This window comes from Azohydromonas australica DSM 1124 (assembly GCF_000430725.1).
In the GTDB taxonomy this organism is placed as follows: Bacteria; Pseudomonadota; Gammaproteobacteria; order Burkholderiales; family Burkholderiaceae_C; genus Azohydromonas; species Azohydromonas australica.
In genome coordinates this window covers 385,714-496,839 of the sequence record NZ_KE387203.1, presented here as the reverse complement: position 1 = coordinate 496,839, position 111,126 = coordinate 385,714, and the positions used below count along the sequence as shown (strand labels likewise).

The following is a 111,126-nucleotide window of genomic DNA, read 5'->3' as shown; positions in this document are numbered from 1 at the left end:
CTGCGCCCTGGCCGGCGGCGCCTGGGCCCAGTCCGGCGGCGAAGGCCTGGCCGGCACGCTGAAGAAGGTGCGCGACAGCGGCGTCGTGACCCTGGGCGTGCGCGACACCGCCTTCCCCTTCTCCTACGCCCTGCCCTCCGGGCGCCATGTCGGCTACAGCGTGGACCTGTGCCTGGCCATCGTGGAGGAGATCAAGTCGGCCATCGACCGCGCGGACGTGGCGGTGCGGCTGGTGGCGCTGCAGTCCGAGCAGCGCATCCCCGCGGTGAAGGACGGCCGCGTGGACCTGGAATGCGGCTCCACCACCAACACCCAGCAGCGCCGGCAGGAGGTGGCCTTCTCGCCGGTGATCTTCGTCACCGGCACCAAGCTGATGGTGCGGCGCGACAGCGGCATCCGCGCCTGGGAGCAGCTGCGCGGACGCACCGTGGCCGCCAGCGCCGGCACCACCAACGAGGCCACGATGCGCGCGCTGGCCGACAAGAGCGCGCCGGACCTGAAGCTGCTGACCCGGCCCGACCTGCGCCAGGCCTTCGAAGCCTTCGAGTCCGGCCAGGCCGACGCACTGGCCAGCGACGAGGTGCTGCTGCTGGGCCTCAGGGCACGCGCGAAGGAGCCGCGCGCGCTGGCCGTGGTGGGCGAGCTGCTGAGCTTCGAGCCCTACGGCATCGCCTACCGCCGCGACGATCCGCAGCTGGCGCAGGTGGTGGAGCGCAGCTTCCGCCGCTTGGCCGAGAGCCGCGAGCTGGCGTGGATCTACGACCAGTGGTTCCTGCGCCGCCTGCCCGGCGGCGAGGAGCTCAAGCTGCGCATGGGCCCGCAGCTGACGGCGATCTTCGAGGGCCTGGGGCTGCCGCCCTGAAGCGGCCGGCCGGTTGCGCGCGCCACCGCAAGGCCCTGGCCGATCCGCAGGCGGCGGCGCTGGCGTACAACTGCGCCATGGATGCTGCGGCGCAGCGACAGCGTTGCGGCAGCCTCCAGCCCAGTGGCCAAGGGAAGGAGCACGCGATGATCGAAGGACTGGTTGCCGGCAAGGTGTACGGTCGGCCGGAGCAGCGCACGGGCACCAACAGCGGCCGCCCCTTCGTGACGGCGAAGGTGCGCGCCGCCACCAGCGGCGGCGAGGTGCTTTTCGTCAACGTCCTGGCTTTCGACGCCACCGCGCAGGCGGCGCTGCTGGCGCTGTCGGACGGCGACGCGGTGTCAGTGGCCGGCACCCTCACGCCCAAGGTCTGGACGGACCGCGAAGGCCAGGCGCGGCCCTCGCTGGACATGGTGGCCAGCCAGGTGCTGAGCGCGTACCAGGTCAAGCGCAAGCGCGACACCGTCGGCGCCGCCGCAGGCAGCGCGGAGCCGCCGGCCCGCACGCCATACCCATCCGCGCCGGCGCCCGCGGCAGCCCGCCGCGGCGACTACCGCGCCCCGCCGCCGCCCGGCGCGGAACCCGGCGCCGACGGCTGGCCCGCCTCCGACGAGCCCTGGAACTGAGCCGGCACCCTCACCAGCCCCTGATTGCCGTTCGCTCCGAGGTAGCGCAAGGCGAACGGCCCCGGCGGGGCGGCAAGCCGCAGCGCCCGGATGCCCGGGACATCGCGGCGGTCGCGCCCCTCGCACGCCGCCCTTATGACTTCCTGATGTCCGGCCTGCTACGTTCCCAGGCATGGACACCGCCGAATCTCCCTCCCGCCGCCGGCTGCTGAACGGCGTGGTCGGCCTGGCCGTCTGGGCCGTGGCCTGGATCGCGCTGCCGGCGCTGGATGGCCGGCTCGACGTGCCAAACCTGGCCATGGTGCTGCTGCTGGCCTCCGCGCTCGCGAGCCTGTGGCTGCCGGTAGGTGCGTCACTGGCACTGACGCTGGGGTCGGTGCTGGCCTTCAACTGGCTGTTCGTGCCGCCGCGCCACACCTTCGCGGTGGACCTGCGGCAGGACGCGCTGCTGCTGGGCGCGACGCTGGTGGTCAGCACCATCGTGGCGCTGCTGATGTCGCGCCAGCGCGGCCTGGCCGCCAGCGCCCAGCGCCACGCGGCGCAGGCCGAGCAGATGCGCCGCCTGGGCGAGGCGCTGCGCGATGCCGACGACCCGGCGCAGCAGGGCGAGCGGCTGCGCGAGGCCCTGGCGCAGTTGCTGGGCGCGGCGCCGACACTGCTGCTGCTGCGCGAGCCGCTGCCCGCGCAGGACGACCCCGCCGCCGTGCTGCTGCTGGGCACGCCTACGGGCGACGAAAGCGCCGGGCTCTGGCAGTGCCTGCGGCAGGGCCAGCCTTTCGGTCCCGGCACCGGGCGCCACGGGGAGCTGCGGCAGTGGTACTGGCCGCTGCGCGGGCGCCAGGCCGCCTTCGGCGCCGCGGTGGTGGCCCTGGACAGCTTGAAGCTGCCGCCGGCCGAGGCCCTGCGCCGCCAGGCGCAGGCGCTGTGCGACCAGGCCGGGCTGGCGCTACAGCGCGCGCACGCGCAGCGCGCGGCGGAGGCGGCGCGCGAGCTGGCGCAGCTGCAGGGCGTGCGCAACGCGATGCTGGCAGCCATCTCGCACGACTACCGCACGCCGCTGGCGGCCATCCTGAGCGCGGCCTCCTCGCTGTGCGAGCAGGGCGAGCGGCTGTCGGCCGAGCAGCGCCGGCGCCTGGCGCGGACCATCGAGGACGAGGCCACGCAGCTCGGCCGCCTCACCGACAACACGCTGCAGCTCGCGCGGCTGGACGCACCCGGCGTGCAGCTGCAGCGCGACTGGGAGTCGGCCGAGGAGATCGTGGGCGCCGTGCTGCGCCGCGTGCGCGCGCACGACCCCGGCCGCCGCGTGCGCGCCTGGCTCGCGCCGGGGCTGCCGCTGGTGCGCTGCGACGCGCTGCTGCTGGCGCAGATGCTGGAGAACCTGGCGGACAACGCCCTCAAGTACAGCGACCCGCCTGCCCCCGTGGAGCTGGCGGTGCAGCTGCGCGAGGGCGGCGTGGTGTTCGCCGTGCGCGACCGCGGCCCCGGCGTGGCGCCGAGCTGGCGCGAGAAGGTGTTCGAGGTCTTCCAGCGCGGCGAGCCCCGGCCCGTGGCCGCGGGCGAGCGCGCCCGCCGCGGCGCCGGCGTGGGCCTGGCGGTGTGCCGCGCCATCGCGCGGGCGCACGGCGGCGAGCTGCGGCTGCGCCCGCGCGCCAACGGCGGCACCAGCTTCGAATGCTGGCTGCCCATCGAGCCGCCACCGCCCGAGCCCGGCATGCCGGCACCGGGCGACTTCTCGGCGACGGACACGCACGGCGCCGCGCCCGCGGCCTCGGCCGACGCGCTGGAGAACCCGGCAGGGCCAGGCAGACCCGATACGCCAGGCAGCCCCGCCGTGGCCGGAGGCGCGGCATGACGGCCCGCGCGGGAGGGTGGCGATGAGCCTGCGGGTGCTGCTGGTCGAGGACGACCGCGAGTTGCGCGCCACGCTGCGCGACGCGCTGGCGGTGGAGGGCTACGAGGTCGTCACCGCCGCGAGCCTGTCCGAAGGCCTGGCGCTGCTGACGCACCTGGGCCGGCAGCCCCGCCACGCCGGCGACGCCGGCACGGACCTGGTGCTGCTGGACCTGGGCCTGCCCGACGGCGAGGGCGAGACGCTGCTGGCGGCGCTGCGCCGCCGGCACGGGCTGCCGCTGATCGTGATCTCCGCGCGCCAGAGCGACGGCCAGAAGATCCGCCTGCTCGATGCCGGCGCCGACGACTACCTGGTGAAGCCTTTCGGCATCGGCGAGCTGCTGGCGCGCATGCGCGTGGCGCTGCGCCACCGGGGCACCCGGCTGGCGCCGGCGGTCACCCGCTACGCGCACGGTGCGCTGCAGGTGGACCTGGCGCGGCGCGAGGTGCGCGCCGGCGGTGCTCCCGTGCGCCTGACGCCCACCGAGTTCGAGCTGCTGGCCCGGCTGGTGCGCGACGCCGGGCGCGTGGTCACGCACCGGCAGCTGCTGGCCGACGTCTGGGGCCCGGAGCACGTGGCCGACACGCACTACCTGCGCCTGTACATGGGCCAGCTGCGCGCCAAGCTGGAGCCCGACCCGACCGAGCCGCAACTGCTGCTCACGGAGCCGGGGGTGGGGTACCGGCTGGCGGAGCCCGAAGGGACCGCCGAGGGTTGAGGCGGCCGCCGTTCCTTATGCGTTCCTGATGCGCCCCCCGCCACGCTGGGGCCCATGACGCAATCTCTTTCACCCCCGCTGTCCTCCAGCCCTTCCCCTACCGGCGCCGCCGTGCCCGGGCGCCAGGGCCTGCCGGCGCTGACGCTGGCCGCCATCGGCGTCGTCTTCGGCGACATCGGCACCAGCCCGCTCTACACGCTCAAGGAGGTGTTCCATCCCGCCACCGGCGTCCCGCTGGACGCGCCGCACCTCGTGGGCGCCTGCTCGACCATCGTCTGGGCGCTGATGCTCGTGGTCACGCTCAAGTACGTGATCCTCATCCTGCGCGCCGACAACCGCGGCGAGGGCGGCGTGCTGGCGCTCACGGCGCTGGCCGCGCACGCGGTACGCGGGCGGCCCGCCCTGCGCCACGGCCTGCTGCTGCTGGGCCTGCTGGGCGCCACGCTGTTCTACGGCGACAGCATCATCACGCCGGCCATCTCGGTGCTGGGCGCCATGGAGGGCCTGGAAGTGGCCGCGCCCGCGCTGCGGCCCTGGGTCGTGCCGGCCTCGGTGGCGGTGCTGGTGGCGCTGTTCGCGGTGCAGCGCCTGGGCACCGGCGCGGTGGGACGGGCCTTCGGGCCCGTCATCACGCTGTGGTTCCTGGTGCTGGCCGCCACGGGCGTGGCGCACATCGCGCGCGAGCCCGCGATCCTGGCGGCGCTCAACCCGCTGCATGCCGTGGCCTTCCTGCAGGAGCGCGGCTGGCAGGTGCTGGCCGCGGTGGGCGCCATCGTGCTGGCGCTCACCGGCGCCGAGGCGCTGTACGCGGACATGGGGCATTTCGGGAAGAAGCCGATCCGGCTGGCGTGGAGCGGCTTCGTGCTGCCGGCGCTTGCGCTGAACTACCTGGGCCAGGGCGCGCTGCTGATGGCCGACCCCGCGGCGCTGGAGAACCCCTTCTTCCACCTGTTCCCGCCGGCCTGGGTACCGGCGGCCGTGGTGCTGTCCGCGCTGGCGGCCGTCATCGCCTCGCAGGCCGTGATCTCGGGCGCCTACTCGCTGACCAAGCAGGCCATCCAGCTCGGCTTCCTGCCGCGCATGGCGCTGCGCTACACCTCGGCGCAGGAGTCGGGCCAGATCTACCTGCCCGCGGTGAACTGGATGCTGCTGGCCGGCGTGCTGGCCGTGGTGCTGGGCTTCGGCAGCTCCTCCGCGCTGGCGGGCGCCTACGGCATCGCGGTGACGGTGACGATGCTGCTCACGACGGCGCTGACCTTCTTCGTCGTGCGCCACGGCTGGCGCCTGCCGCTGCCCGTGGCCGTGGGCGCGACCACCTTCTTCCTGGCCCTGGACGCCTTGCTGGTGGCGAGCTGCGCCATGAAATTCCTCGACGGCGGCTGGTTCACCCTGGCCATCGGCCTGGCGCTGTTCGCGCTGATGAGCACCTGGGCCCGCGGGCGCGAGCTGCTGCTGCAGAGCATCCGCAGCGAGGGGCTGGCGCTGCAGGACTTCGTGCGGAGCCTGCAGGCACCGCAGGCCGCGCGCACGCCGCGCACGGCCGTCTACCCGGTGGCCGACCCCGAGACCGTGCCGCACGCGCTGCTGCACAACCTCAAGCACTACGGCGTGCTGCATGCGCGCAACGTGGTGCTGACCGTGCGCTTCCAGGACGTGCCTTGGGTGGACGAGGCCGAGCGGGCGCAGGTGCAGGCGCTGGGCGACGGCTTCTGGCGCGTGACGCTGCGCTACGGCTTCATGCAGGTGCCGGACGTGCCCCGGGCGCTGGAGGGCTGCAAGGCGGCCGGGCTGGAGCTTTCACCCTTCGAGACGAGCTATTTCCTCAGCCGCGAGACGGTGGTGCCCGCGCCGGGCGCGGGCATGGCGCACTGGCGCGAGCGGCTCTTCGCCGCCATGAGCCGCAACGCCGGCAGCGTCGCGGCCTTCTTCAGGCTGCCCGACAACGCGGTGGTGGAGCTGGGGACGCGCATCCAGATCTGAGGCCTGGGCGGCGCAACGCCCGCCCCGGCGGCGGCGCTGGGAGGGCCGCGGCTACACTCCCCGCGGGTGCCGCATCCCCTGGTCGATGCAGCAGGTTCAGCGAAGGTCGGGCCGCCTCGCGGCATGAATCCGCTTGCGCACCTGATGTCCACGCCCACCATCGACCTGATCGCCGCTGCCCTCTTCGCGGCCGCCCTGCTCCACACCTTCGCCGCGCACCAGTTCGAGCGGCTCTCGCACCGGTTCCCGCGCCACGCCGGGCTCCTGCACCTGCTGGGCGAGGTGGAAGTGGTCTTCGGCTTCTGGGCCATCGTGCTGGTGCTGGTGCTGGCCCTGGTGGCCAGCGGCGGGCACGCGCTGGAATACGCGGAGTCGCGCAACTACACCGAGCCGCTGTTCGTCTTCGTGGTGATGGTCATCGCGGGCTCGCGCCCGGTGCTGCAGACCGTGCGGGCCGCGCTGGACGCCGCGGCGCGCCTGATGCCGCTGCCGCGGGCCATGGCCGCCACCTGGCTCGGCCTGGCGGTGGTGCCGCTGCTGGGCTCGCTCATCACCGAGCCGGCGGCCATGACGATCGCCGCGCTGATGCTTGCGCCGCTGGTGTTCCGCCCGGGCATGCCCAAGCGCGCCAAGTACCTGGCGCTGGGCGTGCTCTTCGTCAACGTCTCCATCGGCGGCACGCTCACCGCCTACGCCGCGCCGCCGGTGCTGATGGTGGCCTCCACCTGGCAGTGGGACAGCGGCTTCATGCTGGCGCAGTTCGGCTGGAAGGCGGCGCTGGCGGTGGTGATCAACGCCTCGGTGGCGACCTTCCTGCTGCGCGAGCCGCTGCGTGCGCTGGCGGCGTCGCCGGTGCAGGCGCCGGACGCGGCCCGCGTGCCCGTGGCCGTGGTGCTGGTGCATCTGCTGCTGCTGGCCGGCGTGGTGCTGCTGGCGCACCACCCGGTGGCGTTCCTGAGCCTGTTCCTGCTGTTCCTGGGCTTCGCACAGGCCTATGGGCGCCACCAGGACACGCTGCTGATCCGCGAGGCGCTGCTGGTGGCCTTCTTCCTGGCCGGGCTGGTGGTGCTGGGCGGACTGCAGCGCTGGTGGCTGCAGCCCATCGTCTCGGCCCTGGAGCCGCTGGCGCTGTTCTTCGGCGCGCTGGGCCTCACGGCGGTGACCGACAACGCCGCGCTCACGTACCTGGGCTCGCTGGTGCCCGGCATGTCCGACGCGGCCAAATACATGCTGGTGGCCGGCGCGGTGGCCGGCGGCGGGCTGACCGTGATCGCCAACGCCCCCAATCCGGCCGGCGTGGCGCTGCTGCGCCGCGGCTTCGAGAACGGCTCCATCAGCGCCGGCGGGCTGCTGCTGGGCGCGCTGGGGCCCACGGCGGTGGCGGCAGCGGCGTTGTGGCTGCTCTGAACGGCCGGGGCCGCGGCTCAGCGGCCGAGATGGCTCACGATCGACTGCGCCGCCATCACGCCCATCTGCCGGAAGGCCGTCGCCGTGGTGCCGCCGATGTGCGGTGTCAGCACCGTGTTGGGTGCCGTCAGCCAGGGTGAATCGGGGCCCAGCGGTTCGTCCTGGAAACAGTCGATGCCCGCATGCAGCCGCCCGGCGTGGAGCTGCGCCAGCAGCGCGGCCTCGTCGAACAGGCCGGCGCGCGCCGTGTAGCAGGGCGGCGCGCAAGGCGTCGTGCAGCCACGGCGACACCAGCTCGCCGCGCGCGATCTCTTCCAGCCGCACCTTCTCGTCGGCCAGCTTCCCTTCCGCGGCCTGGAGCACGCGCTCCACGTCGGCGCGCGGGATCATGACCACGCCGTCGGCATCGCCCAGCACCAGGTCGCCCGGCTGCAGCCCTCGGTCATGGTGATCAGCGGGTACTGCAGCAGCTCCGCGGCGGTGAGCACGGTGCCCGCATCCAGGCGCCCGGGGGCAGCCGTCCAGGTGAACTCCACCGACGCGATGGTTTCGCTCTCGACCGACTCGCTCTCCCCCAGACCGCGGACCACCGCGAAGTCCAGCTCGCCGCGCACCACGCGGCGCTCCAGCCCCCGCGCCAGGTCCACGTAAGGCTGCAGCCGCAACGACGAGGCTCGTGGCGCACCGTCCTCACCAGCTGCGGCAGCCAGGTCAGCGCCACCAGCTCGCTGATGCCGAAGCGGCAGTCCCCGCTCAGCCGCGCGGAGGCCGTGGCCTCGGCGCGCATGGACTCCATCAGGTCCAGCATCTGGCGCGCCACGGGCAGCAGCCGCTGCCCCGCCTCGGTCAGCTGGACCTTCTTGCTGGAGCGGTCCAGGAGCACCGCGCCGACCGACTCCTCCAACTCCGCCACCCGCTTGGACAGCGAGGACTGGGTGATGTGCAGCCGCGTGGCCGCAACGCTGAAGCTGCCCAGCGCCGCGGTCCAGTAGAAGGCTTCGATCTCTTTGAGCGTCATGGCGTCGGGTCCGCGGTGGATGGAGGGGCGGGCTGCTGTGTACCGCAGTTCCGGGCCGGGGCCCGAGCCGCCGCCGCAGCCCTCACACTCCGGGGCCCGTACACCGCCCGATTCGTCCATGAGCGACTCCCTGCCCCGCCGCATCGTCTGCCTGACCGAGGAGCCCACCGAGGTGCTCTACGCCCTCGGCGAGGAGCACCGCATCGCCGGCATCTCCGGCTTCACCGTGCGCCCGGCCCGCGCGCGCCAGGAGAAGCCCCGCGTCAGCGCCTTCACCAGCGCCAACATCGACAAGATCCTGGCGCTGCAGCCCGACTTGGCCATCGGCTTCTCGGACATGCAGGCCGACATCGCGCAGGCGCTGGTGCGCCACGGCGTCGAGGTGTGGATCGCCAACCACCGCTCGGTGGACGGCATTCTGGGCTACGTGCGGCGCCTGGGCGCGCTGGTGGGCGCGGCGCAGAAGGCCGAAGCGCTGGCCGGCACGCTGCAGGCGCGCATCGAGGCCGCGCGCCGCGCCGCGCTGGCGCTGCCGCGCCGGCCGCGCGTGTACTTCGAGGAGTGGGACGAGCCCATGATCAGCGCCATCCGCTGGGTCAGCGAGCTCGTCGGCATCGCCGGCGGCGACGACATCTTTCCCGAGCGCGCGCAGGCCGGCCTGGGCCGCGACCGCATCGTGGCCGACCCTGCCGAGGTCATCGCGCGGCAGCCGGACATCATCATCGGCTCGTGGTGCGGCAAGAAGTTCAGGGCCGAGCACGTGGCCCGGCGCCCGGGCTGGCAGGACGTGCCGGCCGTGCGCGACGGCGAGCTGCACGAGATCAAGTCGCCGCTGATCCTGCAGCCCGGTCCCGCCGCGCTCACCGACGGGCTGGACGCGCTGCAGCGCATCGTGGCGGGCTGGGCGGCGCGGCAGCGGGGCTGAGAAGACCGGTCAGGCCGGCACCGCCTCCCAGGCCGCCGCCGGCGCCGGGCGGCCGAACAGGTAGCCCTGGAAGAACGGGCAGCCGTGGCGCGCCAGGAAATGCTGCTGCCCCACGGTCTCCACGCCCTCGGCCACCACCTTCAGCGACAGGCTGCGCGCCAGCAGCAGGATGGTCTGCACGATGCTCGCGTCGTTGGGGTCGCTGAGCAGATCGTTGATGAAGGAGCGGTCGATCTTGAGTTCGTCCAGCGGCAGCCGCTTGAGGTAGGCCAGCGACGAGTAGCCGGTGCCGAAGTCGTCGATCGAGAAGCGCACGCCGTGCGCGCGCAGTGCCGCCATCTTCTGCGCCACCTCCTCCACGTCGTGCAGCAGCAGGCTCTCGGTGAGCTCCAGCTTGAGCAGATTTGCATCGGCGCCGGTGTGGCGCAGCGTCTGCAGCACCTCCTCGACGAAGCCGGGCTGGTGGAACTGGCGCGCGCTGACGTTGACCGACAGCGTCAGCTGCCGCGTGGCGGCATCGTCCGCCCACGCCGCGAGCTGCTTGCACGCGGCCTCCAGCACCTGGCGGCCCAGCACCGGGATCAGCCCGTGCTGCTCCGCCAGCTCGATGAACTCCAGCGGCTGCACCACGCCGCGCACCGGGTGCAGCCAGCGCGCCAGCGCCTCCGCGCCCACGCGGCGGCCCTGCCCGTCCACCACCGGCTGCAGGTGGATGAACATCTCGCCGCGCTCCAGCCCGTGGCGCAGGTCCGCAGCCAGCGCCGCACGCGCCAGCACCGCCTCCTGCATGGCCGGGTCGAAGAAGCGCAGCGTGTGGCGCCCCGCGTCCTTGGCCTGGTACATGGCGAAATCGGCCCGCTTGAGCAGCTCGTCGGCGGTGTCGTCCGGCAGGCCGAACAGCGCGATGCCGATGCTGCCGCTGCCGCAGTAGCGCTTGCCCTCCAGCTCGTAGGGCTGCGCAATGCACTCCACCAGCCTGGCGGCGATGACCTGCGCCTGAGAGGCCGCTTCCAGCGGCAGCGTGCCCAGGTCCTCGGCGATCACCACGAACTCGTCGCCGCCCATGCGCGCGGCCGTGTCGTTGGCGCGCAGGCAGTCCCGCAGCCGCCGGGCGACCTCCTGCAGCAGCGCGTCGCCGCTGGCGTGGCCGTGGCTGTCGTTGAGCGACTTGAAGTTGTCCAGGTCGATGAACATCAGCGCGCCCAGCTGCCCGTTGCGCCGGCCCAGCGCCAGCGCGTGCTGCAGCCGGTCGAGCATCAGGCGCCGGTTGGGCAGCCCGGTGAGCGGGTCGTAGAAGGCCAGGCGCTGCGTCAGCTCCTCGGCCTGGCGGCGCTCGGTCACGTCGGTGAAGCTGCCCACCATGCGCAGCGGCCGGCCCTGCGCGTCGCGCTCGACCACGTCGCCGCGGTCCAGCACCCAGATGGCGCTGCCGTCCAGGCGCCGCATGCGGTGCTCGTGGCGGTAGGGGCCATGGCCGTCCAGGCAGCGCTGCACCGCCGCCATGACATCGGGCAGGTCCTCGGGAAAGAGGCAGTTCTGGAAGTCCCGGACGGTACCGGTGAGGTGCGTGCCATCCAGCCCCAGCAACTCGTACCAGCGCTGGTTGTGCTGCAGCGCGTTGGTGCGCAGGTCCCAGTCCCACACGCCCTCGCCCGTCACGTTGAGCACGTAGCGCAGGCGCCGCTCGCTGTCCTGCACCTTCTGCTGGGCTTCGCGGATGTCGGTGATGTCGTGCGCGATGACGAGAATGCGCGGCAGCCCGTTGTCGCCGAGGAAGGGCTTCTTGATCGACTTGAACCACCGCGTCTGGCCGCTGCGGTGGTCGGTGGACTCCTCGAACACGATCTCCGTGCGGCCGTGCGCCATGATGGCCAGGACACTGGCGCGCATCTGGTCGGCCTGCTCCTTGGTCGCGCTGAAGTGCCCGTCGTGCTTGCCCACCATCGCCTCGGGCGTGGTGCCGTAGAACTCGGCCACCGGCTGGTTGCACAGCAGGAAGTTGCCTTGGTGGTCCTTGAGCACGATGAAGTCGGGCGACTCGTCCAGCACCGTGCGCAGCAGCGCCTTCTGCGCCAGCAGGTCGCGCTGCGCGTCGCCGGCGTGCCAGGCACTGCCGGTCAGCCCCTCCAGCCGGGCCTTCAGGGACAGGATCTCCTGCGCGCGCGCATGCAGCGCAAGGTCGCCGTGGACCGCATCCAGCGGCGGGGCGGCAGCGTCGTTCAAGGTGCTTCCCTCCGGCGCGCACGCCCTGGGCGCCGCGGCCATGTCAACGGCTCAAAGTTGGAACGCCCTGGCCCTGCGGCTGGCCACAAATGCAACCCGCCGCGACCAGACGGACATTGTCTCCAACCATGCCCCGTTTAGGGGGTTGACGTGTGACAGGACTGTCAAAGTAGACACGACGTGCCGGCCGCCGCGCGCTCAGCCGGGATGCGCGGGCCGTGGCGCACCCGCGGCGCGGCGGCCGCGGCGGCGGGCGCCGGCCACGAGGCTCAGCAGCGCCGCCAGCGGCAGCAGCGGCCACGCGGGCGAGCCCAGCGCCGCCAGCGTCACCGCCTCCACCACGCACCAGGCCAGGGGCAGCGGCAACAGCAGCCAGCGGCCCAGGCCCGCGGGCGTGAGTGGCACGAGCGCCAGCATGGCCAGCACGGTGGGCGCGGGCATCAGGCCCACCACCTCCGCACGCCACCAGGGCCCGCCCGACAGTGCCGGCGCCAGCAGCGGCAGGCCGACCAGGGCCAGCAGGAGCAGCAGCACCGCCGCAGCCCGGGCCCGGACTCCGGGCGCGCGCTCGAAGGCGTCGCGCCGTGCCAGGAGCGCCAGCAGGAAGGACTGCAGCGCGAAGCCCAGCGCCATCTCCGGCGCGGCCCAGTGGATGCGCCCGTAGCGCAGCACCAGGAAATCCCAGGCCACCGTGAGGCACCACAGGGCGCACAGCGCGGCCAGCAGCCGCGCCGCGCCGTCCACGCGCCGCAGCAGCGCCACCAACGCGACGGCGCCGCAGCCCAGCATCAGCCACTGCGCCGGCCACAGCGCGCGGTTGTGGGCTTCCACCAGCCGGGCGTAGGTGCGTGGGGAGAACAGCTGCACGTCCGCCGGGACGTAGGTCCACCACTCGCCCATCACAGCGCCTGCACCTGGGCCGCGATGCGCTGGCGCAGCGCCGCGTCGGGCAGCCGCCCGGCGGCGGCGGTGAGGTTCTCGCGCACGTGCGCAACCTGCGTGGTGGCCGGAATCACGCAGGTCACGGCCGGGTGCGCGACGATGAACTTGAGCACCAGCTGCGCCCAGCTCGTGGCGCCCAGCTCCGAGGCGGCCCAGGCCGGCACCGGGTGGCGCGCCAAGCGCCGCAGCAGCTCGCCCTGCTGGAAGGGCCGGTTGACGATGACGGCGATGCCGCGCTCCTGCGCCAGCGGCAGCAGCCGCTGCTCGGCCTCGCGGTCCACGGGGTTGTAGGTGAACTGCACGAAGTCCAGCTTCTGCGTCGCCATCACGCGCTCGAACTCGGCATGGCGCCGGCCCTCGGAAGTGGTGATGCCCACGTAGCGCAGCCGCCCCGCGGCCTTCATGCGCTGCAGCATCGGCAGGTGCTGCTCCCAGGCCAGCAGGTTGTGCACCTGCAGCAGGTCCAGGCGCGGCAGGCCCCAGTAGACGCGCGAGGCTTCCACCTGCTCCGGCCCCTGGCGGGCGTTGCCGGTCCAGACCTTGTCGGCGGCGAAGACCCGGTCGCGCGAGCGCAGCGTGCGCAGCGCCGCGCCCACCACCTCCTGCGAGGAGCCGTACATGGGCGAGGAGTCGATCAGACGCCCGCCGCCGTCCAGGAAGGCCTGCACCACGCGCGTGCTCTCCTCGCGCAGCTCGGCGTCGCGCCCGACGTTGAAGGTGATCCAGGTACCCAGCCCCATCGCTGGCAGCCGCTCACGGCTGGAGGGGATCTCGCGCAGGGGCAGGCTCGCGGGGGTGCCCTGGGCAGTGGCCGGCAGCGCCAGCGAGCCGGCCGCGGCCCCGGCCAAGCCGGCCAGCAGGCGGCGGCGTCCGGGCATGGGTGGATGCTTCATGGCGGCAAGCTTCCCACGCGCGCGCCGCCCGGTCACGTTCCGGTTGTTTCAGCCGTCGCCCGTAGGCGACTGGCGCCTGGCGAGCGGCTACCGGCCGCAGCTGCCGCCGCCCACCACCACCGTGCCGTCCCTGCACTCGGTGATGGTCTCCTGGCGGCGCGGCGCCGGCGCACGCCGGGGCGCCGCGCCGTCCGCGCTGACCGCGCCGGCTTCCTGCACCAGCATGATCTTCTTGCGCCCTTGGTCGCAGCGGCCCACCGCGCGCCCGGGCGCCTCGGCCTCCATGTCCACCGTGGACAGCGTGAAGCGCTCGATGCCGCCGGCACGCACGCGCTCCGCGATGCCGGCCTGGATCTCCTCGCAATTGCTGGCCCGCGCCGGCCAGGCCACGCTCAGCAGGACCAACACAAATGAAAGCTTCTTGAACATTCGGGTTTCTCCTTGGAGCGGCGCAGCATAAAACGGTCGATTTGCACGCTTCGGGTTTACCCCGGTAGCTATGATGCGCCGCCTTTTTTGCTACCTAGCGCCGCGCACCCTTTGGGCAGCGTGCCCGACCGATGTCCGAATCCATGCCCTCCGCCGCCGAGCGCGCCCCGCGCCACCCCGAGGGCCTGCGCGAGTGGCTGGTGCTCGCGGCCGCGGTGATGGTGATCGCGGCCCTGAGCCTGGCGACGGCGCTGGTGCTGCGCCAGCAGCGCGCGGACACGCTGGACACCTGGCGGCTGTACATGGACAACTTTTCCACCACGGTGGCGGAGCATGCCCAGCAAGTGGTGTACACGGCCGACGGCGTGCTGGGCCGCATCGTGGACCGGGTGCAGGAGCAGGCCGGCGACAGCGAGGCGCGGCTGCGCGAGGTCGCCAGCTCGCGGCGCATGTTCGACTGGATCTCCGAGCAGCACACCGAGGGCGGGCTGGCCAGCGACATCGCCATCATCGACATGCAGGGCCAGGTGCTGGTCAACCGCCACAGCTTCCCGGCACCGCACGTCAACGTGTACGACCGCGACTACTTCAGGGTCCACCTGGCGCAGCCGGCGCTGCAGTCCTACCTCTCCGCGCCGGTGCTCAGCCGCGACACCGGGCGCTGGACCTTCTTCCTGACGCGCAAGATCCGCTCCTCCAGCGGGCGGATGCTGGGCCTGGTGATCACGGGCATCGAGGTGTCGTACTTCGAGCGCTTCTACCGCTCGATCAACCTCGACGACGCCCACACCGCCGTGCTGCTGCTGCGCCGCGACGGCACGCCGCTGGCCCGCCATCCGCAGCGCGTGTCCCCGCTCAGCGAGTCCTACCGCGACGCGCCGGCGCTGCAGGCGCTGGAGCAGGCGCAGGCGCAAGGCCGGCGCAGCGCCAACGTGCTGACCACGGCCTCGCGGCCCTCCGACCCCGGCCAGGCAGACCGGCGCATGGTGGCCGCGCGCGCCGTCGACGCCTTCCCGCTGGCGGTGGTCACGCTCGCCACCGACGGGCTGATGCTGCGCGGCTGGCGCGAGTCGGCCTGGTTCATGGGCCTGGGCACGGCGGCGCTGGATGCCGCCATCGCGGTGCTGGCGCTGTGGAGCTTCAGGCTGCTGCGCCGCCGGCGCCAGGCCATCGGCGAGCTGGCCGAGGCCAACCGCGTCAAGGCCGAGTTCCTGACCGGCATCAGCCGCGAGATCCGTGCGCCGCTGCACGAGCTGATCGAGATGGCACGGCGGCTGCACGGCACGACGCCCACGCTGCCGCCCGCGCAACAGCGCCGCGAGCTGCGCGCCCTGATGCGCTCGGGCACGCTGCTGCTGGGCCTGGTGGACGACCTGCTGGACTTCTCGCAGCTGGAGACCGGCCGCCTGGCACTGCAGCGCGAGCCCTTCGCGCTCGCGCCGCTGGCGCAGGAGTGCATCGCCCTGTTCGAGTCCCCCGCGCAGGCCAAGGGCGTGCGCATGGAGCTGTACATGGGCATGGCCGCGCACGGCCAGCCGGTGCTGGGCGATGCGCGGCGGCTGGCGCAGATCATCAACAACCTGCTGTCCAACGCGCTGCGCCACACGGACGCAGGCAGCGTGTCGCTGAGCTTGGCGCCGCTGGGCGCAGGCCGCTGGCGCGTGGCCGTGGCCGACACCGGCAGCGGCATGACGGCCGAGCAGCGCCGGCGCCTGTTCGAGCCGCTGTCCATGGCCGCGAGCCCGGACACGCCGGGCCACGGCGATGTCGGGCTGGGGCTGTCCATCGTCAAGCGCCTGGTGCTGCTGCACGACGGCACGGTGGGCGTGCGCAGCGAGCCGGGCCAGGGAACGGAGATCTGGTGCGAGCTGCCGCTGCCGCCGGTGCTGGTAGCCCCCGCCGGCACGGAAGCTGCCGCAGGCACCCTCAGTGCCGAGCTATCCCCGTCCACGGGCCCCTGAAATCCTCGGCCAGCAGCGGGCAGCCGATGCAGCAGCCATGCACCATGTTGCGGGCCAGCAGTCCAGGCGCCGGAGCTTAGAAATGCTGCCGGCCGCCTGAGGCTGCGCACGTTCGCGCGGTATCAGCTTCCCAGCGCCAAGCGGTACCCTAAGCGCGGAACGGTCTGGATCTCGATGCCGGAACCCGCAAGCCTCTTGCGAAGCCTGCACACGTAGACCTCGGCCGCTTCGCCGCAAACGTCCCCATTGCGTTGAGCCAGAGCCTCGGCCAAAGTTGTCTTCGCAACCGTGTTGGGCGCATCACGCATCAACATGCCCAGCACCTCGAACTCGCGCCGGAACATGCGCAGGCGCCGACCGTCGATCACGGCGCTGCCTTCGGCCCCGAACCAGCTCAGCTTGCCGAACCGCAGCATCTCGCCGCAGCCGCGCTCGCCGACACGTACGAGCGCGTCGATGCGCGCATCAAGCTCCTGTGGCGCAAAAGGCTTGACCATGTAGGCATCGGCACCGGCACGCAGGCCCGCCACCCGGTCCGCGACATGGCTCCGGCCGGACACCATCAGCACCGGCGTGAGTCGGTCATGTCGGCGCAGCGACTGCAGCCAGTCCAGCCCATCGCCGTCTGGCAGGCCGCGGTCGAGGACGATGGCATCAAACGCCCCGTCCTTCACCGCGGCCTGTGCCTGCGCCAGGGTGCCGCAGTGCAGCACCGACCAGTTGCGTTGCTGCCAGCGCAGCACCAACTCGCGAGTCGTCACTTCATCGTCTTCGATCAGGAGCAGCCACATGTCCAGCCTCGGCTCAGAGGGACGCGAGCGTACTTGGCACTCATGCCGTTGAGGGCAAAACCTCTTGCCTTGCCAGTTGATAGCTGCTCGCAAGGTCGCTTGCCTAGCATGCACCCGGACTGTTGACGTGGGGCAACGTCAACAAAAAACCCCCGCCCCTGAACCACTTTGCCGGATGGCGCCGCCGCGTGGGCTGTGCCGCTGATTCATGTCCAAGCTTTCTTCTGTGCTGTTGTTGGCGGCGTGGCTGTGGCCTGCTGCGTCGGTATGGGCCTGCCCAGCCCTTTCACAAGCTGCCGCGCAAGACCTCACGCCGGAGGCAGTGCGTGCGCGCGTGCCGCTGTGCCATCCCGACGTGCTGGCCGCCGAGCGCGCGCTGGGCGCCGCCGCGGCCGACGTGATCACCGCCGGCCAGCGCCCGAACCCGCAGCTCGGCCTGGGCGCGGGCAACCTGGGGCGCAACATGGGCAGCGGCTCGCTGTGGAACAAGGCTTTCGACCACCAGCTGCGCGTGGACCAGGTCATCGAGCGCGGCGGCAAGCCGCAGCTGCGCGTGGCCACGGCGCAGGCGCAGCGCGAGGCCGCGCGCGCCGACCTGGCCGAAATCACGCGCCAGGCCACGCTGGCCACGCTGTCGGCCTACAACGCCCTGGCCGCGGCGCTGGCGCGGCGCGAGGAGCTCACGGCCGGGGCGGCGCTCAACCGCGAGTCGCTGCAGGCCTTCGAGAAGCGCGTGAAGAGCGGCGACGCCGCGCGGCTGGACGCCACCCGCTTCGAGCTGGATGCGCTGCGCGTGCAGTCCGACCTGGTGCTGGCCGAGAACGAGCTGCGCGCGCTGCGCCAGCAGCTGGCGCTGGCCCTGGGCGCGCCGGAGCAGGCGGGGGCGCTGCAGCCGCGCCTGGTGGTGCCGGCGGCGCCGCCCGTGCCGGCGGCGCCGGAGCAGATCCCCGGCGTGGTGGCGGCGCAGTCGCGGCTGCAGGCTGCCGAGCGCGCCCGCGAGCTGGCCCGGGCGCAGGCCACGCGCGACGTGAGCGTGGGCGTGCAGCTCGACCGCTACCCCGTCACCCCGACCAACTCCAGCGGCACCGGCAACACGGTGTCGCTGTTCGCCAGCGTGCCGCTGCTGGTGAACCACGCCTACCAGGGCGAGATCGCCCGCGCCGAGGCCGACGTGGACAGCGCCGCCGAGGCGCTGCGCCGCGCGCGCACCGAGGCCGCCGGCGAGGCCGCGCGCGCCCAGTCGCAATGGCAGGGCGCGCTGGCGCGCCGCCGCCTGGTGATGGAAGAGCTGCTGCCCGCGGCCGAGCGCGTGGCCGCCGGTGCCGAGCTGGCCTTCAGCCGCGGCGCCAGCGGCGTGCTGGAGGTGCTGGACGCACGCCGTGCGCTGCGCGCAGCGCAGATCGAGCGCATCAGTGCCGAGGCCGAGCTGGCCCAGGCCGCCGCGGCGCTGCAGGCCAGCGCCACCGTGTTCGAGGCCGGGGCGGCCTCGCGCTGAGCCCTGCATTGCAGACCGTCACGCCTTCCGTGCCGTCTCCCCATTTTTCCGAGCCGTCCATGATTCCTCCGTTTTCCCTGAGCAGCCGCACCCTGGCGTGCGGCGTGGTGCTGTGCGCCGTGCTGGCGGGCTGCGCCAAGCACGAGCCCGCCGCGCCCGAACCGGCGCCCGCCATCTCCGGCGCCGTGGTCAGCTTCCCCGGCCAGAAGGACCCGCAGGGCATCCGCGTCGCGACCGCCAGCGTCAATGCCGAGCGCCAGCTCACCGTGCCCGGCCGCCTGACCTGGGACGAGGACCGCACCGTGCGCGTGTGGGCGCCCTATGGCGGCCGCATCGAGCGACTGCGCGCCACGGTGGGGCAGCCGGTCAAGCGCGGCGACGCGCTGGCGGACCTGAGCTCCGGCGACATCGGCCAGGCGCAGGCCGACTACCAGAAGGCCGAGGCCGACCTGCGGCTGTCGCGCAGCGCCACCGAGCGCGCGCGCGAACTGGGCGGTGCCGGCGTGATCGCCCTCAAGGAAGTGCAGCAGGCCGAGGCCGACCTGGCGCGCTCGCAGGCCGAGGAAGCGCGTACCCGTGCGCGGCTGGCGCAGTACGGCGTGGGCGTGAAGTCCGTGACCCAGACCTTCACCCTGGCCGCGCCGCTGGCCGGCGTGGTGGTGGAGCGCAACACCAACCCCGGCAGCGAGGTGCGGCCGGACGTGCAGGGGCCGCCGCTGTTCGTCATCAGCGACCCCGCCTCGCTGTGGGCGACGCTGGACGTGGACGAGACGCTGCTGGCGCCCTTCAAGGCCGGCGGGCGCGTCGAGCTGCAGGCCGCGGCCTGGCCCGACGAGCGCTTCAGCGCCACCATCGTGACGGTGGGCGAGTCGGTGGACCCGGCCTCGCGCACGGTCAAGGTGCGCGTGCGCGTGCCCAACCCCGATCGCAAGCTCAAGGCGGAGATGTACGTCACGGCGTCCATCCGCCATGCCGCCACGCAGCCGCAGGTGCCCGCCGACGCGGTGTTCCTGCGCGGCAGCCAGTCCTACGCCTTCGTGCAGCAGGCCCCGGGCCGCTATGAGCGGCGCGAGGTGCAGGTGCGCAACGCCGGGCCGCAGTCGGTGCTGGTGCTCTCGGGCCTGAAGGCCGATGAGCGCGTGGTGGTGGGCGGGGGCCTGTACCTGAACCAGCTGATGGATGCCGCCAAATGATGAACCGCTTCGTCCAGTTCGCGCTCAAGCAGCCGCTGATGATCTGGCTGGCGCTGGCCGTGTTCATCGGCTCGGGCGTGATCGCGTTCCAGAACCTGCCGGTGGAAGCCTTCCCCGACGTCTCGGACACGCAGGTCAACGTCATCGCGCTGTACCCGGGCCGCGCTGCCGAGGAGGTGGAGAAGCAGGTCACCATCCCCATCGAGATCGCGCTCACGGGCATTCCGAACACGGTGCGCCTGTTCACGCACACCCAGTACGGGCTGTGCTTCATGATGGTCACCTTCGGCGACAAGACCACCGACCAGCTCGCGCGCCAGCAGATCCTGGAGCGGCTGCGCTCGGTGGACCTGCCCCCGGGCGTGGAGACCGAGGTGCCCCCGCCGTCCACCGCCATCGCCGAGATCATGCGGTTTCGCCTGCGCGGCGACGGCTACACGCCGCGCGAGCTGCGCGAGACGCAGGACTGGGTGGTGGAGAAGGCGCTGCGCCAGGTGCCCGGCGTGGCCGACCTGGTGACGCTGGGCGGCGGCATCAAGCAGTACGAGGTCAACCCGGACATGGACCGGCTGCGTGACCACAAGATCACGCTGGGCCAGCTCTTCAGCGCGCTGCAGCGCGCCAACGCCAACGCCGGCGGCGGCGCCATGACGCAGGGCCGCCAGCAGTTCCTGGTGCGCTCGCTGGGCAGCTTCAGGAGCTCGGCCGACATCGAGCGCGTGGTGGTGGCCGAGGTCAACGGCACGCCGGTGCTGGTGCGCGACGTGGCGCAGGTGCGCGTGGGCACCTTCCCGCCGCAGGGCCTGGCGGGGCAGGACGACGCCGACGACATCGTCAACGGCGTGGTGGTGATGCGAAAGGGCGAGAACCCATCGAAGGTGCTGGAGGCGCTGCACGACCGCATCGCCCAGCTCAACGAGCGCGGGCTGCCGAAGGGCGTGCAGATCGAGCCCTACTACGACCGCAGCTGGCTCATCGGCAAGACGCTCAAGACCGTCTTCATGAACCTCACCGAAGGCGCCATGCTGGTGATGTTCGTGCTGTTCCTGTTCCTGCAGAACCTGCGCGCCGCGGCCATCGTGGCGGCGGTGATCCCGCTGTCGCTGCTGGCCACCTTCCTGGGGCTGACCTTCGTGGGCATCCCGGCCAACCTGCTGTCGCTGGGGGCGATGGACTTCGGGATCATCGTGGACGGCGCGGTGATCGTGGTGGAGAACATCTTCCGCCGCCTGGGCGAGCTCAACGAGCACCAGATGAAGAACAAGGTCGAGCGCATGAAGGCGGTGATGCGCGCCACCGTCGAGGTGGGCCGGCCGACGCTGTTCTCGATGGTGATCATCATCGCGGCGCACCTGCCCATCTTCACGCTGCAGCGCCATGAGGGCCGCATCTTCTCGCCCATGGCTTGGAGCGTGACCTCGGCGCTGGTGGGCTCGCTGGTGCTGGCGCTGTCGCTGGTGCCGCTGCTGTGCCTGCTGCTGCTCAAGAAGAACCTGCCGCACGAGGACAACGCGCTGGTGCGCGGGTGCAAGAAGATCTACACGCCGGCGCTGGAGTGGGCGCTGCACCGGCCCAAGCGCGTGCTGACCGCCGCGCTGGGCACGCTGGCCGTGGCGCTGGCCGTGGGCACGACGCTGGGCTCGGAGTTCCTGCCCGAGCTCGACGAGGGCACGATCTGGGTCAGCACCGACTTGCCAGCCTCGGTATCGCCGGAGGAGGCTCAGCAGATCTCGCGCCAATTGCGCAGCAACCTGCGCCAGATTCCGGAGGTGCGCACCGTCGTGAGCAAGGTGGGCCGACCGGACGACGGCACGGACCCGAAGATCTTCAACGGCTTTGAGGCCTTCGTGGACCTCAAGCCCGAGGTCGAGTGGCGCCATGGTGTCACCAAGAAGGCGCTGCTCGACGAGCTTGGCGCGGCGGTGTCGAAAGTTCCTGGGCTGGAGGCGGGCATCTCGCAGCCCATCCGCGACAACGTGCTGGAGAGCATCTCGCAGATCAAGGGCCAGATCGTGGTGAAGATCAAGGGCAACGACCTGGACGAGCTCAACCGCCTGGCCGGCAAGGTCGAGTCCATCGCGCGCGCCACGCCCGGCGTAGTGCGCAGCTTCGTGGACCGCGAAGGCCAGCTGCCGCAGGTCAAGATCGACATCGACCGTGCCGCCGCAGCACGCTACGGCATCAACGTCGGTGACGTGCAGGACGTGATCGAGGCTGCCCTGGCAGGCAAGGCGACGTCCGAGCTGTGGGAGGGTGAGCGCCACTTCGCCGTGACGGTGCGCCTGGCGCCGCAGTACCGCAACCTCGATGCGTTGGGCGACGTGCTCGTGACGGCGCCCAACGGCGCGCAGGTCCCGCTGGGGCGGCTGGCGCACATCAGCCAGGCCAGCGGCGCGATGAACATCGCGCGCGAGAACGGGCAGCGCGTGGCGGCCATCGGCATCTTCATCCGCGACCGCGACATGGGCTCGGTGGTGAAGGACCTGCAAGCTGCCGCGGCCAAGGAAGTGCAGCTGCCGCAGGGCTACGACATCATCTGGTCGGGCGAGTTCGAGAACCAGCAGCGGGCGATGAAGCGGCTGTCGTGGGTGGTGCCGCTGTCGATCCTGGTGATCTTCCTGCTGCTGTTCGATGCCTTCAAGTCGTTCAACAACGCGTTGCTGATCGTCTCCAACATCCCCTTCGCGCTCATCGGTGGCATCCTGGCGCTGGCGATCACGGGCATCCCCTTGTCGGTGTCCGCGGCCATCGGCTTCATCGCCCTGTTCGGGCAGGCGGTACTCAACGGCGTGGTGATGGTGACCTACTACAACCAGTTGCGGGCGCAAGGCATGCATCTCACCGAGGCGGTGCTGCAGGGCAGCCTCACGCGGCTGCGCACGGTGCTGATGACGGCGATGCTGGCGATGCTGGGCCTGTTCCCGATGGCGCTGTCGCACGCCATCGGCGCCGAGACCCAGCGCCCGCTGGCGGTGGTGGTGATCGGCGGGCTGGTCTCGGCCACGGTGCTGACGCTGCTGGTGCTGCCCACGCTCTACGCCTGGATGGCGCGGCGCGAGGAAGCCAAGGGCATCAAGCCGGTGCTGATGGGCGGCCATCCCTGATGGCTGGGCGCCGCCACGCTGCATCCCGCCGGCGGCAGGCCGGCGTGGCGGTGGCGTTGGCGGCAGCCGCCGGCGTCGCCGCCGCGCAGACGCCGGTGGCGCAGGACGAGAACGCGCTGCCGTGGAAGCTCACGGCCACGCGCCACTTCGTGCGCGGCGGCGCCGACGGGATCGACCTGAACCTGCGCTGGCGCCGCGAGAGCAGCAGCGCCTGGGTCGGGTTCTACGAGGACCGCGATTTCGGCCGCCAGGCCCGCATCGGCTGGGACAGCCAGTGGCGCCTGGGCGGCGACGCGCTGCCGCTGTCGCTGCTGCCCTCGGTGCAGGCCGCCTCGCGCGGCTTCTGGGGCGGCAGCCTGGCGCTGCAGGCCGGCGAGCGCTTCTACGTGCAGGCCGGCATTGGGCGCACCAACCTCAAGCCCTACCAGAACCTCAACTTCGACCCCAACGACGCGCTCACGGCCGTGGTGGGGTGGAAGGGCGACGACGGTCGCGCCCTGGGCGTGACGGTGGTGCGCGACGACCGGCTGCACACCGGCCAGCAGCACGTGCACCTCACCGGCCAGTGGCCGCTGCCCGAGGGCCGGCGCCTGACGCTGGACCTGCTGCGCAAGCGCGGCCAGGGCGAGGACGGCGAGATGGTGCGCGCCACGGGCTTCACCGCCACGGTGGACTTCCCGCGCTGGTTCCTGCGCGTGGCCTGGGACCCGAAGCAGAACTTCGGGCCGGACGACGTGCTGCGGATAGGCGGCGGCTGGCGCTTCTGACGGGGCGGCACGGGCGTCCGTGCCGCGGGTGCCGCCGGACGGGTCCGGGCGCTTACAGCTCCAGGTGCAGCCGCAGCCCGATGAAGCGCGCCGGTCCGCGATCGGCGTTGTAGCCGGGGTTGGCGATGTGCTGCCAGTCCAGCCCCAGCGTGGCCTGCGGCAGCAACTGCAGGTTGTAGAAAACCTCGGCCACGCGCTCGGCGCCGTAGCGCAGCTGGCCATCGCCCAGGAAGAAGCCCAGGCCGCCCGCGGCCAGGTAGCCGCGGTGCGGGCCCGAGAGGCCGTTGCGTGCCAGGGCCAGGCCCAGCGTGTCCTGGCCGCGGTTCCAGGCGCTGCCGCGCAGCAGCAGTCCCGCGGAAAGCGAGCGGTCGATCTCGGTGAAGGCGTAGGTCTCGGTGGCGCCGTCGCTGGCGCTGGCGCGGGCGAAGAAGCCCAGGTCCGGATGCAGCTGCTGCTCCAGCGCGAGGCCCCAGCCGTGCTTGATGCGCTCGCCGTCGCGGACCGCGTTCAGGTCGGGCACGCTGCCGCTGGCGGCCGAGAGCGCCAGCGCGTCCTCGTAGCGCGCCATGCGGGCGCGGTTGCGGAAGGCCAGCAGCCGCAGCGCACCGGGCTGGCCGGCCCATTCATGGTCGTGCTGCAGCTCGATCTGGTCGCCGTAGTGGACGCCGATGCGGCGGTCCAGCGCCTGTCCGTTGGGCTCCCTGGGCTGCAGGAAGCGGCCCGCACGCAGCGCCCAGTCCCCGTCGCGCGCTTCCACGGCCGCACCCCAGGTGTAGCCGCGGGCGTCGGCGGCGAAGTCCCAGGCGCCGTGCGTGACCAGCGACCAGTTCAGGAACTGCGTGCGCGGGTCGTGGCTGTAGGCGTTGGCGTCGAAGAGGTCCGTCACCGCGAAGTTGCCCGCCATGACGCTCAGGCGGCGCTGCGTGGTGCGCAGGGCGAACTGGTTCATGCCGGCCTCGACCGCGTCGGCCTCGCCGCCCAGGTTCAGCGTCTGGCGCAGGAACAGCCGTGCGCGGTAGAGCTTGGGGTCAGGGCCGGAGCTGCGCGCCATCTCGCCGTTGGTGAAGCCGCCCAGGCCCGTGAGGCTGGACAGCGGCACGCCGGCGGCCATCTCCGGGTTCAGCCACAGCTCGGTGCCGGGGCGGGGCTGCCAGCCCAGCGCCGCGGTGGCGGTGAAGCTGTGGCTGCGCTCGCGCTCGGCCGACAGGCTGTGCGGGCCGGCGTAGGGCGAACGCATGGCGGACTTGCGTTGCCACACGTAGGTGCTCTGGAAGCGTGCGTCCCAAGAGGCTGCGTCGCCACCGTCGGCAGGGAGCGGGGCCTGGGCGAAGGCCAGGGTCGTGGGCAGCGCGGCCAGCAGCGCGGCGCGGACGGCGAATCGGAACATGGGCAAGGGATGCGGGGCGTCGGGACGGAGCGGGGCGTGATGGTAGCCAGCACGCATGTCGTCCCCATGACCGGGGTGCGGCCGCGGCGGCTGAGACAATCGGTCGCATGAATGCCCAGGAAAGCCTGTTCGGGTCGGCTGCGCCCGCCGGTGCGGCCGCGGCGGTTGTCCCGCTGGCCGAGCGTCTGCGTCCGCACAGCCTCGATGAAGTGATCGGCCAGCAGCACCTGCTGGGGCCGGGCAAGCCGCTGCGCCGGGCCTTCGAGACCGGGCGGCTGCACTCGATGATCCTGTGGGGACCGCCGGGCGTGGGCAAGACCACGCTGGCCCGCCTGATGGCGCAGGCCTTCGATGCCGAGTTCATCGTCATCTCGGCGGTGCTGGGCGGCGTGAAGGAGATCCGCGAGGCGGTGGAGCGTGCCCGCGCCGCCCAGGCCAATGCGCGCGCGGCGGTGGTGTTCGTGGACGAGGTGCACCGCTTCAACAAGGCGCAGCAGGACGCCTTCCTGCCGCACGTGGAGTCGGGGCTGTTTACCTTCATCGGCGCCACCACCGAGAACCCCAGTTTCGAAGTCAACGCGGCGCTGCTGTCGCGCGCCACGGTGCACGTGCTCAAGGCGCTCGGCGACGAGGACATGGGCCAGCTCATCCAGCGGGCGCTGGTCGCGCTGCAGGCGCCGCCGATGTCCGAGGCGGCGCAGGCGCGGCTGATCGGCTATGCCGACGGCGACGCGCGCCGGCTGCTCAACGCGCTGGAGAACCTGGTGGCGCTGGCCGGCGACACGGCCGAGCTCGACGAGCCGCTGCTGGAGCGCACGCTGGGCGAGCAGCTGCGCCGCTACGACAAGGGCGGCGACCAGTTCTACGACAGCATCTCCGCGCTGCACAAGTCGGTGCGCGGCTCCGACCCCGACGCCACGCTGTACTGGCTCGCGCGCATGCTCGACGGCGGCGCGGACCCGCGCTACGTGGCTCGGCGCATCATCCGCATGGCCGCCGAAGATATCGGCCTGGCGGACCCGCGCGCGCTGCGCCTGGCACTGGATGCGGCCGAAACCTATGAGCGCCTGGGATCGCCCGAAGGCGAGCTGGCGCTGGCCGAGGCCGCGGTCTACCTGGCGGTGGCGCCGAAGTCCAACGCCGTCTACAAGGCCTGGGGCGCGGTGCGCGCCTTCGTGAAGCGCGATGGCACCCGACCGGTGCCCCTGCACCTGCGCAATGCACCCACTGCGCTCATGAAGCAGCTCGACCACGGGCGCGACTACCGCTACGCGCATGACGAGGAGGGCGGCTTCGCCGCCGGCGAACGCTACCTGCCCGACGGCGTGCAGGAGCGCTTCTACGAGCCCGCGCCGCGCGGGCTGGAAATCAAGATCGGCGACAAGCTCGCCGAGCTGCGCCGCCTGGACGCCGCGGCGCGTGAAGATGGCGACCGTTAAGCACTTTTGATGTAAGCGAAGTTTTCACTACTTGACTCATTCCGCGAGGGCAACTCCCAGGCTGAGGGTGTGTTTGGCACACCTACAATCCGCGGTTTTTCGGCGGCGGGCCCCGTTCACCACGGGGTCGGCATGGCCCGTGCGTATCCCCCGCACGGCCGCGACCCGGACGAGCCGAAAAACAGGCGCCAGCCACGCGCCGGCAGTAAGCAGCAGGAGATCCCTCGGATGGACATTTTTCTTCAGCAGATCATCAATGGTCTGGTGCTGGGCAGCATGTACGCGCTGGTCGCACTGGGCTACACGATGGTCTACGGCATCATCAACCTCATCAACTTCGCGCACGGCGAGGTGCTGATGGTGGGGGCCATGGTCAGTTGGACCGTCGTCACGGTCCTGGGCGACTCGGGGCTGCCGGGCTGGCTGCTGATGCTCATCTCGCTCATCTGCGCCGTCGTCATCTGTTCGGCGCTCAACTTCACGATCGAGAAGCTGGCCTACCGGCCGCTGCGCAACGCGCCGCGCCTGGCACCGCTGATCACGGCCATGGGCATGAGCCTGCTGCTGCAGACGCTGGCCATGATCATCTGGAAGCCCAACCCGAAGCCCTTCCCGCAGCTGCTGCCCACGGACCCGATCGAGATTGCCGGGGCCGTCATCAGCGTCACGCAGATCCTGATCCTGGGCATCACGGCGCTGGTGCTGGCCGCGCTGCTGTACCTGGTGAACAAGACCAAGCTCGGCCGCGCCATGCGCGCCACGGCCGAGAACCCGCGCGTGGCCTCGCTCATGGGCGTGCGCCCGGACTGGGTGATTTCGGCCACCTTCATCATCGGCGCGTCGCTGGCGGCGCTGGCCGGGATCATGTGGGCGGCCAACTACGGCACCGTGCAGCACACCATGGGCTTCCTCCCGGGGCTCAAGGCGTTCACGGCCGCGGTGCTGGGGGGCATCGGCAACCTCGCCGGCGCGGTGGTGGGCGCGCTGCTGCTGGGCCTGCTGGAGGCCATCGGCGCGGGTTACCTGGGGGATCTGACGGGTGGCGTGCTGGGCAGCCACTACGCCGACATCTTTGCCTTCATGGCGCTGGTGCTGGTGCTCACGCTGCGCCCGCAGGGCCTGCTGGGCGAACGCACGGCCGACCGGGCCTGATGCGAGGACTGCGAGAGAGAACCTCATGAAGAACAAGCTTGTCGTGTTCGTGCTGGCGGCCATCGGGCTGCTGGTGCTGCCGCTGGTGGCGCAGGAGTTCGGCCAGGGCTGGGTGCGCATCATGGCGCTGGCGCTGCTGTACGTGATGCTGGCGCTGGGCCTGAACATCGTGGTCGGCTACGCCGGCCTGCTGGACCTGGGCTACGTGGCCTTCTACGCCGTGGGCGCGTACCTGTTCGCGCTGCTGTCGTCGCCGCACCTGAGCGAGAACTTCCCGGCCTTTGCCGAGGCCTTCCCGGGCGGGCTGCACATGCCGATCTGGGTCATCGTGCCCTTGGCGGCTGCCGTGGCGGCGCTGGCGGGCATCGTGCTGGGCGCGCCGGTGCTGCGCCTGCGCGGTGACTACCTGGCCATCGTCACGCTGGGCTTTGGCGAAATCATCCGGGTGTTCATGAACAACATGGAGTACCCGCTCAACATCACCAACGGTCCGCGCGGCATCAGCCAGATCGATCCGATGCACATCGGCGGCTTCAGCTTCGGCAAGCCGCTGGCCATCGGCGACTACACCATCGCGCCGGTGACGCTGTATTACTACCTGTTCCTGGCGCTGGTGGTGCTGACGGTGGTGATCTGCCACCGCCTGGAGAATTCGCGCATCGGCCGCGCCTGGATGGCCATCCGCGAGGACGACGTGGCGGCCAAGGCCATGGGCATCAACGTGCGCAACATGAAGCTGCTGGCCTTCGCCATGGGTGCCACCTTCGGTGGCGTCTCGGGCTCCATGTTCGCGGCCTTCCAGGGCTTCATCTCGCCCGAGTCCTTCTCGCTGATGGAGTCGGTGATGATCGTGGCGATGATCGTGCTGGGCGGCATCGGCCACATTCCCGGCGTGATCCTGGGCGCGGTGGCGCTCTCCGCGCTGCCGGAGATCCTGCGCTACGTCGCGGGCCCGCTGCAGGAGGCCACGGGCGGCCGCCTGGACGCCGCCATCCTGCGCCAGTTGCTGGTTGCATTGGCAATGATCGGCGTGATGCTCTCGCGTCCGCGCGGCATCTGGCCGCCGCCGGAGCACGGCAAGGCCGCGCCCAAGCCGGCCGGCGCCACCAGGAACCAACCCAACCTCACCGTCACCCAGGAGCGCGCGGCATGAGCAGCAACACCGTGCTGAAGGTCAGCGGCGTCAGCAAGCGCTTCGGCGGCCTGCAGGCGCTCTCCGACGTGGGCATCGAGATCCGCGCCGGCCAGGTCTACGGTCTCATCGGCCCCAACGGCGCCGGCAAGACCACCTTCTTCAACGTCATCACGGGCCTGTACACGCCGGACTCCGGCAGCTTCGAGCTCGGCGGCCAGCCCTACAAGCCGGCCGCGGTGCACGAGGTGGCCAAGGCCGGCATCGCGCGCACCTTCCAGAACATCCGCCTCTTCCCCGAGATGACGGCGCTGGAGAACGTGATGGTCGGGCGCCACGTGCGCACGGGCTCCGGCCTCTTCGGGGCCGTGCTGCGCACCCGGGGCTTCCGCGAGGAGGAGTCCCGCATCCGCCGCCGCGCGCTGGAGCTGATGGACTACGTGGGCATCGGCCGCTACGCCGAGTTCAAGGCCCGCACGCTGAGCTACGGCGACCAGCGTCGGCTGGAGATCGCCCGGGCACTGGCCACCGACCCCAAGCTCATCGCGCTGGACGAGCCCGCCGCGGGCATGAACGCCACCGAGAAGGTGGTGCTGCGCGAGCTCATCGACCGCATCCGCAAGGACGGCCGCACCATCCTCATCATCGAGCACGACGTGAAGCTGGTGATGGGCCTGTGCGACCGCGTGACGGTGCTCGACTACGGCAAGCAGATCGCCGACGGCACGCCCGCCGAGGTGCAGAAGAATCCCAAGGTGATCGAGGCCTACCTCGGCGCCGGCCAGCATTGAGGAGCGGCGAATGGCCACGACGAACACCATGCTCAAGGTCAACGGGCTGAAGGTCGCCTACGGCGGCATCCAGGCCGTCAAGGGCATCAGCTTCGAGGTCCAGCAGGGCGAGCTCATCAGCCTCATCGGCGCCAACGGCGCGGGCAAGACCACCACGCTCAAGGCCGTCACGGGCACGCAGCCCATGGCCGCTGGCGAGATCGAGTTCCTGGGCAAGCCCATCCGCGGGCGCGGCGCCTGGGACCTGGTCAAGGAGGGCCTGGTGATGGTCCCAGAAGGGCGCGGCACCTTCACGCGCATGACCATCACCGAGAACCTGCAGATGGGCGCGTTCATCCGCAACGACCGCGAGATCGAGGCCGACATGGACAAGATGTTCGCCCTGTTCCCGCGGCTGAAGGAGCGGCGCAACCAGCTCGCGGGCACCATGAGCGGCGGCGAGCAGCAGATGCTGGCCATGGGCCGCGCGCTCATGGCGCGCCCGAAGCTGCTGATCCTGGACGAGCCCTCGATGGGCCTGTCGCCGATCATGGTGGACAAGATCTTCGAGGTCGTGAACGACGTGCATAGCCAGGGCATGACGGTGCTGCTGGTGGAGCAGAACGCCAGCCGCGCGCTGGGGCTGGCCAACCGCGGCTACGTCATGGACTCGGGCGAGATCACGATGGAAGGCCCGGCCAAGCAGCTGCTGGACGATCCGAAGGTGAGGGCGGCGTACCTGGGCGAGTGAGTCGTCCGGGCTTCGCGCCCCATCAAAAACAAAGGGCCGCGCATGCGGCCCTTTTGCTTGCGCCGTCCGATCGGACAGGGGCGCCGTTCAATCCACCTGCGCCCCCGACGCCTTCACCACCTTCTCGTACTTCTTCAGCTCCGCCTGCACGAAGCGCCCGAAGGCCTCCGGCGTGGTGGGCGAGGGCTCGGCCATGAGCAGGCCCATGCGGCTGCGCAGCTCAGGCGAGCCCAGCGCGTCCACGAAGGCCTTGTTCATCCGCTGCGTGACGTCGGCCGGCAGCCGCGCCGGGCCGAACAGGCCGAACCAGGTGCCCACGTCGAACTGCGCCAGGCCCAGCGACGGGCCCGCTTCGGCAATGGTGGGCAGGTCGGGCATGGCGCTGCTGCGTTTCGCGGTCGTCACCGCCAGCGCGCGCAGCCGGCCGCTGCGGATGTTGGTCGAGGCCGAGGCGAGGTTGTCGAAGGTGAGATCGACCTGGCCCGACAGCAGCGCCAGCTGCGCCGCGTTGCCGCCGGCGTAGGGGATGTGGACCATGAACACGCCGGCCTGCGACTTGAACATCTCGCCGGCCAGGTGCCCGGCGCTGCCGTTGCCGCCCGAGCCGTAATTGAGCTTGCCGGGGTTGGCCTTGGCGTAGGCGACCAGGTCACGCAGGCTGGCGATCTTCAGCCGTGCCGCGCTGTCGGCGTTCATCACCAGCACGTTGGGCACCTGCGCCACCAGCGTGATGGGCGTGAAGTCGCGCAGCGGGTCGTAGGGCATCTGGCGGTAGAGCCAGGGGTTGATGGCATGCGTGGCTACCGCGCCCATCACGATGGTGTGGCCGTCCGGCGCGGCCTTGGCCACCTGGTCGGCGCCGATGTTGCCGCCGGCGCCGGGGCGGTTCTCCACCACCACCAGGCCCAGGCTGTCCTTCACGCGCTCGGCCAGGGCGCGTGCCACCGCGTCCAGCGGTCCGCCAGGCGGGTAGGGAACGACCAGACGGATCGGCCGCGCCAACGGCTGCGCGTGCAGCGGCAGCGCGACCGTGGCGGCCAGCAGGGAGAGGGCGGCGCGGCGCTGCATCGTTTCAGTCTTCCTCGTGCTTGTCGGCTTCGCTGGTGAAGGCGTCGGCGTAGAACTCGGCCTCGGGCAGGCCGCAGCGGGCGCTGAAGTCGCGCTGCGCGGCCATCACCATCACCGGCGCGCCGCAGGCGTAGACCTGGTGGCCGGAGAGGTCGGGCAGGTCGGCCATCACCGCCTCGTGCACGAAGCCGGTACGGCCGCTCCACTGGTCCTCGGCGGCCGGCTCGCTGAGCACGGGCACGTAGCGCAGCCAGGGCAGCTCGACGGCGGCCTGCAGCGCCCACTCGTGCTGGTAGAGGTCGGACTTGCGGCGGCAGCCCCAGTACAGCACGGCCTCGCGCTCGATGCCCTTGGCGCGCATGTGCTCGACGATGGCCTTCACCGGCGCGAGGCCGGTGCCGCTGGCCAGCAGCACCATCGGCTTGTCGCTGTCCTCGCGCAGGAAAAAACTGCCGAAAGGACCTTCGATGCGCAGGATGTCGCGTGGCTTGAGCGTGCCGAAGACCTGGTCCGTGAACAGCCCGCCGGGCATGTGGCGGATGTGCAGCTCCATCGTCGGCGGCGCGGAGGCCTCGATCGGGCCGGTATGCGGCGGGTTGGCCATGCTGTAGCTGCGCCGCGCGCCGTCGCGCAGCAGGAACTCGACGTACTGCCCGGCGTGGTATTCGAAGGGCATGTTGGCCGGCAGCTGCAGCTTCATCACCGCCACGTCGGGCGCGGGCTTGTCGATGCTGATGACGCGCACCGGCAGCTTGCGCACCGGGAACTCGCCCGCGCCGGGCACGCTGCGCGCCTCGATCACGCAGTCGCTCTTGGGCGTGGCGCAGCAGGTCAGGATCAGGCCCGCCGCTTCCTCGGCTTCCGACAGCGCCTTGTGCTGGTGCAGGCCGTGCGTGACCTCGCCTTCGAGCAGCTTGCTCTTGCAGGAGCCGCAGGCGCCGTCCTTGCAGCCGTAGGGCAGGCCGATGCCCTGGCGGATGGCGGCGCCCAGAATGGTTTCGTTCTCGACCTCGAAGCTCAGCCCGGCGGGCTGGACGCTGATCTTGTAGCTCATGGTGGTGGGCCGGGCGGCCCGTACACTGGCGCGCCGCCGCGGCTGCGGCTGAAGGAACAAAGGCGAGATTGTCGCCTGCCGGTTCACCCTCCCGGCGCAGCACCGCGGCCGTGTCCTCATTTCCGCCGCTGTTGCCGCCCGCCCCATGAGCCTGCCCGCCACCTTTCGCCGTCCCGTGCTGTTGATCGTGGGCTGCGGCGACGTGGGGCTGCGCGTGGCGCGGCTGCTGGCCGGGCGCTGGCGCGTGCTGGGGCTGTGCCGTTCGCGCGAGAGCGTCGACGCCGTGCGCGCCGCGGGCGCGCAGCCGCTGCACGGCAACCTGGACGATGCCGCCACGCTGGGCCGCCTGGCCGGGCTGGCCGACGCGGTGCTGCACTTGGCGCCGCCGCCGGGCGAAGGCGAGGGCGATCCACGCACGGCGCGGCTGCTGCAGGCGCTGTCGCGGCGCGCGGGCCGCGTGCGGCGCCTGGTGTACGGCAGCACCACGGGCGTCTACGGCGACTGCGGCGGCGAGCGTTTCGACGAGACGCGCTGCGTGCGGCCGGCCACCGCCCGCGCGCGCCGGCGCGTGCATGCCGAGGCGCAGCTGCGCGCCTGGGGCCGGCGCAGCGGTGTGGCGGTGACGATCCTGCGCATCCCGGGCATCTACGCGGTGGGCCGCCCCGGCGGGCATCCGGCCGAGCGGCTCAAGCGCGGCAGCCCGGTGCTGCGCGCGGAGGACGACGTCTATACGAACCACGTCCATGCCGACGACCTGGCGCGCGCCTGCGTCGCGGCGCTGCATCGCGGCGCGCCGCAGCGCGTGCTGCACGCCAGCGACGACACCGAACTGCGCATGGGCGACTACTTCGACCTCGCGGCCGAGCTCTGCGGCCTGCCGCCGCCGCCGCGCATCTCGTGGCAGGAGGCGCGGCAGCAGCTCTCGCCGCTGCAGTTGAGCTTCATGGGCGAGTCGCGGCGCCTGGACAACCGGCGCCTGAAGCACGAGCTGCGGCTGCGGCTGCGCTATCCCACGGTGCGCGAGGGCCTGCTGCCGCCGGGGCCGTAGGCCGTCGCGCTCAGATGCCTTCGGCCTTGCTCAGCGTGGTCATGCGGTCCACGCTGTGCACGGTGAGGCGGCGCGGCTGGCCGTCGCGGCGGATGTCCAGCGTCACCTCGCGCTCGGCCTGCCCGCCGCTCCACAGCTGCTTCCACAGCTGCTCCAGCGACTGCACGTTGGCGCCGTCGATGCGCTCGATGCGGTCGCCCGGCTGCAGGCCCGCAACCTCGGCCGGGCTCTCGCTGTTGACGCGCAGCACCTGCACCTGACCGTCGCGCTCCATGCAGTTCAGGCCCAGCCAGGCGCGGCGGCTGGCGGTCGAGCTGCCACGGCTGCGCAACTCGGCCAGGATGGGCTTGAGCAGCTCCACCGGCACGAACATGTTGCCCGGCATCCGCGTGGCGTCATCGCTGCCCAGCGCGTTGGCCACCAGCAGCGAGCCCACGCCCAGCAGCTGGCCCTCGGCGTTGAACAGCGCCGCGCCGCTGTGGTCAGCGCGCGGCGGGACGGTGAAGACGGCCTGGTCGATCTGGTACTCCCAGTAGCCGGAGAAGGGCCGGCGCGAGATCACCTGGGCCAGGCTCACGGCGCCGCCGTCGCCGCCGCTGACGATCATGATCGGCTCGCCGTCGCGCAGCGCGGTGCTGTCGCCCATGGGCGCGGGCGAAAGCGGCAGCGGCGTGAGCGCCTGCACCAGGCCGAAGCCGGTGGCCACGTCGTAGGCCACCACGCGTGCAGGCAGGCGGCGCTGGTCATCGAGCACCAGTTGCACCTGCTCGGCCTCGACGATGAGGTAGCCGATGGTCAGCACCAGCCCGTTGTCGTCGATCACCACGCCGGAGCCCTGGCGCTCGCGGCCCACGGCGGCGTTGGAACGCGCGTTGGACAGCGCCAGCACTTCCACGCCCAGCACCGCGTCGCTGGCGCGGCGCAGCGCCAGCATGCGCTCCTGCTCGGACATGCCGCCTTCGGTGGTGGAGGCGGCCGGCGGCTGCGCGGCGGCCTCAGATGGTGGCGCCTCCTGCGCCTGCGCCAGCGTCCACACCCCGGCGCTGGCCAGCGCCGCCAGCATCGTCAGGCACCATCGCAGGCGCGGTGCGGACAGCAGATGGCGCAAGCGGCTGCGCGGCCGGTGGGACAGCAAGGAGGTCATGGCGCGCTCCCGATAGGGGACTGCCTGAACTTAGGCAAGGCGCATGCCAATTCCCAGGTGTTTCCAGGCGGCGCGGACGCGGAGGCCTCACGAGGCGCGGATGCCCGGGCGGCTCCGCAGAGGCGGTGTGACGGCCAAAGGGTCGTGGCGGCTGCCGCCACGAGGCGACGTCAGCGGCGGCGGCCGAAAGGCGCCTGGCCGCGCCAGTAGCGGATCATCAGGAAGCCGCCGAGCATGCCGCCGAGGTGGGCGAAGTGCGCGATGCCGCTGCCACCCTGCAGCCCCAGCAGCAACTCCAGCCCGCCGAACACCGCCACGAAGACCTTGGCCTTCATCGGGATGGGCGGGAACAGCGGAATGATGGTGCGGTTGGGAAACATCATCCCGAAGGCCAGCAGCAGCCCGAACAGCGCGCCGGAGGCGCCCACGGTGGGCGTGACCGAGCCGATGAGCTGCGTGAACACCAGCTGCGCCGCGGCAGCGGCCAGCACGCTGGCGACGAGGAACTGCAGGTAGCGGCGGCTGCCCCACAGCCGCTCGATCTCGCTGCCGAACATCCACAGCCCCAGCATGTTGAAGAACAGGTGCACGACGCCGCCGTGCAGGAACGCGTACGTCACGACCTGCCAGGGCCAGAACTGGCCGCTGCCCAGCGGCCACAGCGCCAGCAGCAGGTCCAGGAAGGCGAAGGGCAGCAGCAACTGGACGCAGAACATTCCCACGCAGGCCAGCATGAACGCTTTGGTGATGGGCGGCATCGGAGGCATGGCGGTGCGGCAGCGAGATGTGCCGTGCGTCAGGGGCGGGGGAAAGCTGCGGACCGGACCGGCGCGCAGCCGGGACGGTGTGCCGGCAGCCGGCGAAAGCGGCGTTGCTGTCGCAACCATGCGTGGTGCCCGGGGCCGGACTCGAACCGGCACGCCTTGCGGCGGGGGATTTTGAATCCCCTGCGTCTACCGATTTCGCCACCCGGGCCGTGGGTGCGAAGCAGCGCTCGCGTACTGGACGGGATTATGTCATGCGCGACGGCATGCTCCGGGGCCGGCTGCGACAATGGCGCACAAACGCATCCATTGCCTGCTCCATGCCCACGTACAAGACCCTCGAAGAGTTCATCGGCGAGACGCCGCTGGTGCGGCTGCAACGCGTTGAAGGCGCGATGCTCGCCGAGCGCAACAACGTGCTGCTTGGCAAGCTCGAAGGGAACAACCCCGCCGGCTCGGTCAAGGACCGCCCGGCCATCAGCATGATCCGCCGCGCCGAGGAGCGCGGCCAGATCAAGCCCGGTGACACGCTCATCGAAGCGACCTCGGGCAACACCGGCATCGCGCTGGCCATGGCCGCGGCCATCCGCGGCTACCGCATGCTGCTGATCATGCCGGAGGACCTTTCGGTGGAGCGCGCACAGACCATGAAGGCCTTCGGCGCCGAACTCGTGCTCACGCCGCGCAGCGGCGGCATGGAGTACGCGCGCGACCTGGCCGAGCAGATGCAGCGCGACGGCAAGGGCCTGGTGCTGGACCAGTTCGCCAACCCCGACAACCCGCGCGTCCACTACGAGACCACCGGCCCTGAGATCTGGCGCGACACCGAGGGGCGCGTCACGCACTTCGTCAGCGCCATGGGCACTACCGGCACCATCACCGGCGTGAGCCGCTTCCTCAAGGAGCAGAACCCGGCGGTGCGCATCGTCGGCGCGCAGCCTTCGGAAGGCTCGCGCATTCCCGGCATCCGCAAGTGGCCCGAGGCCTACCTGCCCAAGATCTACGACCCCTCGGCCGTGGACGAGCTGGTGCACGTGAGCCAGGCCGACGCGGAAGACATGGCGCGGCGCCTGGCGCGCGAGGAAGGGCTGTTTGCCGGCATCTCTGCCGCCGGCGCCTGCTGGGCGGCACTGCAGATCGCGCGCACGGTGCGCGATGCCACCATCGTCTTCGTCGTCTGCGACCGCGGCGACCGCTATCTCTCCACCGGCGTCTTCCCCGCCTGACATCCCTTCCGCCAGAGCGACTCCCATGCAAGTGGACAAGGAAATCGACACCCGCGGCCTGAACTGCCCGCTGCCCATCCTCAAGGCCAAGAAGGCGCTCGCCGAGATCGACAGCGGCCAGGTGCTCAAGGTGGTGGCCACCGACCCGGGCTCGGTGCGGGACTTCCAGGCCTTCGCGCGCCAGACCGGCCACGAGCTGGTGGAACAGACCAGCAGCGGCGATGAGTTCGTGCACTGGCTGCGCAAGCGGTAGCTGAAAGAAAAACACCCGCGCCTCGGGCGCGGGTGTCGGGGCTGCGGACGCCGCCGCTGCGGCGTCGCCTGTGGATTACAGCGTCAGCTGCTTGAGGTAGCCGCGGAACCAGGTGCCCACCTCCGGGTGATCCAGCGCCAGCTCGACGTTGGCCTTGAGGAAGCCTTCCTTGCTGCCGCAGTCGTAGCGCTTGCCCTGGTAGCTGTAGGCGAAGACCTTCTCGCGGCGCAGCAGTCCGGCAATCCCGTCGGTGAGCTGGATCTCGCCGCCCACGCCCTGGTTCTGGTTGCGGATCTCGTGGAACACGCCCGGCGTGAGGATGTAGCGCCCGGCCACAGCCAGCCGCGACGGCGCCTCCTCGGGCGACGGCTTCTCGACGATGCGATTGACCTCCGTCATGCAATCGCTCACCGCCGTGCCGGCGACGATGCCGTAGCGCTTGACGTAGGCCTGCGGCACCTCCTGCACGGCCAGGATGGAAGTGCGCCATTCGGCGAACTGTTCCACCATCTGCTGCAGCACCGGCGTTTCGCCCACCATCAGGTCGTCGGCCAACAGCACGGCGAAGGGCTCATTGCCCACCAGGCGCTCGGCGCACAGCACCGCGTGGCCCAGGCCCAGCGACTGCGCCTGGCGCACGTAGATGCATTCCATGTCGGCCGGCTTGACGCTGCGCACGACCTCCAGCAGTTCCTGCTTGTGAGCCTGCTCCAGGGTCTTTTCGAGCTCGAAGCTCATGTCGAAGTGGTCCTCGATCGGGCGCTTGTGGCGCCCGGTGACGAAGATCATCTCGCGCACCCCTGCGGCATAGGCTTCTTCCACCGCGTACTGGATCAGCGGCTTGTCCACCACCGGCATCATTTCCTTGGGCTGCGCCTTGGTAGCGGGCAGGAAACGCGTGCCGAGACCGGCGACCGGGAAGACGGCCTTCTTGATACTCATCATGGGGTTCGTTGCTCCAACGGAGAGGCATGCTTGGGACGGGCCATTCTGGCACGGCACCCAGCGCCCTCCGGCTCCAGGGAGCCGGGGGTGAGCTGGGGCGCAGTCCCGGGGCTTCTCCCCAGCAGGATGCGTGCCGGACCCTGCCTCAGGCCGCGGGCAGACGCTGCAGCTGCTGCTGCAGCCGCTGCAGCGTCTGGCCGAAGTCGGCCAGGCGCTGGCGCTCCTGCTCCACCACGGCGGCCGGCGCGCGGGCCACGAAGCTCTCGTTGCCCAGCTTGGCGTTGGCCTTGGTGATCTCGCCTTCGAGCCGCGCCACTTCCTTGGACAGCCGCGCCCGCTCGGCGGCGACGTCGATCTCGACGTGCAGCGCCAGCCGGATGTCGCCCTGCACCGCCACCGGCGCCATCTGCGTGGCCTGCGCGAAGTCGCCCTCGTCGGCGAACACGCGCACTTCCGACACCTTGGCCAGCGCCTTGAGCAGCGGCGCCGCGACGTTGACGAAACCCTCGTCGCCGAAGGTGTAGAGCGGCACGCGCTCGGCCGGCGAGAGGTTCATCTCGCCGCGCAGGTTGCGGCAGCTGCCCACCAGCGCCTTGAGCTTGCCGACCCAGGCGTCGGCCTGGGCGTCCACGCGCTCGAGCTGCGGACGCGGGTAGGCGGCCGTCACGAGGCTCTGCGCGTCGCCGGCCACCTTGCGCCCGGCCACCGGCGCCACGCGCTCCCACAGCTCGGCAGTGATGAAGGGCGTGATCGGGTGCAGCAGCCGCAGCACCGTCTCCAGCACGCGGATGAGCGTGCGCCGCGTGGCGCGCTGCTGCTCGGCCGTGCCGGTCTGGATCTGCACCTTGGCGATCTCCAGGTACCAGTCGCAGTACTCGTCCCACACGAAGGAGTAGATGGCGTTGGCCACGTTGTCGAGCCGGTACTCGGCAAAGCCGGTTTCGACGGCCGCCTCCACGCGCTGCAGCTCGCTCGTGATCCAGCGGTCGGCCTGCGAGAAGTCCAGGTAGCCGCCGGGCACGCAGGCCTCGGCGCCGTGCTCGGCCAGGCCGCAGTCCTGGCCCTCGCAGTTCATGAGCACGAAGCGCGTGGCGTTCCAGAGCTTGTTGCAGAAGTTGCGGTAGCCCTCGCAGCGCTTGGAGTCGAAGTTGATGTTGCGCCCCAGGCTCGCCAGCGCGGCGAAGGTGAAGCGCAGCGCGTCGGCGCCGTAGCCGGGAATGCCCTCCGGGAACTCCTTCTGCGTGTCCTTGCGCACGCGCGGCGCGGTCTCGGGCTTGCGCAGGCCGGTGGAGCGCTTCTGCAGCAGCGGCTCCAGCGCGATGCCGTCGATGAGGTCCACCGGGTCGAGCACGTTGCCCTCGGACTTGCTCATCTTCTTGCCCTGCGCGTCGCGCACCAGGCCGTGGATGTAGACGTGGCGGAAGGGCACCTGGCCGGTGAAGTGCACCGTCATCATGATCATCCGGGCGACCCAGAAGAAGATGATGTCGAAGCCCGTGACCAGCACGGAGGAGGGCAGGAACAGGTCCAGCTCGGGCGTCTTCTCGGGCCAGCCCAGGCTGGAGAAGGGCACCAGCGCCGAGGAGTACCAAGTGTCGAGCACGTCCTCGTCGCGGGTGAGCTCGCCGCGGTAGCCGGCGGCCTCGGCCCGCGCGCGCGCCTCCTCCTCGTTGCGCGCGACGAAGATCTCGCCGCCGCTGCCGTACCAGGCCGGGATCTGGTGGCCCCACCACAGCTGGCGGCTGATGCACCAGTCCTGGATGTTCTTCATCCACTGGTGGTAGGTGTTGATCCACTGCTCGGGCACGAACTTCACCGAGCCGTCATCGACCACCTGGATGGCCTTCTCGGCGATGGACTTGCCGTCGGCGCCGGGCTTGGTCATGGCCACGAACCACTGGTCGGTGAGCATGGGCTCGACGATCTGCCCGGTGCGCGCGCAACGCGGCACCATCAGCTTGTGCTTCTTGACCTCGGCCAGCAGGCCCTGCGCCTCCAGGTCGGCCACGATGCGCTTGCGCGCCTCGAAGCGGTCCAGGCCGCGGTAGGCCTCGGGCGCCTGCTCGTTGAGCGTGGCATCGAGGGTGAAGATGCTGATCATGGGCAGGCCATGGCGCTGGCCCACCGCGTAGTCGTTGTAGTCGTGCGCGGGCGTGACCTTGACCACGCCGGTGCCGAACTCGCGGTCCACGTAGTCGTCGGCGATCACGGGGATGGTGCGGCCCGTCAGCGGGAGCGTGACCTGCTTGCCGATCAGCGCGGCGTAGCGCTCGTCTTCCGGATGCACCATGGCGGCCACGTCGCCCAGCATGGTCTCGGGACGGGTGGTGGCCACCACCAGCTCACCCGAGCCGTCGGCCAGCGGGTAGCGGATGTGCCAGAGGGATCCGTCCTCCTCCTCGCTCTCGACCTCCAGGTCGGAGACGGCGGACTTGAGCACCGGGTCCCAGTTGACCAGGCGCTTGCCGCGGTAGATCAGGCCTTCCTCGTACAGGCGCACGAAGGTTTCCGTCACGACCTTCGAGAGCTTCTCGTCCATCGTGAAGTACTCGTGCTGCCAGCTCACGCTGTCGCCCATGCGGCGCATCTGCTGCGTGATGGTGGAGCCGCTCTTTTCCTTCCACTCCCATACGCGCGCCACGAAGTTCTTGCGTCCGAGCTCGTGGCGGTCCTGCTTCTGCTCCTGCAGCTGGCGCTCCACCACGATCTGCGTGGCGATGCCGGCGTGGTCCGTGCCCGGCACCCACAGCGTGTTGAAGCCGCGCATGCGGTGGTAGCGCGTGAGCGAGTCCATGATCGTCTGGTTGAACGCATGGCCCATGTGCAGCGTGCCCGTGACGTTGGGCGGCGGCAGCTGGATGCAGAAGGACTGCTTGCTCGGGTCCAGCGTCGGCTCGTAGGCACCGCTCTTTTCCCACAGCGGGCCCCAGTGGGCCTCGATGGCGGCGGGCTCGAAGGATTTGGCGAGTTCGGTCATGGCAGGGAAGCAGTGGCGCGCCGGCGCACGAACGGGGGCGCGCCAACACCGGGAAATCATGGGGGTGCGGGATTGTAGGGTGCCGCTTTCCACCCCCTGGCAGGCGCCCCGATGGCCCCGCCGCGCCCGCCCGGCCCGGGTCGCGAGCCGGGCGTCCGGGCTTACATCAGCAGGTGCTCGCCCGCGTTCTCGCCGCCGAGGATGACGTAGTTCACCTTGCGCAGGTCGCGCAGCTCGCGCCCGCCGGCGTAGGAGATGGAGCTCTGCAGGTCCTCGCGCATCTCGCGCAGCGTGTCGGCGAGCTTGCCCTTGACCGGCTCCAGGATGCGCTTGCCCTCCACGTGCTTGTACTCGCCCTTGTTGAAGTCCGAGGCCGAGCCGTAGTACTCCTTGTAGAGCTGCCCATCCACCTCCACCGTGCGGCCGGGGCTTTCCTCGTGGCCGGCGAAGAGCGAGCCGACCATCACCATTGCCGCGCCGAAGCGCACGCTCTTGGCGATGTCGCCGTGGTGGCGGATGCCGCCGTCGGCAATGATCGGTTTCGTGGCCACGCGCGCGCACCATTTCAGCGCCGAGAGCTGCCAGCCGCCGGTGCCGAAACCGGTCTTGAGCCGAGTGATGCACACCTTGCCCGGGCCGATGCCCACCTTGGTGGCGTCGGCGCCCCAGTTCTCCAGGTCGATCACGGCCTCGGGCGTGCCCACGTTGCCGGCGATCACGAAGGCTTGCGGCAGCCGCTGCTTGATGTAGCCGATCATGCGCTGGACGCTGTCGGCATGGCCGTGGGCGATGTCGATGGTGATGTAGTCCGCGCCCAGCCCTTCGGCCGCCAGGCGGTCGATCACGGCGCGGTCGGCTTCCTTCACGCCCGAGGAAATCGAGACGATCAGTCCCTGCTCGCGCATCGAGCGGGCGAAGGCGACGTTGTCCAGGTCGAAGCGGTGCATCACGTAGAAGTAGCCCTCGCGCGCCATCCAGGCGGCGATGCCCTCGTCGAGCACGGTCTTCATGTTGGCCGGCACCACCGGCAGCTTGAAGCGGTGCGGGCCGAACTGCACCGAGGTGTCGCACTCGCTGCGGCTTTCCACGCGGCAGCGGCGCGGCAGCAACAGCACGTTGTCGTAGTCGAAGATGTCCAAGAAAAGGCTCCAGAGGTTGGTCCAGAGGCGGCGCGTTGTGGCAGTGCGCGGCCCAATGGCTGCGAGCGCTTGACCTGGAACCCGGCGGTCCCGCGAGGCCGTCGGCATGGACGGTGCGGACACAAAAAACCGGGCTCCAAAAATTTGGGCCCGGTGACGAATTCTACGCAGGCGCGGCGCCGGGCTCCGGCGTCAATGACCCGTTGCCGAGCAGGGCCGCCAGGTCGGCGCTGGAGCGCTGCCCGATGGCGCTGCCCTGCTGCGCCAGCCACTCCTGGGCATGCGCACGGCCGCGGTCGCGCAGCGTTTCCAGGAAGGGACGGTGCGGGATCAGCTTGGTGTGCATGGGCAGCCCGGCCAGCTGCTCGTCGGCCTCGATCACGTGCACTCGCAGCGACGCCACGCGGCGGCGCGAACCCCAGCCGCGCCACGCGCCCTGGCGTGCCAGCGACTGCAGCTGCTGCAGCCAGCGCAGCTCGTGCAGGAAGCAGGCGCTGAAGCCGATCTCCAGCGCGCGCTGCTGGATCTGCCCCGCCGTGCGCGGCAGGGGGCCGAACACGCGCGGGTTAAGCGTGAGGATCAGCAGGTCCGGCGCGTCGCTCTCGCACACCAGCGGCAGCAGCGCGGGGTTGGCGGCGTAGCCGCCGTCCCAGTAGGGCTCGCCGTCGATCTCCACCGCCTGCATCACCATCGGCAGGCAGGCCGAGGCCAGCGCCACCTCCACGCTGAGCTCGTGGCGCCGGAACAGCCGCAGCTGCCCGGTGTTGGCGTTGGTGGCGGCGATGAAGAGCTGCGGCCCGGCGCTGGCGCGCAGCCGCTCGAAATCGACCAGCCCTTCCAGCAGCCCGCGCAGCGGGTTGAGGTTGAGCGGATTGAGCGCGTAGGGTGAGAGCAGTCGCGTCCACTGCATCAGCGCCTGCGCCGCCGGGTGCAGCGAGGGCACCTCGTCGCCGTTGCGGCCCGCGCGCACGGCGCCGGCGGGCAGCTGCTGGCTCAGGGCGTGCCAGTAGCGGTGCAGCGCCTCGCGCGCACCCTCGCGCCCGCCGTCGAGCAGCCCGTGCGCCAGCACGATGGCGTTCATCGCGCCGGCGCTGGTGCCGCTGAGGGCCTCGATGCGCAGGTCCGGCTGCTGCAGCAGCTCGTCGAGCACGCCCCAGGTGAAGGCGCCGTGCGCGCCACCGCCCTGCAGCGCGAGCGCGACCGGGCGCGGCGCCGGCTCGCGGCGCCAGGGCCACAGGCCGCGGCTCAATGCCGCTGCCCCTTGCGCTCGGCCGCGGCGCTGAGGAACTCGTGCAGGATCGGCTCGTCGTCGAGCCGGCCCGGGTGCGGTGCGGCGCCGGCCATGAACTCCGGATGCCACTGCATGCCGAAGACGTAGCCCGGCCCCTGCCAGCGCACGGCCTCCACCACGCCGTCGGGCACGCCGCGCGCTTCCACCACCAGGCCTTCACCCAGGTCCTTGACCGCCTGGTGGTGGATGGAATTGACCTCGCCCTGCGTGGCGCCGCCGTAGAGCTGCGACAGCCGCGAGCCGGGAACGATCTCGATGTCGTGGAACTGCTGGTCGTAGCGCATGAGGTCGCGGTGCCCGAGCGCCTCGGGCAGCTGGGTGGGGATGTCCTGATAGAGGGTACCGCCCAGCGCCACGTTGATCAGCTGGCAGCCGCGGCAGATGCCGATCACGGGCTTGCGCGCGGCGAAGAAGGCGCGGAAGAGCTCGATCTCGTAGCGGTCGCGGATGCGGTCGCCGCCCCAGTCCGCGTGCATCGGGTGCTCGCCGTAGCTTTGCGGCGACACGTCGTTGCCGCCCTGCAACACCAGGCCGTCGAGCTGCTCGGCGTAGTCGGCGATGCTGACCTCGCGCGGCAGCAGCAGGCCCTCGCGCTCGATGGCCGGGATCATCAGCGCCAGCACGCGCGGCTTGAGGATCCAGTGCGCCACCGACTGCTCCAGGTAGTGCAGCGTGCGCGTGAAGACGCCACCGGTGTCGGCGACCGGGGCCTGCGGGTAGTAAATCCGGGCGGAAATGCCAATGAGCAAGGGAGCCATGCCCAGCGCGGAGCGAATGCGGTGCCTGGACGCTGCCCGGGGCGCTCCCCCGTGACGCGGGGGGCGCCTCCTAAAATGCCACATGGGTTCCCCGTCGATCACCGCTGAAGAGGCCGCCGCCGGCGCGCCTCCCGTGCCGAGCGCGCTGCTGCGCCAGCTCAATCCCGAACAGCTTGCCGCCGTGACGCTGCCGTCGCAGCCGTCGCTGATCCTGGCCGGCGCCGGCTCGGGCAAGACCCGCGTGCTGACCACGCGCATCGCCTGGCTGCTGCAGACCGGGCAGGTCTCGCCCGGCGGGCTGCTGGCCGTGACCTTCACCAACAAGGCGGCCAAGGAAATGATGGCGCGCCTCTCGGCGCTGCTGCCCTTGAGCGTGCGCGGCATGTGGATCGGCACCTTCCACGGCCTGTGCAACCGGCTGCTGCGCGCGCACTGGAAGCAGGCCGGGCTGCCCTCGGGCTTCCAGATCCTGGACTCGGGCGACACCGTCTCCGCCATCAAGCGCGTCATCAAGACGATGAAGCTCGATGAGGAGCGCTTCGTGCCCAAGCAGGTGAGCTGGTTCATCGCCAGCTGCAAGGAGGACGGCAAGCGCCCGCGCGACGTCGAGGCGCTGGACCCGCACACGCGCCAGCTCGTGGCCATCTACGCCGCCTACGAGGACCAGTGCCAGCGCGAGGGCGTGGTGGACTTCGCCGAGCTGATGCTGCGCAGCTACGAGCTGCTGCGCGACCACGAACCGCTGGCGGCGCACTACCGCCAGCGCTTCCGCCACCTGCTGGTGGACGAGTTCCAGGACACCAACCGGCTGCAGTACGCGTGGCTGAAGATGCTCGCGCCCCCGGGCGGCGGGCAGAGCGTGTTCGCCGTGGGCGACGACGACCAGTCGATCTACGGCTTCCGCGGCGCGCGCGTGGGGAACATGGCGGACTTCGAGCGCGAGTACCGCGTGCAGAAGATCATCAAGCTGGAGCACAACTACCGCAGCTACGGGAACATCCTTGACGCTGCCAACGGCCTCATCGCGCGCAACAGCCGCCGCCTGGGCAAGAACCTGCGCACCGAGGCCGGCCCGGGCGAGCCCGTGCGCGTGCACGAGAGCGTGAGCGACTACGCCGAGGCGCAGTGGCTGGTGGAGGAGGCGCAGCTGCTGCACCGCGGCGGGCTGCCGCGCAGCGAGATCGCGGTGCTCTACCGCTCCAACGCGCAGAGCCGGGTGCTGGAAAGCGCGCTGTTCAACGCCGGCATCCCGTACCGCGTCTATGGCGGCCTGCGCTTCTTCGAGCGCGCGGAGGTGAAGCACGCGCTGGCCTACCTGCGGCTGCTCGAGAACCCGCACGACGACACCAGCTTCCTGCGCGTCGTGAATTTCCCGGCCCGGGGCATCGGCGCGCGCAGCATCGAGCAGCTCACCGACGCCGCGCGCGCCAGCGGGCGCAGCCTGCACCAGAGCGTGGGCGCGGTCGCGGGCCGCGCCGGCGCGAACCTGGCGGCCTTCAACAACCTGATCCTGCGCCTGCGCGAGGAGACCCGCGGCCTGACGCTGCGCGACATCATCGGCCGCATGCTGCAGGCCAGCGGGCTGCTGGACTTCTACCGCACCGACAAGGACGGCCAGGACCGCATCGAGAACCTGGAGGAACTGGTCAACGCCGCCGAGGCCTTCGTGACGCAGGAGGGCTTCGGCAAGGAGGCGGTGGCGCTGCCCGTGGACGAGCTGCGCCCCGAGGGCGCCGAGGCCATCGGCGCCGACCTGCTGCCCGATGCCGAGACGGGCGAGATCGTCAGCCCGCTGGCGGCCTTCCTCACCCACGCCTCGCTGGAGGCGGGCGACAACCAGGCGCAGGCCGGCTCGGACGCGGTGCAGCTCATGACCGTGCACTCGGCCAAGGGCCTGGAGTTCGACGCCGTGTTCATCACCGGGCTGGAGGAGGGGCTGTTCCCGCATGAGAACTCGCTCTCCGACGCCGACGGGCTGGAGGAGGAACGGCGGCTGATGTACGTGGCCATCACGCGCGCCAGGAAGCGCCTGTATCTGAGCTTCAGCCAGACGCGGCTGCTGCACGGGCAGACCCGCTACAACGTCAAGAGCCGCTTCTTCGACGAGCTGCCCGACGGGGCGCTGAAATGGATCACGCCGCGCACGGGCCTGCAGGGCGGCATGGCCTTCACGCCTCGGCAGGCGTGGCAGCAGTCGGCCTCGTCACCATTCCAGCAGGCGCGCCGCGAACCGGCGCCGCCGCCGCTGGTGCCCAAGGCGCCGCCCTCGCACGGGCTGACGGTGGGCAAGGCGGTGTTCCACACCCGCTTCGGCGAAGGCGTGGTGGTGACGCTGGAAGGCTCCGGCGAGGACGCCCGCGCCGAGGTGAACTTCGGCCGCCACGGGCGCAAGTGGCTGGCGCTGTCGGTGGCCAAGCTCACGCCGATCGACTGACCGGCCGGCCGGCCGGCGGGCGGGCGGAGCGGCTCAGGTCAGCGCTTCGCTTCCTCGTCGTCCCCGGCCACCGCGTCCACCGTCTTCTCGATCACCTTGCCGGTCACGGAGATGCCGGTGCTCACCACCGCGCCGGTGACGGAGATGGCCGCGCCGGCGGCGGCGCCGGCCACCGAGACCACGGCACAGCCGGACAGCAGGAGAGGGACGGCCAGCAGGGCCAGGAGCGGGGCGCGGAGTTTTTTCATGGGGCGCGATTGTCGGCCCCCGTTCCGGGGTGCCCGGCGCGCGGGCGTCATGGATGCGTCACCGGTGTGACATGCGCCCGTCATCGGGCGCCGTCAGAGTGCGGGCCGAGCTGCACGACGCGCAGCACCCGACACCGAAGCAGACCATGACGACCCTGAGCGAGAGTTTCCTGAACGCCACCCGGCAGGCGCTGGGCCTGCCCGCCACGGCCGTGCCGCGCGGGCGCACCGGCCGCCGCATCCCTGCCGCGGCCGCGCGGCGCACGGCGGCTCAGGCCTCGCCGTTCGTGGGCGCCTGGTCCTTGGGCGCGCCGCCGTCGCCGGCCAGCTCCTCGCTCCAGCCGAAGCTGTCGCTGAAGGTGGCGTAGAGCGAGGCGTAGAAGGCGCAGCTGAACATCAGCCCGCCGGGCAGCGCCGCCACGCCGGTGAGCTCTCGCGCGCCCAGCAGCGCGAACACGGTGCTCGCCAGCAGCGCGAAGCCCATCGCCAGCGCGGCCCAGGTCAGTCCGTAGACCAGCAGTGCGCCGCGGTTGCGCCAGCAGGCGACCCAGCTGGAGAACAGCGACTGCGCCGCGCTCTGCTGCGCCCACCACACCAGCGCCGGCGCGTGCCAGAAGGGCAGCGCCAGCAGGGTGGTCAGGCCCAGGCGCAGCACCAGCCCGAACTGCAGCCGCGCGTCGCGCAGCAGCGCCGCAGGCTCGCCGCCCTCGGTCACCATCTCGATGTGCAGCTGCTCGAAGCGGCCGCCGTCCACCCAGTCGCTCAGCCCGGCGATCAGCGCCGTGGCCACGCCGTAGACGAAGCACAGCTTGAGCAGCTCGCGCTGGCGCGCCTTGGGCCGTGGGCGCAGCAGCTCCGCGTACAGCCCCGGGTGCACCGCCTTGCCGCCCAGCAGCACGCCGCGCGTGGCCACCATGAAGGCCAGGGACAGCAGCGGCAGCGCCATCATCACCAGCACCTGTCCCACCCAGGGCAGCGACATCACGAACAGCGCCACGAACAGGAAGGACAGGAACAGCAGCGTGTAGCCCATCGGGCGGCGCAGGAACTGCTGGAAGCCCCGCTGCACCCAGGCCGCGCCCCGGCGCGGTGGCAAGCTCTGCAGCTGCAGCGGGGGCGTGGTGGCCAGCGGGGGAATGGTCATGCCTTCATGCCTCGCGTTCTCCTTGAGGGTGCCACGGCACGGCGATGCGCGCGCGCAGCACGCGCTCGAAGTGCTCGGGGTCGTGCGGCTTGAGCATGCTGGCGTCGCGCGGCAGGTGCAGGTCCCACAGCCGCGAGACCCAGAAGCGCAGCGCGCCCGCGCGCAGCAGCGCGGGCAGCAGCCGGCGCTCGTTGCCGGTGAGCGGGCGCACGCGCTCGTAGGCGGCGACGAACACCGCCGCGCGCTCGTCCACGCCGCGGCCGCTGTCGAGGTCGATGCACCAGTCGTTGAGGCACACCGCGATGTCGAACAGGAAGGTGTCGACCCCGGCGAAGTAGAAGTCGAAGAAGCCGCTGAGCCGCTCGCGGCCGGGCAGGCCCTCGAACATCACGTTGTCGCGGAACAGGTCCGCGTGCACCGGGCCGCGGGGCAGGTCCAGGTAGGCAGCGGACTCGGCCAGCGCGGTCTGGAAGGCCAGCTCCTCCTCGATCAGCGTGCGCTGCTCGGCGGTGAGGAAGGGCAGCACCACCGGCACCGTCTCCTGCCACCACGGCAGGCCGCGCAGGTTGGGCTGCGCCAGCGGGAAGTCCTGCCCGGCCAGGTGCATGCGCGCCAGCATCTCGCCGACCTGCTCGCAGTGGTGCAGGTCCGGGGCGAGCTGGTGGCCGCCGGGGAGCTTGTTGACCAGCGCGGCGGGCTTGTCCTTGAGCTGGTGCAGGATCTGGTCGTTGTCGTCCGAGCGCGGCTCGGGCACCGGGATGCCGCGCTGCGCCAGGTGGCGCATCAGGTGCAGGTAGAAGGGCAGCTGCTCGAAGGTCAGGCGCTCGAACAGCGTGAGCACCCATTCGCCCTGCGTGGTGGAGACGAAGTAGTTGGTGTTCTCGATACCCGCGCCGATGCCGCGCAGGGCCGTGACCTGGCCCACGTCGAGGGTGGCGACGAAGGCCGAGGCCTCGTCGAAGGTCACTTCAGTAAAGACGGCCATCGCTCAGAAATTGAAGACGTTCCACACGCGCTGCCCGACGGCACCGCGGCTGCTGCTCGGCCCGGCGCTGATGTCGCGCCCGCCGCCCTCCGGGATCACCTCGTAGGCCGCGCCCTTGCGCGGCTGCACGTGGATGCGCTGGGTTTGTCCGCGCACGCGCAGCTCCTCGATGCGCGCGCCCTCGTCCTCGGTCACCAGGTGCTGGACGTTCGGTTCGGGGGGGAGCTGGCGCGGGGCGTCGGTCTGTGCGGCCAGCGGCAGCGCTGCGCTCAGAACGGCCAGCGCCGCCGCGGGGCGGAGGAGGGCTTTCATGGCGCCATTGTAGGAGCCGGCCCACAGCCGCTTCGGTCGGTGCGAGGGCGTGCGGCCCTGATTGACAATCCAGCAGATGAGCGAGAACAAGACCCTGTTGCTGGTGGATGGCTCCAGCTACCTCTACCGCGCTTACCACGCGCTGCCCGACCTGCGCGGCCCCGGCGGCGTGCCCACCGGCGCGCTGCACGGCATGGTGGCGATGATGCAGCGCCTGCGCGAGCAGATTCCCGCGGCGCACGCGGCCTGCGTCTTCGACGCCTCCGGGCCCACCTTCCGCGACGACTGGTATCCGGACTACAAGGCGCACCGCGCGCCCATGCCGGAGGCGCTGGCCGAGCAGATCGAGCCCATCCACGAGGTGGTGAAGCTGCTGGGCTGGCCGGTGCTGCAGGTCGAGGGCGTGGAGGCCGACGACGTGATCGGCACCCTGGCGCGCGTGGCCGCCGCCGCCGGCCACGAGGTGGTGGTCTCCACCGGCGACAAGGACCTGGCGCAGCTGGTCACGCCGCAGGTCACGCTCATCAACACCATGAGCAACGAGCGGCTGGACGAGGCCGGCGTGCTGGCGAAGTTCGGCGTGGCGCCCGATCGCATCGTGGACTACCTGACCCTCGTGGGCGACACGGTGGACAACATTCCCGGCGTCGAGAAGGTCGGCCCGAAGACGGCCGTCAAGTGGCTCACCGAGCATGGCTCGCTCGACGGCGTGATCGAGGCGGCGCCGAAGATCAAGGGCGTGGCCGGCGACAACCTGCGCAAGGCGCTGGAGTGGCTGCCCACGGGCCGCCGCCTGGTCACCGTGCAATGCGACTGCGACCTCGCCAGGCATGTGCCGGGCTGGCCCTCGCTGGACGCGCTGGCGCAGCGCCCGGTGCAGCGCGACGACCTGCTGGCCTTCTACAACCGCTACGGCTTCAAGACGCTCAAGCGCGAGCTGGAGGAGCAGATCGCGATGGAGGGCCGCGCCGACGCCGAGGGCGACCTCGTCACGCTCATGGAGACGGCCAGCACGCCGGTGGAGAAGCGCTACGAGACGGTGCTGACGATGGAGGCGCTGGAGCGCTGGATCGCCAAGATCGACGCCGCGCCGCTGACCTCGCTGGACACCGAGACCGATTCGCTGGACGCGCTGCGGGCCAACATCGTGGGCCTGTCGCTGTCGGTGGAGCCGGGCGAGGCCTGCTACGTGCCGCTGCGCCACGACTACGCCGGCGCGCCGGACCAGCTGCCACTGGACGTGGTGCTGGAGAAGCTGCGCCCGTGGCTGGAGGACGCCAAGAAGCCCAAGCTGGGTCAGCACGCCAAGTACGACCTGCACGTGTTCGAGAACGTCGGCATCCGCGTGCGCGGCTACGTGCACGACACGCTGCTGGAGAGCTACGTGCTGGAGGCGCACAAGCCGCATTCGCTGGAGAGCCTGGCCGACCGCCATCTCAACCGCCGCGGCCTGAGCTACGAGGACCTGTGCGGCAAGGGCGCCAACAAGATCCCGTTCACGCAGGTGGACGTGGAGCGCGCATCCGAATACGCCTGCGAGGATGCCGAGATGTGCCTGCAGGTGCACCGCGCGCTGTGGCCGCGCGTCGAGGCCGAATCCGGGCTGCTGCACATCTACCGCGACATCGAGCTGCCGGTCTCGGCGCTGCTGGCGCGCATGGAGCGCACGGGGGTGCTGATCGACGCGCAGGTGCTGGCGCAACAGAGCCACGCCATCGGCCAGCGGCTGCTGGCGCTGGAGCAGGAGGTGCATGAGCTGGCCGGGCAGCCCTTCAACCTGGGCAGCCCCAAGCAGCTCGGCGAGATCCTGTTCAACAAGCTGGGCCTGCAGCCGGTGAAGAAGACCGCCAGCGGCGCGCCCTCCACCGACGAGGAGGTGCTGGAGAAGCTGGCGCTGGACCACCCGCTGCCGGCGCGCCTGCTGGAGCACCGCGGGCTGGCCAAGCTCAAGAGCACCTACACGGACAAGCTGCCGCAGATGGTCAACCCGGCCACCGGCCGCGTGCACACCACCTACGCGCAGGCGGTGGCGGTGACGGGGCGGCTCTCCAGCAACGAGCCCAACCTGCAGAACATCCCCATCCGCACGCCCGAAGGCCGGCGCGTGCGCGAGGCCTTCATCGCGCCCGAAGGCTGCGTGATCGCCAGCGCCGACTACTCGCAGATCGAGCTGCGCATCATGGCCCACATCAGCGGCGACGAAGGTTTGCTGCGCGCCTTCACCGAGGGCGACGACGTGCACCGCGCCACGGCGGCGGAGGTGTTCGGGGTGGCGTCGGGCGAGGTCAGCAGCGAGCAGCGCCGCTATGCCAAGACCATCAACTTCGGCCTCATCTACGGCATGAGCGAGTACGGGCTGGCGCGGCGGCTGGGTATCGAGACCAAGGCGGCGCGCACCTACATCGAGCGCTATTTCGCGCGCTATCCGGGCGTGAAGCGCTACATGGACGAGACCCGCGCCCAGGCCGCCGAGCAGGGCTACGTGGAGACGGTGTTCGGGCGCCGGCTGTACCTGCCCGAGATCCGCGGCGGCAGCGGCCCGCGCCGCGCCGAGGCCGAGCGCCAGGCCGTCAACGCGCCGATGCAGGGCACGGCGGCGGACCTGATCAAGCTCGCCATGCTGGCGGTGCAGCGCGCGCTGGACGAGCAGGGCAAGCTCACGCGCATCGTGCTGCAGGTGCATGACGAGCTGGTGTTCGAGGTGCCCGAAGCCGAGCTGGCGTGGGTGAAGGCCGAGGTGCCGAAGCTCATGGCCAGCGTGGCGCAGCTGAAAGTGCCGCTGCTGGCCGAGGTCGGTGTGGGGCGCAACTGGGACGAGGCGCACTGATGCGGCACTGACGCCGAGCTGACACGCCGCAGGGCGTTGCTAAGATGCGCGCCCCCGACCTGCCGCGCCGTGCCGTGGCGCGGTCCGTCCCTACTGCAGCAGACCACGCCCTGGCGCGGTCGCTCCTTTTCCCATGACCCTTGCGTACATCGTCGTCGCCACGCTGCTGGGCGGCCTGCTTTCGGTGCTGATCGCCGCGCAGCTCACGGTCAGCGTGCTGGGCCGGCTGGTCAAGAACCTGGTGAGCCTGTCGGCGGGCGTGCTGCTGGGCACGGCGCTGATCAACGTGCTGCCCGAGGCCTTCGAGGATGGGTCGAACCCGCACAGCCTGTTCCTGACGCTGCTGGGCGGCCTGCTGTTCTTCTTCCTGCTGGAGAAGGCGGAGCTCTACCGCCACGGCCACCATCACGAGGGCGACGACCCGCACCACCACCACCACCACGGCTTCGACGCCGAGCAGGCGGGCAAGGGCGGCTGGAGCGTGCTGCTGGGCGACAGCATCCACAACTTCTGCGACGGCATCATCATCGCGGCGGCCTTCCTGTCGGACACGCAACTGGGCATCGTGACGGCGCTGGCGGTGATCCTGCACGAGATCCCGCAAGAGGTCGGCGACTACATCGTGCTGCTCAACGCCGGCCTCTCGCGCCAGCGCGCGCTGCTCTACAACGCGATGTCGGGCCTGGCCTCGGTGGTGGGCGGCGTGGTGGGCTACCTGGTGGTGGAGCCCTGGAAGGAATGGTTCCCGTACCTGCTGGTCATCGCTTCCAGCAGCTTCATCTACGTCGCGGTGGCGGACCTGCTGCCGCAGCTGCAGCGCCGCCTGAGCCTGCGCGACACGCTGTCGCAGCTGGGCTGGCTGGCCGCAGGGCTGGGCGTGGTGCTGGTGGCCGCGCGCATGCTGCACCACTGACACCAACAAAAACGCCGGGACGCGTGGTCCGCGGTCCCGGCGAAGGCCTCCAGCCGAGCGCGCCCGGGCCCGGGCGCGCTGCGTCTCCCCTGTGGTCGGTCAGCGCACCACCAGCACCGGGATGGTGGCGTGGGTGAGCACCTTCTGCGTCTCGCTGCCCAGCAGCAGCGCGGCCACGCCGCGGCGGCCGTGCGAGGCCATGACGATGAGGTCGCACCCTTCGCTGGTGGCCTGCTCGCAGATCGCTTCCCAAGGATGCAGCGCCTCGATGGTGATGGCCTTGCAGCTCACGCCGGCCTCCTGGGCCGCGGCCAGCACGCTCTTGATGCGCTGGTCGGCGATGCGGTCCTGCGCATCGAAGAACTCCTGCGGCGGCGTGGGCTGCATCTCGGAGATGGCGCCGTAGGGGAAGGGCTCCTTGGCGCTGAGGGTCAGCACCTCGGCGCCGCACAGCCTGGCCAGATCGATGGCCTGGCGCACGGCCTTGGCGGTGATCTCGGAGCCGTCGGTGGGCACGAGGATGCGCTTGTACATGAGTGGTCTCCTTCAAGGCGCCCATGGGGGCGATGGGGCCAGTGTCGCGCCGCCGTCCGCCGACGTCTTGATGCCCATCAAGCCCGTGCGACGGGCCGCGACGGGTCGCTGCACCATTCGCTCCACGATCCGGGATACAGCGGCGTCACGCCCAGTCCGGCGTGCTCGAAGGCCAGCACGTTGTGGCAGGCGGTCACGCCCGATCCGCACTGCTGCACCAGTTGCGCGGCCTCGCCGCCGGCCAGCAGCGGCGCGAGCTCCGCGCGCAGCGCGTCGGCCGTCTTGAAGCGGCCGTCGGGCTGCAGGTTGAGCTTGAAGAAGCGGTTCAGCGCGCCAGGGATGTGGCCGGCCACGGCGTCCAGCGGCTCCACGTCGCCGCGCCAGCGCTCGGGAGCACGTGCATCGACCACGCGCAGCCGGCCCAGCTGCTTCAGCAGCTCGCCCGCCTGCAGCGTGGGCATGGTGGCGGTACCGGCGGGGTAGGCGGGAGCGGCGTCGTGACGCGGGGGCACGGCGGTGTCCAGGGCGCCGCCGGCCTCGACCCAGGCCTGGCGCCCGCCGTCGAGAACCGCTACCGCGTCGTGGCCCAGCCAGCGCAGCAGCCACCAGGCGCGCGCGGCGAACATGCCGCCCTGCGCGTCGTAGGCCACGGCCTGCACGTCCGGGCGCAGTCCCAGGCGGCCCAGCAGTGCTGCCAGCGCCTCGCGCGCGGGCAGCGGGTGGCGGCCGGGGAAGCGACCCTGCGCGTCGCGCACGGCTGGGGCGCTGAGCTCGCGCTCCAGGTGCACGTAATGCGCACCGGGCAGGTGGCCTTCGGCGTAGGCGCGCTCGCCGGCGGCGGGGTCGGCCAGGTCGAAGCCGCAGTCCAGCAGCAGCAGGGGCTGGTTCGAGCGCTGCAGGGACTGCAGCTCGGCGGCGGTGATCAGGGTGCGGTGGGCCATGGGCGGCGGGTCTCCTTGTCAGCGGTCGGCATTGTGTGTGGCGGCGCGGCCCGCGCCGTTGCGCCGGCTCAGCGGTTTTGCGCCGTCGCGGCAGGGAGGGCCGGCGCGTCCTGCGCGGGCCGGCTGCGCAGCCAGGTGGCGGCCAGGCCGGCGGCGATGATGAGCCCGATGCCCGCCAGCGCGCCGGGCGTGAGCGGGTCGCCGAACACCAGCACGCCCAGCACGCAGGAGAAGACGATGCCGCTGTACTGCAGGCTGGCGTTGCTGAGCGTGCGGCCGATGGCGTAGGCGCGCGTCATCATCATCTGCCCCAGGGTGGCCAGCAGCCCGATGGCGACCAGCAGCAGCAGGCCGCGCGCGCTGTGCGCTTGCATGCCGGTGAAGGCCATCCCCAGCGCGCCGGCGGCCATGCCGCCCAGCGAGAAGTAGAAGACGATGCGGTACTCGGGCTCGCCCGCGCGCCCCAGCGCCTGCACCTGCAGGTAGGCCGAGGCAGCGAGCAGGCCCGACACCAGCCCGGCCACGCCGTAGCCGAGCTGCTCGCGCGTCAGGGTCGGCTTGAGCACCAGCACCACGCCGGCAAAGCCTGCCAGCACCGCCGCCACCAGCCGCGCGTCCACGGGCCGGCCGCGGCCCAGCAGCAGCGCGCTTCCCACGAGGAAGGCGGCCATCCACACCGAGGACATGTAGTTCAGCGTCATGGCGGTGGCCAGCGGCAGCCCGGCCAGGGCGTGGAACCACAGGCCCAGCGCGCACACGCCGGTGAGGCTGCGCTTGCCGTGCTGCGCGAGCAGCTGCGTGCGCAGCGTGCCGCCGCGCAGCAGCGTCATCACGGCGATGAAGATGGCGCCGACGAGGCCGCGGTAGAACACGATCTCTGCCGTGGCGTAGTGCGCCGAGGCGAGCTTGATGCACAGCCCCATGACGGCGAAGAGCAGCGAGGCGCAAAGGATCAACAAGGGAGCGGCCATCCCGCGATTGTCGATGCCTCAAAAACAACGGCCGCCGAAGGCGGCGGCCGTGGACAAGAGAAGGGCGCTGGGAGCCGGGCAGATCAGGCCGCTTCGCGCAGCGGCATCTCGTCGGGCTGGGGCCGGGACTGCAGGCGCTGCAGCTGGGCGCGCGCGTGCGGCAGCAGGCGCTCGCGGCGGTCCACGTAGGCGTCGAGCAGTGCGTCCTCGTCGCGCGGCGGGTGCATGCGCCGCAGGAGCATCTCTTCCCAGCGCATGCCGGCCAGCAGGCGGCGCCGGCCATCGGCAAAGAAGCTCCACCAGGCGGGGCTGTTGGGCTCCAGGCGCAGGCCCTGGAAGAGGGCATGGCGGCAGGCCCGTCGTCGGGCCTGCAGCGCCTGCGCCGCATGCTGGGGCGCACCGGCCAGGGGCAGCACTTCCGCCAGCGCCGCGTCGCGCGCGGCGACGAAGGCCAGCAGCTCCCGCAACGCGGCGCAGCGCAACTGCGGGCGCTCGCGCTGGAGGCCTTCAATCTTGTCGAGGTAGATGCGGATCGTCTGGTGATCGTCGCGAACGGTGTTGCTCAGCGCCTGCATGGGTTGGGTACCTCCCAAAGGGGGATTTTCAGTGCAGGCAAACGGTATGCCAGACCTTCGGATGCCGGGGGCATTCCGGGCCGCCTCCAGCCCCGAACGGAGGGAGGCGGCAGGCTGCCGGCCCGCGTGCGCGAGCCGGCAGCAGCGGGGCTCACCGAGCGGTGAGCGTCTCGCCCATGACGCGGCGGTACCACTCGTGGAAGTGCTGCATGCCGTCTTCCATCGGGCTCTGGTAGGGGCCGACCTCGTCCTCGCCCCGCTTGAGCAGCGCCAGGCGGCCGGCGTCCATGCGCTCGCCGATCTCGTCGTCCTCGATGCAGGTCTCCATGTAGGCGGCCTGCTGCGCCTCGACGAACTCGCGCTCGAAGGCGGCGATTTCCTCGGGGTAGTAGAACTCGACGAGGTTGACGGTCTTGGTGGGGCTGACCGGGAACAGCGAGGAGACCACCAGCACGTTCGGGTACCACTCGACCATGATGTTCGGGTAGTACGTCAGCCAGATCGCGCCCTGCACCGGCCGGTTGCCCTGGCCGTACTTGAGCACGGCCTCGTGCCACTTCTTGTACACGTTCGAGCCCGGCTTGAAGGCGCCGTTGACGCCCACGGTCTGCACCGAGTACTCCTTGGCAAACTCCCAGCGCAGGTCGTCACAGGTGACGAAGCCGCTGAGGCCCGGGTGGAACGGGCCGACGTGGTAGTCCTCCAGATAGACCTCGATGAAGGTCTTCCAGTTGTAGTTGCACTCGTGCACCTGGACCTTGTCGAGCACGTAGCCTTCGAAGTCCAGCGCCGCGCGCGGGCCCATGCCGGCGAGGTCGGCCGCGATGTCCCGGCCGTTGTCCTCGAACACCAGGCCGTTCCAGGTCTTGACCTTGTAGTTGTTGAGGTTCAGGCAGGGGTCGTGCGAGAAGTGCGGCGCGCCCAGCAGCTGGCCGTGCAGGTCGTAGGTCCAGCGGTGCAGCGGGCACACGACACTTTGCTTGGTGTTGCCGCGGCCGCGCAGCATCACGGCCTGGCGGTGGCGGCAAACGTTGGAGATCAACTCCAGTCCCTTGGGGGTGCGAACCAGGGCCCGGCCTTCGCCTTCTTGCGGCAGCGCGTAGTAGTCACCCACCTCCGGCACCGCCAGCTCGTGCCCGAGGTAGCGCGGGCCAGGCTGGAAGATCAGTCGTTGTTCATTTCGGAACAACGCCTCGTCGAAGTAGGTGGAAACGGACAGTTGCGAGCGGCTGCGCTCAAGAGCTTCAAGGCTGATGCTCAGGTCGGACATGATCCCCAGGATCTCCAAAAACCAATGTCAACCCGCCCACCTCATGAATTGCAGGTGGGATGGAAATATGCCTTCCGAGCGGAAGGCAAGAGGCGGATTGTAGCCGGGGGGGGCCTGGGGGCCTTGACATGGGCAAAGCCCTTGGAAACAGCCGGCGGCCCCTAGCGTGACGTAACACCTTGACGCAACGGGCTTGTTGCGCTCTCGCCACGGCCCCGGGCAGCCGTGTGAAAAGGCCGAGAAAGGCGGGCTGACTACAATCACGCCTCGCTTTTTTCGCACCACGAAATGCCGCGCCCGCCAGCTTCTGACAAACAACCCCCGGTTCCCGCCAGCTACGAAGACGCGCTGGCCGAGCTGGAGCGCCTGGTGCAGGCGATGGAAGACGGCCAGCTTCCGCTGGACCGGCTCCTCGACAGCTACAAGCGCGGCGCCGAGCTGCTGGCCCTGTGCCGCGGCCGGCTGCAGGCGGTGGAGGAGCAGGTGAAGCTGCTGGAGGACGGGCAGCTCAAGCCCTGGACGGGCACATGAACACATCAAATCTGGACGACTGGGTGCACGCCGTGCTCGACGAGGTCGAGGCGGCGCTGCAGCGCTGGGTGCCGGCGGATGCGCCGGCGGGGTTGGGACACGCCATGCGCTACGGCGTGCTCGATGGCGGCAAGCGGCTGCGCCCGCTGCTGGTGCTGGCGGCCTGCGAAGCCGTGGACGGCCAGCGCGAGGCGGCGCTGCGCGCGGCGGTGGCGGTGGAGCTGATCCACGCCTACTCGCTGGTGCACGACGACCTGCCCTGCATGGACAACGACGTGCTGCGCCGGGGCAAGCCCACGGTGCACGTGCGCTACGGCGAGGCGCAGGCGATGCTTGCCGGCGACGCGATGCAGGCCCTGGCCTTCGAGGTGCTCACGCCCGAGGACGGTGCGATCGCCCCGGCGCTGCAGGCGCGGCTGTGCGCCCTGCTGGCGCGTGCGGCCGGGCATGCGGGCATGGCCGGCGGCCAGGCCATCGACCTCGCCAGCGTGGGCCGCGCGCTCGACGAAGAGGCGCTGCGCGACATGCACCGGCGCAAGACCGGCGCGCTGCTGCAGGCCAGCGTGGTCATGGGCGCGGCCTGCGGCCACCCGTCGGCCGAGGCGCTGGCGGCGCTGTCCGAGTACGGCGCGGCGCTGGGCCTGGCCTTCCAAGTCGTGGACGACATCCTGGACGTGACCCAAGAGTCCCATACGCTGGGCAAGACCGCCGGCAAGGACGAGCACGCCAACAAGCCGACCTATGTCTCGGTGCTGGGCCTGGACGCGGCGCGGCATCACGCTTGCGAGCTGCGTGACCAGGCCCGTGCGGCGCTGGCGCGCTCCGGGCTGGCTTCCGCCCGCCTGGCCGCCCTGGCCGACAAGGTCGTGGACCGCGACAGTTGACGAGAGGACCGGCGCTGCGCGCCGCACCACTGCACCGATGAACGCCCATCCCCTGCTCGAAACGATCAACGCCCCGGCCGACCTGCGCCGCCTCTCGCGCGCGGAGCTCAAGCTGCTGGCGCACGAGCTGCGCGACTTCGTGCTGCAGAGTGTGAGCCGCACCGGCGGCCACCTCTCCAGCAACCTCGGCACGGTGGAACTCACCATTGCGCTGCACGCGGTCTTCGACACGCCCTACGACCGCCTGGTGTGGGACGTGGGCCATCAGACCTACCCGCACAAGATCCTCACCGGCCGGCGCGAGCGCATGGGCACGCTGCGCCAGCTCGGCGGCATCAGCGGCTTCCCGCGCCGCGACGAGAGCGAGTACGACACCTTCGGCACCGCGCACAGCTCCACGTCGATCTCCGCGGCGCTGGGCATGGCGCTGGCCTCGCAGCTCAAGGGCGAGAACCGGCACGCGGTGGCCATCATCGGCGACGGCGCCATGACCGCCGGCATGGCCTTCGAGGCGCTGAACAACGCCGGCGTGCCGCACGCCGGCGTGCCGGCCAACATGCTGGTGGTGCTCAACGACAACGACATGTCGATCAGCCCGCCGGTGGGGGCGCTCAACAAGTACCTGGCGCGGCTGATGAGCGGCAAGTTCTACGCCGCCGCGCGCGAGGGCGCCAAGAGCGTGCTCAGGAACGCGCCGCCGCTGCTGGAGCTGGCGCGCCGGCTGGAGGAGCACGCCAAGGGCATGGTGATCCCGGGCACGATCTTCGAGGAGTTCGGCTTCAACTACGTCGGACCCATCGACGGCCATGACCTCGACGCGCTGATCCCCACGCTGGAGAACCTGCGCGACAAGAAGGGCCCGCAGTTCCTGCACGTGGTGACGAAGAAGGGCTACGGCTACAAGCTGGCCGAGGCCGACCCGATCGCCTATCACGGCCCCGGCAAGTTCGACCCGGCACTGGGCCTGGTGAAGCCGGCGACGCCGCCCAAGCCAACCTTCACCCAGGTCTTCGGCCAATGGCTGTGCGACATGGCCGCGGCCGACCCGAAGCTGGTGGGCATCACGCCGGCGATGCGCGAGGGCTCGGGCATGGTGGAGTTCCACCAGCGCTTCCCGCAGCGCTACTTCGACGTGGGCATCGCCGAGCAGCACGCCGTGACCTTCGCCGCCGGCCTGGCCTGCGAGGGCCTCAAGCCCGTGGTGGCGATCTACTCCACCTTCCTGCAGCGCGCCTACGACCAGCTCATCCACGACGTGGCGCTGCAGAACCTGCCGATGGTGTTCGCGCTGGATCGCGCGGGCCTGGTGGGTGCCGACGGTGCCACGCATGCCGGCGCCTACGACATCGCCTACCTGCGCTGCGTTCCCAACGTCAGCCTGCTGGCGCCGGCCGACGAGGACGAGTGCCGGACCGCGCTGACCACCGCCCACCGCCAGCAGCATCCCGTGGCCGTGCGCTACCCGCGCGGCGCCGGCGTGGGCAAGGCGGTGCAGCCGGGCTTCGCGGAATGGACCTGGGGCAAGGGCGAGGTGCGCCGCCACGGGCAGCGCGTCGCGATCCTGGCCTTCGGCACGCTGCTGTACCCGGCGCTGGAAGCCGCCGAGAAGCTCGACGCCACCGTGGCCAACATGCGCTTCATCAAGCCGCTGGACACTGCCCTGGTGGCGGAGCTGGCGCGCACGCACGAGGCCATCGTCACCGTGGAGGAGGGCTGCCTGCCGGGCGGCGCCGGCGCGGCGGTGATGGAAGCGCTGCAGGCTGCCGGACTGGACACGCCGGTGCTCTCGCTGGGCCTGCCCGACGAGTTCATCGAGCACGGCGACCCGGCCAAGCTGCTGTCCAGGGTGGGCCTGGACGCCGCGGGCATCGAGCAGGCGGTGCTCAAGCGCTTCGGCCAGAAGCCGGTGCTGGTGCCGCCGGTGCGGCCGGCCGTCAACAGCTGAGCCTCGGCGCGCCCGGGGCGGCGGCCCCCGGCGCGTCGTTAATTCCTCGCTGCAATGCAGCAATCCGTTGGGCCCGGTCCGGCGCGGCGGGCCGTTTGATGACAAGCTTTCGCATCACGCCGCCCGGATCGCCGGCGGCAGGCCCGAGCCCGACTTCCGAGTAGTCATGACCCATCCTTCCGACGCGCTGCACATCCCCGACACCCAGAGCGAACGCGACGAGCGGCGCCTGGCGATCCAGCGCGTGGGCGTCAAGGACGTGCGCTACCCGCTGCTGCTGCGCGTGGCTGGCCAGGCCCAGCCCGTCACGGCGCAGTGGGACCTGGACGTGCGGCTGCCGGCCGACCAGAAGGGCACGCACATGTCGCGCTTCGTGGCCTGGCTCAACGAGCTCGACGCCGCGCAGCAGCCGCTGGACGCGCCGCTGCTGCAGGCGCAGCTGGTGGCGATGCTGGACAAGCTGCAGGCGGACGAGGGCCGCATCGAGGCGCGCTTCTCGTTCTTCCTGAAGAAGCGCGCGCCGGTGTCGGGCGTGCAGAGCCTGCTGGACTACCAGGGCCGCTGGATCGCCGAGGCGCGCGGCGGCCGGACGGCGGTCTGGGCCGAGGTGGGCGTGCCGGTGAAGAGCCTGTGCCCCTGCAGCAAGGAAATCTCGGACTACGGCGCGCACAACCAGCGCTCGCTGGTGACGATCCGCGCCGAGCTGCTGCAGCCCGTCGAGTGGCACGAGCTGGTGCGCTTCGCCGAGCAAAGCGCCTCCAGCGAGATCTGGCCGCTGCTCAAGCGCAGCGACGAGAAGTGGATCACCGAGCGCGCCTACGAGAACCCGCGCTTCGTCGAGGACCTGGTGCGCGAGGTGGCGCTGCGCCTGAATGCCGAGCCGCGCATCGGGCGCTACAGCGTGGATGTCGAGAACTTCGAGAGCATCCACAACCACTCGGCTTACGCGCGCATCGAGCGCGAGTAAGCCGCCTCCTCGGCCTCAGCGCGCCGTCGCGCGGCGCCGCACGCACTCCAGGTAGGCCTGCCCGTCCGGCGGCAGCCCCGTGCGCTGGGAGGCCCAGATCATCTCGCCCAGGCACTCCATCACCTCGTGCTGCGCCTCGTGCGCCGACCCCAGCTTGGCCGCCAGCAGCTCGAAGGCCTGCTTGATGCCGCGCGGCTGGTCGATGGACACCTGCTCCGAGATGGACAGGTGCATCGAGAGGTGCAGGAAGGGGTTCACGCGCCCGTCCTCCACCTTGTAGTCCGCCGCCAGCGCGGCCTCCACGTCGGAGAGCTCGCCGTGGTACTCGGGGTGCTCGGCCACCCAGGGCGCGGCCACGGCTTCCATCGGGGTGAGCACGCCGCCTTCGCGGTGCTTGCGCCAGACCTCGCAGAAGAAGCGGCGCACGTCGTGTTGGGAGGGTTGGAACATCCCGCGATTGTCGCCGCCGGCCCATGCCCCGGCACGGGGCGCCGGCATGGGGCGCGCACCCGGGCCGATCCCGCAGCCGCCCGCTGGGACGGCACAGGGCAGGGCGCCGAGGCCCGCTGGCGCGCCGCGGCTCAGCGCCAGTCGTCGTCGATGCGCCAGGCCGGCACGCGCCAGTCGAGCGCCAGCGCGATCAGCCGCAGGCTGCTGGCCACCAGCGCGCCGGCGGCCAGGGCCGCCTCGTCCGATCCGCCCAGCGCGTGCACGCCCACCACGGCCCAGCCGCCGGCGAAGGCCAGTACGGCGTAGGGACGGTGGTCGCTGAAGGCGGAAGGGATCTGGTTGCACACGATGTCGCGCAGCACGCCGCCGAAGGTGGCCGTCATCACGCCCATGACCACGGCGATGAGCGCCGGCGTCTGCGCCTGCAGCGCGATCTGCGTGCCGCTGGCGGCGAACAGGCCCAGCCCCAGCGCGTCCGGCCACAGCATGGCGCGCTCGGTGGGCCGCAGGTGCCGCGCGCGCATGAACTGCATCGCGACCAGCGTCAGCCCCAGCAGCACCCAGACCCAGCCCGCGTGCTGCACCCAGAAGAACGGGCGCCGGTCCAGCAGCACGTCGCGCAGCGTGCCGCCGCCGAAGGCCGTGAGCCCGGACACCACGCACACGCCCACCGCATCGAGCCGCTTGCGCGCGGCCTCGACCAGGCCCGAGAGCGCGAAGGCCAGCGTCGCCATGACCTCGATGGCCAATTGCGCCGTGGACAATGCGCCCCACCAGTCCGGAAGTTTTCCCATCCCCTGCCTGCCCTCCAGTGCCGCGGCGCGCATTGTCGTCGCGGCCTCGGCCTCGGCCTCGGCCTTGCCCGTGCCCCGTCCTGCCTCGCCCCGCCATGCTGCTGCCGTCCGTGATCACCGACTCCTCGTTCTACGCCGTGGCGGTGCCGGCGGTGCTGCTCATGGGGCTGGCCAAGAGCGGCTTCGGCGCCGGCTTCGGCGCGTTGGCGGTGCCGCTGATGGCGCTGGCGGTGCCGGTGCCGCAGGCCGCGGCCATCATGCTGCCGCTGCTGGCCGTGATGGACGCGCTGGGCCTGGCGGTGTTCCTCAAGGAGTTCGACCGGCGCCTGATCAAGCTGCTGCTGCCCGCCGGGCTGCTCGGCACGGTGCTGGGCACGCTGCTGTTCAACCTGCTCTCGGCCAAGGTGGTGGCGGGGATGGTGGGTGTGATCACGCTGGCGTTCCTGGCCATCCGCTGGTTCTTCCCGCCGCGCGCGGACGCGCCGCCGCCGCCGCGCTGGCTGGGCTTCGTGCTCGGCCTGACCTCGGGCTTCACCAGCTTCGTGGCCCACGCGGGCGGGCCGCCGGCGGCGTTCTACCTGCTGCCGCTGCGGCTGACGCCGATCCAGTTCACGGCCACGACGGCGGTGTTCTTCACCGTGGTGAACACCTCCAAGTGGATCCCCTACGCATGGCTGGGCCTGATCGACCTGCGCAACCTCGCCACCTCGCTGGTGCTGATGCCGCTGGCGCCCGTGGGCGTGTGGCTGGGCGTGCACGTGGTGCGGCGCATCTCGCAGCGCGTCTTCTACGGGCTGTTCTCGCTGGGGATGCTGCTCACCGGGGTGAAGCTGGTGTGGGACGCGGTGGCATGAGCGCCTGATTCACCCCGCCGCCGGCGGCTGCGAAGGTGCCGCAGCCGGCGCGGGCGGTGGCGCCGCCTCCGTGGCGGAGCCCTTGCGCGCCTCCGCCAGCGCCGCTGCCAGCGCCTCCTCGCGCTCCTCGCGCTCGCGGGCCCACAGCGCTTCCAGCTGCTCGCGCCCCTGGCGTGCCATGGCAATCATCCGCTGCTCGTCGCGGAAGTGCGGTGCCATCTGCTCCAGCAGCTCCACGCTGTGCTCGCGGAAGCGCTGCGCCTGGTGGCGCGCGTAGTCCCGGTCGTAGCCCATGAGCTCCAGCACGCTGCGGGCGCTGGCCAGCGCGGCGTCGAAGGTCTCGCGCTCGATCAGCGTCACGCCGCGCGCGCGCAGGCCGTAGTAGTGCGTCACGTTGCGTGCCCGCGCGACGACCTGCAGCTGCGGGAAGTGCTGCTTCACCACGTCCACCACCGCCAGGCTTTGCGCCACGTCGTCGATGGCCAGCACGATCACGCGCGCCTGCTCCGCGCCGGCGGTGCGCAGCAGGTCCAGCCGCGTGGCGTCGCCGAAGAACACGCGCCAGCCAAAGCGGCGCACCGTTTCCACCTGGTCGGCGTCGTGCTCCAGCACCGTGGCGGCCAGGCCCTGCGCCGCCAGCAGCCGGCCCACCACCTGCCCGTAGCGGCCGAAGCCCGCGATGATCACCGGTGCCTGCTGCGGCTCCTCCATCACCGGCAGCTCGCCGCGCTCGCGCTGGCGCGCCAGGCGCGGGCACAGCCAGCGGTCGCTGGCCTTGAGCAGCAGCGGCGTGAGCGCCATCGACAGCGCCACCGCCGCCACCAGCAGCGAGGCGGTGCCCGCATCCATCACCCCGCGCTGCGCCGCGGCCTGGAACACCACGAAGCCGAACTCCCCGCCCTGCGCCAGCAGCAGCACGAACACCGGGCGCTCGGCCGGCGGCAGCTTCATCGGCACCGTCATGGCGGTGAGCAGCAGCGCCTTGAGCGACACGAACACCACCACCACCACGGCCAGCGCCAGCGGGCGCTGCATCACCACGGCGAAGTCCACGCCCATGCCCACGGCCATGAAGAACAGGCCCAGCAGCAGGCCCTTGAAGGGCTCCAGGTCGGTCTCGATCTGGCGCCGGTACTCGCTGTCGGCCAGCAGCACGCCAGCGAGGAAGGCGCCCAGCGCCATCGACAGCCCGGCGACCTGCATCAGCGCCGCGGTGGCCACCACCAGCAGCAGCGACGCGGCGGTGAAAACCTCCGGCGTGCGGCTGCGCGCGCTCCAGCGCAGCGCCGGGCGCAGCAGCAGCCGGCCGCCCAGCACCACGCCGCCGATCACCAGCGCCGCGCGCAGCGCCGCCGGCCAGCCGGCCCAGCCGTCGGCGTGCACGGCCTCGCGCGGCACGCCGGCCAGCAGCGGGATCAGCGCCAGGATCGGGATGGCGGCGATGTCCTGCAGCAGCGCCACGCCCAGCACGCCGCCGCCCGCGGCGGTGCCCTTGAGGTTGCGCTCGGCCAGCTCGGTCAGCCCGATGGCGGTGGAGGACAGCGCCAGCCCCAGCGCCGCGATCAGCGCCATGCGCCCGGGCGCCCCGTCCAGCAGCATCGCGGCGCCGGCCACCAGCGCTGCGGAGCCCAGCAGCTGCACGCTGCCCCAGCCGAAGATGGGCCGGCGCAGCGCCCACAGCCGCTTGGGCTCCAGCTCCAGCCCGACCAGGAACAGCATCAGCACCACGCCGAACTCGGAGAAGTGCAGCATCGCCTCCGCGTCGCCGGCGAGGTCCAGCCCCCAGGGGCCGATGGCGATGCCCGCGCCGAGGTAGCCCAGGATCGAGCCCAACCCCAGGCGCCGCGCCAGCGGCACCGCGATCACGGCCGCACCCAGGTACACCAGGCTCGACACCAGCCAGCCGCTGGAAGACGCCTCCATCACCGGCTCCCCGGGGTCGAGCTGCGGAAGGCGGACGGCGGCAACGGCAACTGCAAGGGCATCGTCGGAAAGGCATGTAGGACCGGGGAAACGCGACGATAGCCCATGCCACTGCGGTAACCGGTCGTGACTGTCTCTTGCGCAACCCGGCAGTACGCTGGGGGCCGTGTGTGCACTGGAGACCGGCGATGAAAGTGCTTCTCGTGGACGACCATCCCCTGATCTTGTCGGCGCTGCAGGGCGTCATAAGCGGACTGGGCAGCGACGTGAGCGTGAGCACCGCCGCCAGCGCGCGCGAGCTGCGCCGCAAGCTGGCCGAGGACGCGGACCACGACCTGTTGCTGCTGGACCTGCAGCTTGGCGACGCCGACGGCTTCGAGGTGCTCTCGGAGATGCGGCGCGAGCACCCGGCGCTGCCGGTGGTGGTGGTGTCGGGCAGCGACCGCGCCGCCGACGTGCTGCGCGCCATCGACCTGGGCGCTATGGGCTTCGTGCCCAAGCGGGCCTCCAACGAGCTGCTGTTCGAGGCGCTGCGGCTGGTGATGTCGGGCGGCATCTTCGTGCCGCCGGTGCCGATGGGCCTGGGCAGCAGCCTGCCCAGCCACGACTCGGTGCAGGAGCCCCCGCCGCCGCTGCTGCAGCCGCGCCCGCTGCAAGTGCAGATGCAGGCCGGGACGGCCGGCGCGGCGGTCAGCGTCGCGGGCCTGACGCCGCGCCAGAACGAGGTGCTGGGCAAGCTGCTGCAGGGCCTGCCCAACAAGCTCATCGCGCGCGAGCTCAACCTGTCGGTGGAGACCGTCAAGGACCACGTGGCGGCCGTGCTGCGCGTGCTCAACGTCAGCACCCGCACCCAGGCCGTGCTCGCGGTGAGCCGCCTGTCTCAGCAGCAGGGCGGCGGCAGCTCCACGCCGCCCGCGCAGCGCTACTGAGGCCATGAGCACCGTGCTGCCGACGGCCGTGGCGGAGTTGCCGGCCGCCGCGGCGGCCACGGCGCCTTCGCCGCAGGCCCTGCAACTGGAGCACGCGCGCGCGCTGTACGCGCAGACGCCCGCCACGCTGGCGGGCAACCTGGTGGGCGTGCTGCTGGTGGTGTTCTTCTTCGGCGGCGTGGCCGACCCGCTGCGGCTCTTCGGCTGGGTCGGCGTGATGGCGCTGCTGTGGTGCGTGCGCCTGGGGCACTTCCTGCGCTTCCGGCGCCATCCCGATGCCGACGACGCCACGCTGCTGGCCTGGCGCAGCAGCTGGCGCACGCTGGCGTTGCTGCTGGGTGCCTGCTGGGGCGTGGCGGCGTGGCTGTTCTGGGGGCTGGGCACGCCCTCGCACCAGGTGGCGCTGCTGCTGATCATCTACAGCTACTGCGTGGGCTCGGTGCAGCTGCTGGCCGGGCAGCCGCGGGTGTTCGCCGCCTTCCTGTGCCTGGTGCTGCTGCCCACCGTGGCGCGCGTGGCCAGCGACTTCGGCCACCCCTTCCACCTGGAGCTGGCGCTGATCATCTGCGTGCTCTTCGGCGCCGTGTGGCTCATGGGCCACACCTACCGCAGCGCGCTGGCGCAGGCCATCGACCTCAAGCTGCGCACCGACCAGCTTGCCGCGCAGCTGCGCGTGGAGAAGGCTGCCGCCGAGGAAGCGCGCCGCGCCGCCGAGGCCGCCAGCCGCGCCAAGACCCAGTTCTTCGCCGCCGCCAGCCACGACCTGCGCCAGCCCCTGCACGCGATGGGGCTGTTCGCCGAGACGCTGCGCCACCGCTGCAGCGACCCCGACGTGGCCTCGCTGGTCAACAGCATCAACGAAAGCGTGGACGCGCTGGAGGGCCTGTTCGGCGAGCTGCTGGACATCACCCGCATCGACACCGGCGGCGTGGAGCTCAAGCCCGAGGCGGTGCGGCTGCGCGACGTGTTCGCGCGGCTGCGGCTGCATTTCGAGCCGGCCGCCTTCGAGAAGGGCCTGGCGCTGGGCTTCCGCGGCGAGGCGCACGTGGTGCAGGCCGACCCGGTGGTGGTGGAGCGCATCCTGCGCAACCTGGTGAGCAACGCCATCCGCTACACCGAGGACGGCGGCGTGCTCGTGAGCTGCCGCCAGCGCGGCGACCGGCTGCTGCTGCAGGTGTGGGACAGCGGCATCGGCATCGCCGAAGCCAGCCTGCCGCGCATCTTCGACGAGTTCTACCAGGTCAACAGCCACCGCCCGCTGGAGCCGCACCAGCGCAAGGGCCTGGGGCTCGGCCTGGCCATCGTCAAGCGGCTGGCCGACCTCATGGACGCGCCGCTGACGGTGCGCTCGCGCGTGGGCCACGGCACCGTCTTCAGCCTGGAAGTCCCGCCGGGCCGGATCGAGGCGCCGCCGGCCGAACCCCTGTCCGCGAGCCCCAAGATGCCGCTGGGCCTGAGCCTGCAGGGGCGGCTGATCGTGGTGGTGGAGGACGAGCCGCCCGTGCGCGAGGGCCTGACCGTGCTGCTCAAGGCCTGGGGCGCGGACGTGCTGGACTTCGACACGGTGGGCGCCGTGGAGGGCTGGCTGCGCGGCGCCGGGCTGCCGCGGCCGGACCTGCTGATCGTGGACTACCGGCTGCCCGAGGCGCGCACCGGGCTGGAGGCGCTGGCCCTCATCCGCGCGCGCTGGCCGGACCAGCGGCTGCCGGCCATCCTCATCACCGGCAGCAGCCTCAGCGGCCACGAGAACGAGGCCGAGGCGCACGACTTCCACCTGCTGATCAAGCCCGTGCTGCCCAACAAGCTGCGCGCCATGATCGGCTTCAAGCTCAACGAGCGCGCCGGGCGCAAGTAGCCAGGGCAGCAGAAAGCAAAAGGGCCGCCCATGAACGACAGGGCGGCCCCGGGGGCCAAGTGGCCGCCGGCCCGGGAGGGCCCGGCGGCGAGCGCATCACATCACGACTTGCACAGGCCCAGGATGCGCTCCTGCTGCGGGCACTGCGGGGCGTTGGGCTTGGTGTTGGGATTGACCACCGGCTGGATCACGCGCCCGGCGCGGGCGTGCTCGCTCACGCAGCTGTTGAACTCGCGCACCATGGGCGCGTAGTAGCTCCAGCCCTTGCCCAGCGGCGGCAGCGCGAGGTTCACTTCCTTCCACTTCGGGTGGCCTTCGGCCTGCAGCGTGGGGAAGTTCTGGCACAGCGCGCGCGCGAAGCGGCTGAGGTGGGCGGTAGTGTCGGACTGCCCGTAGTTGAAGGTGACGAGGAAGGCCTTCACGGCCACGCCGGGAATGTCCTCAGGGAGCAGGTTGGGGTAGTTGCTGGCCTTCACCACCGAGGGGAAGTAGGTCTGCAGCGCGGCCTTGCTCGCGGGGTTGGCGGCGTCGAACTTCAGCAGCCGGATGAGCTGTCGCGCCTCGGGCTTCATGTCCACCAGCAGCTTGGCCGGCTGCCCGGCCACGGCCACCACCACGTCGATGCTCTTGTCCACCGTGAGCTTGACCAGCGCGTCCTCGTTGCTGAGGTAGCTGGCCTGGCCGTCGGGCAGCGGCTTGCCAAACATCTGCTTGTACAGCGTGGTGGCCGACAGCGCGGTGCCGCTGAGCAGCGGGCCGACGTTGATCCGGGCGTCCTTGATCTCGTGCACGTTCTGCAGCGGCGAGTCGGCGCGGGTGATGAAGTAGATCTCCTCGTTGTAGAGCGGCATGACCACGCGCAGCGGCTTGATGGTCTCGGCCGCTTGCGGGTTGCCGGCCGCGGCACGGTCGAGGAAGGCTTGGTAGACGTCGGACTGCACCAGCGCGAGCTTCACGCCGGGCTCGCTGCGCAGCCGCTGCACGTTCTCCGCCGAGCCGGCGGAGGGCAGCGCCTCCAGCGCGATGTCGGCCTGCGGCGCCACGAAGCGCGCCAGGTCGCGGCCGATCTGGATGTAGGTGCCGCGCTCCGAGGCGGTGACGATCTTGTAGTCGACGGAGGCGGCTTGCGCGGCCAGCGCGAGCGCGGTGCCCAGTACCGCGGCGACGCTGTGGCGGATGGTGGATCTCATGGTCTCTCTCCCTCCCGTGGTGATCAGGGTTCGCACAGGCCCAGCGCCGCCACTGTGGCGTTGCAGGGCATGGCGGCCGGAGCGCCGCGCGCTGCTGCGCCCGGAGCGGCCACCGCTTGTGGGGCCGCGGCCCTGGCCGGTGTGGCCTGGGCCACGGTCGCGGCCGGCACCGTGGCTGCGGCCACCGGCTGCGCCGGCAGGGTAGGCGCCAGCGGGGCCAGCGCCTGCTGCGCCTGGCCCGGGCTGCTCTGCGCGGGCTGGAGGCCGTCGGCGCCCGGCGGCGTGGCCGCGGCGGTGTGCAGGGCGGCCGGCGGCTGAGCCGGGACGGTGCCCAGGGCGGTGGCCATCGCGGGCGCAGGAGCCTGGTAGCCGGCCAGCGGCGTGGGCGAGGTGAGGCTGCTGCGGCCCAGCAGGTAGCTGCCCGAGCCCACGATGGCCGTGAGCGCCAGCATGGCGCCGGCGACGGTGGCGTTGCTCCAGTTCACGCGGCTCGCACTCGGCTGGGCGCGCTCCTGGGCCTGCGGCTGCGGGCCGGGCAGGCTGAAGTGGAACTCGGCGTGGGGCTGCTGCCGCGCCGCGTGCCCGGCCGGATTGGCGCCGGAGGGGGCTGCCGTGTCGGCATCGCCGGCGTCGGGCGCGGTGTAGCGCGGCGCGATGGCGAGGCTGTTGTCGTCGTTGAAATGCAGCATGAAGCCCTTGGGCTCGGGCGGGTCGCCGGCCGTGGTTTCCGGCGCGGCGGCGGCCGAGGCCCGGGCCGCCGCGGCGGCGGGCGACTGCAGCGGGGCGCCGCAGACGCTGCAGAAATGGGCTCGCGCCGGGTTGCTGTGGTGGCAGGCGGCGCATTCGGCCACCCAGGAGGCGGAAGGTGTGGTGGGCATGCTTGCAATCCCGCCCGGCCGGGAGAGGCCCCGCGGTCCGGGCTGCGCGCGCCGCAGGGCGGCGTCCCCCGCCATGTCGCAGACACATGGCCCGCCGAGGGTATGCGCTCGCACCGAAGGCTCGGCGCCGCCTCCCCCCGCTTGCAGGGGATGCGGATTCGCCCCTCAGGGGGAGGACAGAAGTCAGCTTGCGCCGCTAAGGCCGCTCGCGGCACGCCGCGTGCCGGGCGCTGCCCAGGATCGTCCCGGGGCGGCCTGCCTACTCGGCAGCAGCGGCTTCGGCGCTGTCCGACACCGGTGCGGCCAGGCGCACGTAGATGGGCGCGAAGGCCTCGGCCTGCGTGATCTCCAGCAGCCGCTCGCGTGCGAGTTCCAGCATGGCGACGAAGGTCACGACCAGCACCGGCAGTCCGCGCCGGACGTCGAACAGCCGCTCGAACTCCACGTAGGGCCGCTCGCGCAGGCGGCGCAGCACGATGCCCATGTGCTCGCGCACCGAGAGCTGCTCGCGCGTGATGGTGTGGTGCTGGTTGAGCTTGGCGCGGCGCACGATGGCCAGCCAGGCGTCGCGCAGGTCTTCCGGGCGCACCTGCGGCAGCGGCGGCTCCAGCGCCAGCTCGATGGCCGCCTGCGCGGGCATGAAGTCGCGCCCCAGCGTAGGCAGCGCGTCGATGCGCGCCGCCGCCGCCTTCATCTGCTCGTACTCCAGCAGCCGGCGCACGAGTTCGGCGCGCGGGTCCTCGGGCTCGGCGCCGTCCTCGGTCTTGGGCGGCGGCAGCAGCAGCCGGCTCTTGATCTCGATGAGCATGGCCGCCATGAGCAGGTACTCGCTGGCCAGCTCCAGGTTGCGCTTGCGGATCTCCTCCACGTAGCCCAGGTACTGGCGCGTGACGTCGGCCAGCGGGATGTCGAGGATGTTGAAGTTCTGGCGCCGGATCAGGTAGAGCAGCAGGTCCAGCGGGCCCTCGAAGGCGTCGAGGAAGACCTCCAGCGCGTCGGGCGGGATGTAGAGGTCCTGCGGCAGCCGGAACAGCGGCTCGCCGTACAGCCGCGCCACGGCCACCGCCTCGGCGCTGCGCGCGGCCTCCGCCGCGGACGGCGAGGGCGCCTCGGTGTCCATCGCCCCGGCCGCCGCCGCTGCGGGCGCAGGCAGGGCCGCGCCCGCGGCGGGCACGGGCGGCGTGTTCGAGGTTCCGGACCCGGCCGCCTCGGCGGCAGCGGGGTCGTCGGGTGTCAGGAGAGAAGAGGCGGATACGGCCATGGATGCTGCCGGAGCGGCCGTCGCGGGCGGCGGGCGCCCGCGCGCCGGATCATTCGCTCTTGGTCTGGTAGACGTAGGGTTGCTGCGGCACGCGCGCTTCGCGCCACTGGGCGGAGGCCTCGCGGTCCTGCGGGCGGTCCCACAGCAGGGCACGGCCGGCGCGCTGCTGCGCTTCCATCTGCGGGTTCTTGGCCTTGAGCTCGTCAAGGAACTGGCCGAACTCCGACTTGTAGGGCTTCCAGAAGAGAGGCATGGCGTGCGGCGGGACAATGTTGGAAAACCCGGATTTTAACTTTTGGGGAGTCCCGACTTGCGGTGGATGAACATGGCAATGCTGGCACTGCTCGGAGGTCTGCTGGCCGGCTGCGACTCGCAGCGCATCGCCAAGCTCGAAGAGGGCGTGGCCACCGAGGCCGACGTGCGGCGTGAATTCGGCGAGCCCGAGCGCGTGCGCGAGGAGGGCGACGGCTCGCGCACGCTGGAGTACCCGCGCCAGCCCGCCGGGCGGCAGAACTACCTCATCACCATTGGCCCCGACGGGCGCATGAGCGCGCTGCGCCAGGTGCTGTCGGCGCGCTACTTCGCGATGGTGTCGCCCGGCATGACGCGGCAGCAGGTGCGCGACCTCCTGGGCCGTCCCGCCAAGCGCACGCCCTACCGCCTGAGCCAGACCGAGGTCTGGGACTGGCAGTACCTCGACGGCCAGCAGGAAAAGCTCTTCAGCGTCACCTTCGACGCCGACGGCCTGGTGAAGGGCACGGGCAGCATGGACCAGCTGCCCGGCGACCGCTGACGCCGGCCGGCCGCTTGCCGCCTTCTCCTCTACCCCTCCCGGCCGCCGCCGCGCGGCGACCCGAGCACTGTCCATGAGCACCGAAACCGAACTGAAATTCCAGATTCCGCCCGCCGCCCGCGCTGCCGTGCACGCCGAGGTCCAGGCCGCCGGCGGCCGGCCGCTGCGGCTGCAGGCACGCTACTTCGACACCGCCGCCCGCGCGCTGGCCTCGGCCGGCATGGCGCTGCGGCTGCGCCGCGAGGGCACCGTCTGGGTGCAGACGCTCAAGGGCCGCGGCGACGGCGTGATGCAGCGCCTGGAGCACGAGGTGGTGCTGGACGCGAACGAGCCGCGGCTGGACCCGTCGCGCCACGACGGCACGCCCGCCGGCGCCGCGTTGCGCCGCGCGCTGGGCACGGGCGAACTTGCGCTCACCTTCGAGACCGACGTGCGCCGCACCGTGCTGGCGCTGGACCAGGCGGACGCCGTGATCGAGCTGGCGCTGGACGAGGGCGTGCTGCGCGCCGGCGCCGTCGAGGCGCCGATGTACGAGCTGGAGTACGAGCTGCTGCAGGGCCCGGTGGCCGCGCTGCTGGCGCTGGCCGGCGAGGGCGTGCTGCGCCACGGGCTGTGGCTGGACGTGCGCAGCAAGGCCGAGCGCGGCGAGCGCCTGGCGCGGGGCATCACGACCGTGCCGCCGGTGCGGCTGGCGGGCGGCACGCTGGCGTCGGCGCTGGAGCAGATGCTGGTCAACGCCTGCGAGCTGGCCGAAGGCCTGGGCGGCGAGGACCACCTGCAGGCGCTGCGCGAGGCGGTGGAGGAGGGCCTGCGCGCCGCCGCGCTGCTGCCGGTAGCCACAGCGCTGCAGGGACTGCGGGCGCAGCTCGACGCCATCGCGGCGCATCCGCCGGGCGAGCGCCTGGCCGCCGCCGGGGAACTGCTGCGCGCGCCGGGCTTCAACCGGCTGGCGCTGGAGCTGGTGGGAGTGGTGGAGGGCTAGGGCCTGTCCTGGCGCGGGCGCGGCATCACGCCGTCGGCGGCGTGCCCGGCTCTTCCGCAGCGGCCTGCACCATCCAATCCCTGAATGCTGAAACGGCGGCATCGCTCCCGCGTTCGGTGGCGAGCACCATCACATAGTCCGGCGCGCGCCAGGTCGGTGCCGGCAGCGGGCACACCAGACGCCCGGCGGCCAGATCGCGCCGGATCAGCGGCAGCGAGGCCAGTGTCACGCCCAGGCCTTCCACCGCCGCGGCCTGCTGCAGGAAGACGTGCTCGAACTCCATCTGCCGCACCGGCCGCAGGCCGGAAGCGCCCGCCTCGTGCAGCCAGCGGGCCCAGGCGCCCTTGGTGCTGGCGGAGTGCAGCAGCGTGTGGTGGCGAAGGTCGCCCACGCTGCGGATCGGGTGCTGTTGCAGCAGGGCGGGGCTGCATGCCGGCAGGCGCACGTCCGCCATGAGCATGCGCGACTCCAGGCCGACGATCTGTTCATGCCCGGATCGCACGCCGATGTCGAAGGTGCCGCCCACGTAGCGCAACCTGCGCGACGTGGTCGACACCTGCACGTCGACCTCGGGGAATTGCGCGCAGAAGCCAGGCAGCCGTGGCAGCAACCAGCTCACCGCGAAGCTGACCAGGGCGTTCACCCGCACGGTCCCCGATGGCCGCCGGGCTGGGCCTGTGTCGCGCAGCCGGGCGGTGCCCGTTGCCAGCCGGTCGAAGGCGTCGCTGACGTCGCCCAGCAGGGCCGCGCCCTCATCGGTGAGCCGCACCCCGCGCGCGCGGCGTTCGAACAGCGGCTTGCCGAACCAGTCCTCCAGCAGGCGGATCTGCTTGCCGACCGCCCAATGGGTGACGTTGAGCTTGGCTGCCGCGGCCGTGAAGCTGCCGTGCAGGGCGACCGCCTCGAAGCTGCGCAGCGCATTGAGCGGCGGCAGTCGGGAGCGCTCCACGCCGGTTTCGGCCTTTTCAGCGCTGATGGGACTTTTTCTCCCCATGGACGCGATATTAGGTCTGTGGTAGCGCCGATGGCCAAAGCCTAGGATCAGGCGCATGACGACGCCCTCCCTCGCGCCCGATTCGACCGGGCGCCAGCAAGCTGCGCCCAAAGCGAACCGGGTGCTGTGGCTGTCGTGCGTGGCCCATGCGCTGCACGACGGCTACACCGACCTCATCTACGTCCTGCTGCCGGTGTGGCAGGCGGAATTCGGCCTGGGCTACGGCGCGCTGGCCGTGCTGCGCGCGGTCTACGGCGGCACCATGGCCTGCCTGCAGCTCTCGGCCGGCCGGCTGTCGCAGCGCATCGGACGCCGAGCCACGCTGGCGCTGGGCACGCTGCTGGCGGCACTGGGCTACGCGGCGGCCGGCGTGTCGGGAAGCCTGTTGGGCCTGGGCGTGGCGCTGGCGGTGTCGGGCTGCGGATCGAGCGTCCAGCACCCGCTGGCCTCTGCCGCCGTGTCGCACGCCTACGGCCAGCGCGCTCGGGGGCCGCTGGGCATCTACAACTTCGCCGGCGACCTGGGCAAGGCCGCGCTGCCGGCGGCCATGTCGCTTCTGGTGGCCGGGATGCCCTGGCGCCATGCGCTGTGGGTGATGGCCGCGCTGGGCGTTCTGGCCGCGGCAGGTCTTGCACTTTTCCTCCCGTCTCTGCCGCGCGCCGCACCAGCGGCGCAGCGCCAGGCGGGTGGCGGCCCGGACGCCTCGGGCAGCGGCTTCCAGCTGCTGCTGGCGATCGGCGTGCTCGACACCGCCGTGCGCATGGGCATGCTGACTTTCCTGCCCTTTCTGCTGCAGGCCAAGGGCATCTCGCCCTCCATGCTGGGCACCGCGCTGGCGTTGGTGTTCATCGGCGGAGCGGCCGGCAAGTTCGTCTGCGGGTGGCTGGGCGAGCGCCTCGGCGTGACGGGCACGGTACTGGTGACCGAAGGCGGCACGGCGGCATGCATCGTGGCCGTGCTGCTGTGCCCGCTGGGGCCCGCGCTCGTGCTGCTTCCGCTCCTGGGACTGATGCTCAACGGAACGTCGTCGGTGCTCTACGGCACCGTGCCGGACCTCGCGCCGCCCAGCGGCATCGAGCGCGCCTTCGCGGTGTTCTACACGGGCACCATCGCTTCGGGCGCGCTGTCGCCGATCGTCTACGGCTTCCTGGGCGACCACATCGGCATACAGGCCGCCACCGTGGCGACGGCACTGACCGCGCTGGCGATCGTGCCGCTGGCGTTGGCGCTTCACCCGCGCCTGGCGCCGTCGGCGGCACAACCCGGTTGAGGACCGGCCCCAGGGCCGCCTACGCCTCGGCCATCGCGGTGCGCCCGGGCGCGGGGCGGCCTTCCACGGTCCGCCGCGCCAGCCCCAGCGCCTCGCCCAGCGTCGCCACGATGCACTCCGCCCCCAGGATCTCCTCCAGCCCCGCGCGCTTGAGCAGCGACAGCGGCTGCTCGTTGGGGTCGGCCAGCACCAGCGCGATGCCGCGGCGGCGCAGCGTGCGCGCGAGCTGCTTGAGCGTGTCCACGCCGGTGCTGTCCAGCGACACCAGGCGGTGCATCTCCAGCACCAGCACCCGCGTGCCCGGCGCCATCTGCTCGGGCAGCGACTCCAGCTTGCCCACGGCGCCGAAGAACAGCGCGCCGTAGGCCTGCATCACCTGCACGCCCGGCAGCGGCTCCGGCAGCGGCATCGGCTCGATGCGGAACAGGTTGCCCATGCGCAGGATGAAGAAGCCGCAGGCCATCAGCAGCCCGGCCTCCACCGCCACCGTCAGGTCGAACACCACCGTGAGCACGAAGCTGCCCAGCACCACCGCGCGATAGGGCAGCTTGAACTGGCGCAGCCGCGCGAACTCGTGCCACTCGCCCATGTTCCAGGCCACGAATAGCAGGATCCCCGCCAGCGCCGCCAGCGGCACGTGCACCGCCAGCGGGGCGGCCACCAGCACGACGGCCAGCAGCGTCAGCGCGTGCACCATGCCCGCCACCGGCGTGCGCGCGCCCGAGCGCACGTTGGTCGAGGTGCGGGCGATGGTGCCGGTGGCGGGCATGCCGCCGAACAGCGGCGCGACGAAGTTCGCCACGCCCTGCGCCATCAACTCCTGGTTCGGGTCGTGGCGCGGCAGGTCGCTCATGTTGTCGGCCACGCGCGCGCACAGCAGCGACTCGATGGCGCCCAGCAGCGCGATGGTCAGCGTGGGCATGAGCAGCTGCTTCACGCCGGCCCAGTCGAAGCTCGGCAGATCGAAGCCCGGCAGCGACTGCGGAATGCCGCCGAAGCGCGAGCCGATGGTCTCCACCTCCAGCCCCAGCACGCGCGCCGTGAGCGTCGCCAGCGCCAGCGCGATGACGGTGCCCGGCACCTGCGCGGCATGGCGCTTGACCTTCTCCAGCAGGCCGTGCGGCGGGCTGGGCATGCGGTAGGACTTGGGCCACACCACCACCAGCGCCAGGCTGCCCAGCCCCAGGGCCAGCGCCGCGAGGTTGACGGTGTGCAGGTGCGACCACAGCGCCGCGATCTGCGCGAAGAAGTCGGCCGGCATCTTCTCGATGCGCAGCCCCAGCAGATCCTTCAGCTGCGACAGCCCGATGAGCACGGCGATGCCGTTGGTGAAGCCGATCACCACCCCCACCGGGATGTAGCGCACCAGCGCCCCCAGCCGCAGCAGCCCCAGCACGAACAGCAGCACGCCGGCGAGCATGGTGGCGATGAGCAGGTTCGCCAGGCCGTACTGCGCCTGGATGCCGTAGACGATGACGATGAAGGCGCCGGCCGGGCCGCCGATCTGGACGTTGGAGCCGCCCAGCGCCGAGATCAGGAAGCCGGCGATGACGGCGGTGAAGATGCCCTGTTCGGGCTTGAGCCCGCTGGCGATGGCAAAGGCCATGGCCAGGGGCAGGGCGACGATGCCGACCGTCAGGCCGGCGCCCAGGTCGGCGATGAGCTGGCCGCGGGAATAGCCGCGCAGCGCCTGGATGAGGCGCGGCTGGAAACGGTGCAGAGCGAGCATGGAACCTCCGGAATGCAGGGATGGCGAACGCGCGTCATGCGTCGCGCCGCCGGAGGTCCGCAGTGGTGCCGCAGGGCGATGAAGCGGCGCCGGCGCGAGGGGCCAGCCACCAGGCTGAGCCGCTGCGACGCCGGCCACCGCGCCATGTCAGCGCACCCGCATGCCGGGCTGGGCGCCCGGCCAGGGCTCCAGGACGTGGATGCCGGGCTGCGCCTTCTCGTCGGCGTGGCTGGCCGCCAGCACCATGCCTTCGCTCACGCCGAACTTCATCTTGCGCGGCGCCAGGTTCGCCACCATCACGGTGAGCTTGCCCACGAGCTGCTCGGGCGTGTAGGCGGACTGGATGCCGCTGAAGACGTTGCGCGTGCGGCCCTCGCCCACGTCCAGCGTGAGCTGCAGCAGCTTGTTGCTGCCCTCGACCTTGCGCGCCTCCACGATGCGGGCGATGCGCAGGTCGATCTTGGCGAAGTCCTCGATGCCGATGGTGGGCGCGATGTCCTCGCCGCCGGGCAGCGCGGGCGCCTCGGCCGCGGCGGCCGGGGCCGCGGCAGCCGCCGCCGCAGCCGGCTCGAACAGCGCGTCCAGCAGCTTCGGGTCCACGCGCTGCATCAGGTGCTGGTAGGCGCCGATGCGGTGCGCGCCCAGGGCGCGTGCGGCGTCGGCAAAGTTCAGCGGTTCCACCTGCAGGAACTTCTCCACCTGCGCCGCCACGGAGGGCAGCACGGGCTTGAGGTAGATGGTGAGCAGGCGGAACGCCTCGATGCAGGTGCTGCACACGTCGTGCAGCGCCGCCGACAGCTCCGGCTTCTTGGCCAGGTCCCAGGGCTTGTGCTGGTCCACGTAGGCGTTGACGCGGTCGGCCAGCGCCATGACCTCGCGCACCGCCTTGCCGAACTCGCGCTCCTCATAGAGGCGCTCGATGTCCTCGCGCCCGGCGCGCAGGCCGTCCAGCAGCGCGCGGCCTTCCACGCCCAGGTCGGCGCTGAGGTGGCCCTCGAAGCGCTTGGCGATGAAGCCCGCGGCGCGGCTGGCGATGTTGACGTACTTGCCCACCAGGTCCGAGTTCACCCGCGCGACGAAGTCCTCAGGGTTGAAGTCCACGTCCTCGACCTTGGCGTTGAGCTTGGCGGCGATGTAGTAGCGCAGCCACTCGGCGTTCATGCCGATCTCCAGGTACTTCAGCGGGCTGATGCCGGTGCCGCGCGACTTGCTCATCTTCTCGCCGCTGACGGTGATAAAGCCGTGCACGAACACGTTGGTCGGCTCCTTGCGGCCGCTGAAATGCAGCATCGCGGGCCAGAACAGCGTGTGGAAGTACGTGATGTCCTTGCCGATGAAGTGGTACTGCTCCACCGCCGGGTCGGCCACGAACTGCTCGAAGCTGCGGCTGTCGCCGTCGCGGCGCTGGGGGCCGCCCTGGTCGAACCAGGCCTTGAGCGAGGCCAGGTAGCCCACGGGCGCGTCCAGCCAGACGTAGAAGTACTTGCCCGGGGCGTCGGGGATCTCGATGCCGAAGTAGGGCGCGTCGCGGGAGATGTCCCAGTCCGACAGGCCCACGTGGCCCTCGTCGTCGGCGGCGAACCACTCCTTGATCTTGTTGAGCACCTCGGGCTGCAGCCGCCCGGGCTCCTGCGTCCAGCGCTGCAGGAACTCCAGGCAGCGCGGCGAGGAGAGCTGGAAGAAGTGGTGCTCGGAGCTCTTCATCACCGGCGTGGCGCCGGTGAGCGTGGAGTACGGGTTCTTCAGCTCGGTGGGCGCGTACACCGCGCCGCAGACCTCGCAGGAGTCGCCGTACTGGTCCTTGGCGGCGCACTTGGGGCACTCGCCCTTGATGTAGCGGTCGGGCAGGAACATCGACTTCACGGGGTCGAAGAACTGCTCGATGTTGCGCACGGCGATCAGGCCCTCGCGGCGCAGCGCGCGGTAGATGTCCTGCGCGAGCTGGTGGTTCTCCGGGGCGTCGGTGGAGTGCCAGTGGTCGAAGGCGATGTGGAAGCCGTCCAGGTACTGCTTGCGCCCGGCGGCGATCTCGGCCACGAACTGTTGTGGGGTTTTCCCGACCTTCTCGGCGGCGATCATGATCGGCGCACCGTGCGCGTCGTCGGCGCCCACGAAGTGCACCGTGTTGCCGCGCATGCGCTGGAAGCGCACCCAGATGTCGGCCTGGATGTACTCCATGATGTGGCCGATGTGGAAGGCGCCGTTGGCGTAGGGCAGGGCGGTGGTGACGAAAAGCTGGCGTGTCATCAAGGGTCTCTTGGGCGCGCGGGGCAAACCCAGATTCTAGGCCGCACGTCAAGGTCAGCCCCCCTGGGCTAGACTGCTTCCCCTCTCAGAATCCCCCTGTTGTCACCCCCTTATGGCCGCCACTGAAGCCGCGCTGCTGGACGCGCTCAAGACCGTCGTCGATCCCAACACCGGGCGCGATTTCGTCTCCACCCGCCAGCTCAGGAACCTGCGCATCGATGGCGACGACGTCAGCTTCGACGTGGTGCTGGGCTACCCCGCCAAGAGCCAGATGCCGGTGCTGCGCCGCGCGCTCATCGCCGCCGCGCGCACGGTGGCCGGCGTGGCCAACGTCAGCGCCAACCTGAGCGTGGAGATCACGGCGCACGCGGTGCAGCGCGGCGTGCAGCTGCTGCCCAAGGTGAAGAACATCGTCGCCGTGGCCTCGGGCAAAGGCGGCGTGGGCAAGAGCACCACCACCGTGAACCTGGCGCTGGCGCTGGCCGCCGAGGGCGCGCGCGTGGGCATCCTGGACGCCGACATCTACGGCCCCAGCCAGCCCATGATGATGGGCATCGAGGGCCGCCCCGAGAGCGCCGACGGCCAGACCATGGAGCCGCTGGAGAACTACGGCGTGCAGGTCATGTCCATCGGCTTCCTGATCGAGGCCGACAACCCCATGATCTGGCGCGGCCCCATGGCCACCCAGGCGCTGGAGCAGCTGCTGCGCCAGACCAACTGGTCCGACCTGGACTACCTCATCGTCGACATGCCCCCGGGCACCGGCGACATCCAGCTCACGCTCTCCCAGAAGGTGCCGCTCACCGGCGCCGTGATCGTGACCACGCCGCAGGACATTGCGCTGCTGGACGCGCGCAAGGGCCTGAAGATGTTCGAGAAGGTGGGCGTGCCCATCCTGGGCGTGGTGGAGAACATGGCCGTGCACGTGTGCTCCAACTGCGGCCACGCCGAGCACATCTTCGGCGCCGAAGGGGGCAAGAAGATGGCGGCCGAGTACGGCGTGGACTACCTCGGGGCGCTTCCGCTGTCCATGGGCATCCGCGAGCAGGCCGACAGCGGCCGTCCCACCGTGGTCAACGACCCCGATGGCGAGATCTCCGGCATCTACAAGGCCGTGGCGCGCCAGGTGGCGATCAAGATCGCCGCCAAGGCCAAGGATTTCAGCAGCAAGTTCCCCTCCATCACCATCTCCAAGGGCACCTGAGATGTCGCAGCGGCCGTCGGTCCGGGTCGCGGTCCTGATGGAGCGCGAGCACCAGCCCAACCGCTGGGAGGACTGGCGCCACCGCATCGCCGAGGTGCTGCCCGACGAGGGCGGCTTCGGCACCGAGGCGCGGCTGCTGCGCGACGACGGCAAGACCGCGAGCTTCCTCTTCCCCGGCTTCGAGCTGGAGCTGTTCAAGGACGAGGCCGAGGGCTACTACCTCAACCTCAGCGCCGGCACGCCGGTGTGGTTCGTGATGTGGCGCACGGATGACGAGGACCCCTCCCGCGCGCGCCCCGAGATCGTGAGCCTGTCCTACAACGAGGCGGGCCGCTGGCTCGATGCGCAGGAACGCGTGGACAACGTGCCGCTGCATCCGCAGGTGCGCGACTGGCTGCAGGCCTACGTGGACGAGCACTACCGGCCCGAGCCCAAGAAGCGCCAGCGCCCGGCCTCGTTCCGGCGTCCCGAGGAGCGCGGGCGCGGCGGCTGACGCCCTCCCGAGCCTCCCGTCCCTCGGACCATCAGGAGTTTCAGCATGGCCGAAGACGGCTTCTTCTCGCGCTGGTCGCGGCGCAAAACGCAGGTCGCGCGCGGCGAGCAGCCGCCCGAGCCGCCGCCGGCTGAAAAGCCCAGGGCGGCCGAAGCCGCGCCGCCCCTGGCCGCCGCGCCGGCGCAGCCCGTGGCCGAGGTGCCGCCGCAGCCCGTCGAACCCCCGCCCACGCTCGAAGACGTCGCCAAGCTCGGCCGCGATTCGGACTATTCCCGCTTCGTCGCCTCCGACGTCGCGCCGGACGTGAAGAACGCCGCGCTGAAAAAGCTCTTCACCGACCCACACTTCAACGTGATGGACGGGCTGGACATCTACATCGACGACTACGGCAAGCCCGATCCGATCCCGCCGGCCATGCTGCGCCAGCTCGCGCAGTCCAAGCTGCTGGGCCTCTTCGACGACGAGGAGGACAAGGACAAAGAGACTGAAACCGGCACGCCTGAAGGCGTCGCCACTGCCGGCCAGGAGCCGCCGGTGGCCGGCGCGCCCGCCCTGCCGGACGACCCGGCGGCCCTGCCGCCCCTGACGAACACCGCGACCGCACCCCATGAAGACGCTGATCTGCAACTGCAACCGCACCATGCCGCTGGACGGCCCGGCGCTGGCGAAGGCCCTGCCGCAGGCTGAAGGGCTGCAGACCGTCCACAACCTGCTGTGCCGCCATGAGGCGGTGCAGTTCCAGCGCGCGGCCAAGGCCGCGGCCGTCGCCGGCGAGCAGCTCCTGGTGGGCTGCACGCAGGAGAAGCGCCTGTTCCTGGAGCTCAACGCGCAGACCGAGGGTGCGCTGCCGGCCGAGGAGCAGCCCATCCGCTTCGTCAACCTGCGCGAGAGCGGCGGCTGGTCCAAGGACGCGCGCGGCGCCACGCCCAAGCTCGCCGCGCTCATCGCCGCCGCGCAGCTGCCTGACCCCGACCCGGTGCCTACCGTGAGCTACCGCTCGGCCGGGCGGCTGCTGGTCATCGGCGGCGCCGAGGCCGCCGAGCGCGCCGCCGCCATGCTCACCGACAAGCTCGACGTGAGCCTGCTGCTGAGCGAGGCGGGCAGCGCGCTGCCGCAGCCGCGCGAGCGCGCGGTGCACGCCGGGCGCGTCACGGGCCTGAGCGGCTGGCTCGGCGCCTTCGAGGTGCGCTGGGAGAGCGGCAACCCGATCGACCTGGACCTGTGCACGCGCTGCAACGCCTGCGTGGAAGCCTGCCCCGAGGGCGCCATTGGCTTCGACTACCAGGTCGACCTCTCACGCTGCACCTCGCACCGCGCCTGCGTCAAGGCCTGCGCCGTGGCCGGGGCCATCGACTTCCAGCGCGAGCCGGAGCGGCTGTCCGAGACCTTCGACATGGTCCTGGACCTGCGCCCCGCGCCGGCCTTCGTCCAGCACGCCAAGCCCCAGGGCTACTTCCACGCCGGCAGCGACACGGCGAAGCTGTTCGACGCGGTGCTGAAGCTGCGCGAGCTGACCGGCGAGTTCGAGAAGCCGAAGTTCTTCCAGTACAAGCAGAAGCTCTGCGCCCACAGCCGCAACGAGCGCGTGGGCTGCGATGCCTGCGTGCAGATCTGCTCCGCGCGCGCCATCGCCAGCGAGGCCACCACCACGGGCGGCATCCGCGTCGAGCCGCACCTGTGCGTGGGCTGCGGCGCCTGCACCACCGTGTGCCCCACCGGCGCGCTGGCCTACGCCTACCCGGACGCGCCCACCACGGGGCGGCGGCTGCGCACGCTGCTGACCACCTACGCCCGCGCTGGCGGGCGTGACGCCGCGCTGCTGCTGCACAGCGAGGGGGCCGGATCGCGGCTGCTGATGGAGCTGGGCCGCGCGGCGCGCACCGACGCGTCCGTCCACGGCCTGCCCGCGCGCGTGCTGCCGGTGGCGCTGTGGCACACCGCCAGCGTCGGCCTGGAGCTGTGGCTCACGGCCAAGGCGCAGGGCGCCTCGCAGGTGTTCATCCTGCTGACCGAGGAGGAGGCGCCCGAGTACCGCGCCGCGCTGGCGGAGCAGGCCGAGGTGGCCAACACGCTGCTGGCCGGGCTGGGCTACGCCGGCGTGCACGTGCAGCTGCTGGAGGCCCGCGACGCTCGCGACTTGGCCGCGCTGGACGCCACGCTGCGCCTGGCGCCGCCGGCCGACGCCGTGCGCGTGCCCGCCGCCTACGCGGTGCAGAGTGAAAAGCGCGCCACGCTGGAGCTGGCGCTGGAGCACCTGCTGGCGCAGGCGCCGCGGGCGCTGCCGGAGAGCGTGGCGCTGCCCGCGGCCAGTCCGCTGGGCAGCATCAGCGTGGACACGGGCCGCTGCACGCTGTGCCTGAGCTGCGTGGGCGCGTGCCCCTCGGCCGCGCTGGCCGACAACCCCGACAAGCCGCAACTGCGCTTCATCGAGAAGAACTGCGTGCAGTGCGGCCTGTGCGCCACCACCTGCCCCGAGGACGCCATCGCGCTGCAGCCGCGGCTGTGGCTGGCGGAGGAGGGCAAGGCGCGCAAGCAGGCCCGCGTGCTCAACGAGGCGCAGCCCTACGGCTGCATCCGCTGCGGCAAGCCCTTCGGCACGCTGCAGGCGGTGGAGGCCATGCTCGGCCGCCTGGCGGGGCACCCGATGTTCCAGGGCGAGGCGCTGCAGCGGCTGAAGATGTGCGGCGACTGCCGCGTCATCGACATCTATTCCAACCCCAGCGAAGTGCGGATCACCGACCTGTGAGCGAGCCCATGAGCGCAGAACACCTTCAGGCCCTGAGCCTGTCCACCATGGACGACGCCGAGGAGCTGGCGCGGGCCGAGACCTACGGCGTGCTGGCGCGGTTGTGGTGGGCGCCGCCGGACGAGGCGCTGCTGCGGCAGTTCGCGGTCGCCGTGACCGAGGCGCCGCAGCCGGGCGGCTTCCTGGAGGCGCCTTGGCAGGCGCTCGTGGGCGCCATGCGCGCCAGCAGCGTGGCGGCGGCCCGCGAGGAGCACGTGGCGCTGTTCGAGGGCATCGGCAAGCCCGAGGTCTTCCTTTACGGCTCGTACTACCTGGCCGGTTTCCTCAACGAGCGCCCGCTGGTGGCGCTGCGCGACGACCTGGCGCGCCTGGGCCTGGAGCGCGACCCCTCGCGCGGCGAGACCGAGGACCACGTGGCCTGCGTGTTCGAGGTGATGCGCTTCCTCATCGCCGGCGACGACGTCGCGCTGTGCAACCTGGAGCAACAGCGCCGCTTCTTCCGCGCCCACGTGCAGCCCTGGGTGGAGAAGCTGTGCGAGGCGGTGCAGGCGCAGCCGCGGGCCAGGCTCTACGCCGCGCTGGCGGGCTTCACCGCCGCCTTCATGCAGGTCGAAACCCAGGCCTTCGACCTGATCGAGTAGGGACGGGACGGGGTTTCAGCAGAGGCAGTCGGCCTCTTCGGCGACGCGGTTGCCAATCTGCGCGCGGTGCGCCGGGGCGCTGGCGTGCCGGCCGTAGCGGGGGCGCTCGTGCAGGTACTGCGCGATGGCCTCCACCGCGGCGTGGGAGATGGAGGTGAAGCGCATGCCCACCATGAAGCCGTTCTCCTTGCCGCTGAACATGACGTTCATGACCTGGCCCCGCGCCATGACGGTGTAGGAGCCTTCCGGGTTGCCGGGCAGGCCCAGCCGGATGTTGTGGACCGAGTGCAGCGGCAGGTTGGTCGGCACCAGCAGCCGCAGGCCGCCGACGCTGATGTCCACCGCGCGGGCCTCCACGATGCGGCGGCCCGGGAGCATCACGTGCACGGTGCACACGAGGCGCCCCCGCGCATGCTCCCGGAACTCCCGCACGGGCGCCTTGTGATCCTTGTTGCTGATAAATCCGTTCATTCAAAAACCAGTTCCTGAAACTTGAGCGTCAAACCAAAGCACGATTGCACACATTGTTACTGGCACGTGCCTTTCATGCGCTCCGCCGGGTGTGAACGGTGTCTCACCTGAGGCCAGTTAGTGCTCGATGAACGGCAATTCGGGTATTCCCGGGGTGTCGCGGCTGTTGTCGGCAACCCGGCGGTGTGGGCGGGCGGATGGGGGATGGCGGTTGAGGTCGCGCGCCTGCAGGTAGCGCAGCAGGGCGGCACGCGAGGCGGTGGGGAAGGTGGTGAAGCGCAGGCCGGTCAGAAAACCGCGCTCGCGCCCGCTGCACACGATGCTTGTCACCCGTGCCCGGGCCGTGATCACCTTGGCGCCCATGGGAATGGCCGGGATGGTGAGCGACAGCTCGCACTCGCCGTGCAGCGGCAGGCTCTCCGGCAGCACCAGCTGCATGCCGCCCAGGCTGATGTCCAGGGTGCGGCCCCGCAGGACGCGCCGGTTGGGCAGCGTGAGCTGCACGGTGGTGGCGAAGCGCTCGCGCACATGCCGGCGCAGCGCGGTGGTCGAAGAACCGGCAGGCTGTGGATGGCGAACGGGCATGGCGGGCAAGAAGGCGGATGGGGATTCCGCATTGTTTGGCCACAGTCGCCACCGGTAGTTACAGCGCCGATGCCACCCCCCGCGCCTGGGCGCCGCCTCAGCGGGCGAGCTGGTCGAGCGTGAGCGTCACCAGTGCGCGCATGCCCACGGCCAGCGCCCGCTCGTCAAAGTCGAAGCCGGCCGAGTGGTTGGGCGCGGCCGTGGCGGCCGTCTTGCCTTCGGGCATGGCGCCGAGGATGAAATAGAAGCCCGGCACCACCTTCTGGAACTCGGAGAAGTCCTCCGAGGCGCTCAGGCGCGGCAGCGGCACCACCTTGCCGCCGGTGGCGCGGCGCAGCGAGGGCAGGGCGCTTTCCACCAGCTGGGGCGGGTTGTGCGTCACGGCGTAGGCGGTGGGGCCGAACTGCACGCTGGCGCTGGCGCCGGCGGCCGAGGCGACGGCCTCGACCGTGCGCGCGATGCGGCGCTTGGCGTCGGCGCGCATGCCCTCGTCGAAGGTGCGCAGCGTGCCGGCCATCTCCACCGACTCCGGGATGACGTTGTCGCGGTTGCCGCCGTGGATGGAGCCGATGGTGAGCACCGCGGGCTCCTGCGTGATGTCGAGCTGGCGGCTGACGATGGTCTGCAGCGAGGTGACGATCTGCGCCGCCACGGGGATCGGGTCCACGCCGTTCCAGGGCATGCCGCCATGCGCGGAGGCGCCCTTGACGCTGATGCGCATCGAGTCGGCGCCGGCCATCAGCACGCCGCTGCGCCAGCCCACGGCGCCCACGGGCAGGACAGGCGCGATGTGCAGCCCGAAGATCGCGTCCACCTTCGGGTTGTCGAGCACGCCCTGCTCGACCATCGCCTTGGCGCCCCAGCTGGCGCCGGCGGCCGGCTGGCCCTCGGAGATGCCTTCCTCGGCGCCCTGGAAGATGAACTTCACGCTGCCGCGCAGCCGCTCCTTCATGCGGCTCAGCACTTCGGCCGTGCCCATGAGAAGCGCCGTGTGGCCGTCGTGGCCGCAGGCATGCGCCACCGGCACCAGCTGGCCCTGGTGGAGGCCCTTGGCACGCGAGGCGAAGGGCAGCCCCGTGGCTTCCTCCACGGGCAGCGCGTCCATGTCGGCGCGCAGCGCCACCACGCGCCCGGGTTGGGCACCCCGCAGCAGCGCGACCACGCCGTGCCCGCCCACGCCGGTCTGCACTTCCAGGCCCAGCGCGCGCAGGTGCTGCGCCACCAGGCGCGCGGTGCGTACCTCCTGCCCGGAGAGCTCGGGCTGGCCGTGGATGTCGCGCCGCCAGGCCACGGCCTTGGGCTGGACCTGGTCGATGAGCGCCTGCAGCTCGGTGTCGTCCTGGGCGCCCGCGGCGCCGCACAGCAGAAAGGCCAGCAGCGCCGGCAGCGCGCGCCGGGCAAGGGAAAGGGATCGGGGCATGGGCAAAGAACAGGCAGGGAGGTCTTGGGTCGAGAAAACAAACCCCGTTCGCCCTGAGCTTGTCGAAGGGCACGCGCAGGTGCGCGGGCATGGCGGAGCCTTCGACAGGCTCGGCCCGAACGGTCTTTGAGGGGTGTGGGTAAAACGCGGGTCCCGCGTTTCGCGCTTTGCGCGGGCGCGCGAAATGCGGGGATCAGCTCACTCCATTTCCGGCTGGCGGCTCGCGTGCCGCATTTGGGAGGGCGGGACGTTCTCGCATTTGTTCCAGTTGGAGCGGAAGGCCTGCATGCTGCTGAAGCCGCAGCGCTCGGCAATGCGCTCCAGCGTGAGCGTGGAGCCGGTGATGAGCCGCCGCGCCAGGTCCATGCGCAATTCCATCTGGTAGCGCTTCATGGTGATGCCCGTCTCGGCCTTGAAAATGCGGGCCAGGTGGCGGCTGCTGAACCCGGATTTTCGCGCCAGGGCCTCGCAGGTCCAGGCGCGGGACAGGTTGTTGGAAATCTCGTCCTGCATGGTGTGGACGAGCTGGTTGCCGTGGGCACGGTAGCGGAATTTCACGGCCAGTTCCGGGTCATTGCTGAATCGGCGGAAATGAACCACGTTTTCGCGTGCGACCTGGATCGCCACGTGGTCGCCGAAGAATTGCGCGATCAATTGCAGCGCCAGATCGATGCCCGAGGCCACGCCGGCGGAGGTCCAGAGTTTGCCGTCCTGCACGCAAATCCGGTTGTCCACCACTTGTGCCGCTGGATGCAGGCGCCGCAGCTGCTGCATGAACTGGTGGTGCGTGGTGCACAGGCGCCCGTCCAGCAAACCCGCCTGGCCCAATAAGAAGGTGCCGGTGCAGATACCGGCCACGCAGGGTGGATTCTTCTGGCCCAGCACCTGGTTCTTGAGCCAGGCGGCCGTATCGAACCAGGCTCGCGAGGACATGAGTTCGTTATCGAGCTTGCTGCCGATCACGAAGACGACGTCGTCCGCATCGAGTTTTTCGGGCAGGGACGACAGTTGGCCCAGCATCACCTGCTGAAACGCCCTCACGTCGGTCTGCGGGCCAATGCAATGGATTTCCAGGCTGGAGATTCCCAGCTCGGCCAGCGTCGTGATGATTTGCAGGGGGCCAGCCAAGTCGAGCATGTGCACGTTGGGCAGCACCAGGAAAAAAGCCCTATTCATCATCCGGCGCCTCCATTGCGTCCGCCGCTACAAGCCGGCCCAATGGGAATGTCATCTTTGTTGCCTTCCTAGACGGGTTAACGGATTTTTACATGAGGAAGACCCTTGACAAGACCTCCTCCTTTCAAATGTCCGTTTTTTTGCTGTCTGCGACTGGATATTTGCTATTTAAATATTGGTTCGGTTGTTAGTATTGGTAACTGAAGTGTTATGCGGGGCCGGTGATGGACTCTGACGTGAAGTATGGCTGGATATCCGGCGCCGATGCCTGTGACGGTCGTGAGATTGTTGCCCTGATCAATGAGGCCGTGGCCGACGAGGGTACGCTGGGTTATGCGGCGCCGATGACCGAGGCGGAAGCCGATGCCTATGTCAAGGCCCTTGATATTCGCGTGGCTTCGGGTGATTGCCACGTTTTTCTGGTGCGCGTGGGTGGCGAACCGGCGTTCATGGCCCAATTGAGCATCTCGGGCATGCCCAATTGCCGCCACCGCGCCGAGATCAGCAAGGGTGTCGCGGCACGCCGGTTCAGAGGCCGGGGGCTGGTGGATCTGGCATTCAGGGAAATCGTCAAGCGTTCGGAAACGCTGGGCGTCGAGCAGCTGGTGCTGGACGTTCGCGAAGGCACGCGTGCCCACCGGTTGTGGCAGCGATATGGTTTCCAGACCTACGGTGTGCTGGAGGACTATGCCCGTTTCGGCGGCGTCAGCCATCGCGGGCATTTCATGGTGCAAACCACCGCCTCGCTGCGGGCACGGGTGTTTCCGCAAGGCTGATCCTTTACACGAGGAATATGAGCATGATGGACAAGCTGGTTTTCAAGGAAGCGCTTCGGGCTGAATTGCACCGTCACCTGACGCTGTCGCATCCCATTTTCAAGCTGCTGTTCGACGAGCAGTATGCGGACCTGGACCTGCTGCGCAAGGTGGCGCTGCAGGGTTATCAGCTGACCAAGCATTTCCTGAGCTACATCGACCACCTGTATTTCTACTGCCCGCATCCCAAGTACCGGACGGCGCTGCTCTACAACCTGTGGGAGGAGCAGACCGGGCGGCTGTCGAAGACCGACAACCACGAAGTGCTGATGCAGGACTTCCTCCGTGCGCTGGGTGTGTCGGACGAGGAGCGTGACGCGGTGCAGCCGCTGCCGGCCACGCGCGAGCTCATCGACTACCGGCTGGAGGCGGTGCGCGACCCGGCGCGCTACCACGTCGGCGCCGCGGCCGTGATGATTGCCAGCGAGGGCCAGAACCTCGAAACCTCCGACGGCGAGCCGCGCCACGAGCTGCTGGCGCGCGCCTACGGCCTGCAGACCGAGGACCTGCTGTTCTTCTCCGTGCACCAGCAGGAGGACGTGGGGCACGTCGAGCAGGGCTTGGGCCTGGTGTCCGAGATCTGCACCACCGCGCAGATGCAGCGCGAGGCGCTGGAGGCCGTGGACCACACCTGCCGGCTGTTCTACGCGATGTACGAGAACATGTACCGCGAGTACTGCGGCAGCGGCTCGGAGGCCGTGCGCGAGCCCGCGGCCGCGCTGGCCTGACGGGAGCGGACATGGCCGGCAAAGACCGCTACCTCATCCACCGCCTGGTGGCGCTGGGCTTCGTGGTGATGTTCCTCTCCACCACGATCAAGGGCGCGTACCAGGTGTACTTCGTGCCGCTGGCCGAGCACTTCGGGCGCGGGCGCACCGACTTCGCCTGGTCGGGCGCGCTGTTCATGCTCGTCACGGGGCTGATGTCGCCCGTGGTGGGCGCGTTGAGCGACCGCATCGGCCCGCTGCGCACGGTGGTCATCGGCGCGGTGGTGGGGGGCGTGTCGATGATGGGCACCACGGTGTTCGCGCAGTCGCTGCCGGTCTTCATCCTGGCCTACGGCATCGGCGGGGCCTTCGCGCTGGCGGCCATGACCTACGTGCCCATGGGCGTGCTGGTGGACCGGCTGTTCGAGCACCAGCGCAAGGGCTTCGCCTTCGCCATCGTCACCAACGGCACCTCCATCGGCTTCATCGTGCTGTCGCCGCTGTGGATCGCGCTGCAGCCGCAGCTGGGCTGGAGCGAGGCCTTCGCGGCGGTGGGCGCGCTGCTGGCGGGCCCGGTGGCGCTGCTGGCCTGGTTCGGCGCGCGCTCGATGCAGCAGGCCGGCCTGGCGCAGCCGCAGGCCGCCGCCGCCAGCCAGGCCGGCGTGTGGCGCCAGGTGTGCCGCGACCCGGGCTTCTACATCCTGGGCCTGGGCTTCCTGGGCTGCGGCGCCACCATGGCCTTCATCGACGTGCACCTGGTGGCCTTCTGGCAGGACGCCGGCGCGCCGCGCGCGCGCATGGGCCTGAGCCTGAGCCTGCTGGGCGTGCTGGAGCTCGTCAGCGGCCTGTTCACCGGCTGGCTGGCCATGCACTGGAAGAAGCACTCGCTGCTGGCGGGCTTCTACCTGATGCGCTCGGTGGCGATGCTGCTGCTGCTGGCCAGCGGCAGCGAGTGGCAGACCGTGGGCTTCGCGGTGGTGTTCGGTGCCAGCTACCTCGGCACGGTGGTGGTCACCTCGATGTACTGCTTCGAGCGCTACGGCGCGGCCGTCAAGGGACAGGTGTTCGGGCTGCTGTTCCTGATGCACCAGGTCGGCGCCTTCGCGTCGGTGCAGCTGGGCGCCTGGGGCTACGACCGCAGCGGCCGCTACGACGGCGTGGTCGCCGCGCTGGCCCTGCTCACGGCGCTGGGCGGGCTCGCGAGCTTCCTCGGCCTGCGCGAGCGCGCCGAAGGCGCCGCCGGGGCGCCGGTGCTGGCGAGCACCCGCACCGAGTAGCGGATCCGGCCCGCGCTTTCGCCATCCGTCACCGCTCACCGTTCATTGGCAGGGGTCAGACATGAACGTTTACCGCAGGGCCACCCGGGCCGTCCACGAGGCGCATTACCAGGACCTGTCCGACGCGCATTGCGAGCCAATCGCCACGACGTCGGCCTACGTCTTCCGGTCGGCGGCCGATGCCGCGCGCAAGTTCAGCGGCAGCGCCAAGGGCAACGTCTACTCGCGCTTCTCCAACCCGACGGTGAGCTCCTTCGAGAAGCGCCTGGCCGCCATGGAGGGCGCGCAGGACGGCGTGGCCTTCGCCTCAGGCATGGCCGCCATCGCGGCGCTGGGGCACGCCTGGCTGGAGGCGGGCAAGAACGTGGTGGTCTCGCGCGACGTGTTCGGCACCACGCTCACGGCCTTCCGCCACTACTTCGGCAAGCTGGGCGTGCAGGTGCGCACGGTGGACCTGACCAAGCTCGACGCCTGGCGCCGCGCCATCGACACCGACACCCGGCTGGTGTTCCTGGAGTCGCCCTCCAACCCGGTGCAGCAGGTGGGCAACATCCGCTCCATCGCGGCGCTGGCGCATGCCTGCGGCGCGCTGGTGGCGGTGGACAACACCATGCTGACCCCGGTGTTCCAGAACCCGCTGGAGCACGGTGCCGACGTGGTGGTGCACTCCGCGGGCAAGTACATCGACGGCCAGGGCCGCTGCGTCGCCGGGGCCGTGCTGGGCAGCGAGCGGCTGATGGCCGACCTGCGCGGCGTGCTGCGCACGCTGGGCGGCACCCTGAGCGCCACCAACGCGTGGATGCTGCTCAAGAGCCTGGAGACGCTGGAGCTGCGCGTGCGCGGCGCCAGCCGCAGCAGCGAGCAGCTCGCGCGCTGGCTGGGCGCGCATGGCCGCGTGGGCCGCGTGCACTACACCGCCATGGCCGAGCACCCGCAGCGCCCGCTGATCCTGCAGCAGCAGACCGGGCACGGCGCGGTGTTCAGCTTCGAGGTGGGACAGTCGCAGGAGGACGCCTGGCGCTTCGTGGACGCGCTCAAGCTGGTGGCCATCGCCACCAACATCGGCGACACCCGCTCCATGGTCACGCACCCGGCCTCCACCACGCATTGCCGGCTCACGGCCGAGGAGCGGCGGCTCAGCGGCATCCGCGACAACCTGGTGCGACTGTCGGTGGGCCTGGAGGACCCGGCCGACCTGATGGCCGACCTCGACGAGGCGCTGAGCGTGGTGTCCATGCGCGAGCCCGAGCCGGAGCCCGAAGAGGAGGGGTGCGACGCGGGAGGCTGCCTGGCGGAGGAGGAAGACGGCCTCCACGTGCCGTCCTGAACCCGGCGGCCGCGCGATGCTGCTCGAAGCCCTGCTCCGGCTGATGCTGGCGGCCAGCCTGGCGCTGCCCTTCCTGCTGCCCGCGCGGCGCTGCCGCTCGCCGCGGCGCACGCGGGCCTGGCTGCTCACCATGGCGCTGGCCTTCGGGGCCGGGCTGCAGGTGGACCCGCTGGCGCTGGGCCGGCTGCGGGTGGACGACGGGGTGCTGATGCGGGCGGCTTGCGCCTATTGAGCAGAGGCGCGGGCCGCCGCCGCAACAGCGGGCGAAGCTCAATCCGGCTTGATCTTCGCGCGCTCGATCACCGGCTTCCAGCGCTTCTGTTCCGCGGCGATGAAGGCGGCGAACTCCGCCGGGGTGCTGCCCACGGCCAGCGCGGCCTCGGTCTTGAAGTGCTCCAGCGACGCGGGCGTCTTCACCGCGGCAGCCGCCGCCGGGGCCAGGCGGTCCAGCGCGGCCTGCGACAGGTTCGACGGCGCCAGCAGCCCGTACCACTGCGTCATCTCGAAGCCTGGGAAGCCCTGTTCGACCACGGTGGGCACGTCGGGCAGCTGCGGGATGCGCTGCGCCGTGCCGGTGGCGATGCAGCGCAGCTTGCCCGCCTTGATGAACTGGATGATGGCCGGCGCGCCCACCGAGGCCGCGTCCAGCCGCCCGGCCATCAGGTCCGTGAGCATCGGGCCGGTGCCGCGGTAGGGCACGTGCAGCATGAAGCTGTCGCTGGCCATCTTCAGGTACTCCATGGCCAGGTGCCCCGCGCTGCCGTTGCCCGCCGAGCCGTAGGTGAGCCGGCCCGGCTTGGCCTTGGCCAGCGCGACCAGCTCCTTGAGGTTCTTCACCGGCAGGTCCGGGTGCACCACGTACAGGCTGGGCACCTTGGCCAGCAGGCTCACGGGCTTGAAGTCCTTGTTCGGGTCGTAGGGCAGCTTGGGGAAGATGTACGGGTTCACGGCCAGGGTGCCGATGTGGCCGAGGATCAGCGTGTGCTGGTCCTCCGCGCGCGCCACCTCGCCCATGGCGACGTTGCCGGCGCCGCCGGGCTTGTTGTCCACGTACACCGACTGGCCCAGCGACTTGGTCATCTCCGCCGCCGTGGCGCGGGCCACGATCTCGGAGCTGCCGCCCGGCGCGAAGGGCACCACGAAGCGCACGGCCTTGGCCGGCCAGGCCTGGGCTGCGGAGAGGCCGGGCCACAGCGCGGCGGTGCCGGCCGCGGCGCTCATCGCCAGCCACTGGCGGCGGGTGGTGGGGAAGTCGTTCATGGCTCTTGGTCCTGCAAGTAGAGCGCGGGCGCATGGTCCCGCAGGAGGCGCGCCGCGGCGGCGTCGCCCAGTGCCCGGCGCACCGGCGCCAGGGTGGAGTCGTAAAGCGGCAGCGCGTCGGGCGCGAAGCTGGTGTGCGGCCAGTCCGAGCCCCACACGCAGCGCGGGCCGAAAAGGTCGAAGGCGTGCGCGATGGCGGGCTCCAGCGCGGCGTAGGGCTCCACCGACTGCAGCCGGTACCAGCCCGAGAGCTTGATCCACGCGCCGCCCGCGGCCAGCGCGGCGGCGGCCTGCCAGGCCGGGTCGCCGGCGGGCAGCGTGGCGTGCAGGCCGGCCAAGTGGTCCAGCACGAAGGGCAGATCCACCTCGGCCTGCAGCGCCGCCAGCCCGGCGAGGTGCCCGGCCCGGGCGTACCACTGCACGTGCCAGCCGCGCGCGCGCAGCCGCGGCGCCAGGGCGCGCAGCGCGGCCCGGGCGTCGCCCTGGTGGCCCACGGGCGACACGAGGTTGAAGCGGACGCCGCGCACGCCGGCGGCGTGCATCGCGTCGAGGTCCGCCTCGCCCACGTCCGCATCGACCACCGCGACGCCGCGGTGGCGCCCGGCGCCCTGGCGCAGCGCGCGCAGCATCACGCCGTTGTCGGTGCCGTAGACGCTGGGCTGCACCAGCACGAGGTGGCTCACGCCGTGGGCGTCGGCCAGCGCCTCGATGGCCCCCAGCGGCCGGTGCACCGGCACGTAGTGGCCCGGCTGCACCGGCGCGGCGGCGTCGAACACGTGCACGTGGCAGTCCCAGCCGGCGTTGCCGGTGGAGTTGGAAGAGCGGGTGATGCTCGGCTCCCGCATGGCGCTCACTCCCGCGTGATGCGGTGCTCGCGCACCACCTTGGTCCACAGCGCCTGCTGCTGCTGCAGGAAGGCGGCGGCCGCCTTCTCGTCGCCGGCGAACACCTCGCCGCCGAGGCTGCGCACGCGCGCCAGCACCTCGGGGTCGGCCATGGCGCCGCGCAGCGCCGCGGCCAGCTTCGCGCGCACCGGCGCGGGCGTGGCCGCGGGGGCCAGCACCGGGTTCCACTCCAGCACCTCGTAGCCCTTGAGGCCCGATTCCTCCAGCGTCGGCACCTCGGGCAGCGCGCGCGTGCGCAGCTTCGAGGTCACCGCCAGCGGGCGCAGCCGCTTGGACTGGATGTGCCCCAGCGAGGACGCCACGTTGGCGAAGAACAGCGGCACCTGGCCGCCCATCACGTCGCTCATGGCCGGGCCGCCGCCGCGGTAGGGCACGTGCGTCAGGTCCACCTTGGCGAGCTGCTCGAACAGCGCCCCGGCCAGGTGCTGCGCCGACCCGTTGCCGGAGGAGGCGTAGGCCAGGGTGTTGGGCTTGGCGCGGGCCAGGCGGATCACGTCCGCCACCGACTGCGCCTCGAAGCCCGGCGTGCACACCAGCACGTTGGGAAAGGTGGCCAGCACCGCCAGCGGCGCGAAGGCGGTGGCGGGGTCGTAGGGCAGCTTGTCGAACAGCGCCGGGTTGACGGCGTAGTTGGAGGCGTCGAAGAGCAGCGTCGCGCCGTCGGGCGTGGCGCGCGCGACCTGCGTCGCGGCGATGGTGCCGCTGGCGCCGGGCTTGTTCTCCACCACCACGGTCTGGCCCAGCACCTGGGCCAGGCGCGGCGCGATCAGGCGCGCCATCACGTCGGCGCCGCCGCCGGGCGGGTAGCTCACGACCAGGGTGATGGGCTTGCCGCCGGCGATGTCGCCGGCCGCGCGCGACAGGCCGGGAGCGGCCAGCAGGGCAGCGGCGGCCAGCAGGCGCCGGCGCGAGCAGGAAGCGGGGGCAGTCATGGGTCTTCTTTCCGGGAAACGGCGGCGGTTCAAGGGGGAGGGTCCCGGGCCTGGCCCTGTGGCGCCGCCGGCCCGCAGGCCTGCCGCCGGGTCCGGGGCAAGCGGGGGTCTCAGGTGATCGACACCGTGTAGTGGAAGGCGTTGGCGTCGCCCAGCGTGGTGCGGCTCTCGATGCAGCGGCCGGCCAGGTCGAAGGCCTGGCGCTGCACGCGGGCGCAGGGATGGCCCGGCGGCAGCTCCAGCGCATGCGCCTGCTCCGCGGCCAGGCTGCCGAAGCCGATGCTGTCCACCGCGCGGTGAACGTGCACGCCGCAGCGCTGGGCGAACAGCGGGTAGAGCAGGTCGCCCCAGCCGGCCGGGTCGCCCTCGGCCAGCGGCGCGAACAGCGGCAGCGGCAGCCAGATGTCCTCCAGCAGGCAGGGCCGCTGCGCCAGCAGGCGCAGCCGGCGCAGCCGCAGCGCCGTCTCGCCGGGGCCGCAGCCCAGGCTGCGCGCCACCTCGGCCGGCGCGGGCAGGGCGTCGCGCGACAGGATGCGCGAGGCCGGCACCTGCCCGCTGCCGTCGCCGAAGCGGAAGAAGCGCGCCATGGAGGCGCCGTTGAGCGCCGGCTTCACGAAGGTGCCGCGGCCGTGGCTGCGCTCGATGAAACCCTGCTCCGTCAGCAGCTCCAGCGCACGGCGCATGGTGCCCAGCGCCACGCCGTGCTCGCCGGCCAGGGTCTGCTCCGACGGGATGGCCGAGCCCGGAGGCCACTCGCCGGCCACGATGCGCGCGCGCAGCGCGGCGGCCAGCGCGGCGTAGCGGCTTTGTCCGGGCTCGGGCTGTACCAGGCGCAAGGGTTCCATGGAAATTCATCTAGTCCTATAGAGGACTGAAGTATGACTGGGTGTCGAACCAAGGACACCTGGGGGAACTACGGTGCGCGGTCGGGGGCCGTGGCGGCTGGTGCATGGGCAGGGGCCGTGCTGTTCTTTGGCGGCCTGCGGGCATCCGCAGGCCCTGCGCGGTGGGGAGCGGCGCCCCGCGGCGCGGGGGCGACGCCCGCCGGAAGCCGCCGCGCGATGCAGGAGCAGCGCCGTGACTTTCCCTTCTCGCCTTCTTGCCGCGGCCGGGCTGGCCGGGGTGTGGTGTGCCGGTGCCGGCGCCATCGTGGACAACGCCGCGCTGCCCGCGGCGGTGCAGGTGCCGCCGGGGCATGCGCTGCGGCTGTGGTCGCTGGGCCGGGGCGAGGTGCACTACGCCTGCCGCCGGCAGGCGGGGGTGGAGGGCGGCTACGCCTGGGTGCCCGGGCTGTCCGCAGCGCGCCTGTACGACCTGAACCGGCGCGAGATCGGCTGGTCCTTCGAGGGGCCGACCTGGAAATCGGTGGACGGCTCGCGGGTAATCGGGCGGGCACTGGCCGCGGCGCCGGCGCCCGCGGGGGCGGGGCACCTGCCGCTGCAACTGCTGCGCGCGGCAGGCGCCAGCGGGCAGGGGACCATGAGCGGCGTGAGCTACATCCAGCGTCTCAACACCCGCGGCGGCGGCGCGCCGGCCCAGGCCTGCAACGCCCGCCGCGAGGGGCGGGAGCGGCGGGTGGCGTACGAGGCGGATTTCGTGTTTTACGGGCCGAGGTGAGGGCGCGGCGCAGCCGGGATGCGGCGCCGTGCATCCGAACGGCGGGCCGCTGCGTACGGGGTGGTGTGCCGGCGGCGAGCGCCGCGGCACGCAATGAATCCGCGCCAACCCCGTTCACAGGAGAAACGCCATGCCCGCCATCGCCCGTTCCTTTTTTATCCAGTCCTGCCTGCTGGTGGCCGTCGCGGCCGCCGGCCCGGTGCTCGCCAACGTGGACAACGCCGCGCTGCCCGGGCCGGTGCAGGTGCCCGCGGGCCATGCCATGAAGCTGTGGTCGGTGGGCAAGGGCGAGATCCGGTACGCCTGCCGCGAGAGGGCCGACCAGGCCGGCGGATACGCCTGGGCCTTCGTCGCGCCCATGGCCACGCTCTACGACAAGGACATGAAGGCGATCGGCAAGTACTACGGCGGCCCGACCTGGGAGGCCGCGGACGGCTCCAAGGTGACGGGCAAGCAGCTGGCGGTGGCGCCGGGCAGCGCGGGTAGCATCCCGCTGCAGCTGGTGCAAGCCGAGCCGGCGATGGGCCAGGGTGCGATGACGGGCGTGAGCTACATCCAGCGCCTGAACACCCAAGGGGGCGTGCCCCCCAGCGCGCCCTGCGACGCCAGCCGCGCGGGGGCGGAGCAGACGGTTTCTTACCAGGCAGACTACGTGTTCTACGGGGCGAAGTAAGGCAACGCCCGGCGGCGCTGTCCTCAGCCCGCCGCCTCCCCCGGCAGCCACAGCTCGAACACCGCCCCGCGGTCCCCGTCGTCCCGGTTGCGCGCCCGCAGCACCCCGCCGTAGCGCTCCACCAGCCCGTGGCTGATCCACAGCCCCAAGCCCGTGCCGTCGTGCTTGGTGGTCATGAAGGGCTTGAACAGGTCCTGCAGCACCTCGGGCGCCAGCCCGGGGCCGCTGTCGGTCACGGCCAGCAGCACGCCGTCGCCTTCGTCGCGGGTCGAGAGCGTGAGCACGCCGCCCTGGCCCATGGCCTGCAGCGCGTTGAGCAGCAGGTTCACCAGCACCTGCTGCAGCTCCTGGCGGTTGATGGCCGCCGTGCGGGTGTGGTTGAAGTCCTTCTTCACCTGCACGCCGCTGCGCGCGAGCTGCGGGCCCACCAGGCGCAGGCAGTCCTGCAGCGCCTGCGAGGGCTCCACCGCCTGCACGTAGCCGGCGTACTCGGTGGGACGGGCGAACTGCAGCAGCTGCGCCACGATCAGCCGCATGCGCTCGACCTGCTCGTCGGCCAGCTTCAACTCGTCGCGCACGCTCTCCCCGTGCTCACCCAGCAACTCGCGCATCAGGTCCAGGTTGCCCTGCAGCACGGCGATCGGGTTGTTGACCTCGTGCGCGATGCTGGCCGTGAGCTGGCCGATGGAGGCCATCTTCTCGCTGCGCAGCAGCTGCTGCTGCGCCGCCTGCAGCTCGCGCGTGCGCGCCTCGACCTTGGCGTCCAGCTCGGCATTGGCCTGGCGCAGCGCGCGCGTCTGCGCGTCCACGGTGTCCAGCAGCCCGTCCAGGTGCGCGCCCAGGGCGTCGAGCTCCTCGCTGCCCTGCAGCGGCCCCACGCGCGCCGGGTGGCCGGCCTGCACCTCGCGCATGGTGCTCGTCATGCGCCCAAGCGGCCGGTACAGGTCGCGCGCGCGGCGCAGCGACAGCCAGGCCGCCGCGCCCATCACGGCGAAGAACAGCACGCCGATGCCCAGCAGCGCGCCCACCTTCAGCCGCGTGAAGGGCTGCTCCAGGAAGCCCACGTACAGCATGCCCACGCGCCGGCCCTGGCCGTCGGCCAGCGGCGCGTAGGCGGAGACGTACCAGTCGTCCACCACGAAGGCGCGGTCCAGCCAGGTGCTGCCGCGGCCCAGCACCGCCTCGCGCACCTCCTGCGACACGCGCGTGCCGATGGCGCGGCGCGCACCGTCGCCGTCGAAAAGGCGCACGTTGGTGGTCACGCGCAGGTCGTCCAGGAACAGCGTGGCCGTGCCGCGGCTGCCGAAAGGCAGGGCGCCCGCCGGGTAGACGATCTCGTTGAGGTGGTCGATGAAGTCCAGGTTGCGGTTGAGCAGCAGCCCGGCCTGCAGGTAGGCGCGCACGCGGCCGCGCTCGTCCGTCACCGGCGCGCGGCCGACCAGCACCAGGGCGCGCTCCTCGGTCGTGCGCCCCGTGGGCGTGGCGTTGCGCGTGGGCAGCAGCGGCACCGCCACGCGCGACTGCAGCGTGGGCGCGAGCAGCGCGAAGTCCTGCGGCGCCAGCACCTCCACCGCCGAGCGCTGCGCCGGGCCCTCGAACCAGCCGGCGCGGCTGTCCACCGGCGGCGCGCCGAAGTCCGTGACCAGCAGCCGGCCCTGGGCGTCGCGCAGGTTGACGAAGTCCAGCTTCTCGCGCGCCTTGAAGCGCTGCAGCAGCGCGCTGAGTTCCGGCGTCGAGGCGCCGCGCGCCAGGGCGGACTGCAACGCCTGCGACTCCGCCAGCGCCGTGGCGCTGCCGCCCATCTCGGAGCGCACGCGCTCGAAGTAGCCGTGCGCCACGGCCAGGTCCGAGCGCACCTTGGTCACCAGCAGCGCGTCCAGCGCCTGGTTGCCCCACAGCCACAGCGCCAGCCCCAGCAGCGGCAGCGCCACGCCCGCAGGCAGCAGCGCCAGGGTCAGGAGCTGGCGGCGGATGGAGCCCAGGTGGCGCGGATGGCGCATCAGCCCGCGGTCTGCCACTCCGCCCAGCGCCGCTCCAGCGTGCGCCGCGAGATGCCCAGCAGCGCCGCCGCGCGCGTCTTGTCGCCGCTCACGGACTCCAGCACCGACAGGATGTGCTGCTTCTCCAGCGTCTGCAGGTCGGTGGGCGCGGTGCCGGAAGCCATGCTGGAGCCGGCGCGCGGCTGCGGCGCGGGCTCCAGCCCGGGGTAGAGCGCCTGCACGTTGAGCGCGCCCAGGATCAGCGAGCGCTCCACCAGGTTGCGCAGCTCGCGCACGTTGCCCGGCCAGTCGTACTGCTGCAGGTAGTCCATCTGCGCGTCGCTGACCTCGATGGGCTCCAGCCCCAGCTGCGGCGCCAGCGTGGCGATGAAGTGCGACACCAGCGCCGGCAGGTCTTCCTTGTGCGCGCGCAGCGGCGGCAGCGTGATCTCCATCACCTGCAGCCGGTAGTAGAGGTCCTTGCGGAAGCGCCCGGTGCGCACCTCCTCGGCCAGCGCGCGGTTGGTGGCCGCGACGATGCGCACGTCGATCGGGATCTGCTGCTCGCTGCCCACGGGGCGGATGCGCCGCTCCTCCAGCACGCGCAGCAGCGCCGCCTGCTGCGGCAGCGGCAGCTCGCCGATCTCGTCCAGGAACAGCGTGCCGCCCTGCGCGTAATAGAACAGGCCGTCGCGCGCCTTGGCCGCGCCGGTGAAGGCCCCGCGCGCGTGGCCGAAGAGCTCGCTGTCGATCAGCTCCGGCGAGAGCGTGGCGCAGTTCACCGGCACGAAGGGCCCGGCCGCGCGCGGGCTGCGCGCGTGCAGCGCCAGCGCCGCCAGCTCCTTGCCGGTGCCCGACTCGCCCGACAGCAGCACGGTGCTGGGCACCGCGGCGGCCCGCTGCAGCGCGTGCTGCAGCGAGGCCATCGCCGTGGAGTTGCCCACGAAGCCGTCCAGCGGCGAAGCCGGCCGCTTCTCCGACAGCGTGCGCTTGAGCACGAAGTTCTCGCGCGCCAGCCGCGAGCGCTCCAGGCACTGCGCCATGGCGTTGAGGATCTGCGCGATGCGGAACGGCTTGAGGATGAAGTCCGACGCGCCGGCGCGCAGGGCCTGGATGGCGGTGTCCAGGTCGGCGAAGGCCGTGATCAGGATCACCTCGCCGGAGTGGCCCTGCTCGCGCAGCTCCCGCAGCAGCTCGATGCCGCTCTTGCCCGGCAGCGCGATGTCCAGGATCAGCAGGTCGAAGCGGTGCTGCGCACACAGCGCCGCCGCCTCCTCGGCGCTGCCCGCGGCCAGCACCTGGCCGCAGCGCGTGGCCAGCGTCTTGGTCAGGAAGTTGCGCATGCCCTCCTCGTCGTCCACCACGAGCACGCTGGCCAGCGGCCAGCGCTCGGCAGGGGAGAGAGGCAAGGGATTGGGAGTCACTTCGGGATGGGCGGGCAGGCAGAAGAGGGAAAGGCGCCGGGCAGGCCGCAGCGGGCCGGATTGTAGGAAGGCCCCCCGGAATGAGTATCCGGACTTGCCAACGGCCCCAGGACGCGCTGCGACAACTTGTCGCGCGCCGTAACGCCAAGTTGTCGCGCTGCTGCGCCGCAGCAAGCCTTGATCTGACGCAAGTGCTTGATGCCAAAGGCTTTGCGAGTCGTGTGTGCCTTGGTACGGGCCGTGCAACAGCTTGCGACGCCAACGCGCCGCTGCCCCTTAGGCACGGCGCTGCATAGCCCTGACCCGCTGCGCCCCGTGCCTGGAGCGCGGCTCACGAGACGGCCCAAGCCGATGCGCTGCCGGCCGCACCCCGAACGATGAACCGCCGAGGAGAACCCATGAGCGAGCCCCAATCCAAACTGTCGCGCCGCCGCGCGCTGGCCGGCGCCGGCACCGTGGGTGCCCTGGCCGCCGCCGCGGCCGTGCTGCCCAAGGGCGATCCCGCGCCCGCCCCGGTGGCCGCGGCGCAGCCCGCCGCCGAGCCCGCCCAGGGCGACGGCTACCAGGTCACGCCGCACGTGCTGCGCTACTACCAGACGGCGCGCATCTAAGACACGGAACACGAGGTTCCCGAACCTTTTGAAAGCCCGTTCGGGCTGAGCTGGTCGAAGCCCCTTGCCCTGAGCCTGTCCTTGGACAGGCTCAGGGCGAACGGGTGGCAGCGGTTCGCGGACGCCTCACGAAGAGGATCTCCCATGTTGCTCACGCGCAAGAGCGCCACGCCGGCCGCCGCCGGCCAACCTGCCTCGGGCCTGGTCTCCAGCCTGACCCGCGGCATCGACACCTTCAACCGCCGCGCCATCGGCACGCTGGACCGCCGCGCCTTCCTGCGCCGCTCGGGCCTGGGCGTGGGGGTGGGCATCGCCGCCTCGCAGCTGAGCCTGGTGCAGAAGGCCCAGGCTTCCGACAAGCCCGCCGCTGCGGCCGACGGCAGCCGCAAGGTGGAGGTCAAGCGCACCGTGTGCGGCCACTGCTCGGTGGGCTGCGCGGTGGACGCCGTGGTCGAGAACGGCGTGTGGGTACGCCAGGAGCCGGTGTTCGACTCGCCCATCAACATGGGCGCGCACTGCGCCAAGGGCGCCGCGCTGCGCGAGCACGGCCACGGCGAATACCGCCTGAAGTACCCGATGAAGCTGGTGGACGGCAAGTACCAGCGCATCAGCTGGGACCAGGCCCTCGACGAGATCAGCGCCAAGATGCTGGAGCTGCGCAAGCAGAGCGGCCCGGACGCGATGTACGTCGTGGGCTCGTCCAAGCACAACAACGAGCAGGCCTACCTGCTGCGCAAGTGGATGAGCCTGTGGGGCAGCAACAACTGCGACCACCAGGCGCGCATCTGCCACTCCACCACCGTCGCGGGCGTCGCGAACACGTGGGGCTACGGCGCGATGACCAACTCCTACAACGACATGCAGAACGCCAAGGCGGCGCTCTACATCGGCTCCAACGCCGCCGAGGCGCACCCGGTGTCGATGCTGCACCTGCTGCATGCCAAGGAGAACGGCTGCAAGGTGATCGTGGTCGACCCGCGCTTCACCCGCACCGCGGCCAAGGCCGACGAGTACGTGCGCATCCGCTCGGGCACCGACATCGCGTTCCTGTTCGGCGTGATGCACCACATCTTCAAGAACGGCTGGGAGGACAAGCAGTACCTCCACGACCGCGTCTACGGCATGGAGAAGGTGCGCGAGGAAGCGCTGAACAAGTGGACGCCGGACAAGGTGCAGGAGGTCTGCGGCGTCGACGGCGACACCACCTACAAGGTCGCCAAGACGCTGGCCGAGAACCGCCCCGGCACCATCGTGTGGTGCATGGGCCAGACCCAGCACAGCATCGGCAACGCCATCGTGCGCGCCTCGTGCCTGCTGCAGCTGGCGCTGGGCAACGTGGGCAAGTCGGGCGGCGGCACCAACATCTTCCGCGGCCACGACAACGTGCAGGGCGCCACCGACGTCGGCCCCAACCCGGACTCGCTGCCCGGCTACTACGGCTTGGCCGAGGGCGCGTGGAAGCACTTCGCCAAGGTCTGGGGCCTGGAGTTCGAGGACCTCAAGAAGCGCTACGCCCCGGGGATGATGACCAAGCCCGGCATCACCGTGTCGCGCTGGATCGACGGCGTGCTGGAGAAGAACGAGCTCATCGACCAGGACCCGAACCTGCGCGGCGTGATCTTCTGGGGCCACGCGCCCAACTCCCAGACGCGCGGCCTGGAGATGAAGCGGGCGATGGACAAGCTCGACCTGCTGGTCGTGATCGACCCGTTCCCCAGCGCCACCGCCGGCATGGCGGCCATGCCCGGCCGCGCCGAGGACACGAATCCGAACCGCGCCGTGTACCTGCTGCCCGCGTGCACGCAGTTCGAGACCAGCGGCTCCTGCACCGCCTCCAACCGCTCCATCCAGTGGCGCGAGAAGGTGATCGAGCCGCTGTGGGAGAGCCGCACCGACCACATGATCATGGGCCAGCTGGCCGACAAGCTCGGCTTCGGCAAGGAGTTCACCCAGGGCTACAAGATGGTCCCGGGCAAGGGCAACCTGCCGGAGATCGAGCCCGAGTCGGTGCTGCGCGAGATCAACAAGGCGCTGTGGACCATCGGCTACACCGGCCAGAGCCCCGAGCGCCTGAAGGCGCACATGCGCAACATGCACGTCTTCGACGTCAAGACGCTGCGCGCCAAGGGCGGCATCGACAAGGCCAGCGGCTACAGCCTGGACGGCGACTACTTCGGCCTGCCCTGGCCCTGCTACGGCACGCCGGAGCTCAAGCACCCGGGCTCGCCCAACCTCTACGACACCAGCAAGCACGTCATGGAGGGCGGCGGCAACTTCCGCGCGAACTTCGGCGTGGAGCGCGAGGGCGTGAGCCTGCTGGCCGAGGACGGCTCGCATTCGCAGGGCGCCGACATCACCACCGGCTACCCCGAGTTCGACCATCTGTTGCTCAAGAAACTGGGCTGGTGGGGCGAGCTGACCGAGGCCGAGCAGAAGGCCGCGGAAGGCAAGAACTGGAAGACCGACCTCTCCGGCGGCATCCAGCGCGTGGTGATGAAGAACCACGGCTGCCATCCCTTCGGCAATGCCAAGGCGCGCGCCGTGGTGTGGAACTTCCCCGACCCGGTGCCGCAGCACCGCGAGCCGATCTACTCCAACCGCCCGGAGCTGATCGCCAAGTACCCGACGCACGACGACAAGAAAGCCTTCTGGCGCCTGCCCACGCTCTACAAGAGCGTGCAGGAGAAGAACAAGGACATCGGCCAGCGCTTCCCGCTGATCATGACCAGCGGCCGCCTGGTGGAGTACGAGGGGGGCGGCGAGGAGACGCGCTCCAACCCGTACCTGGCCGAGCTGCAGCAGGAGATGTTCGTGGAGCTCAACCCCAGGGCCGCCAACGACCGGGGCATCCGCAACGGCGAGTACGTGTGGGTGAAGACGCCGCCGATGGAGGCGGTGCCGGGCTTCAAGGGCATCCGCGTCAAGGCGCTGGTGACCGAGCGCGTCAACGACGAGACGGTGTTCCTGCCCTTCCACTTCTCCGGGCGCTGGGGCGGCATCGACCTGGCGCAGTACTACCCGCAGGGCGCCATGCCGATCGTGCGCGGCGAGGCGGTCAACACCGCCACGACCTACGGCTACGACAGCGTGACCATGATGCAAGAGACCAAGACGACGCTCTGCCAGATCGAGCGCGCCTGAAGTCCCAGCAGCTGAAAGAGACAAGGACCTGACATGGCCCGAATGAAATTCCTGTGCGACGCCGAGCGTTGCATCGAGTGCAACAGCTGCGCCACCGCCTGCAAGGCCGAGCACGAAGTGCCCTGGGGCGTGAACCGCCGTCGCGTGGTCACGCTCAACGACGGCGTGCCCGGCGAGAAGAGCATCTCCGTGGCGTGCATGCACTGCTCCGACGCGCCGTGCATGGCGGTGTGCCCGGTGGACTGCTTCTACCGCACCGACGAGGGCGTGGTGCTGCACGACAAGGACGTGTGCATCGGCTGCGGCTATTGCAGCTATGCCTGCCCCTTCGGCGCGCCGCAGTTCCCCACCAACGGCACCTTCGGCCTGCGCGGCAAGATGGACAAGTGCACTTTCTGCGCCGGCGGCCCCGAGGCCAACGGCTCCGAGGCGGAGTTCGACAAGTACGGGCGCAACCGCCTCTCCGAAGGGAAGCTGCCGATCTGCGCCGAGATGTGCTCGACCAAGGCGCTGCTGGGCGGCGACGGCGACGTGGTGGCGGACATCTTCCGCCAGCGCGTGGTGCAGCGCGGCAAGGGCAGCGAGGTGTGGGGCTGGGGCACGGCCTACGGCAAGCCCTCGCAGCCGCAGCAGGGCAACGGCGGCGCCAAGGTCGAGCCGGTGAAGGCGGGGGTGAAGTCGTGAGCGCGCGCCTGAGGCTCATCGTGGCCGCCGCGGCGGCGCTCTCGGCCCTGGCGGGCTGCGGCGAGCGCTCGCAGGAGCTGGGCGCCAAGCACGTCAAGTCCGACACGCCGGCCTACACCGGCGGCCAGGCCGCGTACAGCGCCGCGGGCTGGAATGCCGGCGAGCGCGCCAGCTGGGAACAGCAGATCCGCACCCGCGGCCAGGGCCAGAACGAGTATTCGCGCTCGGCCGCCGCGGCGCCGCAGCAGTGACGCCACCGAAGGAGAAGCCATGCGAGGCTTGATCCAGAAACTCCTGCTGGCCGTGGCGCTGGCCGGTGCCGGCGGCCTGCCGGCGCTGGCGCAGTCCGCGGCCGGCGCGGGCGCCTCGGCGCCGGCCGGCTTCGCCGCGCCGGCCGAGCCGCGCGCCGATGAAACCAATGCCGAGCGCGCCAGGAGCCAGCCCGGCAACAACGCGCCGATGTGGCGCAGCGTGCGCGAGAGCGGCGTCGTCGAGGGCCTGACCACGCTGCCTGGTGTGGAGAAGGGCGTGCTGATCCAGCGCTTCACGCAGTACCCGGGCTCCGGCCTGACCGACGCCGGCGAGGCCTGGCGCCAGGTGCGCAACCGCTGGCTCATCCCCTACGGCGGCTCGCTGCTGCTGATCGTGGCGCTGGCCATCGGGCTGTTCTACTGGAAGCGCGGCCCCATGGGCCACGACGACCACAAGCCCGCAACCATCGAGCGCTTCACGCCGCTGGAGCGCGCCACGCACTGGGTCAACGCCGGCGCATTCCTGCTGCTGGCCGTCTCGGGCATCGTGATGGCCTTCGGCAAGTTCTTCCTGCTGCCCGTCCTGGGCGCGACGCTGTTCGGCTGGCTCACCTACGCGCTCAAGACCGCGCACAACTTCGCCGGCCCGGCCTTCGCCGTGTCGATGGTGGTGATGCTGCTGACCTTCGCGCGCGACAACTGGCCCAGGGCCTGGGACTGGCAGTGGGCGCTCAAGGGCGGCGGGCTCTTCACCGGGCAGCACGTGCCCTCGCACCGCTTCAACGCCGGCGAGAAGACGCTGTTCTGGGTCGGCATGTTCTGGCTGGGCAGCATGGTGGTGGGCTCCGGGCTGGTGCTGGACAAGCTGATCCCGGACATGGACTACACGCGCGGCCAGATGCACTGGGCGCACATGCTGCACGCCGTCTCGACGATCCTGATCATGTGCCTGTTCATGGGGCACATCTACATGGGCTCGATCGGCGTGAAGGGCGCGTACCGCGCCATGCGCAACGGCTACGTCAGCGAGGACTGGGCGCGCGAGCACCACGAGCTGTGGTTCAACGACGTCAAGGCCGGGAAGATCCCCGCGCGGCGTTCGGCCGCCGCCACGCCGCCCGCGACCCCCATCGCCACGCCCCGCGCGTGATGTGTTCAGGAATCCAGACATGAACAAAGCATTCATTCCCGCCCTGGCGCTGAGCCTGGCCGCCGGGGCTGCCCTGGCCAAGCTGCCGCCGCTGTCCGACGAAGCCAAGGCCAAGGCCGAGGAAGCCAAGGCCAAGGCGGCGTGGGGCGACAAGGTCGCCGCCTATCAACTGTGCAAGGCCAACGACCGCGTGGCCGCGCGCACGCTGGCCGAGCAGAAGAAGGCCGGCAAGCCGGTGGGCGAGGTGGTGGCGACGCCGGCCTGCGCCGACCCGGGCCCCTTCGTGTACACGCCGCCCGAGGCGGCGGCTGCCGCGCCTGCGGCTTCCGCCACGACCGCGACCGCGACCGCGGCCGTGGCCACGCCCGCTGCCCCGGCAGTGCCCTCTCAGAAGCCCTGAAAGCCGAGGGCCCGTAGCATGGCTGCCATGCAACCCGTTTCGACGATGCCCCTGCTGCCGCGCCTGACCGACACCGGCGCGGCGCTCACGCGCGAGGTCGAGGTGCTGGACGAGTACGGCCAGCGCCGCGTGCTGCACATGCCCAACGAGCGGGCGCTGACCGTGTTCGTGGACAAGCGCGAGCTGGTCACGCTCATGACGCTGGGCGCGGCGCCGGAGCTGCTGGTGCTGGGCTACCTGCGCAACCAGCGCCTGGTGGGCTCGGTGGAAGAGGTGGAGTCGATCACGGTGGACTGGGAAGTCTCGGCCGCCGCCGTGAAGACTCGCGAGGGCGTGCGGGACTTCGAGCGCAAGACGGCCAAGCGCATCGTGACCACCGGCTGCGGCCAGGGCACGGTGTTCGGCGACGCGATGGCGAGCTTCGAGGAACTGCGCCTGCCCTCGGCGGCGCAGGCCCGCATCCGCCAGTCCACGCTGGCGGCGCAGTTGGAGCGCATGCGCCAGATGCAGATGGAGAGCATCCACCGCAAGGCCGGCTCGGTGCACGGCTGCGCGCTGTTCCGCGGCAGCGAGCTGCTGTGGTTCGTGGAGGACGTGGGGCGCCACAACGCCATCGATGCCATCGCCGGCTGGATGTGGATGCGCGGCGTGGACGGGGCGGACAAGAGCTTCTACACGACCGGGCGGCTGACCAGCGAGATGGTGATGAAGGCGGCGCAGATGGGCGTGCCCATCGTGGTGAGCCGCAACGGCGTGACGCAGATGGGCCACGAGCTGGCCACGCGGCTGGGCATGACCCTCTTCGGGCGCGCGGCCAACCGCCACTTCCTGTGCTATTCGGGCTTCGAGCGCTTTGACGCCGAACCCGAGCCTGCGCCGCCGGTGGCGCGGGTGGTGCGGTCAAGCTGAGCCGCACCCGCAGGCCCGCCGGGCCTGCCTGACATCACGCCCGGCGCTCGCCCGGGCGATTCCCTCTCATTGCACTGGGCAGGCTGCCGTAGCCGCCGTGATTGCACCGTGTCCGGTTTGCTGCTTCCGGAGCGCTGCTGTGGGTGCGGGGCCGCCGTGCCTTGGGCCCCGGCTGAACGGTTTTTACCCTAAACATGGTTGAGGTCCAGGGCGCCGCCAGCAGCGGCCGTGCCCTGACGGCCATGATCGACAAGGTGGTGTTCACGCTGGGTGCGAACAACCAGCTGTCGCTGTCGGTGCCGGCGGACGCCACGGTGCACGTGTACGGCAAGAAGGGCAACGCCAGCGAAGTCAGCGGCAGCTTCAAGATGGGCGACAGCCAAGGCACGAAGGTGGTGCGCATCGAGAACAATAAGCTCACGCTCGACTACAGCGGCCTCGTGACCCGCGTCCTGGGCACCAACTCCATCGCCAACAAGGCAGGCCTGGATTACTGGGAAGGCATCCAGGGCACGTTCACGGTCACCGCGGCGATTTCCAACCTCGACCTGCGCACGACCGACAAGAAGGCCCTGGCCAGCACCAAGGTTGACGTGAAGAGCGTCGCCGGCGGCCTGCTGGGCAGCGTCAGCGGCGTGGGCTTCAGCGGCAACGTCACCATCAAGGCTGCGCAGTAAGGCTCTGGGCCCTCAGGGGCCCTCCGCAGCATCCGAAGCGGCTTGATTCCAAGCCGCTTTTTTTTGTTCCATCGGTGTCGCAGTGCCCGCGCCAGGGCGCTGTGTACCCGACCGCTACCGCCTGCACCATGTCGTTCCTTCATCGTCGCGCCGGTTCGTTCCTGCGCCACGCTTCTCCCGTCCTGGGGGCCTGCACGGCCCTCGCGCTGCTGTGCGGCACGGCCGAGGCCGCGCCGCTGGACGCCTTGTTGAGCACGCAGCCCACGCACGTGGGCGCGCGCGACTCCACGTTCGAGCTGGAGCTGGGCTACGACGTGGCCAACGACCGCGTCGACTTCCTGAAGCTGCGCCCCGACGGTGCCTCCACCACCAGCGGCGACTACTACGGCCGCAGCCTGCGCGGCGCCTGGGCCGTGACGCCGCGCCTGTACCTGGAAGGCGGGCTGACCAAGCGCCGTCTGGTGTTCAAGAGCTTCGACGCCGACGTCACGACGTGGCAGGTCGCGGGCCAGTACCTGCTGCTGGGCGCCGAGCCCGAGCCTTACGAGAGCGCGCGCCAGCCCCAGCTCGCGTTGCGTGCCAGCGCTTGGGGCGACACCGCGCCCGGCTTCGACCGCGAGCTCAACTTCAAGGTCTCCAACGCCGGTACGGACTACACCTTCCGCTCCCTGCATGCCGACAAGCCGCGCGACACGCAGCTGCAGTTCGACGTGATCGGCGGCTGGCCGGTGACCGCGAACCTGCACGTCAACGGCATCGCCGGCATCGGCTACAGCCGGGTCACGCTCTCGGGCGTCTCCGGCACGGTGGCCTACGGCAACTCGCTGTGCAATGCGCAGCTGAGCCAGGACTACGTCACCGCCGACTGCACCAACAAGAACGGCTCCACCTTCAGCATCAAGGAGCCCAGCGGCGGCAACCAGTTCGGCGTGGACATCAACAAGGAAGCGCGCTACCACGCGCTGACCTACCAGGCCGGCATCAACGCCACGTGGCGCAGCGGGGACTGGCTGTTCCGCGGCGGCCTGCTGCACATGACGCACCGCCGCAGCGACGTGGAGGACGCCGTCAAGGCCCGTGGCGGCGCACCGGTGCGCAGCAACCAGGTGCTGGTGCTGGAGGCCGGCTACAAGCCCACGGACAAGTCGCTGGTGTTCCTGCGCGGCCAGGTGCTGTCGCACCAGTTCCTGGGCGAGATCCCCATGACCTACAACAGCGTCAGCGCCGGCCAGTTCGACAAGCGCTACGGCTTCCTGACCCTGGGCCTGGCCCTGGCGTTCTGAGCCCCCGCGCCCGCCGCGGCCCGTGCCGCGGCCGCGCGCACGCAAAAAAGCCCGGCACTGCCGGGCTTTTTCATGGCCGCGCGGACGGCGCGAATGACGATCAGGCCAGCCGTGCCTTGTGGCGCTCGATCTGCGCGCGCACCTGCACCGGCGCGGTGCCGCCGAGCACCTGGCGCGCCTGCAGCGAGCCGCGCAGCGTCAGCACCTCGTACACGTCCTCGCCGATGGTGGCGTGGAACAGCTGCAGCACGTCCAGCGGCAGCTCCGACAGGTCGACGCCGCGCTGCAGGCCGACCTTCACCGCGTGCGCCACCACCTCGTGCGCGTCGCGGAAGGGCAGGCCCTTCTTGACCAGGTAGTCCGCCAGGTCGGTGGCGGTGGCGTAGCCGCGGCGCGCGGCGCTCTCCATCGCCTCGGGCTTGACCAGGATGCCCTCGACCATCTCGGCCATGATGCGCAGCGTGTCGCGCAGCGTGTCCACGGCGTCGAACAGCGGCTCCTTGTCTTCCTGGTTGTCCTTGTTGTAGGTGAGCGGCTGGCCCTTCATCAGCGTCAGCAGCGCGGTCAGGTGGCCGTACACCCGCCCGGTCTTGCCGCGCGCGAGCTCGGCCACATCGGGGTTGCGCTTCTGCGGCATGATCGACGAGCCCGTGCAGTAGCGGTCGGCCAGGTCGATGAAGGCGAAGTTCTGGCTCATCCACAGCACGATTTCCTCGGCCAGGCGCGAGACGTGCATCATCGTGATGGACGCGAAGGCCGTGAACTCGATGGCGAAGTCGCGGTCGCTCACGGCGTCCAGGCTGTTCTGCGTCACGGCGTCGAAGCCCAGCAGCCGCGCCACCATCTCGCGGTCCAGCGGGTAGCTCGTGCCGGCCAGCGCCGCCGAGCCCAGCGGCAGGCGGTTGACGCGCTTGCGCAGGTCCGCCAGGCGCTCGGCGTCGCGGGCGAACATCTCCACGTAGGCCAGCATGTGGTGCGCGAAGCTCACCGGCTGCGCGACCTGCATGTGCGTGAAGCCCGGCAGGATGGTGTCCACATTCTTCTCGGCCACGCTCACCAGCGCGCGCTGCATGCCCGAGAGCAGCGGCTGGAGCTGGTCGATCTCGCCGCGCAGCCACAGCCGCACGTCGGTGGCGACCTGGTCGTTGCGGCTGCGGCCGGTGTGCAGCCGCTTGCCGGCATCGCCCACGAGCTGCGTCAGCCGCGCCTCGA

General features: G+C 71.3%; 100 protein-coding genes, 1 tRNA gene and 2 pseudogenes (2 of these 103 cut by a window edge). 54 read left to right on the top strand and 49 right to left on the bottom strand.

Translation table 11 applies throughout. The annotated features are described in order from the left end of the window. The 6 genes from H537_RS0121390 to H537_RS0121365 all read left to right on the top strand — a co-directional run. Nucleotides 1-862 carry the 3' portion of an amino acid ABC transporter substrate-binding protein gene (locus H537_RS0121390; RefSeq protein ID WP_051243043.1) on the top strand. It extends 47 nt beyond the left edge of the window, so only the last 862 of its 909 coding nucleotides appear in the window; its start codon lies off the left edge, out of view; its stop codon occupies nucleotides 860-862. 146 nt (nucleotides 863-1,008) lie between these two features. Further along, nucleotides 1,009-1,488, top strand: a complete 480-nt coding sequence (locus H537_RS44570; protein WP_084150855.1) for a single-stranded DNA-binding protein — start codon at nucleotides 1,009-1,011, stop codon at nucleotides 1,486-1,488. Between the two features lie 172 nt (nucleotides 1,489-1,660). Further along, entirely contained in the window at nucleotides 1,661-3,343 is a 1,683-nt protein-coding gene (locus H537_RS44565; protein WP_051243042.1) for a sensor histidine kinase, read from the top strand. Nucleotides 3,344-3,365: 22 nt separating this feature from the next. Continuing rightward, nucleotides 3,366-4,100, top strand: coding sequence for a winged helix-turn-helix domain-containing protein (locus tag H537_RS0121375; RefSeq protein WP_028999476.1), 735 nt, complete (start codon nucleotides 3,366-3,368; stop codon nucleotides 4,098-4,100). Between the two features lie 54 nt (nucleotides 4,101-4,154). Beyond that, nucleotides 4,155-6,080: a potassium transporter Kup gene (locus tag H537_RS0121370; RefSeq protein WP_084150854.1), complete on the top strand. Its 1,926-nt coding sequence runs from the start codon at nucleotides 4,155-4,157 to the stop codon at nucleotides 6,078-6,080. A gap of 144 nt (nucleotides 6,081-6,224) precedes the next feature. Further along, complete coding sequence (locus tag H537_RS0121365) at nucleotides 6,225-7,487, top strand: putative Na+/H+ antiporter (RefSeq protein WP_028999474.1); 1,263 nt, start codon at nucleotides 6,225-6,227, stop codon at nucleotides 7,485-7,487. A 17-nt stretch (nucleotides 7,488-7,504) separates the two neighbouring features. Here H537_RS0121365 and H537_RS56325 read toward each other — a convergent pair. The 3 genes and pseudogenes from H537_RS56325 to H537_RS56845 all read right to left on the bottom strand — a co-directional run. Next, nucleotides 7,505-7,723, bottom strand: a pseudogene (locus H537_RS56325) (NAD(P)-dependent oxidoreductase); the annotation flags it as partial. Nucleotides 7,724-7,873: 150 nt separating this feature from the next. Then, on the bottom strand, nucleotides 7,874-8,152 hold the full coding sequence (locus H537_RS54550) for a LysR substrate-binding domain-containing protein (protein ID WP_028999473.1): 279 nt from the start codon (nucleotides 8,150-8,152) through the stop codon (nucleotides 7,874-7,876). Nucleotides 8,153-8,379: 227 nt separating this feature from the next. Continuing rightward, nucleotides 8,380-8,505: pseudogene (locus H537_RS56845) on the bottom strand (LysR family transcriptional regulator); the annotation flags it as partial. 118 nt (nucleotides 8,506-8,623) lie between these two features. On the opposite strand from H537_RS56845, the gene H537_RS0121345 reads away from it, so the two are divergent. Beyond that, entirely contained in the window at nucleotides 8,624-9,430 is an 807-nt protein-coding gene (locus H537_RS0121345; protein ID WP_028999471.1) for an ABC transporter substrate-binding protein, read from the top strand. Between the two features lie 9 nt (nucleotides 9,431-9,439). Here the strand turns inward: H537_RS0121345 and H537_RS44555 are convergent, their stop codons facing one another. The 4 genes from H537_RS44555 to H537_RS44550 form a co-directional block, all read right to left on the bottom strand. Further along, nucleotides 9,440-11,653, bottom strand: coding sequence for a sensor domain-containing protein (locus tag H537_RS44555; RefSeq protein ID WP_169517060.1), 2,214 nt, complete (start codon nucleotides 11,651-11,653; stop codon nucleotides 9,440-9,442). Nucleotides 11,654-11,851: 198 nt separating this feature from the next. After that, a complete protein-coding gene (locus H537_RS0121335) occupies nucleotides 11,852-12,553 on the bottom strand; it encodes a DUF6064 family protein (RefSeq protein ID WP_028999470.1) in 702 nt (233 codons plus the stop codon). Beyond that, nucleotides 12,553-13,488, bottom strand: coding sequence for an aldo/keto reductase (locus tag H537_RS0121330; RefSeq protein ID WP_238446752.1), 936 nt, complete (start codon nucleotides 13,486-13,488; stop codon nucleotides 12,553-12,555). Before H537_RS0121330 ends, H537_RS0121335 begins: the two co-directional genes overlap by 1 nt. An 87-nt stretch (nucleotides 13,489-13,575) precedes the next feature. Then, nucleotides 13,576-13,917 (bottom strand): DUF1161 domain-containing protein, encoded by a 342-nt coding sequence (locus tag H537_RS44550; protein ID WP_043459391.1) that lies wholly within the window; start codon nucleotides 13,915-13,917, stop codon nucleotides 13,576-13,578. A 143-nt stretch (nucleotides 13,918-14,060) separates the two neighbouring features. Here H537_RS44550 and H537_RS0121320 point away from each other — a divergent pair, with 143 nt between their 5' ends. After that, on the top strand, nucleotides 14,061-15,878 hold the full coding sequence (locus tag H537_RS0121320; protein ID WP_169517059.1) for a sensor histidine kinase: 1,818 nt from the start codon (nucleotides 14,061-14,063) through the stop codon (nucleotides 15,876-15,878). A 122-nt stretch (nucleotides 15,879-16,000) separates the two neighbouring features. Here the strand turns inward: H537_RS0121320 and H537_RS0121315 are convergent, their stop codons facing one another. Then, nucleotides 16,001-16,669, bottom strand: a complete 669-nt coding sequence (locus H537_RS0121315) for a response regulator transcription factor (protein WP_028999467.1) — start codon at nucleotides 16,667-16,669, stop codon at nucleotides 16,001-16,003. A 208-nt stretch (nucleotides 16,670-16,877) separates the two neighbouring features. Here H537_RS0121315 and H537_RS44545 point away from each other — a divergent pair, with 208 nt between their 5' ends. The 4 genes from H537_RS44545 to H537_RS0121295 are packed head-to-tail and all read left to right on the top strand — an operon-like array spanning nucleotide 16,878 to nucleotide 23,228. After that, nucleotides 16,878-18,164 (top strand): TolC family protein, encoded by a 1,287-nt coding sequence (locus tag H537_RS44545; RefSeq protein WP_084150851.1) that lies wholly within the window; start codon nucleotides 16,878-16,880, stop codon nucleotides 18,162-18,164. A 59-nt stretch (nucleotides 18,165-18,223) separates the two neighbouring features. Continuing rightward, on the top strand, nucleotides 18,224-19,357 hold the full coding sequence (locus H537_RS0121305; protein ID WP_028999466.1) for an efflux RND transporter periplasmic adaptor subunit: 1,134 nt from the start codon (nucleotides 18,224-18,226) through the stop codon (nucleotides 19,355-19,357). Continuing rightward, nucleotides 19,354-22,461 carry an efflux RND transporter permease subunit gene (locus H537_RS0121300; RefSeq protein ID WP_028999465.1) on the top strand — a complete coding sequence of 1,036 codons (3,108 nt, stop codon included), beginning with the start codon at nucleotides 19,354-19,356 and terminating at the stop codon, nucleotides 22,459-22,461. The genes H537_RS0121305 and H537_RS0121300 overlap by 4 nt, the downstream gene beginning before the upstream one ends. Further along, nucleotides 22,461-23,228, top strand: coding sequence for a hypothetical protein (locus tag H537_RS0121295; RefSeq protein WP_051243039.1), 768 nt, complete (start codon nucleotides 22,461-22,463; stop codon nucleotides 23,226-23,228). Before H537_RS0121300 ends, H537_RS0121295 begins: the two co-directional genes overlap by 1 nt. Nucleotides 23,229-23,280: 52 nt before the next feature. On the opposite strand, the gene H537_RS0121290 is transcribed toward H537_RS0121295, so the two are convergent. Next, nucleotides 23,281-24,615 carry a carbohydrate porin gene (locus H537_RS0121290; RefSeq protein WP_238446751.1) on the bottom strand — a complete coding sequence of 445 codons (1,335 nt, stop codon included), beginning with the start codon at nucleotides 24,613-24,615 and terminating at the stop codon, nucleotides 23,281-23,283. A 107-nt stretch (nucleotides 24,616-24,722) separates the two neighbouring features. Here H537_RS0121290 and H537_RS0121285 point away from each other — a divergent pair, with 107 nt between their 5' ends. The 5 genes from H537_RS0121285 (at nucleotide 24,723) to H537_RS0121265 (ending at nucleotide 29,859) form a co-directional block, all read left to right on the top strand. Then, nucleotides 24,723-26,054 (top strand): replication-associated recombination protein A, encoded by a 1,332-nt coding sequence (locus H537_RS0121285; protein WP_028999462.1) that lies wholly within the window; start codon nucleotides 24,723-24,725, stop codon nucleotides 26,052-26,054. A 228-nt stretch (nucleotides 26,055-26,282) separates the two neighbouring features. Further along, nucleotides 26,283-27,206, top strand: coding sequence for a branched-chain amino acid ABC transporter permease (locus H537_RS0121280; protein ID WP_028999461.1), 924 nt, complete (start codon nucleotides 26,283-26,285; stop codon nucleotides 27,204-27,206). A 25-nt stretch (nucleotides 27,207-27,231) separates the two neighbouring features. Next, nucleotides 27,232-28,359: a branched-chain amino acid ABC transporter permease gene (locus H537_RS0121275; RefSeq protein ID WP_028999460.1), complete on the top strand. Its 1,128-nt coding sequence runs from the start codon at nucleotides 27,232-27,234 to the stop codon at nucleotides 28,357-28,359. Beyond that, nucleotides 28,356-29,129: an ABC transporter ATP-binding protein gene (locus tag H537_RS0121270; protein WP_028999459.1), complete on the top strand. Its 774-nt coding sequence runs from the start codon at nucleotides 28,356-28,358 to the stop codon at nucleotides 29,127-29,129. The genes H537_RS0121275 and H537_RS0121270 overlap by 4 nt, the downstream gene beginning before the upstream one ends. A 28-nt stretch (nucleotides 29,130-29,157) precedes the next feature. After that, nucleotides 29,158-29,859: an ABC transporter ATP-binding protein gene (locus H537_RS0121265; RefSeq protein ID WP_028999458.1), complete on the top strand. Its 702-nt coding sequence runs from the start codon at nucleotides 29,158-29,160 to the stop codon at nucleotides 29,857-29,859. Between the two features lie 87 nt (nucleotides 29,860-29,946). Here H537_RS0121265 and H537_RS0121260 read toward each other — a convergent pair whose 3' ends face one another. Continuing rightward, nucleotides 29,947-30,927 carry a Bug family tripartite tricarboxylate transporter substrate binding protein gene (locus H537_RS0121260; RefSeq protein ID WP_028999457.1) on the bottom strand — a complete coding sequence of 327 codons (981 nt, stop codon included), beginning with the start codon at nucleotides 30,925-30,927 and terminating at the stop codon, nucleotides 29,947-29,949. A 4-nt stretch (nucleotides 30,928-30,931) separates the two neighbouring features. Then, a complete protein-coding gene (locus H537_RS0121255; RefSeq protein ID WP_028999456.1) occupies nucleotides 30,932-31,981 on the bottom strand; it encodes a CDP-6-deoxy-delta-3,4-glucoseen reductase in 1,050 nt (349 codons plus the stop codon). A gap of 145 nt (nucleotides 31,982-32,126) precedes the next feature. On the opposite strand from H537_RS0121255, the gene H537_RS0121250 reads away from it, so the two are divergent. Continuing rightward, nucleotides 32,127-33,029 carry an SDR family oxidoreductase gene (locus H537_RS0121250; RefSeq protein ID WP_028999455.1) on the top strand — a complete coding sequence of 301 codons (903 nt, stop codon included), beginning with the start codon at nucleotides 32,127-32,129 and terminating at the stop codon, nucleotides 33,027-33,029. 10 nt (nucleotides 33,030-33,039) lie between these two features. Here H537_RS0121250 and H537_RS0121245 read toward each other — a convergent pair whose 3' ends face one another. From H537_RS0121245 to H537_RS0121235, 3 genes are all read right to left on the bottom strand, one after another. Continuing rightward, nucleotides 33,040-34,173 carry a S1C family serine protease gene (locus H537_RS0121245; RefSeq protein ID WP_238446749.1) on the bottom strand — a complete coding sequence of 378 codons (1,134 nt, stop codon included), beginning with the start codon at nucleotides 34,171-34,173 and terminating at the stop codon, nucleotides 33,040-33,042. A 170-nt stretch (nucleotides 34,174-34,343) separates the two neighbouring features. After that, complete coding sequence (locus tag H537_RS0121240) at nucleotides 34,344-34,940, bottom strand: rhomboid family intramembrane serine protease (protein ID WP_028999453.1); 597 nt, start codon at nucleotides 34,938-34,940, stop codon at nucleotides 34,344-34,346. Nucleotides 34,941-35,063: 123 nt separating this feature from the next. After that, nucleotides 35,064-35,148: transfer RNA gene (locus H537_RS0121235), tRNA-Leu, on the bottom strand. Between the two features lie 109 nt (nucleotides 35,149-35,257). Between H537_RS0121235 and cysM the strand changes: the two genes are divergently transcribed. Both cysM and H537_RS0121225 read left to right on the top strand, forming a co-directional pair. Further along, on the top strand, nucleotides 35,258-36,163 hold the full coding sequence (gene cysM, locus H537_RS0121230) for a cysteine synthase CysM (RefSeq protein ID WP_028999452.1): 906 nt from the start codon (nucleotides 35,258-35,260) through the stop codon (nucleotides 36,161-36,163). Between the two features lie 25 nt (nucleotides 36,164-36,188). Next, nucleotides 36,189-36,416 (top strand): sulfurtransferase TusA family protein, encoded by a 228-nt coding sequence (locus H537_RS0121225; RefSeq protein ID WP_028999451.1) that lies wholly within the window; start codon nucleotides 36,189-36,191, stop codon nucleotides 36,414-36,416. 75 nt (nucleotides 36,417-36,491) lie between these two features. Here the strand turns inward: H537_RS0121225 and galU are convergent, their stop codons facing one another. From galU to H537_RS44535, 5 genes are all read right to left on the bottom strand, one after another. Next, complete coding sequence (gene galU, locus H537_RS0121220; protein ID WP_028999450.1) at nucleotides 36,492-37,358, bottom strand: UTP--glucose-1-phosphate uridylyltransferase GalU; 867 nt, start codon at nucleotides 37,356-37,358, stop codon at nucleotides 36,492-36,494. Between the two features lie 148 nt (nucleotides 37,359-37,506). Then, the gene (locus tag H537_RS0121215; RefSeq protein ID WP_028999449.1) at nucleotides 37,507-40,338 is read right to left on the bottom strand and encodes a valine--tRNA ligase; all 2,832 of its coding nucleotides are present in this window, start codon (nucleotides 40,336-40,338) and stop codon (nucleotides 37,507-37,509) included. A gap of 161 nt (nucleotides 40,339-40,499) precedes the next feature. Beyond that, nucleotides 40,500-41,477: a GMP reductase gene (locus H537_RS0121210; protein ID WP_028999448.1), complete on the bottom strand. Its 978-nt coding sequence runs from the start codon at nucleotides 41,475-41,477 to the stop codon at nucleotides 40,500-40,502. A 163-nt stretch (nucleotides 41,478-41,640) separates the two neighbouring features. Further along, entirely contained in the window at nucleotides 41,641-42,726 is a 1,086-nt protein-coding gene (locus H537_RS44540; RefSeq protein ID WP_238446748.1) for a patatin-like phospholipase family protein, read from the bottom strand. Beyond that, nucleotides 42,723-43,526 (bottom strand): gamma-glutamyl-gamma-aminobutyrate hydrolase family protein, encoded by an 804-nt coding sequence (locus H537_RS44535; RefSeq protein WP_043459388.1) that lies wholly within the window; start codon nucleotides 43,524-43,526, stop codon nucleotides 42,723-42,725. The genes H537_RS44540 and H537_RS44535 overlap by 4 nt, the downstream gene beginning before the upstream one ends. A gap of 82 nt (nucleotides 43,527-43,608) precedes the next feature. Here H537_RS44535 and H537_RS0121195 point away from each other — a divergent pair, with 82 nt between their 5' ends. After that, nucleotides 43,609-45,960 (top strand): UvrD-helicase domain-containing protein, encoded by a 2,352-nt coding sequence (locus H537_RS0121195; protein WP_043459386.1) that lies wholly within the window; start codon nucleotides 43,609-43,611, stop codon nucleotides 45,958-45,960. Between the two features lie 38 nt (nucleotides 45,961-45,998). Here H537_RS0121195 and H537_RS0121190 read toward each other — a convergent pair whose 3' ends face one another. From H537_RS0121190 to H537_RS0121175, 4 genes are all read right to left on the bottom strand, one after another. Continuing rightward, nucleotides 45,999-46,208 (bottom strand): hypothetical protein, encoded by a 210-nt coding sequence (locus H537_RS0121190; protein WP_028999446.1) that lies wholly within the window; start codon nucleotides 46,206-46,208, stop codon nucleotides 45,999-46,001. A 271-nt stretch (nucleotides 46,209-46,479) separates the two neighbouring features. Further along, entirely contained in the window at nucleotides 46,480-47,352 is an 873-nt protein-coding gene (locus H537_RS44530) for a BPSS1780 family membrane protein (RefSeq protein ID WP_051243038.1), read from the bottom strand. 4 nt (nucleotides 47,353-47,356) lie between these two features. Further along, nucleotides 47,357-48,337, bottom strand: a complete 981-nt coding sequence (locus H537_RS0121180; protein ID WP_028999445.1) for a homoserine kinase — start codon at nucleotides 48,335-48,337, stop codon at nucleotides 47,357-47,359. 3 nt (nucleotides 48,338-48,340) lie between these two features. Then, entirely contained in the window at nucleotides 48,341-48,649 is a 309-nt protein-coding gene (locus tag H537_RS0121175) for a DUF2782 domain-containing protein (RefSeq protein WP_043459542.1), read from the bottom strand. 76 nt (nucleotides 48,650-48,725) lie between these two features. Here H537_RS0121175 and polA point away from each other — a divergent pair, with 76 nt between their 5' ends. Continuing rightward, the gene (gene polA, locus H537_RS0121170) at nucleotides 48,726-51,476 is read left to right on the top strand and encodes a DNA polymerase I (RefSeq protein ID WP_028999443.1); all 2,751 of its coding nucleotides are present in this window, start codon (nucleotides 48,726-48,728) and stop codon (nucleotides 51,474-51,476) included. A gap of 133 nt (nucleotides 51,477-51,609) precedes the next feature. Further along, the gene (locus H537_RS0121165; protein WP_028999442.1) at nucleotides 51,610-52,389 is read left to right on the top strand and encodes a ZIP family metal transporter; all 780 of its coding nucleotides are present in this window, start codon (nucleotides 51,610-51,612) and stop codon (nucleotides 52,387-52,389) included. Nucleotides 52,390-52,488: 99 nt separating this feature from the next. On the opposite strand, the gene H537_RS0121160 is transcribed toward H537_RS0121165, so the two are convergent. From H537_RS0121160 to H537_RS0121140, 5 genes are all read right to left on the bottom strand, one after another. Next, nucleotides 52,489-52,923: a universal stress protein gene (locus tag H537_RS0121160; RefSeq protein WP_028999441.1), complete on the bottom strand. Its 435-nt coding sequence runs from the start codon at nucleotides 52,921-52,923 to the stop codon at nucleotides 52,489-52,491. Nucleotides 52,924-53,000: 77 nt separating this feature from the next. Further along, nucleotides 53,001-53,864: a sulfurtransferase gene (locus H537_RS0121155; protein ID WP_028999440.1), complete on the bottom strand. Its 864-nt coding sequence runs from the start codon at nucleotides 53,862-53,864 to the stop codon at nucleotides 53,001-53,003. A gap of 68 nt (nucleotides 53,865-53,932) precedes the next feature. Continuing rightward, complete coding sequence (locus H537_RS0121150; RefSeq protein ID WP_028999439.1) at nucleotides 53,933-54,835, bottom strand: DMT family transporter; 903 nt, start codon at nucleotides 54,833-54,835, stop codon at nucleotides 53,933-53,935. A gap of 83 nt (nucleotides 54,836-54,918) precedes the next feature. After that, nucleotides 54,919-55,410, bottom strand: coding sequence for a hypothetical protein (locus H537_RS0121145; RefSeq protein WP_028999438.1), 492 nt, complete (start codon nucleotides 55,408-55,410; stop codon nucleotides 54,919-54,921). Between the two features lie 151 nt (nucleotides 55,411-55,561). Then, complete coding sequence (locus tag H537_RS0121140; protein ID WP_028999437.1) at nucleotides 55,562-56,680, bottom strand: aromatic ring-hydroxylating oxygenase subunit alpha; 1,119 nt, start codon at nucleotides 56,678-56,680, stop codon at nucleotides 55,562-55,564. A gap of 288 nt (nucleotides 56,681-56,968) precedes the next feature. Between H537_RS0121140 and xseB the strand changes: the two genes are divergently transcribed. From xseB to folE2, 4 genes are all read left to right on the top strand, one after another. Beyond that, entirely contained in the window at nucleotides 56,969-57,211 is a 243-nt protein-coding gene (gene xseB, locus H537_RS0121135; protein ID WP_028999436.1) for an exodeoxyribonuclease VII small subunit, read from the top strand. Then, complete coding sequence (locus H537_RS0121130) at nucleotides 57,208-58,095, top strand: polyprenyl synthetase family protein (protein ID WP_028999435.1); 888 nt, start codon at nucleotides 57,208-57,210, stop codon at nucleotides 58,093-58,095. Before xseB ends, H537_RS0121130 begins: the two co-directional genes overlap by 4 nt. Nucleotides 58,096-58,132: 37 nt before the next feature. Next, on the top strand, nucleotides 58,133-60,040 hold the full coding sequence (gene dxs / locus H537_RS0121125) for a 1-deoxy-D-xylulose-5-phosphate synthase (RefSeq protein WP_028999434.1): 1,908 nt from the start codon (nucleotides 58,133-58,135) through the stop codon (nucleotides 60,038-60,040). 166 nt (nucleotides 60,041-60,206) lie between these two features. After that, on the top strand, nucleotides 60,207-61,007 hold the full coding sequence (gene folE2, locus H537_RS0121120) for a GTP cyclohydrolase FolE2 (protein ID WP_028999433.1): 801 nt from the start codon (nucleotides 60,207-60,209) through the stop codon (nucleotides 61,005-61,007). A gap of 15 nt (nucleotides 61,008-61,022) precedes the next feature. On the opposite strand, the gene H537_RS0121115 is transcribed toward folE2, so the two are convergent. Beyond that, nucleotides 61,023-61,457 carry a DUF1841 family protein gene (locus H537_RS0121115; RefSeq protein ID WP_028999432.1) on the bottom strand — a complete coding sequence of 145 codons (435 nt, stop codon included), beginning with the start codon at nucleotides 61,455-61,457 and terminating at the stop codon, nucleotides 61,023-61,025. 131 nt (nucleotides 61,458-61,588) lie between these two features. Next, the gene (locus tag H537_RS0121110; protein ID WP_028999431.1) at nucleotides 61,589-62,251 is read right to left on the bottom strand and encodes a trimeric intracellular cation channel family protein; all 663 of its coding nucleotides are present in this window, start codon (nucleotides 62,249-62,251) and stop codon (nucleotides 61,589-61,591) included. A 95-nt stretch (nucleotides 62,252-62,346) separates the two neighbouring features. On the opposite strand from H537_RS0121110, the gene H537_RS0121105 reads away from it, so the two are divergent. Beyond that, a complete protein-coding gene (locus H537_RS0121105; protein ID WP_028999430.1) occupies nucleotides 62,347-63,105 on the top strand; it encodes a sulfite exporter TauE/SafE family protein in 759 nt (252 codons plus the stop codon). Between the two features lie 9 nt (nucleotides 63,106-63,114). On the opposite strand, the gene kefC is transcribed toward H537_RS0121105, so the two are convergent. Continuing rightward, the gene (kefC, locus tag H537_RS44525; protein WP_064736011.1) at nucleotides 63,115-65,028 is read right to left on the bottom strand and encodes a glutathione-regulated potassium-efflux system protein KefC; all 1,914 of its coding nucleotides are present in this window, start codon (nucleotides 65,026-65,028) and stop codon (nucleotides 63,115-63,117) included. A gap of 188 nt (nucleotides 65,029-65,216) precedes the next feature. Between kefC and H537_RS0121095 the strand changes: the two genes are divergently transcribed. Together H537_RS0121095 and H537_RS44520 are read left to right on the top strand one after the other, a co-directional pair. Further along, entirely contained in the window at nucleotides 65,217-65,957 is a 741-nt protein-coding gene (locus tag H537_RS0121095) for a response regulator (RefSeq protein WP_028999429.1), read from the top strand. 4 nt (nucleotides 65,958-65,961) lie between these two features. Next, nucleotides 65,962-67,812 (top strand): ATP-binding protein, encoded by a 1,851-nt coding sequence (locus H537_RS44520; RefSeq protein ID WP_043459384.1) that lies wholly within the window; start codon nucleotides 65,962-65,964, stop codon nucleotides 67,810-67,812. Nucleotides 67,813-67,913: 101 nt separating this feature from the next. On the opposite strand, the gene H537_RS0121085 is transcribed toward H537_RS44520, so the two are convergent. The 4 genes from H537_RS0121085 to H537_RS0121070 form a co-directional block, all read right to left on the bottom strand. Next, nucleotides 67,914-69,002 carry a TAXI family TRAP transporter solute-binding subunit gene (locus tag H537_RS0121085; protein WP_028999428.1) on the bottom strand — a complete coding sequence of 363 codons (1,089 nt, stop codon included), beginning with the start codon at nucleotides 69,000-69,002 and terminating at the stop codon, nucleotides 67,914-67,916. Nucleotides 69,003-69,025: 23 nt separating this feature from the next. Then, nucleotides 69,026-69,880: a zinc ribbon domain-containing protein gene (locus H537_RS49535; RefSeq protein ID WP_028999427.1), complete on the bottom strand. Its 855-nt coding sequence runs from the start codon at nucleotides 69,878-69,880 to the stop codon at nucleotides 69,026-69,028. Between the two features lie 259 nt (nucleotides 69,881-70,139). Further along, nucleotides 70,140-71,000 (bottom strand): segregation and condensation protein A, encoded by an 861-nt coding sequence (locus H537_RS44505; protein WP_043459379.1) that lies wholly within the window; start codon nucleotides 70,998-71,000, stop codon nucleotides 70,140-70,142. A gap of 190 nt (nucleotides 71,001-71,190) precedes the next feature. Beyond that, nucleotides 71,191-71,394 (bottom strand): DUF3460 family protein, encoded by a 204-nt coding sequence (locus tag H537_RS0121070; protein ID WP_028999426.1) that lies wholly within the window; start codon nucleotides 71,392-71,394, stop codon nucleotides 71,191-71,193. Between the two features lie 72 nt (nucleotides 71,395-71,466). On the opposite strand from H537_RS0121070, the gene bamE reads away from it, so the two are divergent. Together bamE and H537_RS49530 are read left to right on the top strand one after the other, a co-directional pair. Beyond that, a complete protein-coding gene (gene bamE, locus H537_RS0121065) occupies nucleotides 71,467-71,934 on the top strand; it encodes an outer membrane protein assembly factor BamE domain-containing protein (protein WP_028999425.1) in 468 nt (155 codons plus the stop codon). A 73-nt stretch (nucleotides 71,935-72,007) separates the two neighbouring features. Further along, complete coding sequence (locus H537_RS49530) at nucleotides 72,008-72,916, top strand: CYTH domain-containing protein (RefSeq protein WP_051243035.1); 909 nt, start codon at nucleotides 72,008-72,010, stop codon at nucleotides 72,914-72,916. Between the two features lie 25 nt (nucleotides 72,917-72,941). On the opposite strand, the gene H537_RS0121055 is transcribed toward H537_RS49530, so the two are convergent. Next, nucleotides 72,942-73,910: a LysR substrate-binding domain-containing protein gene (locus H537_RS0121055; protein ID WP_043459377.1), complete on the bottom strand. Its 969-nt coding sequence runs from the start codon at nucleotides 73,908-73,910 to the stop codon at nucleotides 72,942-72,944. 55 nt (nucleotides 73,911-73,965) lie between these two features. Between H537_RS0121055 and H537_RS0121050 the strand changes: the two genes are divergently transcribed. Beyond that, nucleotides 73,966-75,180 carry an MFS transporter gene (locus H537_RS0121050; RefSeq protein ID WP_028999423.1) on the top strand — a complete coding sequence of 405 codons (1,215 nt, stop codon included), beginning with the start codon at nucleotides 73,966-73,968 and terminating at the stop codon, nucleotides 75,178-75,180. Between the two features lie 19 nt (nucleotides 75,181-75,199). On the opposite strand, the gene H537_RS44495 is transcribed toward H537_RS0121050, so the two are convergent. Further along, nucleotides 75,200-76,909: a SulP family inorganic anion transporter gene (locus H537_RS44495; protein WP_043459375.1), complete on the bottom strand. Its 1,710-nt coding sequence runs from the start codon at nucleotides 76,907-76,909 to the stop codon at nucleotides 75,200-75,202. 147 nt (nucleotides 76,910-77,056) lie between these two features. Then, nucleotides 77,057-79,156 carry a methionine--tRNA ligase gene (gene metG, locus H537_RS0121040; RefSeq protein WP_028999422.1) on the bottom strand — a complete coding sequence of 700 codons (2,100 nt, stop codon included), beginning with the start codon at nucleotides 79,154-79,156 and terminating at the stop codon, nucleotides 77,057-77,059. Nucleotides 79,157-79,268: 112 nt separating this feature from the next. Here metG and apbC point away from each other — a divergent pair, with 112 nt between their 5' ends. Genes apbC through H537_RS0121015 form a run of 5 tightly spaced genes read left to right on the top strand, consistent with a single transcriptional unit; the run spans nucleotide 79,269 to nucleotide 84,240 of the window. Then, nucleotides 79,269-80,360 (top strand): iron-sulfur cluster carrier protein ApbC, encoded by a 1,092-nt coding sequence (gene apbC, locus H537_RS0121035; RefSeq protein ID WP_028999421.1) that lies wholly within the window; start codon nucleotides 79,269-79,271, stop codon nucleotides 80,358-80,360. A 1-nt stretch (nucleotide 80,361) separates the two neighbouring features. After that, the gene (locus tag H537_RS0121030; RefSeq protein WP_028999420.1) at nucleotides 80,362-80,853 is read left to right on the top strand and encodes a DUF3305 domain-containing protein; all 492 of its coding nucleotides are present in this window, start codon (nucleotides 80,362-80,364) and stop codon (nucleotides 80,851-80,853) included. 45 nt (nucleotides 80,854-80,898) lie between these two features. Further along, nucleotides 80,899-81,540, top strand: coding sequence for a DUF3306 domain-containing protein (locus H537_RS0121025; RefSeq protein WP_028999419.1), 642 nt, complete (start codon nucleotides 80,899-80,901; stop codon nucleotides 81,538-81,540). Next, nucleotides 81,494-83,599, top strand: a complete 2,106-nt coding sequence (locus tag H537_RS0121020) for a 4Fe-4S binding protein (protein ID WP_028999418.1) — start codon at nucleotides 81,494-81,496, stop codon at nucleotides 83,597-83,599. Before H537_RS0121025 ends, H537_RS0121020 begins: the two co-directional genes overlap by 47 nt. A gap of 8 nt (nucleotides 83,600-83,607) precedes the next feature. Continuing rightward, entirely contained in the window at nucleotides 83,608-84,240 is a 633-nt protein-coding gene (locus tag H537_RS0121015) for a TorD/DmsD family molecular chaperone (RefSeq protein WP_028999417.1), read from the top strand. A 15-nt stretch (nucleotides 84,241-84,255) separates the two neighbouring features. Here the strand turns inward: H537_RS0121015 and H537_RS0121010 are convergent, their stop codons facing one another. The 4 genes from H537_RS0121010 to H537_RS0120995 all read right to left on the bottom strand — a co-directional run bounded on the left by H537_RS0121010 (nucleotide 84,256) and on the right by H537_RS0120995 (nucleotide 87,892). Continuing rightward, nucleotides 84,256-84,711 (bottom strand): PilZ domain-containing protein, encoded by a 456-nt coding sequence (locus H537_RS0121010; protein WP_028999416.1) that lies wholly within the window; start codon nucleotides 84,709-84,711, stop codon nucleotides 84,256-84,258. A gap of 117 nt (nucleotides 84,712-84,828) precedes the next feature. After that, nucleotides 84,829-85,296, bottom strand: coding sequence for a PilZ domain-containing protein (locus H537_RS0121005; protein ID WP_028999415.1), 468 nt, complete (start codon nucleotides 85,294-85,296; stop codon nucleotides 84,829-84,831). Between the two features lie 97 nt (nucleotides 85,297-85,393). Next, the gene (locus H537_RS0121000) at nucleotides 85,394-86,716 is read right to left on the bottom strand and encodes an amidohydrolase (protein ID WP_028999414.1); all 1,323 of its coding nucleotides are present in this window, start codon (nucleotides 86,714-86,716) and stop codon (nucleotides 85,394-85,396) included. A gap of 198 nt (nucleotides 86,717-86,914) precedes the next feature. Beyond that, entirely contained in the window at nucleotides 86,915-87,892 is a 978-nt protein-coding gene (locus H537_RS0120995; RefSeq protein ID WP_028999413.1) for a GlxA family transcriptional regulator, read from the bottom strand. 224 nt (nucleotides 87,893-88,116) lie between these two features. Between H537_RS0120995 and H537_RS0120990 the strand changes: the two genes are divergently transcribed. The 5 genes from H537_RS0120990 (at nucleotide 88,117) to H537_RS0120970 (ending at nucleotide 92,250) form a co-directional block, all read left to right on the top strand. Continuing rightward, on the top strand, nucleotides 88,117-88,668 hold the full coding sequence (locus tag H537_RS0120990) for a GNAT family N-acetyltransferase (protein WP_043459374.1): 552 nt from the start codon (nucleotides 88,117-88,119) through the stop codon (nucleotides 88,666-88,668). A gap of 26 nt (nucleotides 88,669-88,694) precedes the next feature. Then, on the top strand, nucleotides 88,695-89,435 hold the full coding sequence (locus H537_RS0120985) for an iron-containing redox enzyme family protein (protein WP_238446747.1): 741 nt from the start codon (nucleotides 88,695-88,697) through the stop codon (nucleotides 89,433-89,435). A gap of 11 nt (nucleotides 89,436-89,446) precedes the next feature. Next, on the top strand, nucleotides 89,447-90,691 hold the full coding sequence (locus H537_RS0120980) for an MFS transporter (protein WP_028999410.1): 1,245 nt from the start codon (nucleotides 89,447-89,449) through the stop codon (nucleotides 90,689-90,691). Nucleotides 90,692-90,752: 61 nt separating this feature from the next. Continuing rightward, complete coding sequence (locus tag H537_RS44490; RefSeq protein WP_064736010.1) at nucleotides 90,753-92,018, top strand: aminotransferase class I/II-fold pyridoxal phosphate-dependent enzyme; 1,266 nt, start codon at nucleotides 90,753-90,755, stop codon at nucleotides 92,016-92,018. A 16-nt stretch (nucleotides 92,019-92,034) separates the two neighbouring features. Then, on the top strand, nucleotides 92,035-92,250 hold the full coding sequence (locus H537_RS0120970) for a hypothetical protein (RefSeq protein WP_028999409.1): 216 nt from the start codon (nucleotides 92,035-92,037) through the stop codon (nucleotides 92,248-92,250). Between the two features lie 38 nt (nucleotides 92,251-92,288). On the opposite strand, the gene H537_RS0120965 is transcribed toward H537_RS0120970, so the two are convergent. The 4 genes from H537_RS0120965 to H537_RS0120950 form a co-directional block, all read right to left on the bottom strand. Beyond that, complete coding sequence (locus H537_RS0120965; RefSeq protein WP_028999408.1) at nucleotides 92,289-93,278, bottom strand: Bug family tripartite tricarboxylate transporter substrate binding protein; 990 nt, start codon at nucleotides 93,276-93,278, stop codon at nucleotides 92,289-92,291. Next, entirely contained in the window at nucleotides 93,275-94,123 is an 849-nt protein-coding gene (locus H537_RS0120960) for an amidohydrolase family protein (RefSeq protein ID WP_043459528.1), read from the bottom strand. The genes H537_RS0120965 and H537_RS0120960 overlap by 4 nt, the downstream gene beginning before the upstream one ends. Nucleotides 94,124-94,128: 5 nt before the next feature. Then, nucleotides 94,129-95,115 (bottom strand): tripartite tricarboxylate transporter substrate binding protein, encoded by a 987-nt coding sequence (locus H537_RS0120955; protein WP_028999406.1) that lies wholly within the window; start codon nucleotides 95,113-95,115, stop codon nucleotides 94,129-94,131. Between the two features lie 110 nt (nucleotides 95,116-95,225). Then, nucleotides 95,226-95,960 (bottom strand): GntR family transcriptional regulator, encoded by a 735-nt coding sequence (locus H537_RS0120950; protein WP_028999405.1) that lies wholly within the window; start codon nucleotides 95,958-95,960, stop codon nucleotides 95,226-95,228. A 232-nt stretch (nucleotides 95,961-96,192) separates the two neighbouring features. Between H537_RS0120950 and H537_RS44485 the strand changes: the two genes are divergently transcribed. Both H537_RS44485 and H537_RS0120940 read left to right on the top strand, forming a co-directional pair. Then, a complete protein-coding gene (locus H537_RS44485; protein ID WP_043459372.1) occupies nucleotides 96,193-96,732 on the top strand; it encodes a DUF3455 domain-containing protein in 540 nt (179 codons plus the stop codon). A 130-nt stretch (nucleotides 96,733-96,862) separates the two neighbouring features. Beyond that, complete coding sequence (locus H537_RS0120940) at nucleotides 96,863-97,405, top strand: DUF3455 domain-containing protein (protein WP_043459370.1); 543 nt, start codon at nucleotides 96,863-96,865, stop codon at nucleotides 97,403-97,405. A 23-nt stretch (nucleotides 97,406-97,428) separates the two neighbouring features. Here the strand turns inward: H537_RS0120940 and H537_RS44480 are convergent, their stop codons facing one another. Further along, nucleotides 97,429-99,405, bottom strand: a complete 1,977-nt coding sequence (locus tag H537_RS44480; protein ID WP_043459526.1) for a sensor histidine kinase — start codon at nucleotides 99,403-99,405, stop codon at nucleotides 97,429-97,431. Continuing rightward, on the bottom strand, nucleotides 99,405-100,793 hold the full coding sequence (locus H537_RS0120930; RefSeq protein ID WP_238446746.1) for a sigma-54-dependent transcriptional regulator: 1,389 nt from the start codon (nucleotides 100,791-100,793) through the stop codon (nucleotides 99,405-99,407). The genes H537_RS44480 and H537_RS0120930 overlap by 1 nt, the downstream gene beginning before the upstream one ends. Before the next feature lie 413 nt (nucleotides 100,794-101,206). Between H537_RS0120930 and H537_RS0120925 the strand changes: the two genes are divergently transcribed. The 9 genes from H537_RS0120925 to H537_RS0120885 all read left to right on the top strand — a co-directional run bounded on the left by H537_RS0120925 (nucleotide 101,207) and on the right by H537_RS0120885 (nucleotide 109,914). Next, nucleotides 101,207-101,419, top strand: coding sequence for a hypothetical protein (locus H537_RS0120925; protein ID WP_028999402.1), 213 nt, complete (start codon nucleotides 101,207-101,209; stop codon nucleotides 101,417-101,419). A 144-nt stretch (nucleotides 101,420-101,563) separates the two neighbouring features. Beyond that, a complete protein-coding gene (locus H537_RS0120920) occupies nucleotides 101,564-104,560 on the top strand; it encodes a formate dehydrogenase subunit alpha (RefSeq protein WP_028999401.1) in 2,997 nt (998 codons plus the stop codon). 33 nt (nucleotides 104,561-104,593) lie between these two features. Then, on the top strand, nucleotides 104,594-105,244 hold the full coding sequence (gene fdh3B / locus H537_RS44475) for a formate dehydrogenase FDH3 subunit beta (RefSeq protein ID WP_051243033.1): 651 nt from the start codon (nucleotides 104,594-104,596) through the stop codon (nucleotides 105,242-105,244). Beyond that, a complete protein-coding gene (locus H537_RS0120910; protein ID WP_051243032.1) occupies nucleotides 105,241-105,495 on the top strand; it encodes a hypothetical protein in 255 nt (84 codons plus the stop codon). The genes fdh3B and H537_RS0120910 overlap by 4 nt, the downstream gene beginning before the upstream one ends. Before the next feature lie 19 nt (nucleotides 105,496-105,514). After that, the gene (locus H537_RS0120905) at nucleotides 105,515-106,645 is read left to right on the top strand and encodes a formate dehydrogenase subunit gamma (RefSeq protein WP_028999399.1); all 1,131 of its coding nucleotides are present in this window, start codon (nucleotides 105,515-105,517) and stop codon (nucleotides 106,643-106,645) included. A 19-nt stretch (nucleotides 106,646-106,664) separates the two neighbouring features. Further along, nucleotides 106,665-107,045 carry a hypothetical protein gene (locus H537_RS0120900; RefSeq protein ID WP_028999398.1) on the top strand — a complete coding sequence of 127 codons (381 nt, stop codon included), beginning with the start codon at nucleotides 106,665-106,667 and terminating at the stop codon, nucleotides 107,043-107,045. 27 nt (nucleotides 107,046-107,072) lie between these two features. Then, a complete protein-coding gene (locus H537_RS0120895) occupies nucleotides 107,073-107,954 on the top strand; it encodes a formate dehydrogenase accessory sulfurtransferase FdhD (protein ID WP_028999397.1) in 882 nt (293 codons plus the stop codon). 194 nt (nucleotides 107,955-108,148) lie between these two features. Further along, nucleotides 108,149-108,631, top strand: coding sequence for a hypothetical protein (locus H537_RS0120890; protein ID WP_028999396.1), 483 nt, complete (start codon nucleotides 108,149-108,151; stop codon nucleotides 108,629-108,631). Nucleotides 108,632-108,759: 128 nt separating this feature from the next. Next, entirely contained in the window at nucleotides 108,760-109,914 is a 1,155-nt protein-coding gene (locus H537_RS0120885; protein WP_028999395.1) for a hypothetical protein, read from the top strand. 100 nt (nucleotides 109,915-110,014) lie between these two features. Here the strand turns inward: H537_RS0120885 and argH are convergent, their stop codons facing one another. After that, nucleotides 110,015-111,126: the 3' portion of an argininosuccinate lyase gene (gene argH, locus H537_RS0120880; RefSeq protein ID WP_028999394.1), read on the bottom strand. It continues 286 nt past the right edge of the window; 1,112 of the gene's 1,398 nt are visible here — the last part of the coding sequence; the start codon falls outside the window, past its right edge — the gene reads right to left on this strand; it ends in the stop codon at nucleotides 110,015-110,017.

Bases quoted from the DNA above. Each gene is read 5' to 3' on its own strand.
- H537_RS44570 (WP_084150855.1), top strand. From the start codon at position 1,009: ATGATCGAAGGACTGGTTGCCGGCAAGGTGTACGGTCGGCCGGAGCAG.
- H537_RS44565 (WP_051243042.1), top strand. From the start codon at position 1,661: ATGGACACCGCCGAATCTCCCTCCCGCCGCCGGCTGCTGAACGGCGTG.
- H537_RS0121375 (WP_028999476.1), top strand. From the start codon at position 3,366: ATGAGCCTGCGGGTGCTGCTGGTCGAGGACGACCGCGAGTTGCGCGCC.
- H537_RS0121370 (WP_084150854.1), top strand. From the start codon at position 4,155: ATGACGCAATCTCTTTCACCCCCGCTGTCCTCCAGCCCTTCCCCTACC.
- H537_RS0121365 (WP_028999474.1), top strand. From the start codon at position 6,225: ATGTCCACGCCCACCATCGACCTGATCGCCGCTGCCCTCTTCGCGGCC.
- H537_RS0121345 (WP_028999471.1), top strand. From the start codon at position 8,624: ATGAGCGACTCCCTGCCCCGCCGCATCGTCTGCCTGACCGAGGAGCCC.
- H537_RS0121335 (WP_028999470.1), bottom strand. From the start codon at position 12,553: ATGGGCGAGTGGTGGACCTACGTCCCGGCGGACGTGCAGCTGTTCTCC.
- H537_RS0121330 (WP_238446752.1), bottom strand. From the start codon at position 13,488: ATGAAGCATCCACCCATGCCCGGACGCCGCCGCCTGCTGGCCGGCTTG.
- H537_RS44550 (WP_043459391.1), bottom strand. From the start codon at position 13,917: ATGTTCAAGAAGCTTTCATTTGTGTTGGTCCTGCTGAGCGTGGCCTGG.
- H537_RS0121320 (WP_169517059.1), top strand. From the start codon at position 14,061: ATGCCCTCCGCCGCCGAGCGCGCCCCGCGCCACCCCGAGGGCCTGCGC.
- H537_RS0121315 (WP_028999467.1), bottom strand. From the start codon at position 16,669: ATGTGGCTGCTCCTGATCGAAGACGATGAAGTGACGACTCGCGAGTTG.
- H537_RS44545 (WP_084150851.1), top strand. From the start codon at position 16,878: ATGTCCAAGCTTTCTTCTGTGCTGTTGTTGGCGGCGTGGCTGTGGCCT.
- H537_RS0121305 (WP_028999466.1), top strand. From the start codon at position 18,224: ATGATTCCTCCGTTTTCCCTGAGCAGCCGCACCCTGGCGTGCGGCGTG.
- H537_RS0121300 (WP_028999465.1), top strand. From the start codon at position 19,354: ATGATGAACCGCTTCGTCCAGTTCGCGCTCAAGCAGCCGCTGATGATC.
- H537_RS0121295 (WP_051243039.1), top strand. From the start codon at position 22,461: ATGGCTGGGCGCCGCCACGCTGCATCCCGCCGGCGGCAGGCCGGCGTG.
- H537_RS0121290 (WP_238446751.1), bottom strand. From the start codon at position 24,615: ATGTTCCGATTCGCCGTCCGCGCCGCGCTGCTGGCCGCGCTGCCCACG.
- H537_RS0121285 (WP_028999462.1), top strand. From the start codon at position 24,723: ATGAATGCCCAGGAAAGCCTGTTCGGGTCGGCTGCGCCCGCCGGTGCG.
- H537_RS0121280 (WP_028999461.1), top strand. From the start codon at position 26,283: ATGGACATTTTTCTTCAGCAGATCATCAATGGTCTGGTGCTGGGCAGC.
- H537_RS0121275 (WP_028999460.1), top strand. From the start codon at position 27,232: ATGAAGAACAAGCTTGTCGTGTTCGTGCTGGCGGCCATCGGGCTGCTG.
- H537_RS0121270 (WP_028999459.1), top strand. From the start codon at position 28,356: ATGAGCAGCAACACCGTGCTGAAGGTCAGCGGCGTCAGCAAGCGCTTC.
- H537_RS0121265 (WP_028999458.1), top strand. From the start codon at position 29,158: ATGCTCAAGGTCAACGGGCTGAAGGTCGCCTACGGCGGCATCCAGGCC.
- H537_RS0121260 (WP_028999457.1), bottom strand. From the start codon at position 30,927: ATGCAGCGCCGCGCCGCCCTCTCCCTGCTGGCCGCCACGGTCGCGCTG.
- H537_RS0121255 (WP_028999456.1), bottom strand. From the start codon at position 31,981: ATGAGCTACAAGATCAGCGTCCAGCCCGCCGGGCTGAGCTTCGAGGTC.
- H537_RS0121250 (WP_028999455.1), top strand. From the start codon at position 32,127: ATGAGCCTGCCCGCCACCTTTCGCCGTCCCGTGCTGTTGATCGTGGGC.
- H537_RS0121245 (WP_238446749.1), bottom strand. From the start codon at position 34,173: ATGACCTCCTTGCTGTCCCACCGGCCGCGCAGCCGCTTGCGCCATCTG.
- H537_RS0121240 (WP_028999453.1), bottom strand. From the start codon at position 34,940: ATGCCTCCGATGCCGCCCATCACCAAAGCGTTCATGCTGGCCTGCGTG.
- cysM (WP_028999452.1), top strand. From the start codon at position 35,258: ATGCCCACGTACAAGACCCTCGAAGAGTTCATCGGCGAGACGCCGCTG.
- H537_RS0121225 (WP_028999451.1), top strand. From the start codon at position 36,189: ATGCAAGTGGACAAGGAAATCGACACCCGCGGCCTGAACTGCCCGCTG.
- galU (WP_028999450.1), bottom strand. From the start codon at position 37,358: ATGAGTATCAAGAAGGCCGTCTTCCCGGTCGCCGGTCTCGGCACGCGT.
- H537_RS0121215 (WP_028999449.1), bottom strand. From the start codon at position 40,338: ATGACCGAACTCGCCAAATCCTTCGAGCCCGCCGCCATCGAGGCCCAC.
- H537_RS44535 (WP_043459388.1), bottom strand. From the start codon at position 43,526: ATGGCTCCCTTGCTCATTGGCATTTCCGCCCGGATTTACTACCCGCAG.
- H537_RS0121195 (WP_043459386.1), top strand. From the start codon at position 43,609: ATGGGTTCCCCGTCGATCACCGCTGAAGAGGCCGCCGCCGGCGCGCCT.
- H537_RS0121190 (WP_028999446.1), bottom strand. From the start codon at position 46,208: ATGAAAAAACTCCGCGCCCCGCTCCTGGCCCTGCTGGCCGTCCCTCTC.
- H537_RS44530 (WP_051243038.1), bottom strand. From the start codon at position 47,352: ATGACCATTCCCCCGCTGGCCACCACGCCCCCGCTGCAGCTGCAGAGC.
- H537_RS0121180 (WP_028999445.1), bottom strand. From the start codon at position 48,337: ATGGCCGTCTTTACTGAAGTGACCTTCGACGAGGCCTCGGCCTTCGTC.
- H537_RS0121175 (WP_043459542.1), bottom strand. From the start codon at position 48,649: ATGAAAGCCCTCCTCCGCCCCGCGGCGGCGCTGGCCGTTCTGAGCGCA.
- polA (WP_028999443.1), top strand. From the start codon at position 48,726: ATGAGCGAGAACAAGACCCTGTTGCTGGTGGATGGCTCCAGCTACCTC.
- H537_RS0121165 (WP_028999442.1), top strand. From the start codon at position 51,610: ATGACCCTTGCGTACATCGTCGTCGCCACGCTGCTGGGCGGCCTGCTT.
- H537_RS0121160 (WP_028999441.1), bottom strand. From the start codon at position 52,923: ATGTACAAGCGCATCCTCGTGCCCACCGACGGCTCCGAGATCACCGCC.
- H537_RS0121155 (WP_028999440.1), bottom strand. From the start codon at position 53,864: ATGGCCCACCGCACCCTGATCACCGCCGCCGAGCTGCAGTCCCTGCAG.
- H537_RS0121150 (WP_028999439.1), bottom strand. From the start codon at position 54,835: ATGGCCGCTCCCTTGTTGATCCTTTGCGCCTCGCTGCTCTTCGCCGTC.
- H537_RS0121145 (WP_028999438.1), bottom strand. From the start codon at position 55,410: ATGCAGGCGCTGAGCAACACCGTTCGCGACGATCACCAGACGATCCGC.
- H537_RS0121140 (WP_028999437.1), bottom strand. From the start codon at position 56,680: ATGTCCGACCTGAGCATCAGCCTTGAAGCTCTTGAGCGCAGCCGCTCG.
- xseB (WP_028999436.1), top strand. From the start codon at position 56,969: ATGCCGCGCCCGCCAGCTTCTGACAAACAACCCCCGGTTCCCGCCAGC.
- H537_RS0121130 (WP_028999435.1), top strand. From the start codon at position 57,208: ATGAACACATCAAATCTGGACGACTGGGTGCACGCCGTGCTCGACGAG.
- dxs (WP_028999434.1), top strand. From the start codon at position 58,133: ATGAACGCCCATCCCCTGCTCGAAACGATCAACGCCCCGGCCGACCTG.
- folE2 (WP_028999433.1), top strand. From the start codon at position 60,207: ATGACCCATCCTTCCGACGCGCTGCACATCCCCGACACCCAGAGCGAA.
- H537_RS0121115 (WP_028999432.1), bottom strand. From the start codon at position 61,457: ATGTTCCAACCCTCCCAACACGACGTGCGCCGCTTCTTCTGCGAGGTC.
- H537_RS0121110 (WP_028999431.1), bottom strand. From the start codon at position 62,251: ATGGGAAAACTTCCGGACTGGTGGGGCGCATTGTCCACGGCGCAATTG.
- H537_RS0121105 (WP_028999430.1), top strand. From the start codon at position 62,347: ATGCTGCTGCCGTCCGTGATCACCGACTCCTCGTTCTACGCCGTGGCG.
- kefC (WP_064736011.1), bottom strand. From the start codon at position 65,028: ATGGAGGCGTCTTCCAGCGGCTGGCTGGTGTCGAGCCTGGTGTACCTG.
- H537_RS0121095 (WP_028999429.1), top strand. From the start codon at position 65,217: ATGAAAGTGCTTCTCGTGGACGACCATCCCCTGATCTTGTCGGCGCTG.
- H537_RS44520 (WP_043459384.1), top strand. From the start codon at position 65,962: ATGAGCACCGTGCTGCCGACGGCCGTGGCGGAGTTGCCGGCCGCCGCG.
- H537_RS0121085 (WP_028999428.1), bottom strand. From the start codon at position 69,002: ATGAGATCCACCATCCGCCACAGCGTCGCCGCGGTACTGGGCACCGCG.
- H537_RS49535 (WP_028999427.1), bottom strand. From the start codon at position 69,880: ATGCCCACCACACCTTCCGCCTCCTGGGTGGCCGAATGCGCCGCCTGC.
- H537_RS44505 (WP_043459379.1), bottom strand. From the start codon at position 71,000: ATGGACACCGAGGCGCCCTCGCCGTCCGCGGCGGAGGCCGCGCGCAGC.
- H537_RS0121070 (WP_028999426.1), bottom strand. From the start codon at position 71,394: ATGCCTCTCTTCTGGAAGCCCTACAAGTCGGAGTTCGGCCAGTTCCTT.
- bamE (WP_028999425.1), top strand. From the start codon at position 71,467: ATGGCAATGCTGGCACTGCTCGGAGGTCTGCTGGCCGGCTGCGACTCG.
- H537_RS49530 (WP_051243035.1), top strand. From the start codon at position 72,008: ATGAGCACCGAAACCGAACTGAAATTCCAGATTCCGCCCGCCGCCCGC.
- H537_RS0121055 (WP_043459377.1), bottom strand. From the start codon at position 73,910: ATGGGGAGAAAAAGTCCCATCAGCGCTGAAAAGGCCGAAACCGGCGTG.
- H537_RS0121050 (WP_028999423.1), top strand. From the start codon at position 73,966: ATGACGACGCCCTCCCTCGCGCCCGATTCGACCGGGCGCCAGCAAGCT.
- H537_RS44495 (WP_043459375.1), bottom strand. From the start codon at position 76,909: ATGCTCGCTCTGCACCGTTTCCAGCCGCGCCTCATCCAGGCGCTGCGC.
- metG (WP_028999422.1), bottom strand. From the start codon at position 79,156: ATGACACGCCAGCTTTTCGTCACCACCGCCCTGCCCTACGCCAACGGC.
- apbC (WP_028999421.1), top strand. From the start codon at position 79,269: ATGGCCGCCACTGAAGCCGCGCTGCTGGACGCGCTCAAGACCGTCGTC.
- H537_RS0121030 (WP_028999420.1), top strand. From the start codon at position 80,362: ATGTCGCAGCGGCCGTCGGTCCGGGTCGCGGTCCTGATGGAGCGCGAG.
- H537_RS0121025 (WP_028999419.1), top strand. From the start codon at position 80,899: ATGGCCGAAGACGGCTTCTTCTCGCGCTGGTCGCGGCGCAAAACGCAG.
- H537_RS0121020 (WP_028999418.1), top strand. From the start codon at position 81,494: ATGCCGCTGGACGGCCCGGCGCTGGCGAAGGCCCTGCCGCAGGCTGAA.
- H537_RS0121015 (WP_028999417.1), top strand. From the start codon at position 83,608: ATGAGCGCAGAACACCTTCAGGCCCTGAGCCTGTCCACCATGGACGAC.
- H537_RS0121010 (WP_028999416.1), bottom strand. From the start codon at position 84,711: ATGAACGGATTTATCAGCAACAAGGATCACAAGGCGCCCGTGCGGGAG.
- H537_RS0121005 (WP_028999415.1), bottom strand. From the start codon at position 85,296: ATGCCCGTTCGCCATCCACAGCCTGCCGGTTCTTCGACCACCGCGCTG.
- H537_RS0121000 (WP_028999414.1), bottom strand. From the start codon at position 86,716: ATGCCCCGATCCCTTTCCCTTGCCCGGCGCGCGCTGCCGGCGCTGCTG.
- H537_RS0120995 (WP_028999413.1), bottom strand. From the start codon at position 87,892: ATGAATAGGGCTTTTTTCCTGGTGCTGCCCAACGTGCACATGCTCGAC.
- H537_RS0120990 (WP_043459374.1), top strand. From the start codon at position 88,117: ATGGACTCTGACGTGAAGTATGGCTGGATATCCGGCGCCGATGCCTGT.
- H537_RS0120985 (WP_238446747.1), top strand. From the start codon at position 88,695: ATGGACAAGCTGGTTTTCAAGGAAGCGCTTCGGGCTGAATTGCACCGT.
- H537_RS0120980 (WP_028999410.1), top strand. From the start codon at position 89,447: ATGGCCGGCAAAGACCGCTACCTCATCCACCGCCTGGTGGCGCTGGGC.
- H537_RS44490 (WP_064736010.1), top strand. From the start codon at position 90,753: ATGAACGTTTACCGCAGGGCCACCCGGGCCGTCCACGAGGCGCATTAC.
- H537_RS0120970 (WP_028999409.1), top strand. From the start codon at position 92,035: ATGCTGCTCGAAGCCCTGCTCCGGCTGATGCTGGCGGCCAGCCTGGCG.
- H537_RS0120965 (WP_028999408.1), bottom strand. From the start codon at position 93,278: ATGAACGACTTCCCCACCACCCGCCGCCAGTGGCTGGCGATGAGCGCC.
- H537_RS0120960 (WP_043459528.1), bottom strand. From the start codon at position 94,123: ATGCGGGAGCCGAGCATCACCCGCTCTTCCAACTCCACCGGCAACGCC.
- H537_RS0120955 (WP_028999406.1), bottom strand. From the start codon at position 95,115: ATGACTGCCCCCGCTTCCTGCTCGCGCCGGCGCCTGCTGGCCGCCGCT.
- H537_RS0120950 (WP_028999405.1), bottom strand. From the start codon at position 95,960: ATGGAACCCTTGCGCCTGGTACAGCCCGAGCCCGGACAAAGCCGCTAC.
- H537_RS0120940 (WP_043459370.1), top strand. From the start codon at position 96,863: ATGCCCGCCATCGCCCGTTCCTTTTTTATCCAGTCCTGCCTGCTGGTG.
- H537_RS44480 (WP_043459526.1), bottom strand. From the start codon at position 99,405: ATGCGCCATCCGCGCCACCTGGGCTCCATCCGCCGCCAGCTCCTGACC.
- H537_RS0120925 (WP_028999402.1), top strand. From the start codon at position 101,207: ATGAGCGAGCCCCAATCCAAACTGTCGCGCCGCCGCGCGCTGGCCGGC.
- H537_RS0120920 (WP_028999401.1), top strand. From the start codon at position 101,564: ATGTTGCTCACGCGCAAGAGCGCCACGCCGGCCGCCGCCGGCCAACCT.
- fdh3B (WP_051243033.1), top strand. From the start codon at position 104,594: ATGGCCCGAATGAAATTCCTGTGCGACGCCGAGCGTTGCATCGAGTGC.
- H537_RS0120905 (WP_028999399.1), top strand. From the start codon at position 105,515: ATGCGAGGCTTGATCCAGAAACTCCTGCTGGCCGTGGCGCTGGCCGGT.
- H537_RS0120900 (WP_028999398.1), top strand. From the start codon at position 106,665: ATGAACAAAGCATTCATTCCCGCCCTGGCGCTGAGCCTGGCCGCCGGG.
- H537_RS0120895 (WP_028999397.1), top strand. From the start codon at position 107,073: ATGCAACCCGTTTCGACGATGCCCCTGCTGCCGCGCCTGACCGACACC.
- H537_RS0120890 (WP_028999396.1), top strand. From the start codon at position 108,149: ATGGTTGAGGTCCAGGGCGCCGCCAGCAGCGGCCGTGCCCTGACGGCC.
- H537_RS0120885 (WP_028999395.1), top strand. From the start codon at position 108,760: ATGTCGTTCCTTCATCGTCGCGCCGGTTCGTTCCTGCGCCACGCTTCT.